This is a genomic window from Thermoanaerobacter sp. CM-CNRG TB177 (genome assembly GCF_018588165.1).
Lineage (GTDB): Bacteria > Bacillota > Thermoanaerobacteria > Thermoanaerobacterales > Thermoanaerobacteraceae > Thermoanaerobacter > Thermoanaerobacter thermocopriae.
The window spans coordinates 1-115,343 of the sequence record NZ_JAFCAC010000071.1 but is presented as its reverse complement, the minus strand read 5'-3'; the positions used below and the strand labels follow the sequence as shown (position 1 = coordinate 115,343).

Genomic DNA, 115,343 nt, shown 5'->3' with positions numbered 1-115,343 from the left:
TATTTTATTACAAAAGGAGAAATAAGCATGATAATAACTACTATAGAAAAGCAGAAAAAAAATAAAACGCAATATAATGTTTACATAGATGGAGAATATGCCTTTAGTTGCAATTTAGAAGATTTGATCTATTTAGGCATAGAGGAAGGAAAAGAACTAGATAGTGAACAGTATAATTATTATGTAAACTATACTGCAACAAGACAAGCGAGTGACTACGCATTTAAACTTTTATCAAGAAAAATGTTAACAGAAAAAGAACTTTCTCAAAAGCTTGAAATGAAAGGTTTTGAAGAAAATGTTATAAAAAGTGTTATTGAAAAGCTGAAAAGCTATAACTATATCAATGACAAAGTTTACGCTAAATTATTTATAGAACAAAAAATAAACCAACTATACAGTAGGCGAAAAATTTATTACGAACTTATAAAAAAAGGAATTAGTAAAGAACTGATCCAAGAAAGTTTAAACAATTTTTATCCTGAAGAAAAAGAAGTTGAAATAATAAAAAAAATAATTGAAAAAAAATCAAAATTCCAAGAAGACACTAAAAAGTTAAAAAACTATCTTTACAACAACGGGTTTCAAATTGAAAACATTAGTGATGCCTTGAAAGAAAAGGATTTATAACTTGACATAATTTTGAAAAGGGTCTAAAATAAAATATGAATAACTACTAAGGAGGTGTAAGAGTATTAGCCATGTTGAATTGATAATCACAGCACTTATTGCAATAGTAGTCGGCTTTCTAATTGGTTATTTAGCAAGAAAGATTATTGCAGAATCCAAAATAAAAAGTGCAGAAAGTTTAGCGCGGACCATATTAGAAAGTGCGAAAAGAGACGCTGAAAATAAAAAAAGAGAGCTGTTATTAGAAGCCAAAGAAGAAATTCACCGTATGCGAAGCGATTTAGAAAAAGAAATAAGGGATCGCAGAGGTGAACTGCAACGTTTAGAAAAAAGACTTCTTCAAAAAGAAGAAACTTTGGATAAAAGATCCGAAACTTTAGAACAAAAAGAAAATCTTCTTGAAGAAAAGCAAAAAGAGATTCAACAATTGGAAGAACAAATTTCACTGCTCCATCAAAAAGAGATAGAAGAGTTAGAAAGAATTTCGGGACTGAGCCGTGAAGAAGCAAAAGCTATTTTATTTGAAAGTGTTCAAAAAGATATACAACATGAAATGGCTGTAATGATTAAAGAAATGGAAAACAAAGCTAAAGAAGAAGCAGAAATGAAAGCGCGAGAAATAATTGGCACTGCCATTCAACGTTGTGCAGCTGATCATGCCGCTGAAACAACTGTATCCGTTGTTACTCTTCCTAATGATGAAATGAAAGGTCGCATAATAGGGAGGGAAGGTAGAAATATAAGGACAATAGAGACATTAACAGGAATTGACCTTATAATAGATGATACTCCTGAGGCTGTTGTCATTTCAGGCTTTGACCCTATACGAAGGGAAATTGCACGGATTGCCTTAGAAAAATTGATTGAAGATGGGCGAATACATCCTGCGAGAATAGAAGAAATGGTAGAAAAGGCTAAAAAAGAAGTAGACAACATGATAATTAAAGCAGGCGAAGAAGCGGCTTTTGAAGTAGGAATTCACGGTTTGCATCCCGAGCTTATTAAGTTATTAGGAAGACTTAAATTTAGAACTAGCTACGGGCAAAACGTCTTAAAGCATTCTATCGAAGTAGCTCATTTGGCAGGGCTTATGGCTTATGAATTAGGTGCAGATGCTTTGGTGGCCAAAAGAGCAGGACTTTTACATGATATAGGTAAAGCCGTAGACCATGAGGTAGAAGGTCCTCATGTCATGATAGGTGCAGAACTCGCTAAAAAGTATCACGAATTTGACACTGTTATTCATGCTATAATGGCTCATCATAATGATGTGGAACCTCAGACTGTTGAGGCAGTATTAGTACAAGCAGCAGATGCCATTTCTGCTGCAAGACCAGGGGCAAGGAGAGAAGCATTAGAGGCTTATATTAAGCGTCTAGAAAAGTTGGAACAAATCGCTAATTCTTTCGAAGGTGTAGAAAAGTCTTATGCTATACAAGCAGGAAGAGAAATCAGAATAATGGTAAAACCTGAAATTGTCAATGATGATGATATTGTCATTTTAGCACGAAATATAAGCAAAAAAATTGAAGAAGAAGTTGAATATCCAGGTCAAATAAAAGTGACTGTCATAAGAGAGACAGTAGCGGTAGATTATGCGAAATAAAGCATTGAAAAAAAGCGTGCGACGAGCACGCTTTAAAAGTTTCATTATAAATTTTCACAAACTTATTGTTTTAATAAGTAGGTTTGTGTAATAATAAATTTGAGAAAATTATTTTTTGGAGGTTACCAATGAAGATACTTATCATCGGCGATATTGTTGGAAGATTGGGTAGAGATATATTAAAAGAGCGCTTGCAAGAACTAATATCAGAATATAATGTTGACATTGTTATAGCTAATGGCGAAAATGCTGCGGGAGGGAATGGTCTAACCCGTAAAGTTGCTGATGAACTCTTTGAAATGGGAATTGCTGCATTAACAATGGGAAATCATGTTTGGGATCAAAAAGAAATATTAAAATTTATTGATGAAGAAGTGCGAATTGTAAGGCCTGCCAATTATTTAGAGGAAACACCTGGCAGAGGTTCTATAGTACTTAATTTTAAAAATTCAAAAATTGGCATTATAAATTTACAGGGAATTACTTTTATGCCTTGTAATAGAAATCCTTTTTTTGTAGCTTTAGAAGAAGTAGAAAAATTAAAAGTTGAGACCAATATAATCCTCGTAGATTTTCACGCAGAGGCTACTTCTGAAAAAATAGCTATGGGATATTTTTTAGATGGAAAAGTAAGTTGCGTATTTGGAACTCATACTCATGTACAAACGGCTGATGAGAAAATATTACAAAATGGGACAGCTTATATAACTGATGTTGGTATGACAGGTCCTAGTGATTCTATATTAGGAATAGATAAAGAATTAATAATTAAAAGATTTACGTCATCTGTACCTGTACGCTTTGAAGTTGCAAAAAAAGGTCCTGCCCAAATTAATGCCATTGTAATTTCTGTTAATGAAATAACAGGAAAATGCTATAGCATAGAACGCATTAATAAAATTTATTCATAAAAAGAAGGATTTTTAAAACAAATGTAGAATATTAACAAGAAGAAAATCATTTGTCTTTAAGGGGGAAAAACAATGGAAGTGTTAAAAGTTTCAGCAAAGTCTAATCCAAATGCTGTAGCAGGAGCGTTGGCAGGGGTGCTACGGGAGCGTGGAGGTGCAGAAGTTCAAGCAATAGGTGCAGGTGCAATAAATCAAGCTGTAAAAGCTGTTGCAATCGCAAGAGGGTTTGTGGCTCCCAGCGGAATTGACTTAATTTGCATTCCTGCTTTTACAGACATTGAAATAGACGGTGAAGAAAGGACAGCAATAAAATTAATTGTAGAGCCGAGATAAAGAATAACCTGCATTTTGCAGGTTATTTTAAATTATAAAAGCAAGATTTAGAGAAAGGTTGTGATATTATATGTTTGCAGACCTTCATATGCATTCAAAAGCCTCCGATGGAACTAATTCGCCTTCTGAAGTAGTTCGATTGGCAAAAGAACACGGACTTAGCTGCATTTCTCTAACAGATCACGATACAATTGATGGTGTTGAAGAAGCCATGGAAGCTTCTGCTAAATATGAGATTGAAGTTATTCCTGGAATTGAGTTTAATTGCTATTATCAAAATCAAGAAGTTCATATTTTAGGTTATTTTATAAATTACAAAGATAAAAAATTTTTTGAAAAGTTGGAAGAAATGAAAAAGTTGAGAAATGATAGAGCCAAAGCGATTTTAAAAAAATTAAATGAATTAGGAGTTGATATTTCTATAGAAGATGTGTTGGAATTTACAAATGAAAAATTCATAGGAAGACCTCATATAGCAAGAGCTCTGATAAAAAAGAATTATGTAGAAAGTGTAAAAGAAGCTTTTGAAAAATACATAGGAGTTGGTGCCCCTGCTTATGTAGAAAGATATAGAATCACCCCTTTTGAAGCAATAAAGCTTATTTTAGGAAATGGAGGTGTTCCTGTCTTAGCTCATCCTGGTTTACTTCAAGATGATAGTATTATTGAGGAATTGACAATTGAGGGATTGATAGGAATAGAAGTATACCATTCAAAACACACTACTGAAGATGTGAAAAAGTATCTAAACAAAGCAAAAAAATACAAATTAATTATAACTGGAGGTTCAGACTTTCACGGTAAAGAAGTAGATGGCAGAGACCTTTTAGGAACCATAAAGTTAGACTATGAATATATTGAAATATTGAAAAGTAAAGCTAAAAATTTTGTAGAAATATCAAAATAATTAAGTTAAAATAATATTGTGACTTGTATAACCAGACCCTCTGGAGGTGTAAAAATTGAATTTATCCCAAAATGCCTTACAAATTACCCCTTCTATGACATTAGAAATAACAGCAAAGGCAAAACAGCTAAAAGCCCAAGGCATAGACGTCATAGATTTCGGAGTGGGGGAACCAGATTTTGATACACCTGATTACATAAAAGAAACTGCAATTGACGCGATAAAAAATGGCTATACTAAATACACTCCTTCCTCAGGCATTTCTGAGTTAAAAAAAGCAGTATGTGACAAACTTTTAAGAGATAACGGCCTTAAATATCAACCAGAACAGATTGTCATATCAAATGGTGCAAAACACTCTATATATAACGCTCTTTGTGTAATTTTAAATCCTGGCGACGAAGTTATAATTCCTGTACCTTATTGGTTAAGCTATCCTGAGATGGTAAGGCTGGCTTATGGAAAGCCTGTCTTTGTAAAAACAAAAGCAGAAAATGACTTTAAAATTACAGCCGAAGAATTAAAAAATGCTATTACCTCTAAGACAAAAGCTTTAATTTTAAATACCCCCAACAATCCAACTGGCTCAGTATATACTAAAGAAGAGTTAAAAGAACTTGCAAAAATTATTGAAGAAGCAAATATTTTTGTCATTTCAGATGAAATATACGAAAAATTAATTTACGAAGGCTGTCACATCAGTATCGCCTCTTTAAATGAAAAAATTAAAGAACTGACAATTTTGGTAAACGGCATGTCTAAAACTTATGCTATGACAGGATGGAGAATTGGATATACTGCTTCTTCTTTAAAAATAGCAAAAGTTATGTCAAACATTCAAAGTCACACCACCTCAAATCCCAATTCAATTGCTCAATATGCCAGTGTAGCCGCTTTATCAGGAGATGAAACTGTTATTAAAAGAATGGCAGAAGAATTCAATAAAAGAAGAGTTTATATGGTAGAAAGGTTAAATAAAATAAAGGGATTAAAATCAAATAAACCTCAAGGTGCTTTCTATATAATGGTAAATATAGATGAATATATTGGAAAAGAGATAAAAGGAAAAATTATTAGAGGTTCCATAGATTTTGCAAATGCTTTAATTGAAGGAGCAAATGTAGCAGTTGTTCCTGCTTTGCCTTTTGGAATGGACAATTACATTAGGATTTCTTATGCTACTTCCCTTGAAAATATTGAAAAAGGTCTAAATAGAATTGAAGAATTTTTAAATAAAGCATAATGAGGAGGTAAATATGCGAGACACTTACCAGAATCCGTTAATAACAAGATATGCTAGCAAAGAAATGGCCCAAATCTTCTCTGATGATGAAAAATTTAAAACTTGGCGAAGATTATGGGTAGCCTTGGCAAAAAGCCAAAAAGAATTAGGGCTTAATATTACAGATGAACAGATTAAAGAAATGGAAGAAAATATAGACAACATAAACTATGAAGATGCGGAAAAATTCGAAAGAGAATTTCGACATGATGTTATGGCTCACATACATGCCTATGGTCTTTTGTGCTCAAAAGCAAAGCCTATAATCCATTTAGGAGCTACCTCTGCTTTTGTAGATGACAATACTGACATAATTCTTATGGATAAGGCTTTTAAGCTAATTGAAAAGAAACTTCTTAAAGTAATAAAAGTTCTATCCGAATTTGCTTTAAAATATAAAGATTTACCTACTTTAGGTTATACTCACTTTCAACCAGCTCAACTTACTACAGTTGGTAAAAGAGCATGCCTTTGGATCCAGGATTTAATTCTCGATTTACAAGACTTAAGATATAGAAGAGAAAACATAATGTTAAGAGGGGTAAAAGGTACTACTGGTACACAAGCAAGTTTTATGGAACTTTTTGGTGGTAATGAAGAAAAAGTAAAAGAGCTAGACAGATTAGTAATAGAAAAAATGGGATATAAAAAGTCCTTCCCTGTGACAGGACAAACTTATACGAGAAAATATGACTTTATGCTCTTGTCTGTTTTAAGCGGTATTGCTCAAAGTGCTCACAAATTCAGCAACGACTTGAGGCTTTTGCAACATTTAAGAGAAATTGAAGAGCCCTTTGAAGAAAAACAAATAGGCTCCTCTGCAATGGCTTATAAAAGAAATCCTATGAGAAGCGAGAGAATGGCAGCTTTAAGTAGGTATGTTATTGTAACACTTTTAAATACATCAATTACTTCTTCTACTCAATGGTTTGAAAGAACCTTGGATGATTCGGCTAACAGGCGGATTGTAATACCTGAAATGTTCCTTGCCACAGATGCTATATTAAATCTTTACATAAACATTGCGTCTGGTTTAAAAGTAAACAAAAAAGTAATTGAAAAAAATGTGATGAAGGATTTGCCTTTTATGGCTACAGAAAAGATTTTGATGGAAGCAGTACTTAAAGGTGGGGACAGACAAGAGTTACATGAAGCCATAAGAGTATATTCCTTAAAAGCAGCAGAAGAAGTTAAAAATGGAGAAGAAAATAGATTACTCTATTATATACAAAATGACCAAAGATTTAAACTTTCCCAAGAAGAAATTAAAGAATTAGTTGACCCTATAAAATTTACCGGAAGAGCTGTAAGCCAGACTGAAGAATACATTAAGGAAATTGTAAACCCTATTTTAGCAGATTTTAAAGAAGATGTAGATGCAAAAGTAGAAGTATAAAATTTGTTCACTTTCCACATCCCAATATCATAGAATAACAATAAAAATGGTATTGGGATGTGGTGGTAGATGGGAATATGGCCAGTTTTTTTTGAAGGATATAAAATAGAAAAAAAGTCAGAAGATAAACCTAAAGAAGTTACAACAACTGTGGATGATAAAAAATTACAAGAAGAAGCTTTAAAAGAGCTAAATTCTTTGATAGGCCTTAATAAAGTGAAAGAAATTATACAAGAAATTTACGCTTTCTCGCAACTGCAAATAAAGCGTAAAAAGGAAGGATTAGCCACTGAACCTATAGTATTACATATGATATTTAAAGGCAATCCAGGAACTGGCAAAACTACTGTAGCAAGGATATTAGGAAAGCTTTTAAAAAGTATAGGAGTTTTAGAAAAAGGCCATGTAGTCGAAGTAGAGAGAGCTGATCTAGTAGGAGAATACATAGGGCATACTGCTCACAGAGTTCGTGAAAATGTAAAAAAAGCTTTGGGAGGAATTTTGTTTGTAGATGAAGCTTATTCTTTGGCAAGGGGTGGAGAAAAAGACTTTGGCAAAGAAGCTATTGATACTCTTGTCAAAGAAATGGAAGACAATAGGAATAAATTTATACTTATATTAGCAGGTTACAAACACGAAATGGAATATTTTTTAAATACCAATCCCGGACTTCGCTCCAGATTTCCAATCCAGATAGATTTTCCTGATTATACTATAGATGAACTTCTTCAGATTGCGGAACTCATGGTAAAGAACAGGCAATATAAGCTTACAGAAAGTGCAAAGAGAAGATTAATGAAAATATTGATTCGTGACGACAATTCAAGAGAAATGGGAAATGCGCGCCTTGTAAGGAATATCATAGAAAGAGCAATCAGAAAACAGGCTGTAAGAGTTTTAAACAAAATAAATATAACCAAAGAAGATTTAATAACAATTGACAGTATAGACATTAGAGAGGACTGAGAAAATGGACACAAAAAAATTTTTGCAGAACAATTTCCATATAAACTCAAAAATAATCGAGGTTATAGAAAAAGCAGAAAAAGATTGTCATCCTGTATTTAGAAAGATTGATAAGATTGTAGAGTACAATCAGTATAAGGTCATATATCATTTCCAAAGGAACAAATTAAGTGATATCCATTTTAATGGCACAACTGGCTATGGATATGGTGACATAGGGCGAGAGACAATCGAAAAGATATATGCAGGAATATTTGCCGCAGAAGACGCTCTAGTAAGGCCTCAAATCGTTTCTGGAACCCATGCGATATCATTATGCCTATTTGGCAATTTAAAACCAAATGAAGAGCTAATTTCGGCTTGTGGAAGGCCCTATGATACGTTAGAAGAAATAATAGGTATAAAAGGGGAGGGGAGGGGAAGTTTAAAAGAATATGGAGTCATATATAAAGAAATTCCCCTCCTCGAAGATGGAGAAATAGATATAGAAAGGGTAAAAAAAGCAATAACCTCAAAAACTAAAATGGTGATGATTCAACGATCAAAAGGATATGACTATAGAAAGTCTTTGAAGATAGAAGATATAGAAAAGGCAATTAGTGAAATTAAAAAGGTAAAAGAAGATGTAATTATATTTGTAGATAATTGCTATGGAGAATTTACTGAGATAAAAGAACCGACAGAAGTAGGAGCCGACATTATAGCAGGTTCTCTTATAAAAAACATGGGTGGGGGAATTGCTCCTACTGGTGGATACGTAGTAGGTAAAAAGGAGTTGGTAAAAAATGCCTCTTACAGATTATACGCTCCTGGTATTGGAAAAGAAGTAGGTCCTTCTTTAGATTTAAATAGATTGATTTTACAAGGGTTATTCCTTTCACCTCAAGTGGTAGGACAAGCTTTAAAAGGAGCTGTTCTTTTAGCGAAAATTATGTCAGACTTAGGCTATGAAGTTATTCCAAAATATGACGAAGAAAGAACTGATATAGTTCAAGCTATTAAATTTAAAACTGCTGAAGAGTTGATATCTTTTATCCAGGGAATACAAATGGGTTCTCCAGTAGACTCTCATATAATTCCTGAGCCTTGGGACATGCCGGGATATCAAGATAAAGTCATAATGGCAGCAGGAGGATTTATACAAGGCTCTTCTATAGAGTTAAGTGCAGATGCCCCTATAAGAGAACCTTATATCGCATACGTGCAGGGTGGCCTTACTTATCCTCAAGTAAAATTGGCAATAACTATTGCCTTAAATAATATTTATAAGAATCAATTGGAAAATTAAATAAAGACAGACACGAAGTAAAAAACGCTTTGTGTCTGTCTTTATTTGCTATTCCTTTTGTGATAAAGGATTTTTATTTACAGCTTCTTTTAATTGTGAATCATCTACATGGGTATAAATTTGCGTCGTAGAAACGTTAGAATGCCCTAAGAGCTTTTGTAAAGTCCTTATATCTACATTACCATATCTGTACATCAAAGTCGCGGCTGTATGGCGCAATTTATGGGCAGAATATTTTTTTCCTCCTAAATTAGCATTTTTTAAATGTTTTTTCACAGTATATTGTACGGTTTTTACACTTATTCTTTTTAATCTTTTGCTCAAAAACAAAGCCTTTTTATCTTTCACTCCTTCTTTAGGCCTTACTCTCAAATATGCATTTATTGCATTAATACAGGCGTCATTTAAATAAACTGTTCTTTGTTTATTTCCTTTTCCTATAACTGTTAGTTTATCGTCTTTAATGTCGTCTATATTTATATTCACCAGTTCAGAAACCCTAAGCCCACAGTTTAAAAACAAAGTTATGATAGCATAATCCCTTTCTTTAAAAGGTCCATCTATAGAATCCAAAAGTTTTTTACTTTCATCAAGAGTAAGGTAGATAGGCTGTCTTACAGAAAGTTTCGGCGACTCTAATTCTTGAGTAGGATTTTTATTTATCACTTTAGCTTTTTTGTAAAGATAATCATAAAATGACCTTAAACTTGCTACTTTTCGAGCACGAGCAGGGGGAGTATTAGACCTTTCGTTAGTTACAAAGTTGAGGTAAGCATATAAATCGTTTAAATCAACAGATTCTATTAAGTCAACATCTACATCAGAAATATCTATTTCATCAAATTCAACATCAGGGCTTACTTTTCCGCGTCTTTGCTTTAAAAAGCGTAAAAACAAAACCAAGTCATAGGCATAAGCTTTTACAGTATTATAAGAACGGGCTTTTACCGTCGAAAAGTAGTTTAAAAATTCTTCAAGAAGAGGCGGGTATCTAGTAAAACCATTATTAGAAATATTAGAAGCTTTATTAGACATTCTCATAACTCCTTTCTACAATTCTAATTATACGAAATAGTTATTTCGTATAATTACTTGTATATATGATACCATATATATAATACTTAAATCAAGCTATTTTTAGACTAACGTTCAAAATTATTAAAAAGCTCAAGGAACCTTACTAAACTAAGATTCCTTGAGCTTAAAACTCTTATAACTTTTTAGTATTTCTTTTTATTTGCTCTGTAGCCAGTCTATCACATAAATTATTGAATTCATCATCTGCATGACCTTTTACTTTAATCCAATTGATTTGATGTCTTTTTGAAACCTCTAAAAGCTCCTTCCATAACTCTTGATTTTCTACTGGCGTTTTATCTGATTTTAGCCAATTGTTTTTCTGCCATTTTTCAAGCCAGCCTTCTTTAAAGGCATTTATCACATAACTACTGTCACTATATAAATTAACTTTACAAGGCCTCTTTAAGGCTTTCAAAGCTTCTATTACTGCTTTTAATTCCATTCTATTATTTGTAGTATTTTCTTCAAATCCTGATATTTCTTTCCTTGCTTCTTTGTATAGTAAAACTGCTGCCCAGCCACCTGGACCAGGATTACCACTACAAGCTCCATCTGTGTATATTTCAACAATATCGATATTATTTTCCATCTTTACTTCAGTCCCTTTGTTTTTTGATATGCAGCTGAAACCGCTTCAATCACCGCGCTTCTCATTGCATTTTTTTCCAAAATTCTTATACCTTCAATAGTTGTACCACCTGGAGATGTCACCATGTCTTTTAATTGACCAGGATGAAAACTTGTTTTTAGTACCATGTTACCTGCACCAGCTACAGCCTTTGAGGCTAATTTATATGCAATATCTCTTGGTAATCCCAATAATACACCACCATCTGCCAATGCTTCAATAAACATGTACACAAATGCTGGACTACAACTAGAGACAGCCATTGCAGCATCAATCAGCTTTTCTTCCACTTCTACAATTTCCCCACAGGCTTTAAAAATTTTTGTCACAACCTCTTTATCCTCTTGCTCGATCTCTTGTGAGTAACTTATAGCAGTAATACCTTCTCCTATTAAAGCAGGAGTATTAGGTATTGTTCTCACTATTTTTCCTGTTTTTAAGATATCTTTGACATGACTTATAGTTATGCCTGGAGCTATAGTAATTATTATTTTTTTAGCAGTTACTTTTGCTTTTATTTCTTCTAATACAGCATCGTAAATATTAGGTTTTACTGCTAAAATGACAATATCTGACTTTTCAGTTAGATCAGCATTGCTTTTTGCTACAATAACACCAAATTCTTTTTCTAATCCTGCTGTTTTTTCTTTCACCGGATCGTAAAGAATTAAATCTTCAGCATCTATAAAATCTGACTTTAATATGCCCTTTATAAGAGCAAGTCCCATATTACCGACGCCTATAAAGCCAATCTTCATCTTAAAAACTCCCTTGCTTTGTTATTTCAAAAAAACAGTATTAGTTGCCCTAATACTGTTTTTTTGTTGTTTACTCCTCCTTCTTTTCATCTTTATCAGAACCAGAGAAAATTACAGGCTTTTGCGGCGTTATTGTCGAAATAGCATGCTTATAGATAAGAAGTTGTTGTTTGTTTTCTGATTCCAGCACCACTGTAAAATTATCAAATCCTTTTACTAAACCCTTTAATTGAAATCCATTAATTAAGTAGACGGTTACTGGTACATGCTCTTTTCTTACTTGATTCAAAAAAATATCCTGTAAATTAATAGCTGCTTTTGAACTTGCCATCTTTATCCCCCTTCTTTAATTATGTATCATTAGTTATATTCTATCAAAAATTTAATTTTCCTGCTAAATATTTAATAATATTTTTTTTGAGTTCTTCATAATTTTTATAGTCATCTACAAAAAACCATTTGATAAATTCATAACCCTTAAACCAAGTGATCTGTCTTTTTGCATACCTCCTTGTCCCTTTTTTAATTTTTTCAACAGCCTCTTCTAAAGAAATCTCTCCTTTTAAATATTCGACAATTTCTTTATATCCTAAAGCCTGCAAAGCGGTACTGTCTTTATTATACCCGATTTTTAGCAAGTTTACCACTTCTTCAACCAAATTATTTTTTATCATTTCATCTACTCTTTGATTAATTCTATCGTATAAAATTTGTCTGTTTCTGAAATTAAGCCCTATCATTATTGGCTGATACTCTGGATTTAAACGCATACCACTCATTTTTTGATAGTAAGAAATAGGTTTGCCTGTAAATTCATAAACTTCCAAAGCCCTGATGATTCTTCTAATATCATTTGGATGGATTTTTTTTGCTGCCTCTGGGTCCACACTTTTTAATCTTTCATAAAGATATTGATTACCATAGTTGTTTGCTAATTCTTTCATTTTTTCTCTAAATTCTTTGCTTCCTTTAAAATCAGAAAAGTGCATGATATAAATTATTGAATTGATATATAAACCAGTTCCACCTACAATTATAGGAAGTTTCCCTCTTTTGTGAATATCCTTTATAATCTCTTTTGCTCTTTTTTCATATTCTGCAACACTAAACTCTTTATTCGGATCTACAATATCTATCAAATAATGAGGGATACCTTGCATTTCTTCCTTTGTGATCTTTGCTGTACCAACATTCATGTACTTATAAATTTGCATAGAATCAGCAGAAATGATTTCTCCATTAAATTCTTTTGCCAGGTCTACACTTAATTTAGACTTGCCAGAGGCGGTAGGTCCAACAATAAGCACAATTTGTATAGCCATCCCATCACCCTTATATTACATAATTCTTTTAAACATTTTTTCTAATTGAGTCTTTGTTATAGCGATTATAACAGGTCTTCCGTGAGGACAGGTGTAAGGATTTTCTGTAATCTTCAAATCTTCAAAGAGTTTATAAATCTCTCTTTCAGATAAATTATCCATGGCTTTTACTGCAGCTTTACAAGCCATCATTATAATGCTTTCTTCTTTTAAAGATATTTTATTGATAAGTTCCTTATCTCTAAGTTTTTCTACTATCTCTATAAATAACTGCCTTGCTTCTGGTTGTCCTAAAATTACAGGTACTTCCCTTAATATAATAGAATTATTCCCAAATTCCTCAAATGTATAACCTAACTTATTTAAGAGTTTTTTCTCTTGTTGAACAAGTTCTAAATCTCCTGGTTGCAATTCTACTACAATAGGAAATGTTACCTGCCTTGTTTGAATTTTTTCATATTGGGAAGTAAACTTTTCGTATAAAATCCTTTCGTGGGCAGCATGTTGGTCAATTATATAAAACACATCTTCTTTTTCTACAATTATATAAGTAGAAAACAATGTACCTACTATTCTTATATCACTTATTTTTTTAGTAATGTCATTTTTTTTATTTACTTCTTCTTTTTCATCTTCATATTCCTCATAAACTGCCAAATGGTTGTCTAAACTACTATTTTTACTATTTTCTTTTAATACATTATCTTTTAAAAAAACATTCTTACATCTAAATTCATTGTCAAGTTTCTTTTTTTCCTCTTCTAATTCTTTATCAGAAGAAGTCAAGTATAATTTCGTCTGCTCAGCTGAAATAGTTGGAGTCTCAATTTTAAAGATATTTTTCTTTTCTTCAATTTTTACTTCTGGTATCAAGTTATATTTATGAAGGCTATCCTTTATAGTTTTGTAAACAGTTTCAAAAACCCTTCTTTCATCTGAAAATTTTATCTCTAATTTTGAAGGATGTATATTCACATCAATTTGCCTTGGGTCTATTTCCATGTACAAAAAAACAGCAGGATATCGATTTACAGGTATATAAGTCTTAAAAGCTTCATCGATAGCGGCTGAGAGGGTCCTATTTTTTACGTATCTTCCATTTACATAAAAAAACTGCATATTCCTATTAGAATAATTTAAAGAATTTTTACCTGCTAAAATCTTCAGTTTTAAATCTTCTGTTTGAAAAGAAACTGACATGAGAGAAGAATAAACTTCATTTCCAAAAAGTCTTAAAATTACATCTTCTACATCTCCTTTTCCTGATGTTATAAATTGTAATTTTTTGTCCTTTACGTATTTAAAAGAAACTTCAGGATGGGAAAGGCACAATTTAGTTACGGTATCAGTTATATACATGGCCTCTGTTGAAGGTTTTTTTAAAAACTTTCTTCGTGCAGGTGTATTAAAAAACACATCTCGTACTTCAACGCTACATCCTTTTGCACAACCGCAATTAGTTTTCTCTATTACTTTCCCGCCTTCCACAACAACTTTAGTGCCAAATAAAGCACCTTCTTCTTTAGTCTGTAAAGTTACATGAGAAATTGCGGCAATGCTGGCTAAGGCCTCTCCTCTAAACCCTAATGTCCCTATATTATAAAGGTCATTATCAGATTTAATTTTGCTGGTGGCATGTCTTTCAAAAGCTAGAATAGCGTCTATTTCATTCATTCCACAGCCGTCGTCAGATACCTTTATATAAGGAATACCACCTTCCAAAATTTCTACAGTAATATTTTTACTACCTGCATCAATAGAATTTTCAATTAATTCTTTTACTATAGAAGCCGGCCTTTCAACAACTTCTCCTGCAGAAATTTTATTTATTGTCTTTTCATCCAAAAGGCGAATTTTATTCATCATACTCCGCTCCTTAGAGAAATTGCCTTCTCCTTTAATTTATATAAGTAATTTAAAGCTTGAATTGGAGTCATGTTATCTAAATCACAATTGGCTATTTCCTCAATTAACGAATCCTTAGCTGTAGAAAAAATGTCTATTTGAGTAAACGCTAGCTGCTGTGTTGCGTTTTCTAACTCGAACTTTATCACAGTATCATTTTCCAAACTTTTTAATATTTCTTTTGCTCTTTCAACAATGCTATAGGGCAACCCTGCTAATTTTGAAACTTGAATTCCATAACTTTTGTCCGCACCACCAGGTACTATTTTCCGTAAAAATATTATGTCATCTTCTCTTTCCTCTACTGAGACATTATAATTCCTTACTCCCTTCATCTTGCCTTCAAGTTTTGTTAATTCATGATAGTGAGTAGCGAACAAAGTTTTAGCCTTTATCTTTTCATGAATATATTCAATAACTGCATGAGCTATACTCATACCATCATAAGTGCTTGTACCTCTTCCTACCTCATCTAGTATTATTAAACTTTTACTAGTAGCAGATTTTAATATATTTGCCACTTCAGACATTTCCACCATAAAGGTACTCTGCCCTGCAAAAATGTCGTCGGATGCTCCTACTCTTGTAAAAATTTTATCCACAATCCCAATTTTAGCGTAAGAAGCGGGGACAAAAGAACCTATCTGTGCCATCAATACAATTAAAGCAACCTGTCTCATATACGTAGATTTACCAGCCATATTAGGGCCCGTTATTATCATGATAGGATTTTCAGGACCAATCTCTATGTCATTTGCTACAAATGATTCATCAGAAATAGTCTCTATTACTGGATGCCTGCCTTCTTTTATAACTATTCTGTCACTATAATCTACTATGGGCTTTGTATATCGATTGGTTTCTGCAACTTCTGCAAAGGAAATAAGTACATCAATTGTAGCTATATACTTGGCTGTGTCTTGTATCCTTACAATTTGGAGTTCTATTTTTTCTCTTATTTCGTTAAAAAGCTGATATTCAAGCTCTATTAATTTTTCTTCTGCTCCCAATATAGCCTCTTCTATTTCTTTAAGCTCAGGCGTTACGTACCTTTCTGCATTAGCCAACGTTTGTTTTCGTATGTATCTTTCAGGAACCTGTGGTATATTAGATTTTGTAACTTCGATATAGTAACCAAAAACTTTGTTGTAACCTATCCTCAGATTTTTTATGCCGGTTTTTTCTCTCTCCTCAGCCTCAAGGTTTGCAATCCAATTTTTGCCTTCTACCGAAGCCTTTCTCAGCTTATCTTCTGTTTCATTGTATCCATCTTTTATGATGTTTCCTTCTTTTAATTGAGTTGAGGGATCATCTTTTATCGACTTATCTATTAATTCGTATATATCTTGTAAGGTATCAAACTTTTCGTATATATCTTTCAAAAGCCGCGAACTAAATCTTTGCAATATTTCCTTAATATAGGGCAAATTTTGAAGAGATAATTTTATAGAAATAAAATCTTTTGGATTAATACTCTGATAAACAATTTTGCTGCTCAATCTTTCTAAATCATAGATTTTATTTAAAAGTTGTTTTAAATCCTGACGATTTTTATAATCATTAAAAAGCTCTTCTACTGCTTGCAGCCGAGCATCAATATGCTCTTTGTTAAGCAAAGGTTCTTCTAGCCATTTTTTTAAAAGCCTTCCCCCCATCGGAGTCACAGTTTTATCTAAAACTCCTAATAAAGAACCTTTTTTTGACTTGTTTTTATTGGATTCTAATATTTCTAAATTTTTTATTGCATTGCTGTCTAATCCCATATAGGAGTTATCCTCATATATAAGCAGTTTGTTTATATGCTTTAAAGCAGTTTTTTGCAATTCGTTTAAATAGCAGAAAAGAGTAGATAGTGAATTTACTACATAGGGCTTATCTTTTATTCCTAATTCTTCAAGTTTTTTATTAAACTGATTTTCTATTATTTTACTCTTTTCTTCATAGTAAAGTTTTTTTTCATAAGTGTTTACAGCACAATTGTTACTTTTAAAGATTTTTATATACTTATTGTTTTTTAAAAAATCTTCGTTGGCGATTATTTCTGAAGGAGCGTACTTTATTATTTCATCGTAAACTTTTTTGTTGTCTTTACAATTTTTAATTTCTGTGGCGTATAAATCTCCAGTTGTTACATCAACAGCACAAATTCCATAATTGTCCCTTTCTTTAAAGACAGACACAAGATAGTTATTTGTTTTTTCATCCATTGATTCAGGATTTATTATTGTCCCCGGAGTATATATTCTTACTACATCTCTCTTTACCAATCCTTTTGCTTTTGCAGGATCTTCCAATTGCTCACAAATAGCAACTTTATATCCTTTTTTTATCAACTTGTCTATATAAAAGTCTGCTGCATGATAAGGAACACCAGCCATTGGGGCTCTTTCTTCCGTTCCTGCGTCTCTTCCTGTCAAAGCTATTTCAAGCTCTTTAGCAGCAATTTCTGCATCTTCATAAAACATTTCATAAAAGTCCCCTAAGCGGAAAAATAGTATTGCATCTTTATATTTTTCTTTTATTTTAAGGTATTGTTCCATCATTGGAGTGACGGCCATTTTTTTGCACCTCCGACTCCTTTTTATTATATCATAAAAATAAGCGCCCATATAGGCGCACTTTTATCTTATAACTTCTACCAATTCTCCCTGCATTGTCCAAGCTTTGGTTTCGGTTATTTTAATATTGGCAAGTTTACCAATAAGGCTTTCATCTCCTACAAAGTGAACTACTTTGTTGGTTCGAGTTCGAGATGTCAATTTATTGCTGTCTCTTTTACTAATCCCTTCTATCAATACTTCCACAATTTTTCCTCTCAATTCTGCACTTTTTTCTAAGCTGATTTTGTTTTGTAACTCTATAAGTCTTTCTAAACGCTCATGTTTTACAGCATCATCTACTTGGTCTGGCATATTTGCCGCAACAGTACCTGCTCTTTTAGAGTATATAAAAGTATAAGCGGCATCAAATCGTACTCTTTGTACTAAATCCAACGTCTCCAAAAAATCTTCTTCTGTTTCACCTGGGAAACCTACAATTATATCTGTTGTTATTGCAATATCTGGAATGTTACTTCTTACTTTATCAATAATTTCTAAATAGTGCTCTTTGGTGTATTTTCTATTCATCTTTTTTAAAATTTTATTGCTACCAGCTTGTACAGGCAAATGCAAATGTTCACAAACTTTATTTAAATCCCTCATAGCATATATTAATTCATCAGAAATGTCCTTAGGATGAGAGGTCATAAACCTTATTCTTTCAATTCCCTCAATTTCATTTAGCTTGTAGAGTAGTTTTGCAAAAGTTATATTTTCATCAAGGTCTTTCCCATAGGAATTTACATTTTGTCCTAATAAAGTGATTTCCTTATACCCTTTTTGAGCTAATTCTTTTACTTCTGCTACTATATCTTCTGGCTTTCTACTCTTTTCTCTGCCTCTTGTATATGGCACTATGCAATAGGTGCAAAAATTATTGCAACCATAAATAATATTAACCCATGCCTTTAAATTGCTGTCCCTCTTGACAGGTAACTCTTCAATTACATTTTTTGTATCTTCTATAACATCTATCACTATATCTTGAGAGTTTAAAGCTTCCCATAAAAGCTGTGGAAATTTATATATATTATGAGTTCCAAAAACAATGTCTATATAGGAATATTTTTCTTTAATAGCTTCTACTACATTTTTTTCTTGCATCATACAGCCAGATACACCAATAATTAAATTAGGATTTCTAGCCTTCAATTCTTTCATTTGTGAGACTCTTCCTAATACTCTTATTTCAGCATGTTCTCTTACAGCACAAGTGTTAAAAAGTAAAACATCAGCTTGTTCCAGATTTTCAGTATATTTATATCCCATTTTTTCTAGCATACCTGCCAGTTTTTCTGAATCATGGACATTCATTTGGCATCCATAAGTTTCAATATGATAATAAAGGTCTTTGCCCTTATTTTTTTCTGCAATTTCTTTCATTATATCTTCTTGTTTTTTTAATTCTTCCTTAGTTACATAAATGTTAGTAGACATTATTAACACCTCTTTTATCTCTGGGGAGTAATTTTTCTATAAAAAAAAGTTTTAATTGGTTCAAAATTGTATCTATATGGCAATATTATTTGCTCTGTACTACCCACAAAGAATATTCCGTCGTCATTTAAAGACTCATAAAATTTTTTATATATTTTATCTTTAGCTGCATCATTAAAATATATTAACACATTTCTACAAATTAATAAATCTATATTTTTTGGATATTCGTCATTCAATAAGTCATGCCTTTCAAATTGCACACTTTTTCTAATATCCTCAGTTATCTGATAACTTTTGTCATCATTTTTTCTAAAGAATTTTCCTAAATATTCTTGAGGTACTTTTTTAACAGTCTCAACCGAATATATACCTTTTTTAGCTTTTTCTAGTACGCTTACATCTATATCAGTAGCAATAATTGCCACATCTTTTAGATCTATAAATTTTGTCAAAAGCATAGCTACAGAATAAGGTTCTTCTCCAGTAGAACAAGCGGCACTCCATACTCTAAAACCTTTTTTTATAATGTGGGGTAAAAGGTCTTTCTCTAAGATTTCCCATTGTGAAGGGTTTCTAAAAAATTCAGTTACATTAATGGTAATGTAATTTAGAAACTCCTCATATAATGTTTTATTGATAGTAAGTTCCTTATAATACTCCTCATAGGAACTAAATTTGCGGCTAGTAATCAAAGATTCTAATCTTCTCTTCATTTGCTTTTCCTTGTATAAAGACAAATCTATTCCAGTTAATTTATGTATTTTTTTTACAAAGTCCTCATAACCTACCATAAATATGTTCACCTCTAATTATAGAAAAAAGTGGCTTTAAAAGCCACAATTTAATAACTTTTCGGATGAAATTAAATTAGTAATTAACCACCTTCACTGGTTTTTCGAATACTCCACGTTTTACCTCTGTTGCAGTCATGTTTTGTGCTCTTAACATTTTCGCTATATAGTTACAGGCATCCCACGGATTGACATCATCGCCACAAGTAAATACGTCAACCGCGGCATAACCCAATTCTGGCCAAGTATGGATAGTTATATGAGATTCTGATATGACCACTACTCCGCTTACGCCCTGGGGATTAAATTTATGGAAAGCTACTTCCCGTATCTCTGCGCCTGATACTATTGCAGACTGAACCATTATGTCTTCGATTAATTCCAAGTTGTCTAAAATGTCGCTATCGCACCCATAAATCTCTGCCAAAATGTGGCGACCCAAAGCATTCATTTTGTATCCTGCCTCCTTTACTAAAATAATGTATACATTCAATGATTTTAATTTTATCAGATTTTTTTCTTTTGTCAAGGTTTTTTACATGACAGTTTAAAAATTTTTATTAAATATTCCTCCTACACTAATTCTAACTTTTAATGCTTTATTTGTACAATATCTTCACAATAACCTTTAAAAAATCACTCTTCTTCCTTTTCCCCTTTTAAAAATCTAATTTTCTTTATTACCTCTTCTATTACATAATCAGGAGTTGAAGCTCCTGCTGTTATCCCTATAATCTCTCGGTCTTTTACCATCTCAAGAGTCAATTCTTTAGCATCTTCTATATGAAAGGTATTTTTACAATTTTTTTCACATATCTTTTTTAACTTTTGAGTATTAGAACTATGCTTTCCACCAATCACAAACATCACATCTACTTTTTTTGAGAGCTGCTCTGCAGATCCTTGTCTTTTTTGGGTAGCATCGCATATAGTATTAAAAAAAACAAGGTCTTTAACTTTTAGCTTTATTACTTCTAAAATATCTTCCCAATACCTTCCAATGAGGGTGGTTTGCGCAACTGCACATGCCTTCTCCAATTTAGGTAATTTATGAGCTTCTTCAATTGAATTTACCACATAAGCAGTGTCATCACACCATCCGTTTACTCCTATTACTTCTGGATGATTTCTATCTCCTACAATGATAATAGAGTAGCCCTTGTGGTAGTACTCATAAACTGTATTTTGTACCTTTTTTACAAATGGGCAGGTAACATCTATAACTTCAATTCCTTTTTTAGCGAGAAAATCGTATAATTTTTTAGACACCCCATGACTTCGGATAATTAATTTATCACCCTCAGTCAATTTATCCAACTCTTCTTCTTCAATAACATTAACCCCTTTTTTCGATAAGTCCGATATAACTTTTGGATTATGAATAATTTCACCTAGCATGTATATTTTCCGGCCTGAGTTTTTTTCAATTTCATAATATGCAGTTTCAATGGCTCTTTTTACGCCAAAACAAAAACCTGCATACTCAGCAATCAATATTTTCATTCTTGACCTCCTACAACAATTTTGCAATTTCTTTCATTATTTCCTCTCCAATAACAAAAAGTTGCTGAGATGAAAGTCTAGAATTAGCATATTTATCAAAATTCATTGGTTTACCGATATTTATAATAATTTTAGAAAAGAGACCATATCTACCTTTAATCGCTATAGGCACTACTGGAGCGTTTCCCTTAATGGCTAACATAGCAACTCCTGGTTCAGCCTTTTGAAGCTGACCAGTTTTACTTCTTGTACCTTCCGGAAAAATTCCAATTGCTTTTCCTTTTTTTAAGTAAGTTAAAGCAGTTTTAATAGCTGATAAATCAGCGGTACCTCTTTTAACGGGAAAAGCTCCTAAGCCTGTCCCTAAAAGAAGCCTTAAAAAGGGATTTTTAAAAAGCTCTTCTTTTGCCATAAAATATATTCGCCTATTTAAAAGTGCACCTATTACAGGAGGATCTAAAAAACTTATATGATTAGAACAAATGATTACCGGGCCTTTTTTAGGAATATTTTCAAGTCCTTTTATTTCTATTTTAAATATCACTTTTATAATTGCTCGTACAATAATTTTAGCAATATAATAAAACATACTTAAATTTCCCCTTTTAATCCTTCCTTTATGATATTGTACAGTTTTTCTACAACTTCTTCTTCTGAAAGATAGGTAGTATCAATGACAATAGAATCTTTAGCAATTTTTAGAGGTGATGTTTCTCTTTGGGAATCTATGGTATCACGGTTTTCTATTTCTTTTACCACTTCATAATAACTCACATTTACATTTTTAGTTTTAAGTTCTCTATAACGCCTCTTTGCTCTTTCTTCTAAAGAAGCAGTTAAAAAAAATTTGAACTGTGCATCAGGCAACACAACTGTACCTATATCTCTTCCATCCATTACTACATTTTTGCCTTTGGCAATTTCTCTTTGTTTTTGTACTAAAATCTCTCTAACTTTAGGTATTTTAGACACCAGAGAAACTTTTTCAGAAACCTCAGGTTTTCTTATTTCTTCAGAAATGTCTTTACCATCTAAAAAAATTTTTTCTCCTTCTAAAGTAATATCTGTACTTTGCGCAATATCAGATATTTTATCTTCTTCAATAAATTTTATTCCCTTTTGTAGGGCCTTATACGTAATGGCTCTATACATAGCACCTGTATCTATATAGGTATAATTTAAAAGCTTAGCTAATTTTTTTGAAACAGTGCTCTTACCAGCTCCTGCTGGTCCATCTATCGCTATTTTTATAGTCAATACTATCACCTCAAACTAAATCTGGACGAAGCTTTTTTGCTTCCTTCAAATAAATGTGTTTTACCTCTTTATCATCACTTAAATTTGTAAAAACCGCAACTCTTATGCAATGACTGAGACTGCCTTTTACCTCCATTTCTTGTAAGCACATCATAGGTATTGAGGTCATACCCATATTCCTAACTGCTTCGGCAGGGTAAACCGCATCTAAATCACAAGTTACACTAAAAAAAATAGAAATTATGTTTTTCTCTTCTAATTCATTTGCTTTAATAATTTCTTCAATGAGAATAGTAGTATCCTTTAAAATATCTTCTTTTGTATTTTGGGAAGTTATAGCACCTCTTATGACTTTTATAGGGCATTCTCCTCTCCTATTATCTTTTGTCTTTTTTTTATATTATAGCATAATTACCCCTTACAAATAAATTATTTAAGCCTAATCATACATATTTTTTGTATATTCTTATCTACTTTAACTACAGTGGTATTTTGCGGCTCAATTACATTTTCACTAACTGCTACCACCTTAAAATGAAGAGATTCCTTTTCTCTTGTGCCATCTATTTCAAGAATTTGATTTGGCCTTACTGAAATAGTAATAGACTTGGCAAAAAAATTTGCAACTGGCTCTCCGTCTAGCAATACAAAGGAATTTAATGCTTTATCCTTGTTTACAACTTCAATTGTCACTTTACCTTCTTGTGAAAGATTAGAGTCTAAATTAATGCCCTCCAACTTCTGTGTAGAACTTAAAAAAACTCTTATGTCATCATTCGTCATCAAAAGCTGAGTTATAGCTATACTTAAAAGTCCTACCATTATCAATACTAAAAGAATACTTTCACTGTCAACATATCTGTATTTTTTTCTTTTAACTCTTTTTCCCATATTTATCCTCCTTTTCTTATTATATCTTATGCAAAATAAATAAAAAAATGCGGTTTCCCGCATTTCACATTCATGCATTGATTCCTGCTACATACCCCGTAGAAAAAGCGATTTGCAAATTAAAGCCACCAGTAAGCCCGTCTACGTCTATAATTTCACCAGCAAAAAATAGACCTTTTATTATTTTAGACTCCATCGTAGAGGGATTTATTTCTTTTATACTTACTCCACCACCTGTAACAATAGCTTCTCTTATAGGTCTTAGATCTTTTACTTTAAAAGTAAGATTTTTTAAATTGGTGACCAAACTTTTTCTTTCGCTCCTTGTTATTTCTCTAACTTTTTTATCAGGGTGTATATTAGCCCTTTTTATAACATATAAGATTAATGAATGAGGCAATAAATCTTCCAAGGCATTTTTCAGATTTCTATTTTGGTACTTATTAAAATCTCTTAATACTCTTTCCTCCAGCTTTTCAATAGTAAGTTCCGGCTTTAAGTCAATTTTTATTACCACTTCTCCCTTACCTAAGTAGTCATGTAAAAACCTACTCAATGTAAGTATTACAGGACCTGACAGTCCAAAATGGGTAAAAAGCATTTCCCCTAACTCTTCTCTTATCAATTTCTTTCCAAAAAAAACAGAAACCTTGACATTTTTAAGAGTAAGCCCCATCAATTCTCTTACATTTTCATATGTAACAATTGGTACAAGAGAAGGAAAAGGCTCTACAATTGTGTGTCCCAATTTCTTAGCTATTTTATACCCATCACCAGTAGAACCAGTCGTAGGATATGATACTCCTCCTGTTGCTAATACTACACTATCGCAGTTTAAAACACTTTCACCAACACTTATGCCCTTTACTTGCTTATTTTTCACTATTATATCATTTACTCTACAATTATAATTTACTTTTACTCCATATTTTCTAAGCATATTTACAAAAAAGTCTCTCACTTCTATCGATTTATCTGAAACTGGAAAAACTCTTAATCCTCTTTCTATTTTAGTTTTAAGCCCATTTTTATTTAAAAACTCTATTAAATCCTTATTTGAAAACTTGCTAAAAGCGCTATATAAAAATTTACTATTTCCTGGAATATTCTCAAAAAATTTTTCTTTGTCAGCAAAATTGGTAATATTACACCTTCCATTACCTGTAACTAACAACTTTTTACCTAAAATGTTATTCCTCTCAAATATACTTACTTCTTTTCCCATCATAGCTGCTGCTAAGGCTGCCATCATTCCTGCTGGGCCGCCGCCTACTACAAATACTTTTTTCATATTATTTTTTCATCTCTCCTCAAATGACAAGTATCGTTAAATAGTACTAAAACAGTTTTCCCATCTTCCTTAACGTCTATTATATTAAGAGAAGCGTTATCTAGTCTAAACTTGGGATAAAAACTTAACTCAATTCCTAAAAGTCCTAAAATCAAAGCCTTTATAGAAGTCCCATGAGAAACAATCAATATATTTTTACCATCATTTTCTTTAACTATTTCCCATGTCTTTTTTAACATTCTCTTTTGAACTTCTTCTAAAGTTTCTCCTTTTTCTATATTAGCTTTAATAGGATTTGTTTTCCATAATGTATAAATTTCTTTATGCAATTCATTAATTTCTTCTGCTGTAAGTCCTTCCCATATACCAAAAGACATTTCTCTCAACTCAGAAACTTTATGAACTTCTAATCCAAATTCTTTTGCAATTATTTGCGCAGTTATATAAGCTCTTTTTAAATCACTTGAATATATACAATCTATTTTCTCATTTTTTAATCGACTTGCCAGTAGTTTAGCCTGTTTTAAACCTGTAGGAGTCAAATCAATATCTTGTATTCCTTGCATTTTATTGTGTAAATTCCACTCTGATTGACCATGGCGTACTATATACAATCGTGTAGTCATACAATTCCTCCTTAAATTTTATGCAAAATTCAGGTAAAAAATTTGATCTGCGTAAGAAAGTCTTGATATATCCCACTTTCTCTGTTTTATTGCAATTTTCTTAAAAGGCAAGCCCAATTCAATAATAAACTTTTCAAATCTTTCATCTAGCCAAGGAGGCGCCCAAATACCCGACCTACAAATGTGAATAACTCCAATCAAATTCTCTTTTGGTAATTCTTCTACTGATTTATAATACTTTATGTTGTAAATATTGTTAAACTCCTCAAAATCTGAAGGTTTTTCAAAGGAATAAGGACTGTATACAATTTTAGCTCCTTTTACTATATTTTCTTTTAAAAGCTTACCTAGCCAATTAGCACAATTTAATTCAAAATCCAGTGGAGGTAGTCCCCCATATCCTAAATCAGAATGGGCATCAAAAGAAACTACTTCAGAACATCCAAAATTTTTTGCTAAATAATAGGCAAATTTGTGGGATTCGGAGACAAAAACTTTAATGTTTTTATCAAACTTAAGCTGTGTTTTTATTTTATCCCAGAAGCCTTTTATAACTTTACCTACTTTTATAGTCTTTTCTAAATCTTCTCCCTCTAATTTTCTTTTTATATATCTTTTATACCACAGTTGAGTTAAGTTTTTATCATTTTCTATAGAAGAGAAAAACCAGTCATTTTTAGAAAGTACAAAATAATCCCAATCTACAGTTAGAAGACTTCTTACCATAAAGAAGCCTCCTCTTTCAACTTTTTATAATATTTTACCATATTAAAAAAAGACCTTCAATCGAAGGCTTTATAGCCAACCTCTAATTTTCATAGCTTCATAAACCCGTTTAATCGATATCATGTAAGCTGCTGTCCTCATATCAACTTTGTACTGCTGTGCTAATTCATATATAGCGTTAAAAGCATTTACCATCATAATCTCCTGTCTTTCTTCTACTTCTTTTTCTGTCCAATAATAATTCATGAGATTTTGTACCCATTCAAAATATGAAACTATTACTCCTCCTGAATTAGCTAAAATATCCGGAACTACAAACACACCTCTTTCTGCTAAAATCTTATCTGCTTCAGGAGTTGTAGGACCATTTGCTCCTTCGCAAATTATTTTCGCCTTTACATCTGGCGCATTTGCAGAAGTTATCTGATTTTCTAAAGCTGCTAAAGCTAAAATGTCTACCTCCATTGTTAAAAGCTCTTCATTTGTTATACTGGTTGTTCCCTCAAAATTGCACACTGTTCCCGTCTTATTTACATGCTCTACTAATTTTTCAACATCAATTCCATCTTTATTGTATATACCTCCATACACATCACTTACTGCTACAATTTTAGCGCCTAATCTTTGAAGGTTTAAAGCAGTGTGACTTCCTACGTTTCCAAAACCTTGTACAGTTACTGTGCAATTTTTAAAATCCATCTGTAAACGTTTTATAGCTTCTCGAGCCATTAACGCAACTCCATACCCTGTTGCAGCAGTTCTCCCTTTCGAACCTCCGTATATTAAAGGTTTCCCTGTAATAACAGCCGGGCTGTTGTAACCTACAATTTTGTTATATTCATCTACCATCCAGGCCATAATTTGCATGTTAGTATTTACATCTGGTGCAGGTATATCTTTATTAGGACCTATTATGCTCGTTATTGCTCTTATATAGCCCCTGCTCAACCTCTGTAACTCATCGTTAGACAATTCTTTTGGATTTACCACTACTCCACCTTTTGCTCCTCCGTAAGGAAGTCCTACAACCCCACATTTAAATGTCATCCACATGGATAAGGCTTTTACCTCATCTAATGTAACGTCAGGATGAAATCTTATTCCTCCTTTTGTGGGTCCTAATGCGTCATTGTGTTGAGACCTATAACCTTTAAAGACTTTTACTGTACCATCATCCATCTGTACAGGAATAGAAACTTCTAATACTCGCATAGGTTCCTTTAAAAGTTCATAAACAAATTCTTCTACCCCCAGCAAATCACAAGCATTTTTAATCTGCTTTTGCGCAATAATCAAAGGATTTAATGACTCTTTTGACATTTTATTATCCTCCTAATTTTAAAATTTTGAAGCAAATGAATCGATTTCTATGTTATATATTCTACAAAATTTTTAATAACCCTTCAAAATTTTATAATTAATTTGGTTTTGAGAAATATACCCCATATTCATCCCAAATACTCTCTAATTTTTCAAAAGTATCGGCTATCTTTTCCTTTTCTCTAAGGCCCACAGCTACCACAAGAGCATTGACAAGACTTAAAGGTGCCACTAATGAATCCACAAAAGAAGCCATGTTGCTTTTCGCAATTAATATCTCATCAGCAACAGAGGTAAGAGGAGAAATCAAGCTATCTGTTATTGTAACGATTTTTGCATTCTGAGATTTTGCATATTTCAGCACATCTAATGTTCTTTTTGAGTATCTCGGAAAACCAATTCCTATCACTAAATCATTTTCACTAACTCTGAGAATTTGCTCGAAAACATCTGATACGCCCGCTTTAACGACTGACACATTTTCCCGTATTAAATTTAAATAAAATCCCAAATATTCTGCAATGACAATAGAACTTCTGGAACCTATTATATAAATTTTTGTAGCATTGATGATATCTGAAACGACTCTTCTAAAGTCATCCTTATTTATTTCATTTATGGTCTCTTTTATGTTTTCTATGTCGGCTTTTAGTACATTATTCAATATAGCAATTTCATCTGTCTCTTCTGTCATTTCTAACCTTTGGACTGTTGTAAGTTTATTTTTTATAAGCTCTTGCAGTGCATTTTGAAGTTCTGGATATCCATTATAGCCTAAAGTATTAGCAAATCTTACAACAGTTGATTCACTTATATTTATGCTGGCTCCCAATTTTGCAGCTGTCATAAAAGCTGCCTTATCATAATGATTTATAATGTACTCTGCTATTATCTTTTGGCTTTTGCTTAATTTTGTATAATTATCTTGTATCCTTTTTATCAAATCATCTGTTTTTGCCATATTTCACTACCCCTCATTTTTACAAGATTATAGCCTTCTCTCAATGCTCTTTTGTTAATCTCTTCTGTGGCTGGAGGTACTCTATTTAAAACAGCTCTTTCTAAAGATTCTTTTGTTACCACATTAGTTAACTCTGCTATTACACCTAAAGATATTATATTCGCCACAAAAGCTCTTCCAATTATCTCTTGCGCAGTTTTTATTATGGGAAGTCGGACAACTTTTTGGGTATCTTCATCATTAGGAATTATTGATTCGTCTATTATAATTATCCCATTTTCTTTCATGTCATTTTTATAGCATAAATAGGCAGAAGACGCAAGAGTAAGTAGTATGTCTGGTTTTAATACCTTAGGATACGTTATATATTCATTACTTATTATTACTTCTGCTTTGCTGGATCCTCCTCTTGCCTCAGGACCATAGGACTGACTTTGAACACTATTTTTACCATCCAATATTGCAGCTTCCGCCAAAATTATTCCTGCAAGGATTAAACCTTGCCCTCCTGAACCACCTAATCTTATTTCTATTGAACTCATTTGTAATTCACCTTCAAATTATTTAACATTTTTTGATATTCTTCTACAAATTCAGGCTCATCAATATTTAAAAGCTCTCCAATAATAAATTTGTCATGAAGCTCTTCAGGGTCCATTTTACTAGCTTGTTTTATGTCTACTGCATGGTCTTTTAACCACTTTAGCATATCTGCAGGTGTTCCTTTTTTATTTTTTCTTCCATAGTAAGTAGGGCATATACTCAAAGCTTCAATGAAGGAAAAACCTTTATGAGAAATTCCTCTTTCAATTAGTTTTGTCAATTGTTGAACATGGTAAGCAGTACCCCTAGCTACATAAGTCGCACCTGCTCCAATGGCCAATTTGCAAATATCAAAATACCTATCAATATTTCCGTAAGGTGCAGTAGTAGCTCTGTCAAACCGTGGAGTCGTTGGAGAATATTGTCCTCCTGTCATTCCATAAATATGGTTGTTGTACATCACTACAGTTAAGTCTATATTTCTTCTGCAAGCATGAATAAAGTGATTACCTCCAATAGCCGCATTATCTCCATCTCCAGTAATAACTATTACTGTAAGCTCAGGATTAGCAAATTTAATACCTGTTGCAAAAGCAATAGCTCTTCCATGGGTAGTATGCAAAGTATTAAAATCCAAGTATCCTGATGCCCTTGAAGAACAACCAATTCCAGATACAATACATACCTTGTCTTGGTCAAGTCCTAAGTTGTCAATTGCTCTTACAATAGCTGCCGTTACTATTCCATTGCTGCAACCTGGACACCAAATATTTGGTAACGTTTCCTTCCTAATGTATTTTTCTACTAATTCAGATGCCATTTTTAAAACTCTCCTTTATTTTCTCTACAATCTCAAAAGGAGTGAAAAACTCTCCATTAAATTTGTTAATTTTCCCTACATAGGTATTACCTTTGATTATTCTATCTACTTCATAGTAAAGTTGCCCTGTATTCATTTCAACTACAAACACTTTCTTAAATCTAGGATATATTTCCCTCAATTTTTCATCAGGGAAAGGCCATATGGTTATAGGTCTGAAAAGTCCAATTTTTATCCCTTCTTTTTTAAGTTCTTCCATTGCCACTTCACAAGCTCTGGCAGAAGAACCAAAGGATATGAGAAGTACATCTCCTTCTTCAGTATCTTTTTCTTCAAACATCAGTATGTCTTTTTTATTGTTTTCAATTTTCTCCATCAATCTTTTTATCAGTTTTTCAGTTACTTTAGGGTCATTTGTAGGCAATCCTTTTTCGTTGTGAGCAAGTCCTGTTACATGAAATCTAAAACCTTTACCAAGGGTACTAAAGGGACAACTCCATTTTCTATATCCTCATAAGGTAAGTAATTATCTTTATCTTGGGGCATAGGTCGTTCAAAAATTTCTATATCTTTATATTCATCTAAATTAACTGCTTCTCTTAGATGACCTATAACTTCATCCATAAGTAGAATTACAGGTGTCCTGTATTTTTCAGAAAGATTAAAAGCTTGAATAGTAATATAATAGGCTTCTTTTACAGAAGAAGGTGATAAAACAATTATAGGATGGTCTCCATGAGTTCCCCATCTGGATTGCATTACATCCCCTTGTGCAGGAGAAGTAGGCATTCCTGTGCTCGGACCCATTCGCTGAACATCCACTATAACGCAAGGAATTTCTACCATAGCAGCAAAACCTATGTTTTCCTGCTTTAAAGAAAACCCAGGACCCGATGTAGCAGTCATTGCTTTTAATCCAGTAAGGGAGGCTCCTATAACTGCTGCCATGCTGGCGATTTCATCTTCCATTTGAATAAATTTCCCTCCTACAAAAGGAAGCTTTTCGGCACAAAACTCAGCAATCTCAGTAGAGGGAGTTATTGGATATCCTGCATAAAATTTTAGTCCAGCAGCTATAGCTCCTTCGACTACCGCTTCATTTCCTTGCATCAATACCGTAGGCATCATTCTTTCACCTCTAAATATATGGCAAAATCAGGACACCTGAGCTCGCAAAGGCCACATTTAGTGCATTTATCCGCATCTATCAGTCTAACCTTACCATTTTTTAGTTCCAATACTTTAACAGGGCAAAATTCTACACAAATACCGCAGCCTTTGCACCATTTTTCTATTATTACGAGCTCTTTATTTTTTACCAATCTATCACCCTCATTAAATTTTATTTGCAATATATAATATTCTATATAAAAATAAAAAATCCTCCATAAAATGAATAATAAATGTCATGAATATTTTTGATACAATTCTTGCATCATATAGAATGTTACAAATATTTACTCTATTTTTATATCCCAGGAGTTTAAGATGTTTATCATATTGTACTCTGTTAAATCAAAATGAATTGGAGTAATAGAAATATAACCTTCTTTTACAGAAACAATGTCTGTCCTTTCATCCTTTTCTATTTCCGAAATTTTCCCTGCCATCCAATAGTACTCTTTCCCTCTTGGGTCATAATTTTTTTGAAAAGTCTCAATATAGATACTCTTGCCGAGTATTGTAGCTTTTACTCCCTTTATTCCCTTCTTAAAATCGGGTATATTTACATTCAATAATGTGTTTTTAGGTAATCCTTTTTCTAAAACTTTTTCTATTAAATTCTCCAAAAATTTATATATACGCCTATCTTCAATATCAGCAGTTTCTGCACGGGAAACTGCAATAGCAGGAATGCCGTAAATTGCGGCTTCTATAGCCGCAGAAACAGTACCAGAATAAAGTATATCTGTCCCTAAATTTAAGCCTTCATTAATGCCAGAAATTACAATATCAGGTTTTTCTCTCAACACCACTTCAATCCCTAATTTTACACAATCAGACGGTGTACCATTTATTGCATATATTTTCAAACTATCCTCTTCCTTTACTTTTTTAAGCCTTAAAGGTTTATGTAAAGTTATAGCATGGCTTATAGCACTTCTTTCTTTTTCAGGAGCTACTACCGTTACCTTATACTTATCTTTAAGATATTCTGCTAATTTTAACATCCCTAATCCTTGTACTCCATCGTCATTAGTAAGAAGTATTTTCATTTTCTACCTCCTCTAATTAATAACGTATAATTACTTTGATTTTATTACAAAATTTATATATAGGCAAGGAGTGATACAGTAATACAAATAGACGACGCGGGAAGTGGAAGTTTGGTAGGTGGAACGTGTATTGGGGCTATGAGAGTAGAAACTGGAGAATTTTTCTATGATATAATTCCCATAGAATATTATAATGAAGAAAACTTTAAAAATAAATTGTATTTAAGAAAAGCCTGTGAAATTGGGAAAAAACTTTTAGAAAAACTTAAAGTAAGTAAAACTGAAAAAATACAAGTTTGTAGAGGTTACATGTTTGACACTTTTAGAAAATGGTTAGAACAAGAAGAGTATAATTGGGAAAGTACACAAATATTAAATCCTCTTCAGGATATAATAGAAAATTCTTTTGAAAATTACGCTTTATCTTTAGGATTGCCAGAAAAGTTTTTAAGATACACAAAATATCCTTTTCATTTTCATCGATTGCTGAGATGGGTATATGCCGATTATGAAAACAGAGCCAAATTGTGCAAAACTGGGTGGAATAGCTGGAAAAAATACGGAAAATTAGAGGTAGAAATAAGCTACACTTATTTGCAAGAAAACAAAAATTACCTATGCTTAAAATGTGGAAAAAATATTCAACCAGGGACTGTAAAAGTTATAAAATATACAAGCAATTATCCTAATACTATATATCTTCACATTAATTGTTAAGGCACCTTAAAAGGTGCCTTAACAATTCGCAGAAGGTATACATATTTGTTGTCCTGGGTATATCAAATTGGGATCTGGTATTTGTGGATTTGCTCTTATCAATGCATCAAGACTTACACCAAACATATTAGCTATAGACCACATGGTATCTCCCGGTTTTACTGTGTATATTGTTTTGCAGGTTTCTGGAGATACTGGTGGACAATAGAAAGGTATGCAAATTTGTTGTCCTGGATATATCAAATTAGGATCCGATATCTGAGGATTAGCTCTTATTAAGCAGTCAAGACTTATTCCAAACATATTCGCTATAGACCACATGCTATCTCCCGGCTGCACTGTATAAAAAGTCTTACAATGTCCCGGATGAGGATGATGTGGATAATAGGGATGATGGTAAGGATACTTAGGATAGTTAGGATTATAATAAGATCCATCTATTGTCATCCTATTTCCCTCCTTTAAACTTTCTACTACATGTTATGAAGGATAAAAATATATGTTACAGGAGGAATTTAAATATACACAAAAAAACAGGGAAATAATTTTCCCTGTTAAACTGGATATGTCATATATTCCATATTAAGAAGAGTTGCATCTATTTGATATTTTTTTGCTCTTCTGTATTCAAAAAACTTCTTTGCTACTTGTGGGAAAAGAGCATAAGATAAAACATCTTCTTCTTGTTCATAATACTCTTTAATTTCTTCTTTAATCGCTTCAAATTGCGGTTTTAAAAGGTCTGCTGGTCTAATATCTATTACCTCTTCATCTCCTATTATTTTTTTCTTTATTTCTTCTGAAATTGGCGCTGGTGGTCTACCATACAGTCCTTTCACATAATCTTTTACTTCTTTTGGTACCATTTTATACCTTTCTCCAGTTATTACATTCAAGACAGCTTGAGTCCCTACCATCTGACTCATAGGGGTAACAAGAGGTGGGTATCCTAATTCTTCTCTAACTTTAGGAATTTCTTTTAAAACCTCTGGGTACTTATCTAAAGCATTTTGTTGTTTTAATTGGGAAATTAAATTTGATAGCATTCCTCCTGGAACTTGATAAATTAATACATCTGTATCTACACCCATAACCATAGATAAATCTATTTCTTTATTGTGATTTTGTTTTACTTCTTTAAAGTATGAAGCAATCTCTGATAATAACTCCATATCCAAACCAGTGTCATATTGAGTGCCTTTTAAAGCTGCCACCATTGTTTCTGTAGCAGGTTGAGAAGTTCCTAATGCCAAAGGTGAAATAGCAGTGTCTATTATATCTACTCCAGCCTCTATTGCTTTAAGATAAGTCATAGCCGCCATTCCACTCGTATAATGGCTGTGCAACTGTATAGGAATATTTACTGCATCTTTAAGGCTTTTTACTAACTCATAAGCAACATAAGGAGTTAATATTCCTGACATATCCTTTATGCATATGGAATCCACTCCTAATTCTGTCAGCTCTTTTGCTACTTTAATATAATGGTCAATGTTGTGAACAGGACTTATAGTATAAACAAGGGTACCTTGAGCGTGGGCTCCCGCTTTTTTAGTAGCTTTAACGGCAACTTCAAGATTTCGTACATCATTTAAAGCATCAAAAATTCTTATTATATCTATTCCGTTAGCAACAGCCCTCTCAACAAATTTTTCTACTATATCATCAGGATAATGCCTATATCCTAATAGATTTTGTCCTCTCAAAAGCATTTGAAGAGGCGTATTTTTTATCCTCTTCTTTAATCTTCTCAATCTTTCCCAAGGGTCTTCGTCAAGAAATCTCATACAAGCATCAAAGGTAGCTCCTCCCCACGCTTCAATAGAATAATATCCTACTGCATCCAATTTTTCTGCAATTGGGAGCATTTCTTCCGTCGACATTCGAGTAGCCAAGAGTGACTGATGGGCATCTCTTAATACAGTTTCTGTAATTTTAATTTTATTACTCATATTAATACCTCCTCATAATATATTATACTATTTTTTCAAAAGAAACAAAATAAAAAAAGAGCCAAAAGGCTCAAAATTTTTAGAAGAAGGAAAGGATAGATTCCCTTATAAGTTTAGCTGCTAAAATAGAGGTTATACCAGCTATATCGTGAGAAGGCGAGACTTCCACCAAATCCATCCCAACTACATTTAAATCTTTTAAAATATGAATTGCCTCTAATGCCTCTTTTGTGGTTATTCCCCCTGGTTCTGGTGTACCAGTGCCTGGTGCAAAAGCAGGGTCTACAACATCTATATCCCAGCTAATATAAATTGGATAATCTTTTATATCATCAATTACACCTTTCAAAGGTTCAACTACTTCATACAAAAACATGTGGGTATTTTTTTCTGCAAACTCAAATTCTTCTTTTTCACCTGACCTTATCCCAAAATTATACATTTTAATACCTTTAGCAATATCCCATACTTTTTTCATTACTGTGGCGTGAGAATAAGCTTCACCGAAAAATTCTTCTCTTAAATCAGTATGGGCATCAAAATGAAGGATTACAAGGTTATCCCCATATTTTTTTAAGTACTCTTTTAAAATTCCATAAGTTACTAAATGTTCTCCACCCAAGAACAATCCTTTTTTTCCAATTTTCAAAATGTCTTCTGTAGCTTTTGAGATTAAATCTAGACTCTTTTTCACATTCCCATAAGGAAGTACTAAATCTCCTAAATCATAAAATTTCTTATCTTCCAACCTCCTATCTAAATACACACTATAATATTCTAAACCATAAGAGGCTTGCCTTATGGCAGCAGGTCCAAAGCGGCTTCCTGCTTTGAAACTCACTGTGTAATCCATAGGCAAACCTAGTATAACTACCTCTGCCTTTTCATAATCTTCAGTAGCCCCTAAAAACTTTCCCGGATCAACAAAATATTTTCCTTCTATCATATTACACCTCATCAAAAATATCCTTCACAAATTTAGGCAGTACAAAGGCCGCTTTGTGAATTTCAGGTGTATAGTATTTAGTATCTATTCTTGGAATAGAATTTATGTCCACTTCTTCAGGGTCATATTTTTTTGAACCCATGGTAAAAGTCCACAAACTTCCTGGATAAGTCGGTATTGTTGCTATATATGCTTTTGTAATAGGATATATTTCTTTGAACATTTTGCTGAGTTTGTTTATCAATTTTCCATAAATAAAAGGTGATTCTGTCTGAGCCACAATAATACCATCTTCTTTCAAGCATTCATATACGGCTTTATAAAAATCAGAAGTAAAAAGACCTACAGCTGGCCCAATTGGGTCAGTAGAATCCACTATTACCACATCAAATTCATTTTTGTGTTCATTAACATATTTAATTCCATCTCCAATCATTATTTCTACTCTTGGGTCATCTAATGCCTGGCTTATTGTAGGAAGATATTTTTTAGAATTTCTCACTACTGCCTCGTCAATTTCTGCCAAAACTACTCTTTCTACAGAAGGGTGCTTTAAGACCTCTCTTACTGAGCCTCCATCTCCGCCTCCAACAATTAATACGCTTTTTGGATTTTTATGAGTAAAGAGGGGTACATGTACTATCATCTCATGATATACAAATTCATCTTTTTCAGTGGTTTGAAGTATACCATCTAAAGTTAATACTCTTCCAAATTGATATGTATCGAGTATTGCTAAATGTTGATAAGGAGTTTTTTCTACCACCAATGTTTCTTTAACTTTCAAAGAAAATCTCAAATTTTCATCCTGATTTTCTGTAAACCATAATTCCATTGAAAACACCTCCAAGATTTTTAATAATATATTTAAAAAAATATCTCACTCTCCAAAAAACTCTCTTAATTTAACTATCTGAAAATCGCCTTTTTCTTTAAAACCTAATTTACAAAAAAAATCTTTATAAAAAGGTATATTGACACAAGCATTTTCTAACCCCATATCTAGGGCATGATTAAGTACTACTCTTACCATTAAATTTTCAACCCCCCTATCCCTGTAGGAAGGCAAAATTGCCAAATTAGTTATTATAGCATTATTAATATCTACTTTCATAGAAATAAAGCCAAAAGGCTTGTCTTCTCTTGCAATCATGAAAATCTCTTCTAAAAAATTTAAAGTTCCCTTCAAATTACACTCATTAGCAATTTTTTTAATAATTTCGAAATCCTCTGCTTTGGCGAACTTGATTGAAAACATACTTCACCTCAAGCTTTTTAAATAATCTATTTCCTTTTGTGTCAAATACCTCCACTTTCCTGGTTTTAACCCTTCTAAAGACAAGTCACCAATTTTAGTTCTTGTAAGAGAAATAACAGGATGTCCAATAGCCTCACACATTCTTCTAACTTGTCTATTTTTCCCTTCATGAATTTTTATTTCTACAACACTTGTCCCATTTTTAACTGCTAAAATCTCTATTTCTGCTTTCGAAGTCAAATAATCTCCTATCAAAAGTCCATTTCTAAACCTTTCCAACTCTTCTTGTGTTGGAATTCCTTTGATTTTTGCAATATACGTCTTCACAATTTCATGTCGAGGATGCATTAAGATATTGGCTATCTCCCCATCATTTGTGAGTAACAGAAGCCCTGATGTATCATAATCTAAGCGGCCAACAGGATATATTCTTTCCTTAACTTTAACTAAGTCCATCACTGTAGGCCTGCCAAACTGGTCTTTTACGGAAGTAATATATCCTGTTGGCTTATTTAACATAATATAAACTTTTTTCTTTTCTCTTCTCACAATTTTATCATCAAATTCAATTATGTCAACATCAGGATTGATTTTTACTCCCAACTCTTTTACTACTTTTCCATTTACTTTTACACGGCCTTGTAAAATATACTCTTCGCACTTTCTTCGTGAGGCTATTCCACATTCTGCTAAGTATTTTTGCAACCTTTCCATTTGTGTTCACCCATTTTTTCGTTTATACAAGTTTTTCGTCATAAATTTTTAATAAATTATTTCTCATGATCCTTTCTTTTATCAAGTTGGTATCAGTAGTATAAAGGCCTAATTGTTTCATCCTCTCAAAATATTCTGCCCCTGCAAAAGTATACCTCTTTTTCAAGCCTTCTTTCGTCTTTATGCTTTCATTAGCATATGCTATCAAATCACCAGAAGCTAAATTCCTCGGTAACTCCAAAAGAGGCATGCCAAGAGCTAATCTTACACTGTTATGTCCAGCAAGACATCCTGTCACCATTGCCTCAGTATGCCCAGTAAACAAGCCAGACTTCTCTCCTGCACATAATAAATTATCTAAACCTATAACTTTCATTGTATTATCTCGTGGTGCCATTGACAAATATCTTACAGAATTAGCTTTTCCTCCAGAATAAGGGTCATCATAACGTGCTCTTTCTAAGCCCGGAATTTTTCTAAGTTTTTCTAATGGATAAAAAGGAGTCATGAGCTTTACATAACCAGTATCTAATAGTATAACATTTTCCGCGTATTCTGGCAATGCATATTGTTGACACACCTTCAAATTCAATTTTTCCATGTTAATATCTTCTTTAGGCACAGGCAATACTACTACTCCATCTCTTTCTAGCTTTTCTCTTATCTCTTTGCTTAAAGATTCTTTATTTAATTTACATGAACCACTAAAAGCACCATAAACTTCATCTGCCCTCATTCCTAAAAGGTCTTCTACACCTGCCCTATAACTTATGCTAATTCGAGGGCCAAAAGAAGGACATCTTAAAATACACATAGCACATCCGTTTCCATATCTTAGGCAATTACCCATAGGTCCTGTAGAACCAGTAGTCTCTATAAAAACATCTCCATACTCTATAGTATCATCTGCTAAAACTATTCCTTTTATTCTTTTGCTGTTTTCCATTACCACATCTGTAGCCCTCGCCATCAATTTAATAGTAACACCTTTTTCAAGTAACGTCTCTCTAATCATTGGTTCCACCATTGTCACATCATACAGACTTGCATGAGCATGACCAGGGAATTTTACATTTATATGTCTTGCTGCCTTGTCTGTTATTTCAATAAGTTCATTTCCTCCTAAATATATAAGTTCTTCTGCAGCAGTATACCTCCCGTTATTTCTCATTATGCCTCCCACAAGTCCACATCCCAAAAGCATATCAGTCTTTTCTAAAAGCACTACTTCTGCTCCTGCTTTTCGAGCTGTTAAAGCAGCTGCACAACCAGCCCAACCTCCACCTATTACAACAACCTTAACCATGTAACATCTTCCTTTCCAAAGCTTTTCTAATATCCACTTGAACCTTACAGGTTCTTACTTTTTGGTCTCCTATCTGAACTTCACAACTACCACATATTCCTTCACCACAGCATATGGTATTATTGTTTGAAACCGCTAAATAGGCTTCTTGATTATATAAGTCCAAATAATTTAAAATATTCACATGCTGTTCATCAGAACCTCCACTATATACAACCGTTATCTCTTTATCTTTAATTAACTCCTTTAAAATTCTTTGTCCTTCCTCACTTAAAAGGTCTGCTTCAATTATCGTTATATTAAACTCTTTCAAATAGTCATTTATAAAATTCACTCCTACTTTTCCCTTGTCTACAATAGCAATAACTTTGTTTTTGTTGTTTATTAGTTTTGAAATAACAATTACCCCCGGAGCTTGTGCAATTCCTCTCAAAACAACTAAAGCCTTAGAATTGTGAGTTCCTTTAATATACCTATAACCTAAAAGTCCATTCCAATAAGGCCCTCTTAAATAGACCTCTTCTCCTTCCTCAGCTTTTTGAATCAATTTTGTCTTTGGACCGCTTACTTGTATAGCTATCTTGATTATTCCTTCAAGCTCGTCTGCATACATTACTGACATTGGAGTATCAAAAAAAGGTGGGCTTGAAATTCCTCTTAAAAAAACAAAAGAACCTGGTTCATTCAAATCTCGTGCCATCTTATTTGGTACTTTAAGAGTCAAAATTATAACTTCTTCGTTAATTTCTTCCCTTTTTAATACTTTAGAAAAAATCGTGCTGCGGGTAGCTTTAGCCTTGTATCCTGCCCAAACAAATTCCTGAAAAATACAAACTCCTCGCCAATTACAATCGCAAAAATTTTTCCCTTGAAGTTGTGAACATACTATGCACTCATTTAATTCAGCCAAATAGCAAGGGCAATAATCGGTACCTGCGTCAATGCATTCTAATCTATTTGCCAATTTATCTCACCTCCAATTTCACACTAATAAAATATTCTTTAAACTTAAAAACTATTACAAAACAAATAACCCTCTTGAGTTATACTCAAGAGGGATTTAGCACCTTTAACCAATTTTTTATTATCTTTTGAAAATTGTAACCAAAATCTTCTTGTTCCACCTTCTTTAAGGCTACACAATTAACATCACAAATTTTTTCTTCTCCTATTTTTACTGTCACATAACCTATTTTTTCACCTTTTTCAACAGGAGCTTTCACACTTTTGGGAAAATGAAATTCTAAATTCACATCCTGCTTCTCATCTTCTAATGCCGGAATGATACATTCTCTCTCACTTACAACCGATACACTATTTTCTTTTCCACCTTCTACTTTTATCTTCTTAATTAATTCCCCTTTTTCTAAAACTTTATAGGGTTTGTACTTTGAAAAAGCATAATCTAATATTTTCATGGAATCTTCCCACATAGGAGGACTATTTAAAACAACTGCAATAAATCTCCTTCCCTCTCTTGAAGCAGAAGATACAAGACACCTACCTGCTTTATTAGTAAATCCAGTTTTTACTCCATCTGCTCCTTCGTATATCCATAAGAGCTTATTTTTATTCCTCAAATATCTATCCCATTCTCTCCCTTCCCAAGGAATTGTCTTTTCTTTTGTTGATACAATCTCTGCAAATTTAGGATATCTAAAAGCATACCTCGTTATTAAGGCTAAATCATAAGCGGTAGTATAATGGTCATCAATACCAATATCTAAACCAGAAGGTGTCACAAAATGTGTATTATATGCCCCTATTTCCCTTGCTTTTTGGTTCATAATTTCGATAAAATTTTCTACACTACCACCTATATGTTCTGCAATAGCTGTGGCAGCATCGTTCCCTGAGTTTAGCATAAGTCCATAAAGCAAGCTTTCCATATCAATTTTTTCTCCTGGCGAAAGCCAAATAGACGAACCTCCAACACTTGCAGCCCTCTTGCTGACAGTTACAATATCATTTAAATTACCTTTTTCTAAAGCCACCAATAAAGTCATTATTTTTGTGGTGCTTGCCATTGGCAGCTTTTCATGAGGATTTTTTTCATATAACACTCTCCCTGTCTCTTGGTCCATTACAATTGCTGCTTTAGCAGAGATAGAAGGATAGCTCTCAGCATACACTTTTACAGAAGACATAAAATACAGCAAAATAAAAAGATAAAGCACAAATTTTTTCATTTTATACATGTTATAGTTATAGTTTTTTACACCTCACTTATGATGCTTCTTTTCCACATCAATATTGACTTTGTCAATTTTTAGTTTAGTATATTTGGGCACCAAAAAAAAATTTGCCTTCGTTTAAAACACCTCATACTACTAAACTCTAGTGTTATAAATAGGAATATGAGGTGTTTTTATTTTACCCATAAACTAATTATCTTATACCTCTTTGGGAAAAAAGGAGCTGTACTTGTTATATTTTATATCTCTGCATAGCTGCTTTTTCTTTTGCTCAATGTATTCTTTTACTGTTGTCCCTTCAAGCTTTTGGTTTAGATTTTTTTATAGTCAACAATGATACAGTGATACTTCCTCCAAAATTTCCTTTAAAATTCATATATTATAAGCTATGTCACTCATGCTGTAACTTCTAAGCTGTATTATTATGTAGAAAGCTAATATATTTGTCATCTATGATATCGCGGCAAAAATTATTTTCCCAAGATAAGCCTACCTTCGCCGAAAATTAACAAGTTACTGTCTCGATCTTATCCCCTCAGTCTAGCTATCACCCATGCTGGGCGCACACAGAAAAGAGGCTATAAAAGCCTCTTTTTTACGAACTTGTACTTTACACAATTTTTTTAATTTTTTCTTTTTGCATGGTGTTGTTACCCTTTAACCTGATTTTAATTTCATCCCTTACCTTTCTGAACACGTCCAGCCTCTGTAAAGTATGGAGGCTCTCCTTGTCTCCTTCAACGGCCGGAATGAACCCTTTTGGAAAGGGGGCTGCCGAATAGCTCATGGAATAAGAAACCCTTTATAATTTCCTCTTCACGGGCGAAGAGCTGCTTTTCTTTTTTGGTAAGCACTATCGGTTCCTGCCCTACTTCCGCCTGTCTATGGGGCATATAGTTTTCCATTTCGCCCTCACCAATTAGTTCGGATTCGAATTCGTAATCTTCAAAACTAGATCCAGACTCTGTTTTAATATTCGATTCAAGGCCGTTATAGGGTTCGTCCGCTGCACTTACTCCTGCAATGGGTTCAGAAGCATATTCTGGCTTTTTCGGAAAGGCATCATTAAAGGATTTAATTTCTTCCCCCAATTGAGGTGTTCCTACTGGAATCTTCCGGGGTCTGCCGGGCTTTTGCTTCCTGCCCAGCAGCTTGCGCACCCAATTGGCTACTAAAAATACAAAAACGATCAAGGATAAAAGGTTATCAAAATCCACGAAGACTCACCGCCTTTATTCTTTTTCCTCCTGCTGCCTCTCCTGCCCCAGTTTTGAGAAGGATTCCCTCATCATGGTATCGGCTATAACGTTTCTCATGTTGTAATAGTCCATAACTCCGATCTTTCCGGTGCGCAGAGCTTCGGCCATAGCCTTGGGAACTTCGGCCTCCGCCTCGACCACCTTCGCCCTCATTTCCTGAACCATAGCTTTCATTTCCTGTTCTCTCGCCACGGCCATAGCCCTTCGCTCCTCGGCTTTGGCCTGGGCAATCCGCTTATCGGCTTCGGCCTGATCGATCTGAAGCCGCGCACCGATATTCCTTCCCACATCCACGTCAGCAATGTCTATTGATAAAATCTCAAAGGCGGTTCCGGCATCAAGACCCTTATTCAGCACAGTCCTTGAAATAGAGTCCGGGTTTTCCAGCACTTCTTTATGGCTATTGGATGAGCCCACGGTAGTAACAATACCCTCGCCCACACGGGCTATTATGGTCTCCTCACCGGCACCGCCCACCAACCGGTCGATATTAGCCCTCACGGTAACCCGTGCTTTTACCTTCACCTCGATGCCATCCTTGGCTACAGCAGCTACTACCGGAGTCTCGATGACCTTAGGGTTTACACTCATCTGAACGGCGTGCAGCACATCCCGCCCCGCCAGGTCTATGGCCGCCGCCCTCTCGAACTCCAAGGAGATGTTCGCCCTCTGGGCCGCTATCAAGGCATCTATGACCTTGTCCACATTACCCCCGGCCAGGTAATGGGCCTCAAGCTTGTTTATTTCCACATCCTGCCCTGCTTTGATGGCTTTGATCAGCGGTTTCACTATCTTATCCGGCGGAACGCGCCTTAATCTCATGCCTACGAGGGTAAAAATACCGATTTTAACTCCCGCCGCCAAGGCCGAGATCCAAAGACCCAGAGGTATGAAACTTAAAATAACCGATAAGAAAACGAAAATTAAACCGATTACTACCAGCAAAAATATGAATTCTGTCAAAATAAACCCCTCCTTTTATTTTAATGAATCCTGATCGACCACGATCCTGATGCCTTCGACCCTTACCACCCTTACCCTCTCGCCGGCTTCTATAAATTTTCCGTCGGACACCACGTCCAGTTTAATGCCGTCGAAATCAGCTATGCCGGCGGGTCTGAGCGGGGTAATCGTCACTCCCGTACGCCCTATCAATTCATGTCTTTCCTCAGTGGCGGAGTATCCCGAAGATTTATCCAGCCGCGAAAAGAGCACCAGCCGGTCGAAAAGCGGCGACCGGGCCAGCCTCCTGATGAGGAAGGCGAGGATGACCATGCTTACCACCATGGATATGGTGACTGTTATAAGACCCTGCTTCACGGTGGCCGAAGCCGTTACTATACCAGTGATTATACCTGTTATGCCCAGCAACCCGAAAACGCCAAACCCCGGCATCAGGGCTTCGACGGTGAGCAGGATCAGGCCGGCCAGAAAGAATATGACCGATTCCCAGCCGGCAAGTTCTGCTATCATGTGACCAGCGAAAAACAGCACCAGGGAGATTATACCGATAAGACCGGGTGCCCCGAAACCCGGGGTCAGGACTTCGGTGATAATCCCTATGAACCCAATAGTGAGGAACATCGGAGCCACAAAGGGGCTGGTCACGAAGCTGGCAATCCTCTCTGAAAAAAATGGCTTTACCTCTTTTACGTCCCTGTCACCGACTCCAAGGACGGTCAGGAGTTCCTTCCTGTCGGCGGCGATACCGTCGGCCAGTTTCAGTTCCAGAGCTTTTTTAGCGGTAAGGGAAAGAATTTTTCCCCTTTCCTTTAAACCCTCTATTTCCACATCGGCATCGGCCATAGCCGCAACAATCCTTGGGTCCCTTCCTCTTCTCTCCGCAGCACCTTCCAGCTTCGACCTCCAGTAGGATATGGTTTTCTCTTCTTTGGGTACCGTCTCCGCCGCGCCTATTGTGGAGCCGGGAGCCATGTATAGGTTTTCGCAGGAAATGGCAATCAGCACTCCCGCCGACGTGGCCTGGCTGTTGACATAGGCCGCCGTCGGCACGGGGGAGTTCAGAATGGTCTGACTTATCTCAACGGCGGCATCCACCAGCCCCCCGGGCGTATTTATTTCGAAAACCAAAAGGGCTGCTTCTGTTTCCTTTGCTTCTTCAACGGCCCTCTTTACAAATTTGGCCATGCCAGGGTCCACCGTGCCCCTTATTGGTACGAAAAGGACTTCTCCCTTTTCCTTCGGCAAACCTGAAACGTTTGTAAAAAGCGAAAAAAACAATAAAGCCGTAATTAGAAAAATAACAAAAGTTCCTACCCTGGATCTCACCGGACCACCCTCTATTGCTTAATTTTTGGTTAACAACTGACGTTTCTTCAAGCCCTTTATTGTTTTAATTATATCACAATTTAGAGCGGTTAAATATATCTATGAGTGAGTGCCTATTATAATATCTAGCGTTTTTACCCCCTGGTTTCGGATATAGTTTCTACAGTAGGACCGTACTCTCGATCTCCGCCGCAATAAGGATATAAAAAACATCTCGTTCTCCGTTTTCAGCTACTTCATTTTTATCTTCAGCTTCGGGATATTCATCTACGTTCCTGATTACTGCTTCATCTTCAGCTTCTTCAATTTCCCTGTTACCATTATTTACTGCATATCTACCTGCCCGTACAGAACCGGTTAAGTTCGGTTAAGTTCCTTTTCGGTAGCGGCTATCACCACCGAACCGGCCATATCACCCGTCACGTTGACCAAGGTCCTGCCCATGTCCAGGATGCGGTCTATTCCCGCTATGAGTGCTATGCTCCCCAGAGGCAGACCCACCGTCTGCAGTATCGCTGGGAGGAAAAAGATGCTCACGCCGGGGACTCCGGCAGTCCCTATGGAAAACATAGTGGCGGTCAGTAGTACTGCCAACTGTTGCGAAAGCGAGAGCTCGACGCCGTAAAGCTGGGCGGTGAACAGAACGGAGATCCCCAGGTGAAGGGCGGTACCGTCCATGTTAATAGTGGCACCCAGCGGCAACACAAAACTGCAGATGGACTTTGAAACGCCCAGCTTCTTTTCCGTCACCTCCATGGTGACCGGCAGGGTCCCCGAACTGCTGCTGGTGGTGTAGGCCGTCAGCATCGCCGGTGCGGCGCTTTTAAAGAATTTGACAGGGTTCATCCTGGTAAATATCCAGACCAGAGCGGAGTATACCATAAAGAGTTGGATGGCAAAACCCAGGTAGCCCGTTATTATTAGTTTCCCCAGAGGAAGGAGTAGCGATGGACCGTGATCGGCAACTACGGGTACAATAAGTGCAAAAACGCCTATGGGTGCGTAGTACTCCATGATTATCCAGACTATTTTATAACTGATCTCAGCTAGGCTGTTGAAGAAGTCTAGGACCGGTTTGCCCTTTTCACCGACTAAGGTAATGGCTATTCCCAAGAAGATGGCAAACACTATGATCTGGAGCATATTGCCTTCGGCCATTGCCTTTACCGGGTTTGACGGGACGAGATCCGCAGGAGTTATCAAAGGAGGCTCTCCTTTGATCTCCACTTCCTCCACAGGCAGCGTTATACCCGTGCCGGGCTTAATGATATTGGCCAGAATGATGCCAATGGTTATGGCAAGGGCGGTGGTGAGGAGGTAATATGCAATAGTCTTGGCTCCTATTCTACCCAATTTCTTAACATCGCCGAGGCTGGCCGTTCCCACTATCAGCGAGGAAAGGACCAGCGGCACTACCATCATTCTGATGAGGTTGAGGAACAGCTCTCCAAAGGGTTTAATGTAAGTACTGGCCACATCGGGAGCCGGTGTAAGTAAAAGGCCGACAAAGACACCGACAATTAGAGCGATAAAGATTTTGGTTGCGATGCCAAACTTCACTTTCACCAGTTAACCCCCATTTCATTTTTGTATCGTCACAATAAAGTTAGTTAAAATTCTACCTCCTCCCAAACCCTTTTTACACATTATACCAGGCACTACTATACATTGTCAATGATAAATTATTAAACGATGGTGTCAAGATACGTAGGATAATTTTTAACGACAACCCCTGAAATATCTTAAATCAACGCTTTCCTGTTATGCTTGTTTTTCTTATTAGGGCATGAACCTTTACTGAGTGGGAAGGCTCTTATGGTATCTCTTCCATGTTTTTATTTGTCTTGCAGAAGATTTTGTTTAAAAATATGCTGTACACAACAAAAAATACGTGAGACGGTTAAATTTCTCGTACAGAAATATAACACAAGAAATCCTTTTGAACTTATTGATTACCTCAGATTTTATCTTATCTATGTGGAATTTAATGATAACTCAAAGCAAGGCATGTTTTTTAAAAATACAAAAGGAATGCTTTATACACAAAAAAGTGGGGTTTCCCACTTTTTAAATATCAACATTGTTATTTATTATTGGATTTTGTGTCTTTTTTGTCGACTTACTTTTATTGAACAAGTTTTGTATTTCTTCTATCAATTTAGGCGTCAAGTCTATTATTCTCTCTAACATAGCACTTTGAGTAACTGGCAAGAGTCTGATTTGCCCTTGTCCAACCACCATAAAGGCAACAGGTTGTACAGAAACCCCTGCACCACTGCCACCTGCAAATGGCATGCTTTGAGATGAATCTTGTTCTGTACCTTTTTTATCATTCTTTGGCAAGTTAATTTCACCGCCTCCAGCGACAAAGCCAAAGGTCACACGGGAAATAGGGATTATTATCGTTCCATCAGGAGTTTCTACAGCATCTCCTACTATTGTATTGACATCTATCATGTCTTTTAAGCTTTCCATAGTCGTTTTCATCAATGCATCGATTGGGTGGTCACTCATTTATTTTCACCTCCCCTTTAAACTACCCAAAAACTCCAAAAACTTTATTCCATTAATAATAATATTACCACAGGTTATTTTAAATATGCAAATTAAATTTCCCTCTAACTTATTTTGACCATAGCAAGGCGTGATATAAAGCTCTGGTGCAGTAGTAAAGGTAGCGTTATTATATATCGGCATAAGAGCTGTATATATTACGCCCCATAAAGAACCGCTCAATATAGCAGTCCAAGCTGCATCTTCTAAGCCAATTTTTACATTTAAATAAAATTTATAAACAACAGTATCTTTTAACACATCTCTTAAAAGTTCTATAATCTTAAAAAAATCTTTATACTCTATATCTAAAGCTGAAAATTTTCCCTCTTTTTTAGTTCTCTCTAATTTTTTTGCTCCTGTACTTTTAAGTATCTTGACACCTAAAACTTTAAAATACAATTCCTCTTTTTCGGGCTCTTTCTGTAATTTAAAGGTCAAAAAATTTACAAAAAATATATTAGTTACTATTTCCAGGGAAATATTTTTCTCCTCTTTATTCGCTTTTATTTTAATTTTAAGAGGTAAAAAATACAGTAAAATCAAAAAAATAAGGATTATAAAAACAACAGACAAATATTTCATCATTTCACCTCATATCACGCTGTTTATAAGCCTTTTCTAAGCAAGATTTGGGTCTTTATTATAGTTTTGGTAAAAAAATTGATAGTTATTAAAAACTGCCTATATTGTATTTTTATCCATATAAAGAAAATATAGTATCTTGATATATGATAACCTCTTTTTAAAAAAATAGCAAGTACAATTGTAAAAAACTTCTATGTAAAATTGTACTTATAATAATATAAATATAGCAGGTAACTCTTTATAAAAGAGCACCTGCTTTTTTTAACATTTCATTTTATTTAAAAAGGGATGCCAACCAATCGAAAAAGCTTTTTATAGCGTCTAAAATTGCTTTTAATATACCTTTGTTCTCTTCTACTGTCTTCTTTATTTTATCAACATCTACCCCTATTTTCTCTAATTGCTTTTTTATCATTTCAACATTTAGATTGAGTTGATTTATCTTTTTCATAAGTTGTACAATCTGAGATATCTGCTCATCAGTTAGTTTAATGTTAAGCTGTTTAGCAATATCCCTTATAACATTTGCAATCTCATTTTCATCTGCAAGTTTTTTTGCAATTACTTCTTCTTTAACCTTTTGAATAAGTTCAGCTGCTTTATCTTTTCCTATCTTTTCCCCTAAAGTACCTGTTATAACCAATTCTTCATTAGCTGTCTTTTTTGCCTCGTCACTTAATTTTTCCCCTGTTGCTTCTTCAAATGCCTTCATTATCCCTGTAAGAGCTGCCGTGCCTGATACATCAAAGGGAGCAGCTACTACCACCTTTGCATCTTTAATGCCTGCTGTCACCATTGCATTGGCATACATCTCTTTAGAGACCCAGCTTATGTTGTGAGTATCAACCATAATTCCTTCTCCCTGTGGGAGAAGTTTCACATACACTGAAGAAATGGCTCTGCTACCTATCTGTTTATCAGGTACCAATCCCTTTAAATATTTTCTTTCTTCCTCATTTGTAACCTTGATAACTTTAGTCGTGTTTGGATTGACCCCAAAATATTCCATCATTTCTTCCTGTTGTTTAGGAGTAAGGTCTGCACCTAAACTTACTATCTCTTTTTCATTTGCAAAGGCAAAAGTGGTTGAAAGAAATGTAAAAGTAAGCCCTATTAAAATTAAAAGTAAAGACACTATGCTTCTTTTCATACATTAAAACCTCCTCCTTTTTTAAGGTGTGATTTCGATTTGCGGCAATTCTTTTAAAGATTTAATTCCAAAATACTTTAAAAAGTCTTCTGTAGTAGTGTACAGTATTGGCCTACCAGCAGATAAAGCCCTTCCACTTTCCTTGATCAAATTATACTCCAGCAAAGTATTTATAGCTTTATCGCTTTTTACCCCCCTTATTCTTTCAATTTCTGCCCTCGTAATAGGTTGATTATAAGCTATTATAGCCAAAACCTCTAATGCTGCTTGAGAAAGTCCTTGTTTTATTTCTAATCCCAAAGCTTGTCTAACTATTTCTCCATAATTATCATTTGTACACATTTGAACTTTATCTTCAAAAAATATAATATCTAAACCGCGATTTTCTCGGTCGTAATATTCTTTTAATTTATTTACAACATCTACTATTTCCTCTTGAGAAAGTCCTACCACTTCGCATAGGGTTCTTAATTTTACTGGTCCCCCTGCTGCGAACAATATAGCTTCTATTTTTCCTTCATTGCTCATTTTTTTCTCCTCTCCCAAAGGATTTAATAAGTATATCCCCATAAGTAGTCTTTTGTTCTGCTATAATTTTATTTAATCTCACTAACTCTAAAACAGCAATAAAAGATACAATAATTTCTCCTTTTGCCCGACTTTTCTTAATAAATTCACTAAACCAAAGGACAGTTTTTTTTACCAATTTCACTAATAACTCTTTAATCTTACTCTCTACAGTATATTCATCTTTTTTTATTTCTATTTCATCTTCTCTGGCATTATTTTTTGAAATAACCTTAAGATACGCTTTATATATATCTTCACTAGAGTAGTTTAAAGCAATTTTTTTATCTATATATTTTACTTCAGGTTCTTCTCTAAAAAAACGAGAACCAATTTTGCACATTTCTTTAAAAGTATGGGCAATAATTTTATATTTCTTGTACTCAATCAATTTAGTTACCAATTCTTCTCTTGGGTCTACTTCTTCCATTTCCAATTGTTGTCCCTCAAACTTCTGTTTGGGAAGTAACATTTTAGATTTAATTTCTAATAAAGTAGCTGCCATTACAATAAATTCTGATGCCACATTTAAATCCATTTCCTGCAAAGTTTTAATATATTCCATATATTGATCTAAAATAACTGAAATCGGGATATCCATCAAATCAATTTCATTTTTTTCTATAAGGTGAAAAAGTAAATCAAAAGGTCCTTCAAACACTTCTAATTTTACGTTGTACATCTTCACACCCCAAAAGGCTTTAAAATAAGAGTTATAAAAGAGTCCAAAGCATTCATAAGAGGCCCCATAATTTGTCCTATAACCCCAGTGAAAACAAGAAGGAGCAAAATAACCTGCCCATACATTTCATATTGAGAAATCATATAAGCCTCTCTTGGGGGTAATAAACTCCACAATACTTTTGAACCATCCAAAGGCGGCACAGGTATTATATTGAAAACAGCAAAAACTAAATTGTAAATGTACAATAGATATAAAAGTGGATACAATATTGGGACATCTTTAAATGCTATCATCAATATTCGAGAAACGATAGCCAACAAGACGTTGGAAAGAGGGCCTGCTAAAGATACAAGCAATACACCTTTTTTTCTATCTCTAAAATATAAAGGATTAATAGGAACAGGTTTCGCCCACCCAAACCTTAAAAGCCAAAGCATTAAAAGACCAATGGGGTCAATATGAGCCAACGGATTTAATGTAAGCCTACCACTTTGCCTTGGAGTAGGGTCCCCCAATTTATCTGCCACATAACCATGACTAAATTCGTGGAAACTCATCGCAATAAGAAGTGCAGGTATTCTATATAAAAAATCTATAAAATCTATCAAATTTATTCTCCTTTCTTTAATTTTTCTATCAGTTTTTTTAAAAATGCAATTTCTTCATCTCTTGTAGCAATAATTCCATTAATTTTCGCCTCAAACACATTATCCATTAATTCCCCATATAAAGGACTGGGAGGAAGTCCTAAATTTTTTATGTCTTTTCCCTTTACAGTCAATTTACCTTTTATAATTTTTTCGGCTTTTTCTCCTTCCATTACTTCAATAGCTCTTAAAACTTCCTCTTTTGTTTCTTCTATAGTTTCTCTTATTTTTCTGATATTTTTATTTTGGCAATTGAGTTGCTCTCTTAAAAAAACCAAGTCTTTTAAAGCTTTGAGATAAATTTTATTTACTCGCAACCTCTTTTCAATTTTATTAATATCACTCTCTTTTAGGTAGTAAAAAAGCACTAAAAATCTGTATAATTCAACTTCTAAATTTGCATCCACTCTATCGAGATTTCGAGTATTAAGTGTAATTCCATCAAAAATAACTTTATCAATACCGTAAGAAATAAATTTATCAATCATCTCTTTGGCTTTAATTTCTTTCAAAATTAAAAAGATCTCATTCCTTATTCTATCAGCAGACAAAAGTCTAATATTTTCTATTGATTCCTTCATCAAATTGTGTGTCTTTTTTTCAATCTCAAAAGCATATCTAGTAGCATATCTTATAGCTCTAAATATTCTGGTAGGGTCATCAATAAAACTTTTAGAATGAAGGACTCTAACTAAACCCTTTTTCAAATCCTCTAGTCCGTTAAAATAGTCTAAAATTTTTCCTTCTATTACATCATAAGCCAAAGTATTTATAGTAAAATCTCTTCTTGCCATGTCATCGTATATATTTGAAAATTCGATTGTTGGCAGTGCAGCAGAACGTTCATAATACTCTTTACGAGCAGATATAACATCAATAGAAAAACCGTCATAACTTAAAGTAGCAGTCCTAAAAGCTTCATACACTACAATATCACCTTTTAAATAAGAAAGCAATGTATAGGCAAACTTAATACCGTCTCCTTCCACTACTACATCAATATCAAGGTTTTTAACCCCTAATAAAAAGTCTCTTACCACTCCACCTACAATATAAGATTTAATTTTTGTTTTTGAAGAAATTTCCTTCAGCAGTTTAATTAAATCTATTCCGTTAACCTCTATACGCAAAAAATCACCCTTTTACCAACAAAATAATTCCTTGCTTTTTATATTATACCATAGGAAAAGATAAAAAAATAAGTATAAGTTAAAATTCATTAACCTATACTTATTTCTTAGTCTTTGAATTAAAAATTAAAGAAAAAATGTACCCAAAAAATACTGCAGCAGAAATTCCTCCGGCAGTGGCTGTCAATCCTCCTGTAAAAACTCCAATCAATCCATCTTTCTCAACAGCTTTTATTACACCTTGGGCAAGAGAATTTCCAAAGCCCAAAAGGGGTATTGTAGCTCCTGCACCACCTATATCTATCAATTTTTTATAAACTCCAAGACCTCCAAGTATTGCTCCTAATGTTACATATGTTACTAATATTCTTGCAGGAGTTAATTTAGTCTTATCAATCAAAATTTGTGCAATAGCACAAATCAAACCTCCCATTAAAAACGCTTTTATATAATCCATATTGACCTCCTTATAATGTTGTCGATATTGTAATAGCATGGGCAATCCCAGGAATAGATTCCCCTTGCTGGCTACTGGTAGGAGATAAAAGAGCTCCCGTCGCCATAAATAAAACTTTTTTATAGACTCCATTTTGTATTTGAGATAACAGCCATCCATTCAAAACTACTGCAGAACAAGCCGCACCGCTGCCACCAGAATGGACGTCTTGTGATTCATCAAAAATTTCTATTCCACAATCTTTATACTTGCTCTCTATGTCATACCCCTCTTTATACAACAACTCTAAAAGTATATCTCTCCCTACTCTCCCCATGTCTCCCGTCATAATAAGGTCATAGTCTTCTATTGTAAAACCTGTATCTTTAAAATGAGTGATAATTGTATCTGCTGCAGCAGGTGCCATTGCCGCTCCCATGTTATTGGCATCCTTCATCCCCAAATCTACAACTTTGCCAGTAGTAGCATGGGTAATATAAGGGCCTTCTCCTGTGGAGGCTAAAATTGTAGCTCCTGCACCTGTCACCGTCCACTGTGAAGTAAAAGGCCTTTGAATGCCTTGTTCTAAAGGATATCTAAACTGTCTTTCTGCAGTAGAAAAATGGCTGGAAGTTGCCGCTATTATATAGTCAGCATAGCCTCCATCAATAAGCATAGCCCCTAAAGTCAATCCCTCTGTCATAGTAGAACAAGCACCATACAATCCGAAATGTGGCACATTCAATTGTCGCGCAGCAAAATTTGCACTTATAATTTGATTTAACAAATCACCACCTAGCAGGTAATCAATGTCTGAAATTTTAAGGTTTGCCTTTTTTAATACTAAATTTACAGCATCTTGAAACATTTTTGACTCTGCTTTTTCCCAACTTTTTTCTCCATATGTATCGTCTACTAAAATCATATCAAAATAATCTCTTAAAGGTCCTTCTCCTTCTTTAGGTCCTACAATAGTGCCTCCAGCTATTATAGAAGGAGGATTTTTAAACTTAACTGTCTGTGTGCCTAATTTTTTTTCTGCCATATCTAACTTCCCCTTTTACTTCAAAAAATAATATATCAAACCTATAATAATTGAAGTACTGACACCATATACAATAACAGGTCCTGCAATTGTAAACATCTTTGCTGCCGCCCCAAAAACAAAACCTTCCCTTTTAAACTCCATTGCCGGTGACACAATAGAATTTGCAAAACCTGTTATTGGCACTATAGAACCTGCCCCTGCAAACTTCCCTATATCGTCATAGACCCCAATTCCAGTTAAAAAAGCCCCAAGAAATACCATAGTAATTGATACAAGAGTATTGGCATCTTGCATAGAATAACCTCTTGATAGGTAAAAATTTAAAAAGAACTGCCCTATGTCGCTTATCAATCCTCCTACTACAAAAGCCATCACTACGTTTTTAAGCAAAGCAGGTTTAGGCTCATATTTCTGTGCTATGTTTTTATATTCTTGCTCTTTTTTTACATCTCTTTCCATTAATTTCACCCTTTCTTATGACAAGAGCACCATAGACGGTGCTCATTTATTTTCAATCTAATTCTTTATCTGCTCTATAAGCTATTTGTATATTAGCTTTATATTCTACTATTTTGCCATTTTTTACATTAGCTGTTTGGTTGACAACTTCAATTCCTGATATATTGTCAATAGACTTAGCTGCTTCTTCTACAGCTTTGTGTATTGCATCTTCCCAGCTCACTGTTGAATCTCCTACTACATTTAAAACTTTAACAACTGCCATACTTTTTCCTCCTCCCTTATATACCAAATCAGCACTGTCAGGTATTTTTTTATTGGTTTTGTGCATATAAAAATAGCTAACAGCAAAAATTAGCAATATTGTCACGATTATAATTAACATCTTTTTCATTTTCATTTCACCAGCCATTATTAGTATGTGAAGATAAGCAAAATTAATTCAAAAAAAGTGTAGTATTTGTGTTAAAATACTACACTTCTTCCAATTCTTTTCTTAGTTTTTGTAAAACTTTTTTCTCAAGTCGCGATACTTGCACTTGTGAAATTCCTAAAATATTTGCCACTTCCATCTGCGTCATATCCTTGAAATATCTCAAAAATATTATTTGTTTTTCTCGTGGTTTAAGTTTATTTATAACCATCTGTAAAGCTAATTTATCGTCTATATCAACTTCTTTTTCCTCTTCACTCACCATTTCAATTAAAAGCTTGTCATCTTCGTCATGAGTTGCGTTGTCATATAATGACTCAGCAGTAGCAGCCGATTCAAAAGCCATAGCAATTTCTTCGGGACTTACATTTAATCTTTCAGCAATTTCATTAATTGTTGGTTCTCTATTTAATTCATTGCTTAAAATCTCTTTAACATAAAAAGCTTTTGTAGAAAGCTCCTTTAAAGAGCGACTCACTTTTATTAATCCATCATCTCTTAGAAATCTCTTAATTTCTCCCATTATTATAGGTACTGCATAGGTAGACAATTTTACATTGTAAGATTCATCAAATTTTTGAATTGCCTTTACAAAACCTATACAACCTATTTGATATAAATCCTCCAATTCATACCCTCTATTAGAAAATTTTTTAACAATACTCCAAATAAGGCCACTATTTTCTAAAATTAATTTTTCCAAGCTTTCTTTATCATTCTTTTGTGCTGCTCTTATCAATTCCAAATTCTCATCACTTTTTTCAAAATTCCCTTCTTTCATAAAGTCACCTCATTTATCAGACCCTATATATTTTGTCATTCGGACAAGAGTTCCCTTTCCTGGAGTTGATTCAACTTCTAATTCATCCATAAAGGTCTGCATGACAGTAAAACCCATTCCTGCTCGCTCTTCTTCTAAGCGAGTAGTAAAAAGAGGTTGCATAGCTTTCTCAATATCTTCAATCCCTTTTCCCTCATCTATGACTTCAATTGTTATTTTGTTACCTGAAATAAAAGCTTTAATAGTAATGATGCCGATTTTATTCTCATATCCGTGAATTATGCAGTTAGTAACTGCTTCTGAAACAGCAGTTTTTATATCTGCAATTTCCTCAATTGTCGGATCTAGTTGAGCAGCAAAAGCTGCAACAACAGTCCTTGCAAAAGACTCATTTTGCGACTTACTTAAAAAATTTAACTCCATCATGTTTGTGTATTCCATGATAATCCCCCTTCTATATTTCCTTTAAGGCTTCTTCAATGTCATTATAACATTTAATTATACGCAACAACCCAGAAACTTCAATAATTTTATGTAATTGCTTATTGGAATTTACTATAGCTACCTTGCCATTATTCTCTTTGACTTTTTTATATCTTCCTATTATAACGCCAATTCCTGAACTATCCATAAAATTTACATTTTTAAAATCAAAAATTAAATTTTTACACGACTTTTTTTCATACTCTTCATCAATAACATTTTTTATGCTCTCCGCCACATGATGGTCTAACTCACCTTCAATTTTTACTATCAAAGCATCCCCTTTTTTTGCAAATTTTACTCTCATTTTATCAACCTCCCCCTATTATATTCGATATAAATTTTAAAATTCCTCCTTTTTTGTGATATTTTTCTAAAAAATATAAAAAAGCACTAAACGACTGTTTAGTGCTTAAAGTAAATTACTGATATTTTAGCCAACCAATAAAAACTTTATTGAGATTTTCAAAAAAGTTCGCTTTTTCTACTACTTCCTGAGGATATATGTTAAATTTCTTTATAACCTTGCCATCCTGTGTTATTTTTACAGTGCCTATTGGGACCTCTTTGGCCAGAGGAGCTAATACAGCATTCTTTAGCTCCACCTCTGTTTTTATATTTTTACCTTCTCCTTTTTTAATCAGTATATACTCATCATCGCGGCACACAACACTAACAGCCTCTCTTTTCCCTTTTAAAACTTTAACATTGCCAAAACTTTGCCCTTTTGAAGCTACTTTTACGCTTTCATAATTAGCAAATCCATAATCTAATAACTTAGCCGCTTCACTAAACCTCGTCTCAGAATCAGGTGCTCCGAACACCACCGCTATTAGCCTTGTATCTCCCCTTTTAGCTGTTGCTGCCATACAATAAAGTGCTTCCGAAGTAGATCCTGTTTTAATTCCATCTACTCCTTTATAGCGCCATAGTAATTTATTAGTATTTATGAGACTAAATTTCCCATTTCTTAAAGAATCTAATTTATTGGTTAAATATTTAAATATGCTCTCGTGCTTTACTAATTCCCTTGAAATCATTGCAATATCATATACGCTCGTCAAGTGCCCTTCCTCAGGTAATCCAGTTGCATTTTTAAAAGTAGTATTTTTTGCTCCCAATTCTTTAGCCCTTTTATTCATCATTTCAACAAAATTTTCCTCTGTACCCGCAATATACTCAGCTAAAGCAACAGAAGCATCGTTTGCCGAATTCATCGCTATAGCCTTCATTAAATCATCTACTGTCATTTCCTCTCCTACTTCTAAATATATTTGTGTACCTCCCATATCAAAGGCATGTTTACTTGTAACAACTTTATCTGTTATTTTAATTTTACCAGAATCTATTGCTTCAATCGCCAGTAAAAGAGTCATTACTTTGGTAACACTGGCAGGCGGTAAGGGCTTATGGCTATCTTTTTCATAAAGAATCTGTCCCGTATTAGCCTCCATCAAAATAGCAGATTTTGACTTTAAATTTAAAGTATCAGCATATACTGTGCCATTTAAGACAAAAGAAATAGCTAGTATCAAACTCACTAATAATGTTAAAAGCCTTTTAAACATAAAATCACCCTCCTCATCACTATTTATTTTGCGCTGGAGGGTGAATATTATACTTTTTATATTTTTAAGCACGAGGGTGAAATTTATTATAAACTTCTTTTATTTTTGATTTTGAAATTAAAGAAAGTAAATTTGTATTTAAATCCGTTTGATAACCTAACATTTCTTGAACAGCTCGAATATCTGCACCATTTTGAAGCATATGCTGCGCAAAAGATTGTCTTAGTGTATTTGGAGTAACAGAAAAGCCAGGATTAATTTTATCAGTGTATTCTCTTATTATTTTCCAACAGCCTTGTCTTGTAAGTTTTTCCCCTCGCAAATTTAAAAAAAGAGTATTTTCTCCATTTTTTGCTTTTCTTGCTTTTTCAATGTAATTTTTTAAGGCATCAATTGCATGAGAGCCTATTGGAATAACTCTCTCTTTATTAGAACGAATAACTACATAGCCATAAGAGAGATTCACATCTTCTAATTTTAAAGAAATAACTTCGGAGACTTTAAGTCCTGTAGCATAAAGTAATTCAATAAGAGCTTTATCTCTAAGTCCTTTTTCATCATCCCCAAAATCTATTGAAAGTAGCATATCTACCTGTTCAACTGTTAAAGTAGCAGGCGGCTTTTTTTCTACTTTCGGGGTAATAATCATGTATGTTGGGTCTTCTTCTATTTTCTTTTTCATAAATAAATAATGATAAAAGGCTTTAAGAGAAGAAAGATTTCGAGAAACAGTTGCTTGTGATTTTCCTTTTTTCTTCAAGTAATAAAGATAATTTAATATTGTCGATTTTTTGACATTATAATATTCAACTCCGATTTCTTCAAGATAATTTAAAAATTGGTTTATGTCTCTGTTATAAGATTCAAGAGTGTTTTTTGACAGTTTTTTGTTCTTTTTTAAAAAATCCAAAAACTCCCCAACCACATTATTTAACATATTCTTTACCCCTACAATTCTTGAATTTTTATAATAAATCCATTTAATTATAAATATTCAACATAAATCGTCATTTTCCTTCTTTTATGGTGAAAAAATCGGCAATAGTAATATATAAGGTGAAAGATAAGATTCTATCAAGCAGCCTATCAATATAACTAAAAATTCTGCATACACCATAAAAGTATAAGATACAAATTGTGATACTAATTCTTCAAAATAAAATTTGCGATTTTTCAAAAGATATAAAGAAAAATTAATAGCCGTTACAGATATAAACAAGATTCCTAATAAGATAAAAACATTTTGAGGCAAAATTCCCATCAATACGAGTAGTATCCCTTTTGTTTTAAATTCTTTTATCAAAATTCCAATAGAAAATCCTAAAATAAAACCTCTTACCCCAACAAGCAAAAATATAAAAGGAATCCCTATAATTGTAGCCCCTAAAATCCATAAAGCAAAAACAGTGACAAAATTATTTAAAAGCGACTGTTTAAAAATTTGGGTAGAATTCAAGTTTACAGATTTTGCAATTTGATAAAATTTTGAGATATACCCTATTATTTGCTCCATCTGTATATCAGTTAGATTATTAACAGTAAAAGATCCCGCTGCTACTCCTATCATTAATGACATTACAGCTAACACATACAGCAAAAAATTATTTTTAATATGCAGATGAAGGTTTCCTTTTAAAAACTTCAAGAATATTGCCCCCTATTTTTATAAAGCTAATTTAAATTTATGAGTCAAAAGGGGACAATATTCCTTTAAGTTATAGTAACTTTCCCGTATATTCCCCCTCCTCCCGCTGAAACCTCCAATTTTCCTTCTCTTGCCTTTAAAATATTTAGGGCATTAGAAGTTCCCACTACTTTTTCCAATTCTTCATAAGCTGCTTCATGCAAAGCATACAATTCACTGCCAAAATAATTTACTAATTTTTCGATAGACTTTTTTCCAATATTAGGAATAAATTCTAAAGGGATTTGATAAATATATAAAGGTCTAAAAGAAGGATGGGTAGTATCATAATCTTTAATTTCCTCTATTCTGTCCTTTACACCTAAAACTATATTTGTGCTTCCACATTTTAAGCATTTTTTAACTGGTGGTTTTTCCTTTGCAATATAGCCACAATCCAAGCAAAAAGTTCTGTGGTATTTCCCTAATTTAGGATTTAAGCCATAATTTTTTACAATTTCTCTTCCCTTTTCTCTTTTTATAGCCAACAAAATCTCCTCAAAATTTGCCTCTTTTATATCAAAAACATTAAACTCTCTGGCTATTTTTTCTAAGGAATGGGCATCTGAATTGGAAAGAAAAGTTTTATTTTGTAACTCCTCAATCTGATCAGCCATATCAGAGTCCGCGCTAAGGCCTAACTCTACTCCATAAATATATTGATAAAAATCTTTAAAGACATATTTAAGCCTATCAGTAGAACTGCCATAATAACTTTTAAAGGGAGTAAAAACATGGGCGGGAATCACAACCCCGCTGTATTTTTCTGCGATTTCAACAACTTGCACACTTGTAAGATTTATTCGCTGAGAACTTAAATTTATATTTTTTATGTATTTAGAAATTTCTTGAGAAAATAGAGAAATGCTTTCAATATCTTTAAAATAACAAGTTAAGTGGGGAGAGCCCTTTTCTTCTTTACCAATTTCAATTTCGCAGCCTAAAATCAAAGTAACTTTATTTTTATACCTAAGCCCTCCTTCTTCAAGGGAGAATAATATTCCTTCTTGTATATATTCTTTTAGCTCCTCCAAAATAAGCGGAGAAGCGCCATCTACAATGCCAACTATATCAATTCCCTTTAATATACTTTTTTCTAATATATTTAAAACAGTTAAATTTTTTGAGGCCGCAATTTTTACAGGAGCTCCTTTTATACTCCTTGCAACATGAACATGCAAATCTCCGTAAAATCTCATAGGCTATTCCTCATTTTAAAATAATATAAAATTCCAATTATTGTTTTAGAATCTTTTATCTGATTTTGCAAAATCATTTCCCACAATTCCTCTGGAGTATACTCATATACCTCTAAAAATTCGTCCTCGTCAGGTTGAGCAGTGTATTTTTTTAAATCTTTTGCAAAATACAAATACATTTTTTCATCAGAAAATCCAGGAGTAGTATAAAAAGTAATCAAATGTTTCATAAAACCTGCTTCATAACCTGTTTCTTCTAATAATTCCCTTTTAGCACAAATCAAAGGTTCTTCGCCTTTTTCTAACTTTCCTGCCGGTATCTCTAATAAAGATTCCTCAGCAGGTTTTCTATACTGCTTCACTAACAAAATTTTTTCTTTATCGGTAACTGCTACTATGGATACACCGCCGGGATGCTCAACTATTTCTCGCGTAGTAACTTTTCCATTAGGCAATTTTACCTCATCTACTCTTAAATTTATTATTTTTCCTTCAAAAATCTTATTGGTACCGACTGTAACTTCTTTTTGCTTCAAAACTCATCTTCCTTTCTATGTATATTTTTAGCAATAATTACATAACATACTATAGAAATGAGGTGATAAAATGATTATAATAGGAAACAGTCTTTATTATGCTGGAAAATTTTCTACTCTATTATTTTTATTAAAGGAACTAAATAAAAGATACAAAACTTTAGGAGAAGTAATCCGTGTCAAGAATTAGACTCATTTAGTTAACATCTTACACAAGAGAAGCAACTTGACAGAGCAGTTGCTAAACTTAGCGAGACTGAGAGACAAAAGCGAGGCAGAGGCAAGGATGCTGGAAGCTGACCCCTGACTCGAAGTAATTAAATCAGCTTTCCAATAATTTAAAAGACACATAAAGGGCTGCAGCTCCACAAGCATTAAAAAAGTCTGGCTCACTTTCATAGTTTTTTCCCATTGTTGTCAAGTTAAAGTCAGTTTCTTCTATATATTTTCTTATAATTTCAGCTTCAATAAATTCTATTCTATATCGTGAAAATACAGGATTTGAATTTATCTGCCCTTTTATTATTTTTTCTTTTTCTCCTTCCAGAGTAGGAAAAGTCAAAACACATGAGCTGTTACACAGCTCTAAAACAGTTATAGTATGGTGACTAATTCCTTGATGTCTATGTCTTTTATCATTAAATCCAATTCTTGGGATAAGTATAGGCTTACCTCCTAATTTATTTACAGCATCTATTATATAGGCTTGTTCTACTCCTGAAAAACCATACTTAGTTCCCGTACCTACTATTCCTGGCCCCATTGCCACTATAACTACGTCTGTTTGTAATACCTCTTTTGCACCTATCAAAGCAGTATAAATATTTACACATTCATAATCTCCTCCAAAAGCATGGCCAATTGTAATTGTATTATCTATTATTCCTCTCTTTTTAAGTTCAAAAACTGTATTGCTAAAACTTATAGGTAGGCATCCACCATCTGTCATTACATATGTAATTTTAAGGTTAGGATTTGTACTTTTTAGCACTAAGGCTACAGGGGCTACCATACTGTGAAGTTCTCCAACTATTACAGGTAAATCTTCTAAACTTTCAAACTCTTCAAAAGCAGTATGATAAGGACTGTTTTGCTCCTCCATAGTCAACATATTTATCTGAAAAGGCGTGTATCTCAATTTCATAATATGCCCATTTCCCACAGCATCGTATTCAGAGTATTTGAGATTTACAACTATAAAGTCATAGCCACCTGTCCCAAGATTTAAAAGGCGAGCAGTTCGGTTTACATAAACTTTATCTCCTACTTCTATTTTACCAGTTATATCGTCATAATTTAAAGCTAACGCCTTTTCTCCCTCTGACTCAACTTCCACAACAGTTATACCTTCTCTTTGTGCAACAATTTTACTTACTTTAGCTAAATAAACGCTAATCACATTATCTTTCTCCTTTTCTTCCTAACATATCGAGGTAATTTAAGACTTTATTTTTTTCGATTAAAGCAGTTAAAGAATATTTTTCTGTAAAAATATGTAATAAAATTAGCAACGCCAATATTATCAACCTGCCATATAAATCAAAAATAAGAATACTGCTTATTCCCAAAGACATTCCTAAAACATTTGATCCAGTGTCCCCCATCATCACATTTGCTTTTAAATCTTCTGGAAAATACACTAAAAGAATCATAGTCAGCAAGACTAAGAAATGGGGATGGGTTTTCCCGATTATTAGAAAAATTAAAGAAATAACCAAAAAAGTTTTTCCGCATCTTCCAGGTCGCAAGTCTACAAGGTTTAAAAAATTCGTAAAAAGTGCAATTATCAAGGTATTTATTATCAATTCCTCTATATTATTTTTTCCAACATTAAAACTCACATAAAAAGCAATTAAAATTCCTGATAAAGCCTTTAAACTGCCTGTAGTAGGCTTTCCTTTTAAAAGCATAGTTATATGACCCTTTAGCCCTCTTACACTTCTGTCTCCTAATACATCATCTATAAAACCGACAAAAGAAATCAGTGATAAGCTCAATAAAATTACCTCTTGATATTCTATTCTAACTCCAAATAAATTGAGAAGTACAATTGACACAAATAAAGCAGGAACAAATACAATACCACCACAAACAGGTATCATAACTTTTTTATAGTTTTCCTTCAAACACAAAGGCTTGTTAATAATGCTATAAAAAAGCTTTTTTGTTATAACTGTCATTATTAAAGGAATTAATATTTTAGTCCAAAACACTATCTCACCTGCTATTCTTTAATATTCTTTGAAAACAACTTATACACTAATACTTTTAGTATATCCCAAAACTGCTTACCTCTGTGCAGGAAGCCTTTCAAGTTTCTCCCTGTAACAGAGTGCGTCATATTCACTTCTACTTCTTTTATTTTATACCCTTTCTTTAATATATCTATTGTCATACCAACTTCTATTCCAAAACCTTTATAAAAAGTTTTTAAACTCTCTAAAACCTCTTTTTTAAAAGCCCTTTGACCTGACAAGACAGATTCAATTTCATATCCTGTAAAGTATTTTACTCCTTTTCTGGCTAAAGTTTTAACAAAGCCAAATCCAGCTTTTATATTTGTCTTTGGAAATTTAGCAATTGTAACATCTGCTTCTCCCTCAAGAACAGGCAATATAAGTTTTTTGACTTCTCGTGACGAAAGGCCTACATCTGCATCTAAAAAAACTATCACATCATTTTTTGCATATTTCAAGCCTTCTTTTAAAGCTGTCCCTTTGCCAACATTTCTCTTCATATTGACTATTTTAGCTCCTGCTTTTCTTGCCTTTTCAGCAGTACTATCAGTTGAGCCATCATTTATTACGATGACTTCATCAACTTCTTCAACATCTTTTAATCCCTTTATGGTATCAATTATTCTTTCTTCTTCATTGTAAGCAGGTATCAATACACTAACTTTTTTATTCATCTATCTACCCTCACTTTTTAGAATTAGCAGAGGAATTATGTGTAGAATTGTCAGTATTCATAAAAGAATCTGGCATTAAGCTCATTGCACTTTGCTTAATTCCATAATTTCCTTCTTTACCCTCCATTACCATTATAAGCGACGTCTGCCCTATTATATCCTCCACATTATCTATTGTGGAAATATGCTGTTTTTTATACGCATCAATATAGGAATATTTAGTATCACTTTGTTCAACACCTACAATAGGAACATTAAGTAGCTTCACTTGTTTTATAATGGGAATATCTATAGAAGCTACATTATTATCTTTATTATTACTTCCTCCAGCTATAATTACAAAATCTGTATTACCTGGAATCCCTGTAAAATCTATATAACCATTTGTCTTTAAATAATTAATAAGGTCCACATCCTGACCTGTTACAATTGCATTAGCTAATTTTGAAACTACAAATTCATTCAAATGCTTTTCGTCTACTGTAACTCCATATTTATTAGAAAGGAAGTTTATTAAATTTTGCACTTCCAATTCATCGCCAGTATCAAAACTGTCTTTTATAACAGTAATCGACTCAATAGTAGCTCCTGCCTTTAAAAGAGCATTTCTCATGCCAGAATATATAAACTCATTTGTAGTTTCAATAATCGCTACTTTCACTCCCGTTAATCTATCAGCTACTAACTCAGGAAAAATAATTTGATGATATTGATTGTAATACCCTATCTGTTTATTTAACTCTTGAACAGTGTTTTTTAAATTATTATTTTCTGTTTGTAAATCCTTAAACTTTTGTTCTAACTCGTTTATAATTGAAGTTTGTTGCTCTGAAAAAACTTTTTGGCCATCTAACATAAAACCTATAAAAATTCCAATTCCTAAAGCAATAAAAATAGAAGCAATTGTCAAAACATAGTATTTAATATTTATATTCATAGAAAGTCCTCCTCAAAATCCGATTAAAAGGCGAATTCTAAGTTGTAATAGTTTCAATAGCTGCTGCATAGGTGGTGAAAAATACGCTATTACTCCAAGAGGAATCAATGCTGCCAGTATAATGCTAAATATATAAGAAATTTTAAAAGTTTCTCTGTACAGCTTATTTACTCCTTTGGCATCGATTAATTTTTCTCCTACTTTTAATCGCACTAAAAAAGTGCTGGACATTCCTTTTCTCCCTTTTTCCAGAAAATCAATCATGCTGGAATGGGTCCCTACAGCCACAATTAAGTCAGCACCTTTTTCAAAAGCCAAAAGCATAGCTATATCTTCACTTGTACCTGGAGCCTTAAAAATTTCCGCTTTAAGGCCTAATGCCGTTACTCTTTCCAAGCCCGGCGCTCTTCCGTCGGGATAGGCATGAACAATAATTTCCTTAGCCTTTTTTAAAGCCTCATCGCTTACACTGTCCATATCTCCAATGACTATGTCAGGAACAAGGCCAAACTCTAAAAGAGCATCTGCCCCTCCATCTACCCCTATTAAAATCGGTTTTACATCGTTAATATACTGTTTTATTGTAAACAAATCTTCTTTGTAATCCTTTCCTCTAACAACCACAAGAGCATGTCTATTTTTAAAACGAGTTTTAGTATTAGGTAATTCAACACCACCCAAAATAAAATATTTTTCTTTTTTTGCATATTCCAATGTATTTTCAATAAATTTATCTAATTCAACACCTATGTTTTCGCGACTTTCCTGCAATTTATAGTTTATAACGTCCTTTGTAAGAAGTTTCCCGCTTTTTATAAACACACCATCTTTATATATTTCATTATCTATTATAGTGATTTTGTCATTTTCTTTCAACAAATCAAAAATATCCTTCCCAACATCGTCAATAATTGGAATTCCAGCCTCACATAAAATAGAAGGCCCCATGTTAGGATATCTGCCACTTATAGACTTATCAGCATTTATGACTGCCAAAACTTTTTTTTCAACTAAGGATTCAGCAGCCACTTCATCTATATCTCTATGGTCAATTATAGCTATTTCTCCAGAATTTAGTCTTTTTACTAAATTTTTAGTTCTTTTATCCATTTTAATTGTACCTGTTATTTGCATACAAGCTTCCTCCATAAAGTAACATCGCTTATTATTATAGCATAAAAAATTTTTACATGAAATAAAAAAGTCATTTTATTCAGTTACATAAAAATCCTTCCACTTGTTGAATCCTCAACAAATAGAAGGATTTTGGGCTCTACTTTTATGTTTATCATATTTTTAAATGGGAGGTTAAAAAAGAGAAAGCAGGTATCTGCCCCTTTTACCCTGCTTTCATCCCCAACCTCAATTTATCAGCAATAAGCGCAATGAATTCAGAATTTGTCGGTTTACCTTTTTCGTCATTTATAGTATATCCAAAAAGTTCATTTAAAACCTCTGTTTTGCCCCTGCTCCACGCAACTTCTATTGCATGCCTTATAGCTCTTTCTACTCTGCTAGGAGTAGTATTGTACTTTTCAGCAATTTTAGGATATAACATTTTAGTTACAGAATTTAAATATTCCATATTGCTAATAACAAGAGAAATAGCATCTCTTAGATACATATAGCCTTTTATATGAGCTGGTACTCCTACCTCATGAATAATTTCTGTAATCATCGCTTCAAGGTCATAATTTTTCTTTGCCTTTACCACAGGAAAAACAGTCTTTGATACTACATCTAACTCAGGTTCCATAATTTCAGAAATCCTTTTTGATAGCATAGCTAAATCAAACGGCTTTAAAATATAATAATCGGCTCCTAAGGCAATAGCTCGTTGAGTTATTTTTTCTTGGCCAACAGCAGATAAAACTAAAATTTTAGGCTTTTTTAATTGTTCCTCATTTATCTTTTCCAAAACACCAATACCGTCTAAATATGGCATTATAATATCTAAAATTAACAAATCCGGCGAATGATCTTTGATTAATTCAATTGCTTGGTTGCCATCATTGGCAACACCTACCACTTCAATATTTTCTTGGGTAGATAAATACTCAGCTAAAATAGTAGCAAACTCTTTGTTATCATCCGCTATTCCTACTCTAACTTTCTTAACCAATTATTTAACCTCCCATTGCTAATATTAGTATAATATTTATTATTCTACATAATATATGAATTTCCTTCTTTTTCCCGAAAAATTTTAATTATTTGTAAAGACCTGTTTATTATTAAGTAGATTATTCATTTCCCTCATCATCCATTCTGCATAAACAGCATAACCTTTTGTTGGGTCATTAACAAAAACGTGAGTAACTGCTCCAACCAGTTTCCCATTTTGTATAATAGGGCTACCGCTCATACCTTGTATTATGCCTCCAGTCTTTTTTAATAAATTCTTGTCAACAATCTTAATTATCATGCTTTTAGAACTAGGAGTTTCTTGATATACTTTTTTGATAATTTCAATATCAAATTCCTGTATACCTGTACCATCAATGGTAGCTAATATTTTCGCTGGTCCTTCTTTTATTTGGCTTTGATATGCTATAGGAATCTCTCCATACAAATCATTATTAAAATCTTTATACATATTCCCATAAATTCCAAATTCAGTATTTTTGAGTATATTACCGATTGTATCAACTTCTTCTAAAAAAATCCCTTTTAATTCCCCCGGCCTACTTCTTCTTCCCTGGTCAATAGAAGTAATTCGAGAATTCATAATCTCACCGTTTTCTACTGATAACATGTGCCCAGTGTCTACATCAGTTATAGCATGGCCTAAAGCTCCATATATCTTTGTCGTAGGATAATAAAAGGTTAAGGTTCCTATACCAGCAGTGTGATCTCTTACCCAAAGACCTATTCTGTATTGTTTATCCTCTTTTGATTTTACAGGACAAATACTAGTATAAAAAATGTGGTTTTTCCTGTTTATTTTTAATTTTAAAGCTTTTCCCTTTAATTTATTTGCAATGTTAGTAATGTCTTCTGCACGTTTTATTTCCTTACCGTTGACCTCTAATATTATATCTCCTATCTGTATTTTTCCTTGTTTATAAGGACTATAAATTTTACTATCCTCTCCCATTATATCTGAATAACCTACTACTAATACGCCTTTTGTGTTTAGCTTAACCCCTATTGCTTGACCGCCTGGAACTACTTTTGTAGGCGGAACAATATCGACACTAATATGTTTTATAGGAAATATTCCAAATAGCTTAAAATCCAAATTTACTGTACCGGTGTTTACAGCTTCTATTGTAATTGGTTTTTTTAAATTTAAAACATTTTTACCTTCTGTATCATTAATTTTCAAAAAACCTTTTTTATCAGCCTGAAAACTTACTTTTATTGGTATATTAAAGTTATAATTGACTTTTTCCCCTTGAAAAAATTTAAAACTTGAGGGGGTTTTTGCTATATCTTGTATAGGAGTAAAATAGTTTGCAAATACTAAAAAAAAGCTTAAGGATATAAAAAGTAACAACTTTACTGTATTTTTTGGCATTTTCTCACTTCCTTTTTTGTGGCTTATTTAATCTAAAATTAACTTAACCTTTTTTAAAGTTTTATATACTGTCAATATATTAGCCGATAGTAAAAGGAAGTGAGGTCAAACCAAAATATTAAATTTTGCTTTTAAATTGAGATGCAATATCTAGTAATTCTTTTGAATGGTCTAAAGTAGTCTGAGTAACACGGGAGCCTCCCATAATACGGGCTAATTCATTTATTTTTCCTTGATAATCAAGTTTTTCCACATTAATATAAGTCCTTTCCTTTCTTTCTATTTTGGAAATTCGATAATGAGTATCTGCCATAGAAGCAATTTGAGGTAGGTGAGTAACACAGATCAATTGATGTTTTTTAGAAAGATATGCCATTTTTTCCGCCACTAATTGGGCAGTTTTTCCGCTTATTCCCGTATCAACTTCGTCGAAAATCAAAGTAGAAATTCCATCTGCCGAAGCAAGAATAGTTTTTAATGCCAGCATAATTCTTGAAAGTTCACCACCAGAAGCAATTTTAGATAAAGGCTTTAGAGGCTCTCCTCTATTTGTAGAGATTAAAAATTCAATCTTATCAAATCCAGTTTCAGTAGGTTCTCCCATTTTTTCTATATTCACCTTAAAATAAGCATTTGGCATATTAAGTTCAACTAAAATTTGATTTATATTTTTTTCTATATTTTCTGCCATTTGCTTCCTTTTGAGATGTAATGCTTCACCAACTTCTAAAATTTTTTCCCATAATTTTTGTTGCTTAAGCTTTAATTCTTGCTGCTTTTCTTCAAAATTTAATATATCCTCTAATTCCCTTTTTTTATTTTCTTTAAATTCTAAAATCTGCTGTATTGTAGGTCCATATTTTCTTTTCAAGAAATTTATTTGATCTAATCGCATTTCAATTTCCTCTAAACTTTGCTGGTTAAAATCTAAGCCTTTCAAGTAATCCCGTATCTGCAAAGCACAGTCTTCTAATTCATATAGGATATTCTCCAATTTATCTTTCAAAATTTTTAACTTTTCATCTATAGTAAGAGCAGTTTCTAAATTTTTAATTGCAACATGTAAATTATCTAAAACAGAAAAGCTCCCACTACCTTCGTACAAAATTTTGTAACTAGAATTCATAGCGGTGAATAATTTTTCGAAATTTAATAATAAATTTCTTTTTTCTAACAACTGACTTTCTTCTTCTACGCTTAAACTTGCCCTTTCAATCTCTTCAATTTGATATTTCAAAAGCTCAATTGTTTCATTTTTTTCTTTCTCATCTTTAAAAAAACTTGAAATCTCTTTTTGTATCCTGTTGTATTCTTTTAATAGCTCCTTAAATTTTTCTCTTAAAGCTTTAAACTCCTCATCCCCAAAGTTATCTAAGATAAAAAGATGTTTAGTATTGTCTAAAAGAAACTGATGCTCATGTTGGCCTAAAATATCTACTAAGAAAGCTCCTATTTTACTCAAAAAAGAAAGAGGCACTATTCTGCCATTTATTCTACAATAACTTCTTCCGTTTTTTGTAATTTCCCTATTTATTATTAAAGTGTCATCCTCTTCTAACTCCAAACCTATTTCTTCTAAAATTTCTACAATTTTATCTTTATTGGAATCCACAAAAAATACGCCCTCTACAATAGCTTTTTCTTCACCTGTGCGTATTATCTCTTTGCTGCCCCGACCGCCTAAAAGCAGCAAGACCGAATCAATAACTATAGATTTGCCTGCTCCTGTCTCACCCGTTAATACATTGAATCCTTCCTCAAATTGCAACTCTGCCTTGTCAATTAATGCAACGTTTTGAATGCTAAGTGCTAAAAGCATAGCAAAACCCCCAGAAATCACTTAATTAACTTTTTGAATTTCTCCAACAACTCTTGAAGAGCTTCTTCATTTCTCGCTAAAACAAAAATAGTATTATCTCCTGCTAATGTGCCAACTATATTATTCCAATTTAATGTGTCGATAGCTTCTGCTGCTGCAGGAGCTGTGCCTGATAACGTTTTTATAACTATGATATTTCCTGCATAATCAACACTAATTATAGACTCAGACAATAGAGTCATTAGCCTATCTGTGATATGGCTGTCTACTTTTCCCATCGGTGCGTATTTATATCTTTTCCCATCTTCTGTTAACACTTTTATAAGTCTTAATTCTTTTATATCTCTTGACACAGTAGCCTGAGTTACATCAATACCTTGCTTTTGAAGTTCAGCTGCTAGCTCTTCCTGTGTTTCAATTTCTTTTTCAGAGATTATTTCAAGAATTTTAGCGTGCCGAGCTATTTTCATCATATTAGCCATCACCTCATTTTATCTTTCTGTAAGTTTGTCCCTCAACAAATCAAAAAAATTGGTATTTTTTACTTTTATAAGATTGGTATATTCATTGCTCTTTTTAATGTAAATTATATCTCTATAATCAAGTTTAAATCCCTGTTGCCCGTCGGTTGTTATCATTAAATCGTGATTTTCTTCGCTTATTTCCAATCTTATAACATCCTCTGGTAAAACTATTATAGACCTTGAATACAAAGTATGAGGGCAGATGGGTGTTATTATTATAACTTCAACAGTAGGATATACAATAGGTCCGCCCGCCGAAAGCGAATAAGCAGTTGAACCAGTAGGAGTTGCAATTATTACTCCATCTGCTAAATAGGTATCTACGTAATTGTTATTTACATAGGCATTTATGCGAGCCATTCTTGAAAAAGCTCCTCTTGTAATAACAATATCATTTAAAGCTCTAAAATTAATGATTTCCATATCATTTTTAACTATATTTGCTTCCAGCATCATCCTTTTTTCGACTGTATATTCTCCCTTATATATTTTATCTAAAGAAATAAACGCCTCATTCATGTCTACCTCTGTAAGAAATCCAAGGTGACCCAAATTTACGGCAAAAATAGGCGTGCCAAAAGGTGCACAAAGCCTCGCTACATTTAAAATAGTGCCATCTCCTCCTAGTGCAATTATAAAATCGGACTTACTATATATATCTGTGGATTTTTTACCGTATTTATCATAACCCATTTTAGAAGCAACTATTTCGTTAAGATATGGCTCAGAATCATGCTCCAGTAGCCATTTTACAATGGATTTAGTTACTTCTAAGTCTTTATCTTTATTAATATTGGGAATAACACCGACTTTTTTCATCATAATATCACCACATTTATCATATTCTACAAAAAAACAAATTTTCCTGCTAAATATTTTATTTGTTCAAAGTTTTAAAAGCCTCTTCTATAATTTTCGCAATGTCAAAGTTGAATTGATTTTTAATTTCTTTTTTACCGCAAATTAAATATTCTATATTGCCTTCTGCACCCTTTATAGGAGAATAGGTAATGCCTATTATACCGTAATTATATTTTTGAAACAAGGTCACAATTTTTTCAATCACTTCTTTATGAACAGCGGGATCTTTTACAACTCCTTTTTTGCCTACTTTTTCTCTCCCCGCTTCAAATTGCGGCTTTATTAAAGCTATCAAGTCTCCCTCTGATTTTAAAAATTTATCTGCAGAAGGTATTACAAGTTCAAGGGAAATAAAGGAGACGTCTATTGTGATTATATCCACTATTTCAGGCAATGTCTTTAAAAATCTTATATTAGTCTTTTCCATATTTATAACCCGAGGGTCATTTCTTAAACTCCAATCCAATTGCCCGTATCCTACATCTACAGCATATACTCTTATAGCACCATGTTTCAAAAGGCAGTCAGTAAAACCTCCTGTAGAAGCTCCAATGTCTAAGGCAATCTTCCCAGTCACATCAATATTAAAAGTTTCTATCGCTTTTTGTAACTTTAGTCCACCCCTACTTACATAAGGTAAAGAGTTAGTTTTTACCTCGATTGAAGAATCTATGTTGACAAACTCTCCAGCTTTTTCAATTTTCTTGCCATCAACATATACTTCTCCTGCCATAATAGAAGCTTTTGCTTTTTCTCTTGAAGAGAAAAAACCTTTTTGAACTAGTAAAACATCCAATCTTTCTTTTTTTGACGCCATATTTACCTCATTTCCTTATATTTTTGTAGTATAGTATTTGCGATAGACTCGGCATCCAAATTGTATTTTTTAAACAAACTTTCCACATCTCCCTGTTCAATAAATTTATCAGGAAATCCCAAACGTAAAACTGGCTTATGTATTCCGGTAGAATTCAAAAGCTCTAGTATAGCACTTCCAACGCCACCCACTATTACATTGTCTTCCACTGTAACAATAAATTTAACTTTGTTTGAAATATCCAAAATTAGCTCTTCATCTAAAGGTTTGACAAATCTCAAATTAACAATAAATGGTTGCAAATCAGAGGCTTTTAAAATTTCTTTCGCCTTTAATGCCTTTTCTACCATTCTTCCTAATGCAAAAATCGCTATCTCTTTTCCTTCACAAACCAATTCTGCCTTTCCAAACTCTATACTGCATTCTCTTGTAATATCAAATTTTCCTGCTTTTCCTCTTGGATACCTTATAGCAACAGGAAAGTCAAGATTTCTTGATAATTTAATCATTTCAACCAATTCATTTGCGTCTTTTGGAGACATAATCGCTATATTAGGAATTGGCCTTAAATAAGATAAATCAAAAACTCCTTGATGGGTTTCTCCATCTTCCCCTACAATCCCTGCTCTGTCAATTGCAAAAACAACAGGCAATTTTTGTATACATACATCGTGGATAATCTGGTCATAAGCCCTTTGCAAAAAAGTAGAATACACTGCAAAGTAAGGCTTATATCCCTGCACTGCCATTCCTGCTGCAAAGGTAGTAGCGTGTTGCTCTGCTATTCCAACGTCAAAAAATCTTTCAGGTATTAATTTTGCAAAATGAGTAAGTCCTGTTCCTTCTGGCATGGCAGCAGTTATTGCAACAATTTCGTCATCTTTTAATGCCATTTCAGTGAGAGTCTTTCCAAATACGTCAGAATAAGTCTCCTGTTCCTCATTTACAAACTTCCCCGTTTGTATGTCAAAAGGAGCTGCAGAATGGAATTTCTCTGGAAATTTTTCTGCAAATTTGTATCCCTTACCTTTTTTGGTAACAACATGTATTAAAATAGGTCCTTTCATTCTTTTTGCTCTTTCTAAAACCTCTATAAGGCCTCCAACATCATGTCCGTCAATAGGTCCTAAATATGTAAAACCCATCTCTTCAAAAAACATTCCCGGCACTACTAACTGTTTTACAGAATCTTTTATCTTTTCGATGTATTTATGCAGACTTTTCCCAATTGGAGGCACAATATTGAGTAAATTATCAACTTCTTGTTTTAATTTATTATAAGTAGGATCTGTTCTTAGCTTGCTTAAATACAAAGATAAACTGCCCACGTTTTCAGAAATCGACATTTCATTGTGATTTAATACAACAATCAAATTTGTCTCAGACCTTCCTGCATCGTTTAATGCCTCAAGAGCCATACCACCAGTTAAAGCTCCATCCCCAATTACTGCTACTACAGAGTATTTTTCACCCTTCAAATCTCTTGCCTTGGCTATACCTAATGCTGCAGATATAGAGGTACTGCTGTGACCAGCTCCAAATACATCGTGCACGCTTTCTGCCCTTTTAGTAAAGCCAGAAAGGCCATTGAATTTTCTCAAAGTATCAAATTGGTCTTTCCTTCCCGTAAGCATTTTATGTACGTAGCATTGGTGTCCAACATCCCAAATTATTTTGTCAACCGGAGAATCAAAAACATAATGAAGTGCAATAGTAAGTTCAACAATTCCAAGGTTTGATGCTAAGTGGCCCCCCGTTTTAGACACCTTTTCTATTAAAAATTGGCGTATTTCTCTGCAAAGCAGGAGAAAATCCTTCTTGTCTAATTTTTTTAGATCATAAGGGCTATCAATTTGTTCAAGCATTTAAAGACCCTCACTTTCTTTTCTTCCTTTTATTATTCTTAAAATCTGGCAAAATCTTTATACCTGTTTTTTTTTCAATCCACGCCAGCATCACAGCAACTCCATACACGATAGACTGACTTTTAGCTATACCTATGTTCTTCCCCACAGCCTTTCCTCCAATGGTAATGGCAGATAATAGACCTCCTAAAATTGCAGTATAAATAGAGCCTTTAGCTCCCTCAAAAGTAAATTTTACAATTATCGCCATCAGAGCAGCCCCAGATACAATCCCGGAAATATCTCCCACAACGTCATTGCAAAAATTAGCTACTATATTAGCATTTCTGAGAAGTTTTATGCCTTCCTTTGCCCCAAATACTTTTTTAGCTGCCATTGCATGAAAGGGTTCTTCTCTGCCTGAAATCACTGCTGTACCTATTACATCAAAAATTATACCAATTAACACTATAAAACCAAGAACGCAAAAGGCTACAATGAGATTGCTTTCTTTCAATGCAACATCAGAAAAAAAATTTAATATGGTAGCAAGAAAAAAGGTTATAATAGATATATGTAAAATCCATTTATAATCCATATTTATGCTTTTGTTTTTCATAATAAAAAAAGAACCTCCTATGGTATATGTAGGCAAAGTGGTAGCATATTGAGTAAACTTTGCGGCTTAGGTCCAGTAGGATTTCCCAAGCAGGCACTGAACGTCACCGTTCAGCGGTTCCCCTTTAAGCCCGCTTTTACCTTGTTGCCAAAGGTAAGACTGGATTGCCACTTAGCCCGCACTGTAATCCCCAATATGCCGCCGGCAAGGCACAGCCTAGGAGTTTTCCTCACCAGAGGGACTAATCCCTATCCTCTTTTGCAATTCGGGTTTCATCAGCAATAGCAGTAATTCAAGAGCTCATTGAATTACTGCTTAAATTAAAACTGATATCCACCCGAATCACTCAAGGCAGGCTACACTGTCCGCAGCTTTATGGCCGCGCGACAGGTTCATCCCACCCCATAGCTTAAGAGCCACGCAGGTGGGTCTCCGCGGAGGAAGGGTCAACGCCCACATGCCATTGTGGATCGCCCCCCCTCCTTAACTCCCAGCACCAGCCCCCAACTGGGCGTTGAAAGCCAGCACCAGGAACTTCATCGATGTGCCCTTGACGGATTTTTAGGCCCGTCTTCGGGATTAGCGCCTCTGACTAGGATACTGCACCACTTTGCCTTTCTCTTCAAGGTATCTTAATTATAACATAATAAAAATATCAATATCAAACCTATATAAAGTGATTAAAAGGCTACTATACTCCCTTACGTATCAAAAAACTCATTCCTTTTAAAAAGTAGTGTCAATACTCCTTTATTCTTCAATTTACTCTCTCAATTAAATAATTAGACAATTCTTTAAGAAAGAGTGCTTTTTCTCCAAATCTATCTAAAATCTCTATAGCCTTTTGTGTAAGTTCTACAACCATTTGCTGGGATTTTTTTAAGCCAAAGATATTGACAAAAGTAACTTTGCCTTTTTCTCTATCACTACCAACCTTTTTGCCCAATTTTTCTTCTTCTCCAATTACATCTAATATATCGTCTTTTATTTGAAAAGCAAGACCTATCAAACTTGCATATTCTCTTAATGCATGAATATCTTCTTCTATAGCACCAGCAATGTAAGCTCCTGCACAAACAGATGCTTCTATCAAAGCACCTGTTTTATGTTCATGCATAAATTTTAATTCTTCATAAGTAAGCTTTGTGTTCTGTGAAAGTATATCCACCACTTGTCCACCAATCATTCCTTTGCAACCTGAGGCTCGCGCAATTTCATCTGTAGCTTTTAAAATCCTTTGATAATCATGGGGATTTTCTAAAGCATGCCTTATTAGGACTTCAAAGGCCAAATTTAAAAGTCCATCTCCTGCCAGTATTGCTATAGCTTCACCGTAAACCTTGTGATTTGTAGGCTTTCCCCTTCTCAAATCGTCGTTATCCATAGCTGGAAGGTCATCGTGTATAAGGGAATAAGTGTGAATGAGCTCTATTGCACAAGCTACAGGAAGGGCTTTTTTTATGTCTCCTTCAAAAAGTTCACAAGAAGAAAGGCATAATACTGGTCTTAACCTTTTTCCACCAGCAAATACACTATATTTCATGGCCTCGTAGATTATTTGTGGGTTTTCTTCCACTTCTAATATCCTGTGTAATTCTTTTTCAATAAGCTGTTGTTTTTCTTTTAGTTGCTCTTTAAACATCCTTTTCCTCCTCTTTAAAATCAATTTCCTCGCTTTCGTTTATAAGAAGAGTTATTTTTCCTTCAACCTCTCTTAATTTCTTTTCTAATCTCTTGGAAATTTCAATGCCTTCTTTAAACAAGTTAAAAGATTCTTCTAATAATAAATTTCCCTTTTCTAATTTATTTAAAATTTCTTCTAATTTTGTCATCTCTTCCTCAAAACTCAGCTCCTCTTGCATCTTCTTTCACCTCTTGTATAATTGCTTTAGCATTACCGTCTTTAAATAAAATTTTTACTTCCTCATAAGGTATTATGTCTTTCACAGAAGAAATAACTTTTTCTTGCTTGTCTAAAATAACTGTATAGCCTCTTGTAAGCACGTTTAATGGACTTAAAGAATTTAATTTTTCTGTCAAAATCAAAAAATCGTTTTTCTTCCTATTATATATAGAAAGCATTTCCTTGCACAAAGAGCTTTTTAAACTTTCGATTTTATGCTTTAAAACTTCATTTCTCTTAATAGGACTGTTAAAGTAAAGAGCCCTTCTAAGGCTCTCCAACTCTTTCTTCTTACGTTTTAACTCTGCCATCATTAATGTTATAAGCCTTGTTTTTAATAAAAATATCTCTCTTTGGTAAACCTTTATATCTGGCACTACAATTTCTGCAGCAGCAGAAGGAGTAGGAGCTCTTAAATCTGCCACAAAATCAGAAATAGTAAAGTCTGTCTCGTGTCCTACTGCAGAAACAACTGGTATACGAGATGCATAAATGCATCTTGCCACTTTTTCTTCATTGAAAGGCCAAATTTCCTCTAAGGATCCTCCACCTCTTGCTAAAATAATCACATCAATGTCTTTCCTTTTGTTCAAAATTCGAAGAGCATTGCATATCTCATCGGCAGCTGAGATTCCTTGTACTAAAACAGGAACTACTAAAATATCTATTGTGGGATTTCTCCTTTTAGAAATTGTTATTATATCTCGTATTACAGCCCCTGTTGGAGAAGTCACCACAGCAATCTTTTTAGGATGTTTAGGAATAGGCTTCTTTTTGTCAGAATCAAAAAGTCCTTCTTTTTGCAGTTTCTCTTTAAGTTTATTAAAAGCAAAATATAAAGCCCCAATTCCATCAGATCGTATACTTTGAGCATACAGTTGATAAGTTCCATTTTTCTCATATACAGTTATTCTACCTGTCACAATCACTGACATACCATCTTGCAAAGTAAAATTTAAAAGCTTTCCATATTCGTTAAACATCACACATTTTAATGAGGCTATTTCGTCTTTCAAAGTGAAATATATTCCTGTGCTGTGGTATTTTAAATTAGAAATTTCTCCTCTAACCCGTACATTTCTTAAAATTATATCATTGTCCATCATTTTTTTGATATAATCTGTAATTTCTCTGACTTCAAGCGCCTTCAATTGCATATTTAAAGGCCTCCAAAGTGTTTTTGAGTATCATTGCAGTAGTAACTGGTCCAACTCCACCTGGTACCGGTGTTATAGAAGAGCATCTATCTTTTACCTTTTCAAAATCTGCATCTCCATATATATTATTTTGGTAAACGTTTATACCCGCATCTATAAGTATTGCTCCTTCTTTAACCATATCTTCCTTCACCAACTTCATCTTACCAGCCGCTAGTACTAAAATATCCGCCTGCCTAGTATAATAAGCCAAGTCTTTTGTTTTTGAATGGCACACAGTAACCGTACAATTTTTGTCTAATAAAAGCTTAGCTACTGGTTTCCCTAAAATATTGCTTCTTCCTACTACAACAGCATGTTTTCCCACAAATTGAGTATTAATGCTTTCCAGTATATATAAAATTGCTTTAGGAGTACAAGGTATAAAAAGAGGTTTTCCGGCAAATAACTTTCCCATGTTGTAATTAGATATGCCATCCACGTCTTTATAAGGGTTTATAGTATCGTAGACTAATTCGGCATTAAAACTTTTGGGAAGAGGCATTTCTATCATTATACCATGAGTGTTTTTATCTTCATTTAAAAATTTTAAGATGTCAAAAAACTTAGATTCTTCGTTTTCCGAAAAATAATAAATTTCTGCTTCAATCCCCACATTTTTACAAGCTTTAACTTTAGAGTTTGCATAAACTTTTGAAGACTCATCATTTCCAGCCATCAAAATTGCTAATCTAGGCTTATAGCCAAACTCCCTTATCTCTCTTTTTACCTCTTCCCTTATCTTTTTAGAAATTTCCTTACCATCAATTATCATTCGATTCACCCACTTCCAATCCTTTATCCCTTACAAAGGCTCCCAGCAAGCCGTTTATAAACACATGAGAATCTTCTGTACTGTATTTCTTGGCTATTTCTACAGCTTCATTTATGGAAATATTTACAGGAATATTTCCATATATCATTTCATAAATGCTGCATCTTAAAATAGCCAAATCTATTCTAGGCATACGGTTAAGAGCCCAATTTTGAGAGTATTTTTCTATTTCTTTATCAATTTCCTCTAAGTGTTCAATAGCTCCTTTAACGGTATTTTCTATGTATTCTTTTTGGTCACCAGGATCTTTTTCTTTATAAAAATTGTCAAATATTTTGCTTATAGGAAACCTTGAAATATCGTATTGATAAAGCATTTTTACAACCCATTCTCTGGCTTCTGTTCTGTTCATTATTCCCAACTCCTTGAATTTTACCTCTTGCATATATTGTACCATAACTCTATCTAAACTAACCCTCTGTAAAGCAGAGGGTTAGTTTAAATCTTCTTTAACTTGCTCATTTTGTTTTTTATTTTCTTTATCCATATTTACCCCTTGAACATGAATATTGACCTCAACAACTTTTAATCCTGTCATATTTTCTACAGCATTTTTGACATTTTCTTGCACATTCCAAGCTACTTCAGGAATTCTAACACCATAATCCACAATTAAGTACAAATCTATTGACACTTCTTTTTCTCCTACTTCTACTTTTACGCCTTTACCCAAATTCTTTCTTCCCAACATTTCAGAAATACCGTTTACAACTCCCCCACTCATTCCAGCCACTCCAGGTACTTCCGTTGCCGCCAAGCCTGCAATGATACTAACTACTTCTTCAGAGATTTTAATAGTTCCTAACTCTTGATTTTCATTGGTATTTATATTTTCTTCCATAAATTTCACCCCCTTAAATACATAAATTTTTAGAGAAAACAGATATTTGTCAAAATAAATTATATCATAATTGTAGACTCAAAAACAATTAAGTTTTCTTATTCCAGTCTTGTCATGATTTTTATATTATCTAATGAAACTCCTGTCTGTCGGGAGACAATATCTACAATTTGAGCTACTTCTTCCTCTGACAGTTCATCAGCCTGAACAATTACATTTACTACACCGTTGTCTATCATCACAACTGCATCTTGAAATCCTTTAGCTTTTATCAAATTTTCTATTATCAATTCTTGGTTTGTTATTTCTGTAAGTTTTATTATTTGTTTTTGAGCCTCCTCTCTTGTAGTTTCGCTGGTATTTTTATTTTCTACTATTTCCTTTAAAGCATCAATACTTCTGCTTCTATTTATTTCTCTTTCTTCTCTATAAGTAGTAAATATTCCAGTAAAAAGTTTATCTTTTTCTGTACTAGTTTCCTTTGCAGAAGAAGTACTTGTTTGAATAGAATCCAGATTCTGGCTGTATTCATTTTTAGCGGCTTCCTCTTTCTTACTGGTATACCCATAGTTTAAAACAAAAGCAATAGCAATTAGCAAGACAAGGGATATAATCGCTATAAGCTTTTTTCTCATATAGACCATAAAAACTCCTCCCCACTCTTATTTTGAAGATATTACCTTTACTTTATAGGCAGGAATCCCTAAAGCAGTTTGAACTGCCGAAGAAAGTTCGTATCTTAATCTTGGATCTTTTGCTCCATCAGCAACTACAATCACTCCCCTTATTTCTGGCATTATTCTTTTTAATACAATAGGAGCATTTTGCCCAGAGGTATCTTGAGAGGTAACTACTCTGTTGTTTGATTCTGTTTGAATGGTTTCTCGTATTCCTCCACTACTATCTTTTTCATTTGTAGTAGTACTGGATTCTACTACATCCATTGCCGCTACTACCTCTTCATCTGAATTTAGTGTTATGAGGACCTCAACATTTCCCACCCCTTCAATTTTTGACAATATATTTTTTAAATCCTTTTCTAATTTTTGAGCATAATCTTCACTACTACTTTCTTTTTGAGCTAATACCAATTCTTTGTTATCGTTGTTATTTGAAGGGCGAGGTTTTGAAAGAGCACTCGCACCTATTAACAAAATTAAACCTATTAAAAAGATAACAGTCAAATTCTCAACCAACTTTTTATTATCTTTTAAAAGTTTATCTTTAAGTTTATCAAAATCCACTCAAGTACCTCCCTTCAATTTATTCCTCTTTTATAGTTATATTCTTTAAAGGTACATTATAGAATGCACTTATTGTTTTTTTAATCTCTTCATAGTTAAATTTTTTATCTTCTGTCGGTTTTGCTATTTTTTCTGAATCTTGAGAAACCGTTCTAGCATTTCTAAAAGATAAAGTTATTTCTTTAATTTTTCCAAACTCTTTGTCATTTAGGTCTTCTATAAAAGAAACATCTACTCCCACTCCCTCAATTTCATACAGATTTAAAAGCTTTTCTTTAATCTGTTCAATCAGCCTTTTTTTATATTCTGCCACAATTAAATTATCCCTCTGCTTTTCTGCTTCTTTTGAGATTTGCTCCATATTTATGTTTTTTAAAAAGTAATCATTTTTAAATACGTAGGCTTCTATATTTGCTCCTCCTTTTAAAAAATTTATCAAGGGATTTAAGATAGTAATCATGATTACAAACCCTATCGCAACTTTAGCATATTTTTTTAAACTGGAGGAAGGAACTAAAAGTTCTAAAACTATCGAAAGGATTGCAATATAAATTATCTGTGTTATCCAGTCTTTTAAAAACTCCATTGTTTCACCTACCTTAGCATAGTGGCAATATTAGCTGTCCCTATAATAGCTGTTATTGTAAAGAACATCATCACAGTAACAGAAGCCAATACTCCAAAAACATAAGTTAAAGAAGTTGCCACATCTGAAAGGCAATTTACTATCCTTTTGTCTGAGATTGGTTCAATCACTGCTGCTGCAAAGCGATAAATGATTATGAGAGAAAAAAGCTTTATTAAAGGTACTGCAGAAATTATCACAATTGCTATAAGCCCATAAGTGCCTACTGCTCCTTTTATCAATAATGATGCCCCTATAACTGCATCGACACTATCAGATAAAAGCCCTCCTACCAATGGCAAAAAAGCACCAACTGTATACTTCGCCGTTCTCGATATTACCCCATCTGCCATTGAAGAAGATAAACCTTGTATAGTTACTACTCCTAAAAAAATACTTAATAAAATTGAAATAGAAGCTGTAGACAAAGTCTTTAAAAAATCCCCCATTTTATTCAAGCTAAACTTTTCAGAAATATTTCCTACAATTTTTACAGCTGTCATAAGTAAAATAATAGGCAATATAAAATCCCTCATTAGATGGGCTATAAACTCAACTGTCACAATGACAACAGGGTGAAAAAACGCTGCAGAGGTAAAAGCACCTACTGAAACAAGTAAAGTTATAAGTACAGGTAGCATCGATTGCATAAAATTAACCATGCTGTCAATTGCCTCTTTGCCAATTCCTAAAGCTTCTGTGAAGCTTTTAACCGCTATTACGATAAAAACTATATAAACCGCTAAAAAAGCAATCTCACTTATATTTTCATTTTCAAAGGAACCGTGTAAATTCATTAATATGCCGCCAATTACAGCCAAAATTAAAAGTTGTGTTAAAAGTCTTACAGAGGAATATAACTCTTTAAAAAACAATTTTAGTAAATTTTTAAAAATTTCCTTTATATCAAAAGATTGTTTTCCTGATATCACATCTCCTATATAAGTCTTTATATCAACGTAAGGAAGTATATTGCCATTTTTTTGATTAGCTTCTTTTACAAAGCGGTCAATCTGATAAGTATCAATGTCTTTCAATTGGTTTTCTATATCTTGTTGTCCTGTATCCGCTTTGGCAGTTGTTAATAAAGTCATAATCATTAGAATTATAAAAAGTACCTTTTTCAATCTTTTACACCTCACGGCATTATTGAAAGAATTGTTTCCATTAATGCAACAATTATAGGTATTGATAAAAAAATTATGATTACCTTTCCTGCTATCTCTATTTTGGAAGCCAAATTTTTCTCATTTGCGTCGAGACATAGCTGAACTCCAAATTCCGTTATATAAGCTATACCAATGATTTTTAAAGTTGTCATAAAATAAATATTGTCAAGTCCACTTTTTCTAGCAAGAGTATTCAAGACTTCTACAATTGCGCTGAGTTTTGGAAGAATCATCATAAAGATGATGACTCCGGCTACCAAACTTAAAATTATTGCCATTTCAGGATTTGTTTCTTTTAGAACTGTCAAAATAATCAAAACCACTATTCCTAAAATAACAATTTGAAATATTTCCATTCTATCACCTAATAAAGTTGAAATATTGTTTTTACTGCATTAAACAAATTGTTTATCATATTTATCACCATCATCAAAACCACTACTATTCCTGCCAGTGTCACCATCATTGCTTGTTCTTCTCGCCCTGAACGGATTAATACTTGATTTAATACTGTTACCAGAATGCCAATTGCCGCAATTTTAAAAATTATATCTATGTTCATTATAATCCTCCTCTATAAAAACAATATGATTATCGCCAGTCCTGCTAAAACTCCAATATTTTTGTACAGCTTTTCGTTCTTTTTACTCTCTTCTTCTGCGTTACTAAGTTGCCTTTTTAAAAGCTCAATGGCTAAATCAAAATTTTTTTCTTGATTGTATACGTCAGAATTGCCAAGTCCAAACCCAAAAGACCTCAAAATTTCTATATCTTCTTTTTTAAGATAGCCATTGTCCCATTCCTTTAAAGCTATCTCCCAAGCTTCTCCTGCAGTATAACCCTCATTTTGTGATAATATCATTCCTGTCTTAGAAAAAACAAATTTTACACTTTTATCTGAAGAGCGAGAAATTGCCATGAGTATTTCTCCTAAAGGAGCTTTTGAATATGTGATTTCTATTTTAAAAAGATTTAATGAAGATATCATGCTTTTAAGTATCCAATGCCTCATTTTATATTTCAAAGCAAACAAATACCCTAAACTACTGGTAGAAAAAATAACTAAAACTATTCCAAGTAATTTCATTTTTCAGTCCTTCCTCTCCTATATGGCCCTTTAAACAAAGTATTAAAATTCTCATCTAATATTTTTTCTACTGTACCTGCCCCTAAACGATTGCTTAAAATTACATAACGTTCAAAATATCTTAAAGAAATAACGTCTTTTAAAACAGGTTTTTTCATAAGGTCTTCAATGTCATTTGCATGAACTGTAGTTATAATCTTAACACCAGTATTCAGCACTTCATGAATCGCTTCTATATCCTCTTTTTTACCTATCTCATCTGTCACTACTACTTCTGGAGACATAGACCTTATAAGCATTATCATGCCATAAGCCTTAGGACATCCATCTAACACATCAGTCCTAAGTCCCACATCCATTTGAGGTATACCATTGTAACAGCCGGCAATTTCTGACCTCTCATCTACTGCGCCTACTTTTTTACCTTTAAATCCCAAAAAATCTATTCCATTACTTATCCATCTTGTAATATCTCTTAAGAGAGTTGTTTTGCCACATTGAGGAGGTGATATTATTAAAATGTTATGTACACCGTTAGAAGGAGTAATTAAATATTTTAATATTTCCTCTGCCACTCCTATTATCTCTTTTGATATTCGATAATTGTATCCAGAAATATTCTTTAAAGTCTTTATATAACCATTTTCTAACACACATTTTCCAACTATACCTACTCTGTAACCACCTTTTAAAGTAATATATCCATTTCTTATTTCTTCTTCAAAAGCATAAAGAGAAGATTTAGATATTAATTGAAGAGCTTTTTCACAATCTTCAGAAGTAACAATATAGGCCAAAGAAGGTGAAAAAGAAATAGTCCCTTCTTTTGACACAAACTTTTCTTCATTTTTTAAATAAACTGTGAGAGGTCTATTTACTCTAAGACGTATTTCTTCTACTTCTTGCAACAGGTCATCAGGAATTTTTGTAATTACCTCTCTTACTGACGGAGGAAGAGCATAAAGTACTTCCTCAAAATTTTTTCTTGTGTTCATATACCTGTCCCTCCCCTTGTAAAATTATATTTATAAGGCTAAATATTTATGAATAAAAAAAAGCCCACTAACTTTTAGTTAGTGGGCTTTTTTTTATTAATCTTCATCATCATCTACAATTTTCAAATTTTTTACTTTTAGGGTTTCATTGCAATGAGGACATACCAACTCAGCATCTTCATCTTCTAGAAGTTCTTCTTCCACACTCATCAACATATGGCAATTAGGACATTCTACCTCTACATACTCTTCATAATCCTCGTCTTCATCCTCATATTCCTCATCATCGTCATAATCATAGTCATAGTCGTCATCCTCATCCTCATAGTCCTCATCGCCATATATGTGGTTTTCAATTTCAGAAAGGTCTTCATCTATTTCTCCCACATAATCATCTAATTCGGAATGGGAAGCTTCCAGCTCATTTATAGCATCTGCAAAATCCTCTAAAGTATCTAAAATTGCCAAAATTATTTTACCTTCTTTTGTGCTGTCATCTATCCCTAAGCCGTCTGCTAACCCTCTTAAGTAGGAAACCCTTTCATTTAAGTATTCCATATTCCACATACCCTCCTTTACAAAATAGTATTTGACAAATTGCTGCGTTTATACCCTCTCTAAATATTCTCCGGTTCGAGTGTCAATTCTTATTTTGTCTCCAACGTTTATAAACAATGGGACTTGGATGACAGCACCAGTTTCTACAGTTGCCGGTTTGGAACCACCCGTTGCAGTATCTCCTCTAAATCCAGGCTCTGTTTCTACAACTTCCAGCTCAACAAAAGTAGGAGGCTCAACAGAAAAGGCTTCGCCTTTATAGAACTTTACTGTAACAACCATATTTTCCTTTATGTATTTAATTGCGTCCTCAACTTTATCATAATTTAAAGGAATTTGCTCATAAGTTTCTGTGTCCATAAAATAATAAAGTTCTCCATCATTGTACAAATACTGCATTTCTCTTCTTTCTATAACTGCTTCCTCAAACTTTTCTGTTGGGCTGAAAGTTTTCTCTATTACAGCCCCTGTCATCACATTTTTAAGTTTTGTCCTCACGAAAGCTGCACCTTTTCCTGGCTTAACATGCATAAAATCCACAACTGTAAAAACCTGTCCGTCAACCTCAATAGTTACTCCTTTTCTGAAATCACCTGCTGCTATCAAAAAAATCCCTCCATCGCTTTAGTTTAATTCAATTAAATATTTCGATGATTTAGTTAAATTTATAACACCATCTTCTTTTAATAATACCATATCTTCGATTCTTACGCCACCAAAATCGGGAATATATATACCTGGTTCTACAGTAACAATTGCTCCTTCTTTTAAAATTTCTTCTTTTTTGAAAGACAAGCTTGGCGCCTCATGAACTTCAAGCCCTACTCCATGTCCTAAAGAGTGACTAAAATACTTACCATAACCTTTTTCTTCAATGACAAACCTTGCTAACAAATCCGCCTCTTTTGAGGTAAGTCCTGCCTTTAAATTAGCTATCGCTTTTTGCTGTGCTTCTAAAACTATGTTATATATCTCTTTTTGCTTTTCATTAGCTTTTCCCATCACTATCGTTCTTGTCATATCAGAACAATAACCATTTACTTTACATCCAAAATCTATTGTGACAAAATCACCTTTTTCTATCACTTTTTCAGAGGCTTTTCCATGAGGGAGAGAGGACCTTTTACCTGATGCTACAATCGTATCAAAAGATAGGTCTTCTGCTCCTTGTTTCTTCATAAAATACTCTAATTCTAATGCTACTTCTTTTTCTGTCATTCCTACTTTAATGAAATTTAACAAATACTCAAAAGCCTTATCAGTAATATTTTGTGCTTTTTTTATGTTTTCTATTTCTTCCTCATCTTTTACCATTCTCAAAGTCTCTACCAAATTAGCCTGTGGTATTAGCTCAATCTCTAAAAACTCTTTTAATTCCCTATACTGTCCATAAGAAATACTTTCTTCAAAGGCTAATTTTTTTATCCCTAATGTTTTAATATATTCTTTTAAAACTTCTTTTATGCCATTTTTATGTTCTATAACTTCAAAATTTTTGACTTCCTTCACTGCTTGTTCAGTATATCTTCCATCTGTAATAAAAATAGCTCTATCATGAGTAACAAAAGCTACACTGTCATCTCCAGTAAAACCTGTGATATATGTAACATTAACAGGTTTGTATATAACAAAAGCTTCTATGTTTTTCTTTCTCATCAACTCTTTTAAATTTTGCAGTCTTTTATTCAAAATTTTTACCCCCCAATTGGATCCTCTAAATACTTAACTGCATTGAGAGCAAGGACATAACTATAAGGTCCAAACCCTGTTATCACACCTTTACATTTAGAAGCAGTAACCGAAGTCTTCCTGTATTCCTCCCTTCCAAAGATATTTGAAATATGAACTTCTATCACTGGAACTGATACTGCTGCAATAGCATCCATAATTGCTAAACTGTAATGAGTATAAGCTGCAGGATTTATAATTATAGCGTCGAAATTGTTTTCTGCAGAATGAATGAGGTTAATTATTTCTCCTTCACTATTAGATTGCTGAATCTTTACAGCAATATCTAATTTCGCAGCCTCTCTTTTTATCATATTATTTATTTCTTCGTAATTTATATCTCCATAGATCTCTTTTTCTCTTTTTCCTGTCAAATTTACATTAGGGCCATGAATTATCAATACTCTTTTCATAATCTCACCTCACTTTACTATAATATATCTTATTCCCTAATTTGTCCACTACCTAAAATTACATACTTATAGGTAGTAAGCTCCTCAAGTCCCATTGGCCCTCTCGCGTGCATTTTTTGTGTGCTTATTCCTATTTCTGCCCCGAAACCAAATTCTCCTCCATCTGTAAAGCGAGTAGAAGCATTTACATACACAGCAGCCGAATCTACAGACTTTAAAAACATCATAGCATTTTCATAATTTTCTGTAATAATGGCTTCAGAATGACCCGTGGAATACTTTGAAATATGGTCTAAAGCTTCATCTATGCTATCCACAACTTTTACAGCCAGCATAAGGTCTAAGTATTCTGTTTCCCAATCCTTATCTGTAGCTTCTTTAACTTGAGGACATATTTGTTTTGTAATTTGACATCCTCTTATTTCTACTCCCAAAGAGGTCAATTCTTCTACCATTAAAGGTAAAAATTCTTTTGCAATAGATTTGTGAACCAAAACTGTCTCTACTGCATTACATACCCCTGGCCTTTGAACTTTTGCATTCACAATGATGTCTTTCGCCATATTAAACTTAGCTGTTTCATCTACAAAAATATGGCAATTGCCTACTCCTGTCTCTATCACAGGAACTGTAGAATTTTCAATGACATTTTTTATGAGATTGGCTCCCCCTCGAGGAATAATGAGGTCAATTAAACCATTTAACTTCATCATGCGGTTTACTTCCTCTCTATCAGTATTCTCTATAAGTTGTATTGCCCCTTCAGGAATTCCAGCTTCGTAAGCAGCCTTGGCAAGAATAGAAGAAATTGCTATGTTGGAATTGATCGCGTCACTTCCTCCCCTTAAAATTACCGCATTCCCCGATTTCAAGCAAAGGCCTGCCGCATCAGCCGTCACATTTGGTCGAGATTCATAAATTATCCCTATTACCCCAATTGGCACTCTCATTTTGCCAATTTGAAGTCCATTTGGTCTCTTCCACATCTTTTCTATACTGCCCACGGGAGCAGGAAAAGTAGAAATTTCTCTTAATCCTTTTGCCATAGCTTCAATTCTTTTTTCATCAAGTTTTAATCTATCTATAAGAGAAGCTTTTATATTCCTCTTTTCAGCCTCTAAAACATCCTTTTTATTAGCTTCGAGTATCTTTCCTATATCTTTTATTAAAGCATCTGCCATGTGATTCAAAGCCAAATTTTTTGTATTTTCATCCACAACAGCCATTTTTCTAGCCGCAGCTTTTGCCTGCTTCGCCTTCACTTCAACTTCCATACTTCTCACCTCTTGCAAGTATTACAAGATTATCTCTATGGATTACTTCATCATAATACTTATAACCTAGTATTTTTTCTATATTATAAGTTTTACAGCCTTTTATTTTTTCAACTTCTTCTGAAGAATAATTAATAAGTCCTCTGGCAATTTCTTTTTCTTGATGGTCAAACACTACAACACAGTCTCCTACATCATAATCTCCTTCAGTCTTTACAACTCCACTTGGCAATAGGCTTTTCCCATGCTTTACAATTGCTTTCGCTGCGCCTTCATCAATAAAAAGTCTCCCACTCACTTTCGCATTAAAAGCAATCCAAACTTTCCTGCTACTTATTGGCTTTTTCATAGGCAAAAATGTAGTACCAATTTTCTCGCCATTTGTTATCCGGTTTAATACATTGTCAATTTTCCCGTTCGCTATAATCATCTTAACTCCTGAATTCCAACATATTTTCGCTGCTTGAATTTTTGTATACATCCCCCCCGTCCCTCTTTTTGTCCCAGCACTACCAGCAATTTTAAACAATTCCTCTGAAAACTCTTCTACGACTTCTATAATTTTTGCATCTTTGTAAATTCGTGGGTCTTTATCATAAAGCCCATCGATGTCAGTTAAAATTATTAAAAGGTCAGCCTCAACTAAACTAGCAAGCAACGCCGCTAAAGTGTCGTTATCTCCAATTTTAATTTCCTCAGCAGTTACTGTATCATTTTCATTTATTATTGGCACAACGCCCCATCTTAGTAGGTTTGACAAGGTATAACTGACATTCAAATATCTTTTTCTGTCGCTAAAATCTTCCTTAGTCAAAAGAACTTGCGCGGTAATTTTTCCATATTCATTAAAAAACTTTTCATAAATTTCGATTAAAAGCCCTTGCCCTATAGCCGCTAAAGATTGTTTTTCTGGAATGGTTTTAGGTTTTTCCTTTAAATTTAATTTTCCCATACCTGCCCCAATTGCTCCAGAGGTTACTAATATTACATTTTCTCCCCTATTTAATAAATTAGCGATTTGTCTTACTAACTTTTCCATTATTTCTAAATTCAATTTACCATTTTCATAAGTCAAAGTGCTTGTGCCAACTTTTACTACAATTCTCATATTTCCGACATCCTTTTGGCAACATTTAAATATATCTTTTTAAGTTTTAAAGCATCTTCTGCCATAGTTCCTCTCGATTCACATATAACAATGGGCTGCATCTTTCTTTCATAGAAAAGCTGTGCCAAAGGCTCAAATTCTGGCCCGTATTGAGTGTCAGCTAGTGTCCAATGCCTTTTTTCTCCCTGATCTGTATATTCAATTCTACTAAAATGGACGTGTATTCTTTTTAACCTTTCTTTTCCCAAATATTTTTCAATAACGTCTAAAACTTCAGCATAATCATCTATAGTCTTGAATCTTCCCCTGTCTCTGGCATGTAAATGGGCAAAATCTATTGTTGGAATAATTCTTTCATCCACATTGCAAAGTTCCATTACTTCCTCTAAAGTACCCAATTGGTTTTTCTTTCCCATTGTCTCTGGACATATGGTTACATCGGTGAGTTCTTTATCCTCCATCTCTTTTAAAATTTCCTTTAAAAGTTTTTTTGCTCTTTCTAAAGCCTCTTTTCTCCCCCCTTCTGTTCCCGAACCAGGATGAAAAGTTACCCTTTTAGCCCCCATCCATTTTCCTGCAATTAAACTATCTATTAAATATCTTTTGGAATTCTCCATTTTGGTTTTATCCGTAGTAGCTAAGTTTATGTAATAAGGAGCATGAACAGTAATAGTTATATTAAACTTTTCTGCTCTTTCTTTCAGCTCTTTAGCCATTTTTTCGCTAATTTTTACTCCCCTTGAAAAAGAATATTCATACGCATCAAGTCCCATGTTATGGAGCCATTCAGGCATCTCTAGAGAAGACTTATGCCCTTCTTTGTAGAACCTATCAGAATTCCCAGAAGGTCCAAATTTTATTGTCAATCCCCTCATCCTTTCTTAAGTCTAATGTAAGCTTTTATAACCTCATCTGCTACTTCATCTATAGTCATATCAGAGACATCAATAGTGTAGTCGGCAAACCTATAAAAATGCTCTCTTTCTTTTAGAAGCTGTCTTATTTTCTCTTCTGGATTATCCACCATAAGAAGAGGCCTCTCTTTATTCTTTCCTATATTTCTCATTATAATTTCTGGCCTTGCTTTAAGGCAAATAACTATACCATTTTTTCTTAATTGTACAACATTTGAAGGGTTTAATACAACTCCTCCCCCCGTAGCTATGACAAAATTTTTTAATCGGGCTGCTTTTTTAACTGCCATTTTTTCTAATTTTCTAAAATATTCTTCTCCATATTTTTCAAAAATATCTAAAACAGTCATATTTGCCATTTTTTCAATCATTTTATCTGTATCTGTAAAACCAAAAGACATAGTGGTAGCTACTTTTTTGCCAACAGTAGTTTTGCCAGTAGCCATGAAACCTGTTAAAACAATATTTTTCATTGAAATTTCCTCCCTAAGGCAATGAAGGTATTTTTTCTTTCAAAACTTTTTCTACAGTATCAGTTATTATTTTATTTATGTCTATATTCTGAAGATTTTGTGGAATTTGAGGATTGGAAGGTTGCCCTACATTATTCGATTGCTCACTTGTGGTATTATCATATAAAGGCTTAAAAGGGTCATTTTTGCCTTTTGAAAAATCTATCGGTATTGAAGCACCACCACTGTCTTTCATTGAATAAATAAAAACTTGAAGAGTCAAAAGAAGATTTTTCTGATTTGTATCTTTTTCAATATAGAAACTTTGAATGTTACAAAGTCTCTTAGAATTTTGTATTTCTTTCAGAAAAGCTATAATCTCATCGTAATTACCTGAAACAGTAATATTTACAGGTATTGTTACAAAATCTTCTTTTTTTCTATTATTAGTTTCATCTTGAGGTTGATCTGGGTTTCCAAAAGCTAAGCTTTTTGTCTTTACACCTGTATCATTGACCATTTGTTGTAAATTAAAAAGAAAAATTTCTATATCCCTCTCCTCTGGTAAAATCATGCTTAATTCCTTTAGTTGAGTTTGTTGCTTTTCTAAACCTTCTTTTAAACTTTTATTGTTTAAAGCAGCTACTTGTTCTAAAATTTGTTTTTTACTTTTTAATTCAACTGATAAATTTTGCATTTCTAAAATTTTGGGAGCTAAATAATATTGATAATAAAGTGCTAAAAATCCAAGTACAATAGCAAAATAAATTAATACTCTTTCTCTCTTGGTAAGCTTCATCTACGATACCACCTTGATTTTTACATGCAAAATATATTTTAAAAGGCCTCTATCAGTCAAATCTATAGATTCTATTTTCACGTCTTCTACATAATTTAGACCTCTAAGATTAAGCATAAAAGCTGCAATATCAGATTCTGAAAATGCTTCTCCATCTATTTCTAAAATATTATTTTCATACTTCAAAACGTCAATAGAGACTTTCTCAGGTATATTTAAGGCTAAATTCTCTAACATATTTACTGCATCCAGTTTCTGGCTTTGTAATTTTTTAATTATGCTTTTCTTCTTATCTATGTAAAGAGATAAATCTTTTACATTTTGCTGCAACTGTGAAATGTCTTTAAACTTGCCTAATTCATTATTTACGTATTTTAAATCTTGATACAATTCATTGATATACACCATTGGAAAGGCTATTAAGGCAAAAATAATGGTAATTAAAGCAAATACAAAAAAAAGGTGGGATAATTGCTTTTTTCTTCGCATTTTTTGTTCTTTTAGTTCAGCTGGTATGAGGTTTATATCCTTCAATCTACTCCCCCCTTAAAAGGCATCCATAAACAGGTAAAAAGTACAAATAATCTTCTGTTTCTGGCACAAAAGTAGGTATCCTAAAATAATTTTCCACGTATTCTCTCAAGCCCAAAAGTTTAGAAGTACCGCCTATCATGATAATCTTTTGTATATTTTTATGATATGTAGCATAATAAAAGTCAAATACCCTGCTTAACTGTTGAAACACTTCCGAAAAGGAGAAGAGTATAGTTTCTTCTATGTCTTTATAGCTTTCTTCTCCAATAATTTTTTTTGCCCTTTTATATTCTTCTGCTGCTTGAAAATCTATATTAAAGGCATTTGCAATTATTTGTGTAATTTTATTTCCACCAAACTCTATGTTCCTACTAAAAATGTAATTTCCGTTATCAATCACCATCACGTTGGTAACAACTGCCCCTATATCTACAACTGACACTATTCCCTCAGCTAAATTCACCTTTTTACAAGCTTTATAAATTGAATTGCTGTAAATATCAATGGCTTCTAATTTTAACTTTAACATTTCTGCTAATTTGACGTATTTTTCTATTATATCTTTGGGAGAAGAGGCAATCAGTACTCTAATCGTTTTGTCTTTTTCCGCAATATTAGGTAAATATCTATAATCTATTACATAATTTTCAGTGTCAGGAATGTATTGCTCAATCTCATAGTATAAGGCCTTTTCGACTTCCTCTTCTTTCATTAGTGGCAATTCTAAATCCCTTACTATATTATTTGAGCTGGAAATAGTAAAACACACTTGCTTTTCTTTGGCATTATTCCTTTTCAAAGTCTCATTAATTGCATCTGCCAATGAATTTATATCCATAATTTTACCATTAGTTATCACATTAGAAGGCGTATTTATCATTAACCTTTTACCAAAAAATTTATTGTTTTTTTCTACAATTAATAATTTTGTATTAAAATTCCCTATTTCAATTCCAAGCATTTTTTACCTCCTAATGGCGCTTGTTGTTGTTTACCTTAATAGCAGCCATTGTTATAGCCTTTATTATGTCTACCTCAAATTGCCTTACCAACTCATTTGTCTTTACATACAGTTCTCCTTCTTCTGATACAACATATTTTGGAGGCAAATTGTTAAGTGCTAAAGCCTTTATGTCCATCCTACATCGTGAGCATTTACAAACGTCTAAATCTTTCAAAACCTCATCCATCATTTGCTCAACAGCGTCTTCCATGTAATTTTTAAGATGCATAAAAAAACCCTCTCCTTATTTTATTTCCCACTTAGAAACAGTAAGTGGACTTATTGACTCTAAGTTTATAATTAACTGAGCATATCCTTCTTTTTTAAAATTTTTATATTCCCCTTCGGCGTATATGTGTATAGTATAAGTCATTCTAACATAATTACTATCTAAACTAATACTTTTTACAGTATATTTCTGACCATTATCACCTAAATATCCTGTTTGAGGATATTTACTAAACACATTTTGTTGAAGGTATGAAGCTACATCTCTATAGATATCTTGTGTCAAAACTTCATTTGAAACTTTGCCCGCATTTGCATTAATTTTTGTCCTTGCTATATTTGACAAAGTATTTAATAAATCAGAGTTAAACTCACTCTTTGCCTTTTCTAATCCTGCTTCAGCAGCGTATGTAGCTGATATGGAATTAGCATATGCGTAAGAAATCTTGTAATTTGTAATAGTTATTTCTAAAATTGCTACAGCTAAAACCGAGAGAATCAAAATTACTATTAAAGTAAAAACTAAGGCAGAGCCTCTTTCACTTAACATTTATATCACTCTTTCTTAAAAAAACCTCTGTAGAAAGAGAAAACCTGTTAGAACCCTTATCATCACTTTGCCCAGTTATTTCAATATTCATCATATTACCATTTTTTGTAGTCACCTTAAAATCATAAATATTAACAGCTAATTGAAGCTTACTCCCTCTGCTGTCTGTATCAGATTCTTTGATATGAATATAAAGAATAGGGCTTTCTAGAGTTATTTTATAATCGCGATACCCTTCTTTAGTTAATACCTTTTTTATAGACAGACCACAGCCATTATCAATAATCTCAACTTCAGAAGGCCCTTTTTCTAACAAGGACACTATATAATTCATTGCAATCCTAACATTTTGCTCTACATCTACATTATTCTGCGTGCTTACAAAAGACTTGTATCCTGAATAATACAGCAAAGAGTAAACTCCTATTACCACTCCGAGTATTGCCAATGTCACAATAAGTTCAATGAGGGTAAATCCTTCTTCTTGTTTTACCACCATTTTAACCACCATGGAACCTTAACACCGGCAATTTCTGAAGCTTTTGTCCCTATTTCTTTTAAACTAGTAACGTCCTCTTTTACCATGTTAACAACCGTGTTTGCAATAGTCAAAATTTTTGTTTTGGTAAACTCATTCCAACCTAACGTGACTACTACGAAACCTAAAAATAAAGCAGTCCATGTCGCAATTATTACTATTGTTATCAGGTCTACTACACGCTTTATTACATCGTTACTACCACTACCATCTCCACTATGGTCTTCCTCAGAAGGTATTTCTACTGGAACATAAGAAGTAATTTCCGTCTTAGGCGCCATAACATAAAGGATATACATAGGAGTGTTTGAACCAATTTTTCCTACTTTGATCTGATACTGAGAAAGATCTCCTATAGAAGTTTTTCGTTCTACATAAGTTAAAAAGCCTTCCTTTTCAAAGTCATTTACTATTTGGGCTAAATCTAAATTATCTTTTACAATCCCCCCTTTTATATTTTCTGCAATTGTTTGCGCAATAGTAGCTTCTTTTGTCTTTATCTTAGAGTTAGCAGAAGTTATAGCAGATTGACTAAAAATGCCCAAAAGAGGTATTGCCACTATTGCAAATATAGCTATTGAAACAAGTACTTCTACTAAAGTCATACCTTTGTTGTCCTTTAAAATCTTCATAAAATCACTCCTAATAGTTTTTCCCACTTATCATAATGCGCCCTGTAACGACTGCTACACTTATGTAAATTTCGCTTCCTTTATCATTTTTTAAAGTTATTGTACAAGCTCCAATAGGAGTTCCCATCTGATTAAAGTATATTTCTACTTTTCCGCCATCTTTTTTACTTATTTTGATTCCTTTAGGCAAATTTTTTGTCCTAACATTTTTATTGTCATCATATCTGTTTATGTAGTATCCTGTATTATCTAATTTGCTTTTAAAATATAAAATTTCTCCTTCAAAAATACTTTTTTGCTGTATGTATCTTAAGTCACTTACAACCTCATGGGCAATAAGAGTAAGCCTTACATTTGACATTGTCGTATCAAAAAAGTTAGAGGAAGGAATAACTATAAGAACTATAACGGATAAAATAGCTAAAACCGTCACCAGTTCTATTAAAGTTAATCCCTCTTCTTTTTTCATAGCTCTAACCTCTGATAAACTTTATATAATAGTTAAGAATCTTATACCCGTATAAAATTGAAATAAACCATGCAATGGAAATATAAGGTACAAAAGGAATGTAATCCTTTCCTCCTTTAATTTTCAAAGCTACTAATATGACACCACCCAATGCTCCAATGATTACAGAGAGGAAAAGTACTAAAATTGTAAGCTTCCATCCTATGAAAAAACCAATTAAGGCCATGAGCTTTATGTCTCCTCCTCCTATCTCACCACCTGAAATCAAAGAGATAAGAAGGAGAATTCCTCCACCTAAAATTAATCCCACTATGTAATCAATAAGCCCATAGTTGTACATAAGGATTCTAAAAATTATTCCGCCTATAAAACCAATTAAAATAATTTTATTTGGTACAATCTTGTAATCTATATCAATAAAACTTACAGTTATTAGAATAGCGGCTATAAACATGTAAGAAAAAGCTTTAAAACCTAAGCCAAATTTATGATAAATTATCAAAAATACAATTCCAGTTAACATTTCTACAGCAGGATACCTTATTGAAATTTTTTCTCCACAATACCTACATCTTCCTTTAAGTAGAATATAACTCAATATAGGTATTAAATCAATAGTTTTTAATTCATGTTCACATATAGGACAATGAGAAGGGGGATAGACTATTGATTCTTTTCTTGGCACTCTGTGTATGACCACATTTAAAAAACTTCCTATAATTGTGCCGAATAAAAATATGAATATGTAAAGTAGTATTTCCATAATGACCTCCTAAAAAAATAATAGGGAGGGCACAAAAATGTGCCCGTTAATATTCATTAAACACCTTTTATTTTAATATTTTATGGATAAAGCTGTGTATCTCCAACCTTAACTGTAGCTTTTCCATCGTCACTCATTTCAAGTGTGAACTGGCCACCATCAGCAGGTTGTGGAACTTTATTTAAATATCCTGCATCAACTAAATCTTTTATGTTATCGGTGGTGTTCCCTGTCTCTATATAATACCTCTCAGCCGCTTGTCCTATAATTTGTGCATTTGCTATATCAGCATTCTCTTTTGCTGTTTTTAATGAAGTTGTCACCCTTGGCACAGCTATTGCTGCCAGTATTCCTAAAATTGCAATGACAACAATCAATTCAATTAATGTAAAACCTCTTTCATCTTTATTTAATGCCTTTGCGAACCATTCCATCTTTTTTCACCCCCTTTCCCCATGTCATCAGCCTATAAAATTGTATAATTGGAACAGTGGCATAATGATTGAAACAACTATAAAGCCCACTACTGTTGCCAGCATAATAATTATTAAAGGCTCTAACAGAGTAGTCATTTGTGACACAGCTGTATCCACTTCTCCATCATAAAAATCCGCAGCCTTATTCAAGATACTGTCTAATGAACCTGAACTTTCACCAACACTTATCATTTGGATTACCATTGGTGGGAAAATACCCATTTTTTTCAAAGGTTCCGAAAGAGGTAAGCCTTTTTTTATATCTTCTTGCGCCTTTCTCAATCCTTCTGAAACTATCGTATTCCCTACAACTTTTTCTACTACTTCCATTGCCGCAATCAAGGGTATTCCTGCACTTATTAATGTACCTAAAGTTCTTGTAAATCTTGATGTTAAAATTTTTCTGTTCAATTGCCCAAAAATTGGCATGTTTAAAAGCATTCTGTCGTAAATTCGCCTTCCTTGGGGTGTTTTTAAAAAACTCGAAACCGAATAAAAAATCAGCAAAATTCCTCCTATGTGAAAGTACCAATAGTGAGATATAGAACTGCTTATAGCAATTAGTATTCGAGTGGGAAGAGGCAACTGTACTCCAGCATTTTTGAACAAACCTACAAAAATAGGTAAAACATTTGTCAAAAGAAAAATAACAACTAATACTGCAACAAAAGATACAATCACAGGGTAAGTCAAAGCAGATTTCACTTTTTGATTTAATTCATTCTCTTTCTCATAGTGGTCTGCCATTTCATTCATAACTTTATCCAAAGTTCCACTTACTTCCCCTACTTCTACCATATTGTACAAAAGCACAGGAAAAACATCTCCCTGTTTTTTCATCGCATCAGATAGAGACTTTCCTTTTTGAACTTCTTCATAGACTTCTCTCAATGCATTTTTTAATCTTTTATTCTCCACCTGTTCTTTCATAGTAGCCAAAGCAGTCACTATAGGAATGCCTGCATTTATCAAGGTAGCAAACTGTCTACAAAAAACAGCAATATCCTTTATCTTTACCCTTTTAAAAGACCCAAAATCTAATATGTCCTGTTTTACAATTTCTTCTTTTATATCAATTATATAATAATTTTTTTGCTTTAAAACGTCAATGCACTGAGATTTAGAATCAACCTCTAAAGTTCCCACAATAAGATTTCCTGCCATATCCCTCGCCCTGTAAGCGTATAACGGCATATAACCACCTCTATATCATGCGAGAAAAATTCTCTTTGTCTACGCAATAGGTCAAAGCATCCTCTAATGATATAACTCCTGTTTTTAACAAGTGTAAAATAGACATATCCATTGTCATCATGCCAAACTTGCTGCCTGTTTGAACTACCGATTGTATCTGAAAAGTTTTACCTTCTCTTATAAGATTTCTTATAGCAGGAGTAGCAATCATAACTTCTGTTGCAACTACTCTACCGCTGTTATCTTTTTTGGGAATAAGTTGCTGCGAAATAATGCCTTCCAACACATTAGAAAGCTGTATCTTTATCTGTTGCTGCTGGTGAGGTGGGAAAACATCGATAATCCTGTCAATAGTCTTAACGGCTCCTATTGTGTGAAGAGTCGACAAAACCAAGTGTCCTGTCTCAGCAGCAGTTATGGCAATTTGAATGGTTTCTAAATCCCTCATTTCTCCAACTAGTATAACATCTGGATCTTCTCTTAAGGCAGCTCTTAAAGCAGAAGCGAAAGATACCGCATCATGACCAATTTCCCTTTGATTTACTATGCTTTTGTTGTGTTTATGTAAATATTCTATAGGATCTTCAAGGGTAAGAATATGGCAAGTCCTTTTAGAATTTATCCAATCTACCATTGAAGCTAACGTGGTAGATTTGCCGCTGCCAGTAGGTCCTGTCACCAGTATAAGCCCTCTTGTCTTTAAAGCCAAGTCCTTAAGAATTGTAGGAAGCCCCAATTCTTCTATGGAAGGAATCTGCAAAGCTACTGACCTTATTGCAAGGCTATAGCTTCCCCTCTGTTTGTATACATTTATTCTAAACCTTCCTAATCCTGCAGCTGAATAAGACAAGTCAATATCTCCATTTTGCTCTAGTTTTTGCAATTGATCACTTGTCAATAAATCTTTAACTATTTCTTCTGTTTGCTCAGGAGTAAAAGGTTCATCTTCTACTTTTTCTAAATAGCCATTAATTCTAAGAACCGGAGGTACTCCCACCGTTATATGTAAATCAGAAGCTTTTTTTTCAACTACTAATTTTAACAGTTCTTTTGTATCCATATGCCTCAGCCCTCATAAGTTAGTCTTAACATTTCATCAATTGTGGTTTTTCCTTCTAATACAAATTTTTTGGCGCTTTCTCTTAAAGTTTTCATTCCATTTTTCACCGCTTGTTCTTTAATTACATCAGAAGAAGCTTTAGCGTTTATAAGTTCTCTGATGTTAGAAGTAACAGTCAGTATCTCATATATGGGAATTCTTCCTCTATACCCTGTCTTATTGCAAACAGGACATCCCCTTCCTCTGTATAAAGTAAAGTCTTTCTTTTCCTCTACTCCCAATATTTTTTTCTCGCTCTCTGAAGCTTTATAAGAAATTTTACAATTATCGCATATCTTTCTCGCTAGTCTTTGGGCTATAACTCCAACCACAGCAGAAGAAACAAGATAAGGTTCTATACCCATATCAATAAGCCTTGTCATTGCTCCTGCTGCATCATTTGTGTGCAAAGTAGAAAGAACCAAATGCCCCGTTATCGCAGAACGAATAGCTATCTCTGCAGTCTCTGTATCCCTAATTTCTCCAATCATTATTACGTCTGGATCTTGTCTTAAAATAGACCGAAGAGCAGTAGCAAAAGTAAGACCTGCTTTTTCATTAACCTGCACCTGATTTATTCCTTCTATAGAATACTCCACAGGGTCTTCCACAGTTATTATATTTACATTAGGTTTGTTGAGTTCTTTTAACATGGCATACAAAGTAGTGGTTTTGCCACTACCTGTAGGTCCAGTTAAAAGCACAATACCATAAGGTCTTTTTATTAGTTTATCAAAAAGCACTAAATCCTCTTTATCAAAACCTAACTGTTCCTTTGTCATCACGAAATTTTCTTTATCCAAAAGCCTTAAAACCAATTTTTCGCCAAAAACAGTAGGCAAAGATGAAACCCTTACATCTATATTTTTTTCGTTTGAAACAAACTCAAATCTTCCATCCTGTGGAAGTCTTCTTTCTGCAATATTCATGTTTGCCATTATTTTTACCCTCGTCACAACAGGTGCATGAGTGCTTTTTATAGTTCTCATAGCTTCTGTCAATTGACCATCTATCCTAAATCGAATCCGCAGATCTTTTTCTGTAGGTTCAAAGTGAATATCTGAAGCTCTATTTTTTATTGCCTGTTCAATTATAGAATTTACAAAGCGGACAGCAGGCGCGTTTTGCACTTCCTCAAGTATTTCACTTGGTAGCTCATTTGAAGCTTCACTTTGGAATTCCTTTTTAAAATCCTGTACTGCTTTCTCTGCCTGTTCTTTCCCGTATATTCTATCGATAGCTTTTAGAATGCTACTTTCAGAAGCAATTAACGGTTTTACATTTTGCTTTGTAATAATTTTCACATCGTCAATAGCAAAAATATTTAGAGGGTCTGCCATTGCTACCAATATACCATCTTTATCTTTTTTTATAGGAATAATAGTATGTCTTTTAGCAACAGCTTCGGGAATTAATTTTGCCACCTCTGGGTCAATATAATATTTGTGCAAATCAACATGGGGAATACCCAATTGAAACTCCAAAGCTTCTAGTATTTGGCTTTCTGTAACATACCCCGATTTAATAAGAACTTTTCCTAATTTTTCTCCTGTTTTACTCTGAACTTCTATTGCGTGTTTCAGTTGTTCTTCTGTTATAAGCCCTGCTTCAACTAAAAGTTCTCCCAGCTTTTTCCTGACCATAAAATATACCTCCAAAAATAATAAAGCCGACATAAAGCCGGTTGCACCATTCAATCCATGAGGCGTAAAGTGCCCCCCTATAGCCTCACTTCATCTCTCTATAAAATATTCTACAAATTATTCGTAATTCCTTCTTTTAAACGCCTGTATACTAAATTTTTGTCGAAAAATCCCCCCGTCCATAATTTAAAAGAATAATTAGCCTGATTTACCAACATAGAAAGTCCATTAGAATACTTTATCCCATTTCTTTTAGCATATTTTAAAAAAACAGTTTCAAAAGGATTATATATAACATCATAGACAAATTTAGCCCGTGAAACCACTTTTTCGCAAACAGGTGAATCTTCAACATTAGGATACATTCCTACACTTGTAGTGTTAACAAGTATGTCCATTTCAGGTATTTTCTCTACTTCATTTATACTGCAGTAATTACACGAAACCTTAAATTCCCTTTTAATATATTCTGACAATTCTTTTGCCTTTTCAACATTTCTATTGGCAATTACTATTTCATTTATTTTTTCTAAAGCTAGGGCAACACAAACTGCTTTAGACGCTCCTCCAGCTCCTAACACAACGGCTTTTTTACCTTTAATTTTTTCTCCTACTTCTGTCAATGAATCTATAAAACCGTAAACGTCCGTATTATATCCTTTTAATATTCCTTCTTCATTGACTAAAGTATTGACTGCGCCAATTTTAAGTGCTTCTTCTGAAACCACATCTAAGTATTTAATTATTTTTTCTTTATGAGGAATAGTCACATTAACCCCTTTTATTCCCAAAGCTTTTATTCCTTTTACTGCATCTTCAAGCTTTTCTGGAAAAACATCAAAAACAGTGTAGACATAATTTAAATTTAAAGATTTAAAAGCGTAGTTATGTATTAAAGGTGATAAACTATGTTCCACAGGATGACCTATAAGACCAAACAATTTAGTCTTTGAATTAATTTCCATATCTTTCAACCCTTTTAAGTACATGTTGTTCTGCTTTTCTCATCAGTTTAGTCCATCCTAATTCGTCTTTTGATAAAGGCTTAACCAAAATAGTATATAAGCCCGCTCTTTTTCCTCCAAGAATATCTGTAAATATTTGGTCCCCTATTAAAGCAGTCTCATTAGGCTTAGCATCTAAAATCTTTAAAGCCTTTTTAAAAGCTCCTTTTCTCGGTTTAATAGCCCAAGCTATTCCAGGTACACCAACCTTTTCTTTAAATTCATTCACTCTTCTTTTAGTGTTATTTGAAATGAGGCAAATTTTAAACCCCTCTTTTTTTACTTTTTCAAGCCATTCAATAGTCATTTTGTCGGGAAATTTTGATTTTTGAGGTACTAAAGTGTTGTCAATATCTAAGACAAGACTGGTAATTCTTTTTTCTTTTAAAAAGTCTAAATTGATATCATAGATATTTTCCACGATAATATCAGGAATTAACTTTTTATACATATCTTCACCTCATTTAGTTAAAATTATATAATAAAAAAAAATAAACTGTCAATACAAACAGTTTTACATAGTAAGCTCTTTAAAAAGCTTATTTAAAGCCTTTTTCTCAATCCTTGAAACATATGACCGAGATATACCCAGCATCTTTGCTATTTCTCTTTGTGTTCTCACTTTACCATTATATAACCCGTACCTCATTTCTATAATTAACTTTTCTCTATTTTTTAAAACGTTGTTCATTTTGTTGTATAACTTTTTAATTTGAATTTTTTTCTCTACCTGTTCGGATATTTCATTTTCTTCTGTGCCGAGGACATCCATTAAAGATATTTCATTGCCTTCTTTATCAACACCAATAGGATCCTGTAAAAAAACCTCTCCTTTCATCTTTTTTTCCGCACGTATAGACATAAGTATTTCATTTTCTATACATCTGGCTGCATACGTGGCAAGATGTGTACCTTTAGAGGAATCAAAAGTAGAAATTGCTTTTATAAGCCCTATTGTCCCAATAGATATTAAATCATCTATATCTTTACCTGTTCCACTGTACTTTTTAACAACATGAGCTACTAACCTCAAGTTTCTTTCTATCAAAATATTTCTAGCTTCCTCGTCTCCGTTTTTATAAGCTTCTAGATATTTCTTTTCTTCTTCTGGAGTAAGTGGATTGGGAAAAGAGTTGGTGTTTGTCAAGTAGCCAAGATTTAAGATTTCCTTTACAATTGAAGCCAAAATTGCAACAACAACTTCCCACATCGCTGCCACCCCTTTTTTTAACATTACACATCTATTATATGTGTTTTATTTAAAATGGTGCACGTACATCAATATTTCATTATTTCCTCCGCTATTTCTTTAAAAAGAGGGGCAGCTTTAGTTCCTCCAGTATCTCCATTTTTTACAAAAATCGAAATTGCATATTTAGGTTCATCAAAAGGAACAAAACCTGTAAACCAAGCATGGTATATATTTAGTTCTTTACTGACTTCTGCGGAACCTGTCTTACCAGCACTGCCATAAATAGTCTCCGCCCTTTTCCCCGTCCCTTCTGGATCAATAACCACTTGTCTCATCATTTCTTTTAAAATTTTGGCGTTGTTTTTGCTTATCACCCTGTAAGACTTTTTCTGTGATAATTTTTTAATTTCTTTTCCATTTTCATCAACTATTGCAGTTACTAAACGCGGTATATTTCTAACTCCATCATTAGCTATTGTGGCTACAACATCGGCTGCTTGAAGAGGAGTAATTAGCACATCCCCTTGCCCTATTGACAAATTACCTATTCCGGCTCCGTAAGTATCAGATAGTATAGGTAATTTCCCTATCTGCTCAGGTATTGGCAGGCTGTCATCACTTTCAATTCCAAATTTTCTCGCCATCTCTAAAATATTTTTGGCTCCTGTTATTTGCCCAATTTTTATAAAAGTAGTATTGCAGGAAACTGCAAAGCCCTTTACCATGTTTATTACTCCATGACTCTCTTTTTTGTAATCGTGAAATACTACCCCATTTATATCATACCCGCCACTGCAATAAAAAGTATCTTGCAAATCTACTTTATCATATTCTAATGCTGCAGAAGCTACTACAATTTTAAAAATAGAACCAGGAGGATATTGAGAGACAGCCTTGTTTATAAATTCTTCATTAGAGCTATTTAAATAAGCTTGAATATTATTTTGGTCAAAATTAGGTCTACTTGCCATTGCAAGTATATCACCTGTTTTTATATCTATTACCACTGCAGCTCCATCTACCTTATTCTTGTCAAGAACATCCTCTACTGTTTTTTGTATATGATAATCTAATGTAGTTTTTATCCCCAAAACTTCTTTTTCAGAAGTTTTTAACCTTACTCCCAATCCTTTTATATAATCTGTATTATTCCCATCTGTAAATACTGCAATGCTGTCTTCATTTTTGCTATTTAGAATTCCATCAAAAGTATCTTCTAAACCCATTTTTTTATCTCCTACATATCCTATTACATGCCTTGCTAAAGAATTTTGCGAATACCTTTGTGACAATGCTAACTTAAAAATCCCTGCAGGTAATTTGCCATTTAAATTAACCTTAACCTCGTATTTCACATAATCCTTTTCACTTTGAAGGGTCTCTAACACATTCTCATAATTTACCGCAGCAATTTCACTTATAATTTTTGCCGCTTTTTCTTTGTCAGTCAACATTTTAGGTATAGCAAATATATATTCTTTGTATTCTCTATTTGTAAAAGGAATCATATTTCTGTCATAAATTTCTCCTCTTTTTTCAGAAATCTTAAAACTTCTAATTTTTTGTTCCACCGCTTTTTGAGAATAAAAATCTCCTTTGATTACTTGTATGTAAAAAAGTCTAAAAATCAAAGTTACCATTAATATTGACAAAGCCATTCTCAAAAAAACAATCCTATAATTTCTTTTTTCCATAAAAACTTTGCTCCTTTCAGGAAAAAGTATTCCCAAAAGGAGCAGATTTTAAGCTAATTTTTAATATTTTTAATTTCTCTTCGCAGAATAAAAAACTCTTCTACAGGATATTTTACTGGAATTTTCACTATCATTTGAGGATGGGGGGCTACTTCAATCTCATTTCCTTCCTCGTCCCACATTTTTTCAATTTGCTGCTCAAACTGTACTTTAGGGCCTATAATTTCAATTTTGTCACCTACAAACATCCTATTCCTTTGCTCTACAACAGCAATTTTACTATCTGGGTCATATCTTTTTACAATCCCTACAAAATCATAAGTCCTTATATATTTTGAAGACTCATAATTTTGAGCCTCATGGCCTGGTTTGCCAAAATAAAACCCTGTAGTAAATCCTCTGTGACTCGCTTTAGAAACCTCTTCGAGAAGTTTTTTGTCAAAAACATAATCTTTTCCTTTTTCAAGGTAATCGTCAATTGCCTTTCTATACGCTCTTGTGACTACAGCTACATAATAGGCACTTTTATTTCTTCCCTCAATTTTAAAGCTTTTAACTCCAGCCTCCACAAGTTCTGGGAGGTACTCTATCATGCATAGGTCTTTATAATTCAGAATATAGGTTCCTCTTTCATCTTCAAAAATGGGCATATACTCTCCTGGCCTTTTTTCTTCCACAAGATAATATTTCCACCGGCAAGGTTGTGCACACTCTCCTTTATTAGAATCCCTTCCTGTAAGGTAATTGCTTAAAAGGCACCTTCCTGAGTAAGAAATACACATAGCTCCGTGGACAAATGCCTCTAATTCCAAAGTTTTTGGCGTCTTCTCTCTAATCTCTTTTATCTCTTTTAAGGAAAGCTCTCTTGCCAAAATTATTCTTTTCGCACCTAAATTATGCCAAAACAGAGCGCTTTTATAATTCACATTATTTGCTTGTGTACTTATATGAACATCTACTTCAGGTGCTACTTCTTTTACAATAGAAAAAATCCCTAGATCGGAAAGAATAATAGCATCTATGCCAAGGTCAACGACTGATTTAATATATTCAGGTAATCCTTCCAAATCCTCATTGTGGGGAAAGATATTTATAGTAATATAAGCTTTTTTCCCATTCTTCCTCACATACCTTATTGCTTCTTTTATCTCATCAAGTGTCAAACCAACAGAAGCTCTTAAACTATAGTGTTTCCCTCCAAAGTATACTGCATCCGCTCCATAATTTATTGCTATTTTTAATCTTTCCAAATCTCCAACTGGTGCCAAAAGTTCCAGCATAATTATTCCTCCTTAAAACTTACCGCTAATCCATCTCCTAAAGGCAAAATTACCGTGTACAAAGTTTTATCTTGATGCAATATTTCTATAAATTCTCTCATTCTGTAAACAATTGTCCTTCTTTTATGCTTTACATTTTTCTCATTTACAACATATCCTTTGTACAAAATATTGTCCCATAAGATTACGCCCTCTTTGCTTAAAAGTCTTTTTACTTCTTTGTAAAACTCTATATACTGACCTTTCGCTGCATCTACAAATATCAAATCATAGTTTTTAGTCAAATTCGGAAAAACTTGCTGTGCTTCTCCACAAATAAGTTCTATTCTATCTTCTACTTTTGCTTTTTTAAAATTTTCTTTAGCTATCTCAGCCAAATTTATATTTCTTTCAATAGTGACTATTCTAACTTTAGAACAAGCTTTCGCCATTATTATAGTAGAATAGCCAATAGCAGTTCCTATCTCTAATATATTATTAGGCTTTTTTAGCCTCACAATAAAACTTAAAAAATCAGCGACTTCCGGTTTTGCAATTGGAATAAAATTTTCTTTCGCGTATTTTTCTATCTCATTTAAAGGATAACCAAATTTATGAACCGTCTCTCTTATAAATTTTATATCATTTACAGTTAATTCCATAACTCAACCCTTTCATTTAACATTATTATTTTCACTTGCTTCAATTTCTCTTTGGGCTTTTAAATGGTCTTCATAAGTTACACTGAAAATATGAGACCCATCTTTTTTTGCAACATAATAGTAAAAGTCATGCTCAGCTGGAAAAAGAGCTGCTTTAATAGATTTAAGTCCAGGATTGCAAATAGGACCTATAGGAAGTCCATAATGTTGGTAGGTATTGTAAGGGGAATCTACTTCTAAATCCTTGTACAAAAGCTTATCTTTGTGTTTTCCTAACGCATACTGCACAGTTGCATCTATTTGTAGTTTCATATGTTTTTCCAAACGGTTATATATAACACCTGCAATTAAAGGCCTGTCCTTATCTACCACAGCCTCTTTTTCTATCATAGAAGCTATTATTACAATCTGATCGGGAGTCATTCCTATATTTTTTGCAATATCTTTTATATTACTATTATAAACCTCTTGAAATCTTTTAAGCATGATATTTATTATTTCTTTTTCGTCAGCCTCTATAGGTATTTGATAGGTATCGGGAAAAAGATACCCTTCTAATCTGTTTGGTCTATCTTTAGGCACGTCTTTTAAAAAATCGTAGTTAAAAGTATCATTTTGGGAAATTTCTAAAAATTTATCTTTATTTACAAGACCTAATTGGGATAATTTATTAGCAATATCTTTAACAGTATAACCCTCAGGAATAGTTACTTTTATTGTATCTTTTTGAGCTTTGCCTTCAAATATTTTTTTGATTATGTCATCAGGAGTCATGTTAGGACTTAAAAGGTATTTTCCTGCTTGTAATTTTCCATCAGCACCTAAAACTTTTGCTCGCCATATAAAAAACCACTCATTTTTAATTAAGTTATTCTTTTTTAACACTTTGGCTATTTCAACAGTAGAATATCCTTTTGGAATATTTACAATCTTTAAAGTTGCATCACTTTTGGTAGTTACTGGTTGTAAAAGGCTTTGGTAGTACACAAGAGCAGAGAAAAAGAAAAAAAGTATAACAACTACTACCACAGCAAATTTACTTTTTCTTTTGTATTCGACATTGTTCATTACATTTCTTCTCCTTTGTAGGTTTACCTAAATTATATAATTAATTAAAAATAAAAACAAGTAAGCTTTTCGCTTACCTGTTTTTATAAAGAATACTTATCTTTTAATCTTTTGTATACTGTAATCACTACATACCCAAATACACCTGTTACAATAGCTTCGCTTAAAGCAATATACAAAGCTACAAGATAATAAGGCATTTTTGTAAAATAACTTACCCATATTGAAACAATAAGAGCGTTTAATATTATAGGAGGCAATATAGCTTTGTAAAAAGTTTTAGCCTTTGATGTAAGGTAGGCAGCAGCCAATGTAACTAAACTTCCCCCTAAAATATCAATAAGTCCAAAGGGGCTTCCTATATTAGCTAATAAACATCCTAAAAAAACCCCCCATATCGCTGCCGGTTCTACCATGGGTAATACAACTAATGCTTCAGATATTCTAAATTGAATAGGTCCATAAGAAAAGTTTCCTAAAAGAATAGTCACCACAAAGTAAATAGCTGCAATAACTCCTGCTTTTACAATGTAACCAGTATCTATCCTTTTCATTTAATTCATCTCCATTGGTTCTGTAATTATTTTTAATATATCATTCATCATTTTGCTAAAAGTGTATTCTAAAGACAAGTAAGAACTTATATCAGGATTAAGGTTCAATATCTCCCACAGCTTTTCTAAAACTTCTTTTTCTTTAGGCTCCACTTTTTCACCTGATAACTCTTTAGCTTGGATTTCTAGTTGCTTTTTTTTAAAATCCTCCAGCATCTTCTTGTTTTGCTCATTTTCATTTATTTTTCGATACGCCTCTTTTAAAGCTTTGTACTCTGGCAACTGTTTTATAGCATTAGCCAGTTCATAAGCTTTATCGTAGACATTCATGTTTTAAGCTCCTCCTGACTAAATTTCCATTATGATTGGTAATATCATAGGATTTCTCTTCGTTTTTTCATATAAAAAACTACTTAAATTGTCTTTTATCATCGATTTGATAGTAGCCCATTCACTAATTTCCTCTTTTTCACACTTTGACAATACATCTCTTACAATATTTTTGGAATCCTCCATTAAATCTTCAGATTCTCTTACATATACAAATCCTCTGGAAATTATGTCGGGCCCCGCTATAATTCCTCCCGTTTCTTTAGAAATAGTAACCACTACTACTAACAAGCCATCTTGAGCTAAATGTTTTCTATCTCTTAAAACAATATTACCTACATCCCCAACCCCCAAGCCATCTACTAACACTTTCCCTGCTGTAACTGTACCTGCAATTCTTCCGGAATTTCTGGTAAACTCTAATACTGTCCCATTATCTACTACAAAAATATTTTGAGGAGGCATTCCTAAAGATTCTGCAAGCTTAGCATGTTGAACTAAATGTCTGTATTCCCCGTGAACAGGGATAAAAAATTTGGGTTTTATTAATGTGTGAAGTAGTTTAATCTCTTCTTGACAAGCATGCCCCGATACGTGTATATCTGCCAATGTTTCATAAATTACATCAGCCCCTTTTTTAAATAATTGGTTGATAACGCGAGAAATAAGTTTCTCATTCCCTGGAATAGCAGAAGCAGAAATAATCACTGTATCTCCTGGTACAATCTCTAGTTTTTTATGTTCAGAAGAAGCCATTCTGGTAAGAGCTGACATAGGTTCACCTTGGCTGCCTGTCGTTATAATGACAACTTTATCATATGGTAATTTATTGGCTTCATCAATATCAACTAAAAGGCCATCAGGAACTATTAAATACCCTAATTCCATCGCTACATTGACTACATTTAACATGCTTCTACCTGAAATAGCAACCTTTCTTCCGTACTTGTGAGCAGAATTTATAATCTGCTGCACTCTGTGGATATTAGAAGCAAAAGTCGCCACTATAATTCGCCGTTCTGCTTTTCTAAAAAGATTATCAAAAGTCTCTCCTACTGTCCTTTCTGACATGGTATAGCCCGGTCTTTCAATATTGGTACTATCGCATAACATCACAAGTACCCCTTTTTCCCCCAACTGGGCAAAGCGGTGTAAGTCTGGTACTTCTCCTCCTATAGGGGTAAAGTCTATTTTGAAATCACCTGAGTGGAAAACCGTCCCAACAGCAGTATGAATAGCTAAAGCCGCAGAATCTGCAATGCTATGAGAAGTCCTTATAAACTCAACTTTAAACTGGCCAATTTCGATGATCTCTCTTGGCTTTACAGTTATTAATTTACTATCTTTTAAAAGGCCCTGCTCCTTTAACTTATATTCTACCAAACCTATAGTCAAACGGGTTCCATACACTGGAACATTAAGTTGTTTTAAGACATAGGGAAGTGCCCCAATATGGTCTTCGTGACCATGAGTTAATATAATTGCTTTCACTTTTTCTCTATTTTTCAATAAATAAGTAATGTCGGGAATAACAAGGTCTATTCCCAACATTTCATCATCTGGAAAAGCAAGGCCACAATCCACAACTATAATGTCATTCCCGAATTCAAAAACCGTCATGTTTTTGCCGATCTCATTCAATCCGCCCAACGGTATTATTTTGAGTTTTGCCTTGTGTGCCAAATACTTATCTCCTTTCATTAGATATTTTTAGCTTTTATTTTACCAAAAACAACAAAAACACTTACCCGTACCTTACCCTAGTTAATATAAATTATACTTTATTTAAAAAAATACTTCAACCCTGAGAAGGTAAATTGTCCGTTCAAGAATTTGTAGGCTTACGGACCAAATTAGCCCTCGGCATTGAACCCCGGCTCCTAAAGTTAACTATAACTTTTCCTGCATTTGCTACAATAACCAAAGAATTTAACGTTGTGGTCTATTATTTCAAAATCTTTAGTTTCTTCTATAGCCTTTTCCAACTCCTCCAAAAGGTCTCCTTCCATTTCTATAACTGCTCCACATTTTAAACAAATCAAATGATGATGCTGATGGTTTTCATTATGATTAAGCTCGTATCGATTTCGACCATCGTCAAAATTTAATTTATAAACAATATCTAATTCTTCAAATACCTGAAGAGTCCTATAAACAGTGGCAAGACCTATTTCAGGATATTTTAACCTTACCAAGTCATATATTTCCTCAGAGGAAAGATGTTTATCCCGATTTTCCAAAATCACATCCAGTATAGCGCGCCTTTGAGTTGTCAACTTATATCCCTTATCTTTTAATCTTTCTTTGAATTTTTCAATTTCATTCATCTATATCACCGCCAAATAACATAACTAATATTAGTTTATGATATTCATTTTCAATTGTCAAACACTTTTTTTGATTTTTTAGCAAAATCGAATTTTCATAGTAGATAAAGATATTTCAATTGAGAATCTAGTTTGCTTTTTACACCCAATTTGGGGAATATATAAAATTAAGATATACCAAAACGGTATATCTTAATCTAATTTCACTCTAATTTATTTTACTCTTCCTCATCAAACCCATCATCATAATACTCTTCATATTCTTCCATCAGCTCATTGTATGCTTCGACAGCATCATTGAACTCATCATCGTCTTCAATTCCTACAAAGATATCATTGCCATTTTCATCTTGTTCCACTCTCAAAATATAAGCATCTTCCCCATCGCTATCCACAGGGACTACCACAGCATACCTGGTGTCGTCAAGGTCAAATGATGCTATAAGTTCGAAGTCTACTTCATGGCCATGTTCGTCGATTAACTGAATGATTTCTGGCTCCATACTATTTCACCTCAATTCTACTTCAAGATAATGTAATTGTATAACATACCAAATAAACTGTCAAGTTTTTAATAAAAATTTATTTATTTTTTTGTGAATCTAAGTAGTTCTGAAGTATAAGAACTGCAGCCAGCTTATCAATTACTTCTTTTCTCTTTGCCCTACTTATATCAGCTTTTTCTATTAAAACCCTCTCCGCTTCTACTGTAGTAAGCCTTTCATCCCACAATATTATTGGTATACTAAAAGCTTTCTTCAAGTGTTCAACAAATCTTACAACTTTTTGTCCTTGTGGTCCCAAAGTACCATTCATGTTCTTAGGTAATCCTACAATTATCATTCCTACTTCATATTCATTTATTATTTGTTTTATTCTCTCAAAATCTTTTTTGTTACTACTTCTTTTAATAGTAGTAAGTCCCTGTGCAATTGTCCCTGATAAGTCACTTATGGCTATCCCGATTCTTTTATCACCTACATCTAGTCCCATAATCCTCAAAAAAAATCTCTCCATTCTAAAATTGCCTCACCTTATGTGAGGCAATTCAGTTTGTTGACAAAGTTAAAAAATTATTTAAAAGTAGATATTTTACATCGTTGCTCCGAAGTTCCAAAGCGACAAAGCTAAAGCGCGACTTTCGGATTGCGGCGGGGTACCGGGCACATTCGACGTCCTGTCTCAAGTGCCCGCCTCCGCCCTCCTTGGCTTCGGCCCCGCCTCCATCCTCAGTCTTGCTAAGCTTTGTTAGCGCTTTGTCACAAGTCGCAACTTATGTAAAATATCTACTTTACGAAAGTTTGTCATCAGTCTGAATTGCCTCACCTTATGTGAGGCAATTTTGTTTTTCTTATTTTTGGGAAGACAAATACTCTCTCAAAAGTTCTTCTACTAATTCATCTCTTTCAATTTTTCTTATCAAATTTCTCGCATTTTTATGGCTGGTTATATAAGTAGGGTCCCCAGACAATATATAACCTACTATTTGATTAATTGGATTATAACCTTTTTCAGAAAGTGCTTCATACACTGCTGTCAATATCTCTTTAACAGTTTTTCTATCAGTTGTAACGTGATACCTCAGAGTCTGTTCGTTTTTATCTACCATAATATATCACCTCTAGATACATTTAACTACCATCAACTTTATAATAACCTATATTTACTTGGCTAGTCAAGCTTTTCTCAATTTTTTAACTGTTCTTTTACAATATCTATCGCTTTGTTTAACGCTTCATCTACCTTAGATAGATTTTTGCCTGTTCCTTGAGCCATGTCTGGTCTTCCACCGCCATTTCCTTCAGATACTTTGCACACCTCTTTAATAATAGCTCCCATGTTTATCCCTTTTTGAACAACATCTTTAGTAGCCATACCGACAAATATAGCTTTTTCTGGGGTAGAAGATGCTAATACTACTGCAGCAATTTTTAATTTATCTTTTAAAATATCTCCTAATGCCTTCAAAGCCTCACTATCATAATCTTCAACCTTTGAAACCACTACTTTTATACCATCTAATGAAATAGCAGAATTGATTAAACTATCAGCCAAAATAGAAGCCATTTTTATTTTTAATTGTTCTATCTCTTTATCTTTTGCTTTTAAAGCTTGTTGCAAGCCCTCTATTTTTGAAATTATCTCTTTATCTTGGACTTTTAATAAATCAGAAGCCTCTTTTAATATTTCTTCTTTCTCTCCTAAATATTTTATTGCAGCAAGTCCTGTTAAAGCTTCAATTCTTCTTAAACCTGCACCAACTGCACTTTCAGATACAATCTTAAAAATCCCTATTTCGTTAGTATTTTTAACATGAGTTCCACCGCAAAGTTCCATGCTGTAATCATCAATTTTTACAACCCTTACTTTATCCCCATACTTTTCTGTAAATAACGCAACAGCCCCTTCTTTCACTGCCTCATCATAAGTTTTTTCTTCAATATGCACATTTAAACTTTGGTATATCTTTTCATTAACCCTATTTTCTATTTGCTTTAGCTCTTCTTTAGTCACAGCTTGATAATGTGAAAAATCAAATCTTAATCGATCATCAGCCACAAGAGAACCAGCTTGATGAACATGGTCGCCTAAAATCTCCTTTAGGGCTTTATGAAGAAGATGAGTTACAGTGTGGTTTCTTGTAGCATTCCTTCGACTTACCACATCAATTTGAGCTTTTACTTCATCTCCTACTGAAATTAAACCTCTTTCAATTGTTCCAGTGTGTATAAACTTATCTCCTATTTTTTTACAGTCATTTACTTTTATCAAAGCATTTTCATTCTCTAGAACTCCCTTGTCTCCTATCTGCCCACCACTTTCAGCATAGAAAGGAGTAACATCTAATATGATACTTACATCATCTCCAGCTTCTGCTTCCTCAACAAGCTCTTCATCTTTTACAATAGCTAAAACTTTTGAATCGCTTTCATAAGTATCATATCCCACAAATTTTGTTTTAATATCTCCTAAAGTAGAATATATGTCTTGTTCCCACAAACTATTATCTTCTTTTCTGCTGCTTCTCGCTCTTATCCTTTGTTTCTCCAACTCCTTTGTATATCCTTCTTCATCAACAGTAATGCCAGCTTCTTGCAAAATTTCTTTTGTTAAATCCAATGGGAACCCATAGGTATCGTATAGTTTAAAAGCTTTAGAACCTTCTAATACGGTTTTTCCTTGTACTTTTAGTTCGCTTATATAATCTTGTAAAATTGTAAGTCCTTGGTCTATTGTCTCCTTAAATCTTTCTTCTTCCAGTTTGATTATTCGCTTTATATAGTCCTTTCTCTCAATTATTTCAGGATATGCCTCTCCATAATTTTCTATGACTGAATCAACCACTTTATACAAGAAGGTATCGTTTATCCCCAGCAATTTACCGTGCCTTGCAGCCCTTCTTAAAAGCCTTCTCAAAACATAGCCTCTTCCTTCATTAGAAGGCAGAATTCCATCTGATATCATGAAAGTTATCCCTCTTATATGGTCAGTGATAACTCTCAAAGACACATCTTTTTCTGCATCTTTTCCATATTCTACTTCCGCAATCTTAGACACAAAATTAGTAATGCCTCTTATTACGTCTACATCAAATATGCTGTCGACTCCCTGCATTATTGTGGCTATCCTCTCAAGTCCCATGCCTGTATCAATATTTGGATTTGGCAACCTGTGATAATTTCCTCGTTCGTCTTTATTAAACTGGGTAAAAACTAAATTCCAGAATTCAATAAACCTATCGCAATCACAGCCAACTCCACAAGTAGGCTTACCGCAGCCTTTTTCTTCACCTCTGTCAAAGTAAATTTCTGAACATGGCCCACAAGGTCCTGTGCCAATCTCCCAGAAATTATCCTCTTTTCCCATCCTCACTATTCTTTCAGAAGGTAACCCAACTATTTTGTTCCAAATCTCAAATGCTTCATCGTCTTCCTCATAAATTGATACCCATAACCTGTCAACTGGCAACTTCAAAATTTCTGTTACAAATTCCCAGGCCCAGGGAATAGCTTCTTTTTTGAAATAATCACCAATGGAAAAGTTTCCTAGCATTTCAAAAAAAGTACCGTGACGTGCTGTTTTACCTACTCTTTCAATGTCAGGTGTCCTTATACATCTTTGGCAAGTAGTAATCCTTTTGCTGGGGGGAACTTCTTTTCCTGTAAAATAAGCTTTTAAAGGAGCCATACCGGAATTAATCAACAATAAGCTTTTATCATTTTTGGGAATTAGAGAAAAACTTGGCAACCTCAAATGTCCTTTGCTTTCAAAAAAGCTTAAATATTTTTCTCTAATTTCATTCATCCCGAGTTTTTCCATAAAAATCCTCCTTCTTGATACAATAAAAACCGTCCCTAATTTGGGGACGGGCTTTTACCCGCTCTTTTTTGATATATTATACAAGATTGAACATAACAAGTCAATAACTGGTTTATTTCTCAATAAAAATTTCTGTTACAACTGCTTTTACGATTGCTACAATAGGCACAGACAATAAAAGCCCCCAGATGCCAAAAAGTTCCCCCCCTGCAATCAGTGAAAAAATTACTG

The 115,343-nt window shown here is 33.5% G+C and carries 129 protein-coding genes and 2 pseudogenes; 10 read left to right on the top strand and 121 right to left on the bottom strand.

Going from position 1 to position 115,343, the window contains the following annotated elements; all coding sequences use genetic code 11:
* The first annotated feature begins 27 nt into the window (after nt 1-27).
* The 9 genes from I4N53_RS09035 to I4N53_RS08995 all read left to right on the top strand — a co-directional run bounded on the left by I4N53_RS09035 (nt 28) and on the right by I4N53_RS08995 (nt 9,319).
* Complete coding sequence (locus tag I4N53_RS09035) at nt 28-630, top strand: RecX family transcriptional regulator (protein WP_214496071.1); 603 nt, start codon at nt 28-30, stop codon at nt 628-630.
* Between the two features lie 79 nt (nt 631-709).
* Nucleotides 710-2,236: a ribonuclease Y gene (gene rny / locus I4N53_RS09030; protein WP_013150319.1), complete on the top strand. Its 1,527-nt coding sequence runs from the start codon at nt 710-712 to the stop codon at nt 2,234-2,236.
* A 128-nt stretch (nt 2,237-2,364) separates the two neighbouring features.
* The gene (locus tag I4N53_RS09025; RefSeq protein WP_214496070.1) at nt 2,365-3,147 is read left to right on the top strand and encodes a TIGR00282 family metallophosphoesterase; all 783 of its coding nucleotides are present in this window, start codon (nt 2,365-2,367) and stop codon (nt 3,145-3,147) included.
* 72 nt (nt 3,148-3,219) lie between these two features.
* Nucleotides 3,220-3,480: a stage V sporulation protein S gene (locus I4N53_RS09020; RefSeq protein WP_003866776.1), complete on the top strand. Its 261-nt coding sequence runs from the start codon at nt 3,220-3,222 to the stop codon at nt 3,478-3,480.
* Nucleotides 3,481-3,550: 70 nt separating this feature from the next.
* Complete coding sequence (locus I4N53_RS09015; protein ID WP_214496069.1) at nt 3,551-4,387, top strand: PHP domain-containing protein; 837 nt, start codon at nt 3,551-3,553, stop codon at nt 4,385-4,387.
* Nucleotides 4,388-4,442: 55 nt separating this feature from the next.
* Nucleotides 4,443-5,630: a pyridoxal phosphate-dependent aminotransferase gene (locus I4N53_RS09010; RefSeq protein WP_214496068.1), complete on the top strand. Its 1,188-nt coding sequence runs from the start codon at nt 4,443-4,445 to the stop codon at nt 5,628-5,630.
* Nucleotides 5,631-5,643: 13 nt separating this feature from the next.
* Complete coding sequence (purB, locus tag I4N53_RS09005) at nt 5,644-7,065, top strand: adenylosuccinate lyase (protein WP_214496067.1); 1,422 nt, start codon at nt 5,644-5,646, stop codon at nt 7,063-7,065.
* Nucleotides 7,066-7,134: 69 nt separating this feature from the next.
* Nucleotides 7,135-8,031, top strand: coding sequence for a stage V sporulation protein K (gene spoVK / locus I4N53_RS09000; RefSeq protein ID WP_012995219.1), 897 nt, complete (start codon nt 7,135-7,137; stop codon nt 8,029-8,031).
* 4 nt (nt 8,032-8,035) lie between these two features.
* Entirely contained in the window at nt 8,036-9,319 is a 1,284-nt protein-coding gene (locus I4N53_RS08995; RefSeq protein ID WP_012995218.1) for a methionine gamma-lyase family protein, read from the top strand.
* Between the two features lie 48 nt (nt 9,320-9,367).
* On the opposite strand, the gene I4N53_RS08990 is transcribed toward I4N53_RS08995, so the two are convergent.
* The 25 genes and pseudogenes from I4N53_RS08990 to surE form a co-directional block, all read right to left on the bottom strand.
* Nucleotides 9,368-10,354, bottom strand: coding sequence for a tyrosine recombinase XerC (locus tag I4N53_RS08990; RefSeq protein WP_214496066.1), 987 nt, complete (start codon nt 10,352-10,354; stop codon nt 9,368-9,370).
* Nucleotides 10,355-10,529: 175 nt separating this feature from the next.
* Nucleotides 10,530-10,988, bottom strand: coding sequence for a ribonuclease HI (rnhA, locus tag I4N53_RS08985; protein WP_013150316.1), 459 nt, complete (start codon nt 10,986-10,988; stop codon nt 10,530-10,532).
* 2 nt (nt 10,989-10,990) lie between these two features.
* Nucleotides 10,991-11,785 (bottom strand): pyrroline-5-carboxylate reductase, encoded by a 795-nt coding sequence (gene proC / locus I4N53_RS08980; RefSeq protein WP_013150315.1) that lies wholly within the window; start codon nt 11,783-11,785, stop codon nt 10,991-10,993.
* 70 nt (nt 11,786-11,855) lie between these two features.
* Nucleotides 11,856-12,116, bottom strand: a complete 261-nt coding sequence (gene hfq / locus I4N53_RS08975; RefSeq protein ID WP_012995214.1) for an RNA chaperone Hfq — start codon at nt 12,114-12,116, stop codon at nt 11,856-11,858.
* A 43-nt stretch (nt 12,117-12,159) separates the two neighbouring features.
* The gene (gene miaA, locus I4N53_RS08970; RefSeq protein ID WP_013150314.1) at nt 12,160-13,107 is read right to left on the bottom strand and encodes a tRNA (adenosine(37)-N6)-dimethylallyltransferase MiaA; all 948 of its coding nucleotides are present in this window, start codon (nt 13,105-13,107) and stop codon (nt 12,160-12,162) included.
* Nucleotides 13,108-13,122: 15 nt separating this feature from the next.
* Nucleotides 13,123-14,970, bottom strand: a complete 1,848-nt coding sequence (gene mutL / locus I4N53_RS08965) for a DNA mismatch repair endonuclease MutL (RefSeq protein ID WP_214496065.1) — start codon at nt 14,968-14,970, stop codon at nt 13,123-13,125.
* Nucleotides 14,970-17,570, bottom strand: a complete 2,601-nt coding sequence (gene mutS, locus I4N53_RS08960) for a DNA mismatch repair protein MutS (RefSeq protein WP_214496064.1) — start codon at nt 17,568-17,570, stop codon at nt 14,970-14,972. The genes mutL and mutS overlap by 1 nt, the downstream gene beginning before the upstream one ends.
* 63 nt (nt 17,571-17,633) lie before the next feature.
* Nucleotides 17,634-19,049: a tRNA (N6-isopentenyl adenosine(37)-C2)-methylthiotransferase MiaB gene (miaB, locus tag I4N53_RS08955; RefSeq protein ID WP_013150312.1), complete on the bottom strand. Its 1,416-nt coding sequence runs from the start codon at nt 19,047-19,049 to the stop codon at nt 17,634-17,636.
* 14 nt (nt 19,050-19,063) lie between these two features.
* Nucleotides 19,064-19,843 carry a protein-glutamate O-methyltransferase CheR gene (locus I4N53_RS08950; RefSeq protein ID WP_214496063.1) on the bottom strand — a complete coding sequence of 260 codons (780 nt, stop codon included), beginning with the start codon at nt 19,841-19,843 and terminating at the stop codon, nt 19,064-19,066.
* A 76-nt stretch (nt 19,844-19,919) separates the two neighbouring features.
* The gene (speD, locus tag I4N53_RS08945; protein WP_012995208.1) at nt 19,920-20,294 is read right to left on the bottom strand and encodes an adenosylmethionine decarboxylase; all 375 of its coding nucleotides are present in this window, start codon (nt 20,292-20,294) and stop codon (nt 19,920-19,922) included.
* Between the two features lie 185 nt (nt 20,295-20,479).
* A complete protein-coding gene (locus tag I4N53_RS08940; protein ID WP_214496062.1) occupies nt 20,480-21,346 on the bottom strand; it encodes a 4-hydroxy-3-methylbut-2-enyl diphosphate reductase in 867 nt (288 codons plus the stop codon).
* Between the two features lie 10 nt (nt 21,347-21,356).
* Nucleotides 21,357-21,935, bottom strand: a complete 579-nt coding sequence (locus I4N53_RS08935) for a 1-acyl-sn-glycerol-3-phosphate acyltransferase (RefSeq protein ID WP_013150310.1) — start codon at nt 21,933-21,935, stop codon at nt 21,357-21,359.
* A gap of 2 nt (nt 21,936-21,937) precedes the next feature.
* A complete protein-coding gene (gene cmk, locus I4N53_RS08930; protein ID WP_013150309.1) occupies nt 21,938-22,603 on the bottom strand; it encodes a (d)CMP kinase in 666 nt (221 codons plus the stop codon).
* Between the two features lie 10 nt (nt 22,604-22,613).
* Nucleotides 22,614-22,961 (bottom strand): chorismate mutase, encoded by a 348-nt coding sequence (aroH, locus tag I4N53_RS08925; RefSeq protein WP_013150308.1) that lies wholly within the window; start codon nt 22,959-22,961, stop codon nt 22,614-22,616.
* A 71-nt stretch (nt 22,962-23,032) separates the two neighbouring features.
* Complete coding sequence (locus I4N53_RS08920) at nt 23,033-23,494, bottom strand: hypothetical protein (protein WP_012995203.1); 462 nt, start codon at nt 23,492-23,494, stop codon at nt 23,033-23,035.
* 70 nt (nt 23,495-23,564) lie between these two features.
* Nucleotides 23,565-24,785: an NAD(P)/FAD-dependent oxidoreductase gene (locus tag I4N53_RS08915; RefSeq protein ID WP_013150307.1), complete on the bottom strand. Its 1,221-nt coding sequence runs from the start codon at nt 24,783-24,785 to the stop codon at nt 23,565-23,567.
* On the bottom strand, nt 24,782-25,411 hold the full coding sequence (locus I4N53_RS08910; protein ID WP_214496061.1) for a histidine phosphatase family protein: 630 nt from the start codon (nt 25,409-25,411) through the stop codon (nt 24,782-24,784). The genes I4N53_RS08915 and I4N53_RS08910 overlap by 4 nt, the downstream gene beginning before the upstream one ends.
* Before the next feature lie 18 nt (nt 25,412-25,429).
* The gene (locus tag I4N53_RS08905; protein WP_214496060.1) at nt 25,430-26,137 is read right to left on the bottom strand and encodes an arginase; all 708 of its coding nucleotides are present in this window, start codon (nt 26,135-26,137) and stop codon (nt 25,430-25,432) included.
* 69 nt (nt 26,138-26,206) lie between these two features.
* The gene (locus I4N53_RS08900; protein ID WP_003867972.1) at nt 26,207-27,457 is read right to left on the bottom strand and encodes a Glu/Leu/Phe/Val dehydrogenase; all 1,251 of its coding nucleotides are present in this window, start codon (nt 27,455-27,457) and stop codon (nt 26,207-26,209) included.
* A gap of 97 nt (nt 27,458-27,554) precedes the next feature.
* Nucleotides 27,555-28,418, bottom strand: a complete 864-nt coding sequence (locus I4N53_RS08895; protein ID WP_009052364.1) for a MurR/RpiR family transcriptional regulator — start codon at nt 28,416-28,418, stop codon at nt 27,555-27,557.
* Complete coding sequence (locus I4N53_RS08890; protein ID WP_003867974.1) at nt 28,397-28,960, bottom strand: 2-oxoacid:acceptor oxidoreductase family protein; 564 nt, start codon at nt 28,958-28,960, stop codon at nt 28,397-28,399. Before I4N53_RS08890 ends, I4N53_RS08895 begins: the two co-directional genes overlap by 22 nt.
* The gene (locus tag I4N53_RS08885; RefSeq protein WP_009052363.1) at nt 28,957-29,781 is read right to left on the bottom strand and encodes a 2-oxoacid:ferredoxin oxidoreductase subunit beta; all 825 of its coding nucleotides are present in this window, start codon (nt 29,779-29,781) and stop codon (nt 28,957-28,959) included. Before I4N53_RS08885 ends, I4N53_RS08890 begins: the two co-directional genes overlap by 4 nt.
* Nucleotides 29,771-30,909: pseudogene (locus tag I4N53_RS12695) on the bottom strand (2-oxoacid:acceptor oxidoreductase subunit alpha). The gene I4N53_RS08885 and the pseudogene I4N53_RS12695 overlap by 11 nt, the downstream one beginning before the upstream one ends.
* A complete protein-coding gene (locus tag I4N53_RS08875) occupies nt 30,906-31,103 on the bottom strand; it encodes an ATP-binding protein (RefSeq protein WP_009052361.1) in 198 nt (65 codons plus the stop codon). The pseudogene I4N53_RS12695 and the gene I4N53_RS08875 overlap by 4 nt, the downstream one beginning before the upstream one ends.
* 135 nt (nt 31,104-31,238) lie before the next feature.
* Nucleotides 31,239-31,997: a 5'/3'-nucleotidase SurE gene (gene surE, locus I4N53_RS08870; protein ID WP_003867979.1), complete on the bottom strand. Its 759-nt coding sequence runs from the start codon at nt 31,995-31,997 to the stop codon at nt 31,239-31,241.
* 138 nt (nt 31,998-32,135) lie between these two features.
* On the opposite strand from surE, the gene I4N53_RS08865 reads away from it, so the two are divergent.
* Nucleotides 32,136-32,714, top strand: a complete 579-nt coding sequence (locus tag I4N53_RS08865; RefSeq protein ID WP_214496088.1) for a hypothetical protein — start codon at nt 32,136-32,138, stop codon at nt 32,712-32,714.
* An 18-nt stretch (nt 32,715-32,732) separates the two neighbouring features.
* Here the strand turns inward: I4N53_RS08865 and safA are convergent, their stop codons facing one another.
* The 96 genes and pseudogenes from safA to I4N53_RS12685 form a co-directional block, all read right to left on the bottom strand.
* Nucleotides 32,733-33,161, bottom strand: coding sequence for a SafA/ExsA family spore coat assembly protein (safA, locus tag I4N53_RS08860; RefSeq protein ID WP_214496059.1), 429 nt, complete (start codon nt 33,159-33,161; stop codon nt 32,733-32,735).
* 107 nt (nt 33,162-33,268) lie between these two features.
* Complete coding sequence (locus I4N53_RS08855) at nt 33,269-34,666, bottom strand: oxaloacetate decarboxylase subunit alpha (RefSeq protein WP_214496058.1); 1,398 nt, start codon at nt 34,664-34,666, stop codon at nt 33,269-33,271.
* Between the two features lie 79 nt (nt 34,667-34,745).
* The gene (speB, locus tag I4N53_RS08850) at nt 34,746-35,612 is read right to left on the bottom strand and encodes an agmatinase (protein WP_214496057.1); all 867 of its coding nucleotides are present in this window, start codon (nt 35,610-35,612) and stop codon (nt 34,746-34,748) included.
* 1 nt (nt 35,613) lies between these two features.
* Nucleotides 35,614-36,447: a polyamine aminopropyltransferase gene (speE, locus tag I4N53_RS08845; RefSeq protein WP_003867984.1), complete on the bottom strand. Its 834-nt coding sequence runs from the start codon at nt 36,445-36,447 to the stop codon at nt 35,614-35,616.
* 45 nt (nt 36,448-36,492) lie between these two features.
* On the bottom strand, nt 36,493-36,870 hold the full coding sequence (locus I4N53_RS08840; protein WP_214496056.1) for a GNAT family N-acetyltransferase: 378 nt from the start codon (nt 36,868-36,870) through the stop codon (nt 36,493-36,495).
* A 3-nt stretch (nt 36,871-36,873) separates the two neighbouring features.
* Nucleotides 36,874-37,584: a pseudouridine synthase gene (locus tag I4N53_RS08835; protein ID WP_009052357.1), complete on the bottom strand. Its 711-nt coding sequence runs from the start codon at nt 37,582-37,584 to the stop codon at nt 36,874-36,876.
* 22 nt (nt 37,585-37,606) lie between these two features.
* The gene (locus I4N53_RS08830) at nt 37,607-38,890 is read right to left on the bottom strand and encodes an FAD-dependent oxidoreductase (RefSeq protein ID WP_012269335.1); all 1,284 of its coding nucleotides are present in this window, start codon (nt 38,888-38,890) and stop codon (nt 37,607-37,609) included.
* The gene (locus tag I4N53_RS08825) at nt 38,883-39,854 is read right to left on the bottom strand and encodes a sulfide/dihydroorotate dehydrogenase-like FAD/NAD-binding protein (protein WP_003867988.1); all 972 of its coding nucleotides are present in this window, start codon (nt 39,852-39,854) and stop codon (nt 38,883-38,885) included. The genes I4N53_RS08830 and I4N53_RS08825 overlap by 8 nt, the downstream gene beginning before the upstream one ends.
* A gap of 85 nt (nt 39,855-39,939) precedes the next feature.
* Entirely contained in the window at nt 39,940-41,079 is a 1,140-nt protein-coding gene (locus tag I4N53_RS08820) for a D-alanyl-D-alanine carboxypeptidase family protein (protein ID WP_041589950.1), read from the bottom strand.
* Nucleotides 41,080-41,822: 743 nt separating this feature from the next.
* Nucleotides 41,823-42,302, bottom strand: coding sequence for a hypothetical protein (locus I4N53_RS08815; RefSeq protein ID WP_009052353.1), 480 nt, complete (start codon nt 42,300-42,302; stop codon nt 41,823-41,825).
* Nucleotides 42,303-42,317: 15 nt separating this feature from the next.
* Nucleotides 42,318-43,307 (bottom strand): flotillin-like protein FloA, encoded by a 990-nt coding sequence (gene floA / locus I4N53_RS08810; RefSeq protein WP_009052352.1) that lies wholly within the window; start codon nt 43,305-43,307, stop codon nt 42,318-42,320.
* A 15-nt stretch (nt 43,308-43,322) separates the two neighbouring features.
* A complete protein-coding gene (locus tag I4N53_RS08805) occupies nt 43,323-44,633 on the bottom strand; it encodes a nodulation protein NfeD (RefSeq protein WP_012269332.1) in 1,311 nt (436 codons plus the stop codon).
* Nucleotides 44,634-44,990: 357 nt separating this feature from the next.
* The gene (locus I4N53_RS08800; RefSeq protein WP_012269331.1) at nt 44,991-46,199 is read right to left on the bottom strand and encodes a dicarboxylate/amino acid:cation symporter; all 1,209 of its coding nucleotides are present in this window, start codon (nt 46,197-46,199) and stop codon (nt 44,991-44,993) included.
* A 501-nt stretch (nt 46,200-46,700) separates the two neighbouring features.
* On the bottom strand, nt 46,701-47,147 hold the full coding sequence (gene ytfJ, locus I4N53_RS08795) for a GerW family sporulation protein (protein WP_009052349.1): 447 nt from the start codon (nt 47,145-47,147) through the stop codon (nt 46,701-46,703).
* 6 nt (nt 47,148-47,153) lie between these two features.
* Nucleotides 47,154-47,771 carry a DUF2953 domain-containing protein gene (locus tag I4N53_RS08790; RefSeq protein ID WP_003867991.1) on the bottom strand — a complete coding sequence of 206 codons (618 nt, stop codon included), beginning with the start codon at nt 47,769-47,771 and terminating at the stop codon, nt 47,154-47,156.
* A gap of 277 nt (nt 47,772-48,048) precedes the next feature.
* A complete protein-coding gene (locus tag I4N53_RS08785; RefSeq protein WP_003867992.1) occupies nt 48,049-48,924 on the bottom strand; it encodes a DUF1002 domain-containing protein in 876 nt (291 codons plus the stop codon).
* A gap of 21 nt (nt 48,925-48,945) precedes the next feature.
* Nucleotides 48,946-49,452, bottom strand: a complete 507-nt coding sequence (gene scpB / locus I4N53_RS08780; protein WP_009052348.1) for an SMC-Scp complex subunit ScpB — start codon at nt 49,450-49,452, stop codon at nt 48,946-48,948.
* Complete coding sequence (locus I4N53_RS08775) at nt 49,442-50,173, bottom strand: ScpA family protein (protein WP_214496055.1); 732 nt, start codon at nt 50,171-50,173, stop codon at nt 49,442-49,444. The genes scpB and I4N53_RS08775 overlap by 11 nt, the downstream gene beginning before the upstream one ends.
* A gap of 2 nt (nt 50,174-50,175) precedes the next feature.
* Nucleotides 50,176-50,784, bottom strand: a complete 609-nt coding sequence (locus I4N53_RS08770) for a site-2 protease family protein (RefSeq protein WP_009052346.1) — start codon at nt 50,782-50,784, stop codon at nt 50,176-50,178.
* Between the two features lie 2 nt (nt 50,785-50,786).
* Nucleotides 50,787-51,953 carry a CCA tRNA nucleotidyltransferase gene (locus I4N53_RS08765; protein WP_012269328.1) on the bottom strand — a complete coding sequence of 389 codons (1,167 nt, stop codon included), beginning with the start codon at nt 51,951-51,953 and terminating at the stop codon, nt 50,787-50,789.
* Between the two features lie 100 nt (nt 51,954-52,053).
* A complete protein-coding gene (gene spoVAE / locus I4N53_RS08760) occupies nt 52,054-52,410 on the bottom strand; it encodes a stage V sporulation protein AE (protein WP_003867997.1) in 357 nt (118 codons plus the stop codon).
* Nucleotides 52,411-52,420: 10 nt separating this feature from the next.
* Nucleotides 52,421-53,434 (bottom strand): stage V sporulation protein AD, encoded by a 1,014-nt coding sequence (gene spoVAD / locus I4N53_RS08755; RefSeq protein ID WP_214496054.1) that lies wholly within the window; start codon nt 53,432-53,434, stop codon nt 52,421-52,423.
* A gap of 15 nt (nt 53,435-53,449) precedes the next feature.
* Complete coding sequence (spoVAC, locus tag I4N53_RS08750) at nt 53,450-53,896, bottom strand: stage V sporulation protein AC (protein WP_003867999.1); 447 nt, start codon at nt 53,894-53,896, stop codon at nt 53,450-53,452.
* 52 nt (nt 53,897-53,948) lie between these two features.
* Nucleotides 53,949-54,308: a dodecin family protein gene (locus I4N53_RS12690; RefSeq protein ID WP_003868000.1), complete on the bottom strand. Its 360-nt coding sequence runs from the start codon at nt 54,306-54,308 to the stop codon at nt 53,949-53,951.
* Between the two features lie 61 nt (nt 54,309-54,369).
* A complete protein-coding gene (sigF, locus tag I4N53_RS08740; protein ID WP_003868001.1) occupies nt 54,370-55,110 on the bottom strand; it encodes an RNA polymerase sporulation sigma factor SigF in 741 nt (246 codons plus the stop codon).
* 9 nt (nt 55,111-55,119) lie between these two features.
* Nucleotides 55,120-55,551, bottom strand: coding sequence for an anti-sigma F factor (gene spoIIAB, locus I4N53_RS08735; RefSeq protein WP_003868002.1), 432 nt, complete (start codon nt 55,549-55,551; stop codon nt 55,120-55,122).
* A gap of 13 nt (nt 55,552-55,564) precedes the next feature.
* The gene (gene spoIIAA, locus I4N53_RS08730; RefSeq protein WP_214496053.1) at nt 55,565-55,900 is read right to left on the bottom strand and encodes an anti-sigma F factor antagonist; all 336 of its coding nucleotides are present in this window, start codon (nt 55,898-55,900) and stop codon (nt 55,565-55,567) included.
* A gap of 115 nt (nt 55,901-56,015) precedes the next feature.
* A complete protein-coding gene (locus tag I4N53_RS08725) occupies nt 56,016-57,161 on the bottom strand; it encodes a D-alanyl-D-alanine carboxypeptidase family protein (RefSeq protein ID WP_214496052.1) in 1,146 nt (381 codons plus the stop codon).
* Between the two features lie 64 nt (nt 57,162-57,225).
* Nucleotides 57,226-58,098 carry a site-specific tyrosine recombinase gene (locus tag I4N53_RS08720; protein ID WP_214496051.1) on the bottom strand — a complete coding sequence of 291 codons (873 nt, stop codon included), beginning with the start codon at nt 58,096-58,098 and terminating at the stop codon, nt 57,226-57,228.
* Between the two features lie 84 nt (nt 58,099-58,182).
* A complete protein-coding gene (gene spoIIM / locus I4N53_RS08715) occupies nt 58,183-58,806 on the bottom strand; it encodes a stage II sporulation protein M (RefSeq protein WP_214496050.1) in 624 nt (207 codons plus the stop codon).
* 65 nt (nt 58,807-58,871) lie between these two features.
* Entirely contained in the window at nt 58,872-60,044 is a 1,173-nt protein-coding gene (locus tag I4N53_RS08710) for an endonuclease Q family protein (RefSeq protein WP_214496049.1), read from the bottom strand.
* Nucleotides 60,041-60,580: an NUDIX hydrolase gene (locus I4N53_RS08705; protein ID WP_214496048.1), complete on the bottom strand. Its 540-nt coding sequence runs from the start codon at nt 60,578-60,580 to the stop codon at nt 60,041-60,043. The genes I4N53_RS08710 and I4N53_RS08705 overlap by 4 nt, the downstream gene beginning before the upstream one ends.
* A 322-nt stretch (nt 60,581-60,902) precedes the next feature.
* Entirely contained in the window at nt 60,903-61,979 is a 1,077-nt protein-coding gene (locus tag I4N53_RS08700; protein WP_214496047.1) for a DUF3866 family protein, read from the bottom strand.
* A gap of 1 nt (nt 61,980) precedes the next feature.
* The gene (locus I4N53_RS08695) at nt 61,981-62,793 is read right to left on the bottom strand and encodes a UDP-N-acetylmuramyl pentapeptide phosphotransferase (protein WP_003871241.1); all 813 of its coding nucleotides are present in this window, start codon (nt 62,791-62,793) and stop codon (nt 61,981-61,983) included.
* An 11-nt stretch (nt 62,794-62,804) separates the two neighbouring features.
* Nucleotides 62,805-63,491: a glycosyltransferase family 2 protein gene (locus I4N53_RS08690; RefSeq protein ID WP_004396342.1), complete on the bottom strand. Its 687-nt coding sequence runs from the start codon at nt 63,489-63,491 to the stop codon at nt 62,805-62,807.
* Nucleotides 63,492-63,501: 10 nt separating this feature from the next.
* Entirely contained in the window at nt 63,502-64,428 is a 927-nt protein-coding gene (locus tag I4N53_RS08685) for a copper transporter (RefSeq protein WP_214496046.1), read from the bottom strand.
* Between the two features lie 12 nt (nt 64,429-64,440).
* Nucleotides 64,441-65,562 (bottom strand): putative cytokinetic ring protein SteA, encoded by a 1,122-nt coding sequence (gene steA / locus I4N53_RS08680; RefSeq protein ID WP_003871238.1) that lies wholly within the window; start codon nt 65,560-65,562, stop codon nt 64,441-64,443.
* A gap of 205 nt (nt 65,563-65,767) precedes the next feature.
* Nucleotides 65,768-66,550 carry a sporulation transcription factor Spo0A gene (spo0A, locus tag I4N53_RS08675; protein WP_012995164.1) on the bottom strand — a complete coding sequence of 261 codons (783 nt, stop codon included), beginning with the start codon at nt 66,548-66,550 and terminating at the stop codon, nt 65,768-65,770.
* 84 nt (nt 66,551-66,634) lie between these two features.
* On the bottom strand, nt 66,635-67,948 hold the full coding sequence (spoIVB, locus tag I4N53_RS08670) for a SpoIVB peptidase (RefSeq protein ID WP_013150278.1): 1,314 nt from the start codon (nt 67,946-67,948) through the stop codon (nt 66,635-66,637).
* Between the two features lie 118 nt (nt 67,949-68,066).
* On the bottom strand, nt 68,067-69,767 hold the full coding sequence (gene recN / locus I4N53_RS08665; RefSeq protein ID WP_028991926.1) for a DNA repair protein RecN: 1,701 nt from the start codon (nt 69,765-69,767) through the stop codon (nt 68,067-68,069).
* 17 nt (nt 69,768-69,784) lie between these two features.
* Nucleotides 69,785-70,237 (bottom strand): arginine repressor, encoded by a 453-nt coding sequence (locus tag I4N53_RS08660; RefSeq protein WP_173571576.1) that lies wholly within the window; start codon nt 70,235-70,237, stop codon nt 69,785-69,787.
* A 21-nt stretch (nt 70,238-70,258) separates the two neighbouring features.
* Complete coding sequence (locus I4N53_RS08655; RefSeq protein ID WP_028991927.1) at nt 70,259-71,110, bottom strand: NAD(+)/NADH kinase; 852 nt, start codon at nt 71,108-71,110, stop codon at nt 70,259-70,261.
* Nucleotides 71,111-71,168: 58 nt separating this feature from the next.
* A complete protein-coding gene (locus I4N53_RS08650; protein ID WP_013150275.1) occupies nt 71,169-71,969 on the bottom strand; it encodes a TlyA family RNA methyltransferase in 801 nt (266 codons plus the stop codon).
* A 2-nt stretch (nt 71,970-71,971) separates the two neighbouring features.
* A complete protein-coding gene (gene dxs, locus I4N53_RS08645) occupies nt 71,972-73,834 on the bottom strand; it encodes a 1-deoxy-D-xylulose-5-phosphate synthase (protein ID WP_214496045.1) in 1,863 nt (620 codons plus the stop codon).
* A gap of 10 nt (nt 73,835-73,844) precedes the next feature.
* Entirely contained in the window at nt 73,845-74,432 is a 588-nt protein-coding gene (locus I4N53_RS08640) for a hypothetical protein (protein ID WP_012995157.1), read from the bottom strand.
* Between the two features lie 757 nt (nt 74,433-75,189).
* Entirely contained in the window at nt 75,190-76,074 is an 885-nt protein-coding gene (locus I4N53_RS08635) for a polyprenyl synthetase family protein (protein WP_013150273.1), read from the bottom strand.
* On the bottom strand, nt 76,067-76,294 hold the full coding sequence (gene xseB, locus I4N53_RS08630) for an exodeoxyribonuclease VII small subunit (RefSeq protein WP_013150272.1): 228 nt from the start codon (nt 76,292-76,294) through the stop codon (nt 76,067-76,069). The genes I4N53_RS08635 and xseB overlap by 8 nt, the downstream gene beginning before the upstream one ends.
* Nucleotides 76,272-77,492, bottom strand: a complete 1,221-nt coding sequence (xseA, locus tag I4N53_RS08625; protein ID WP_214496044.1) for an exodeoxyribonuclease VII large subunit — start codon at nt 77,490-77,492, stop codon at nt 76,272-76,274. Before xseA ends, xseB begins: the two co-directional genes overlap by 23 nt.
* Complete coding sequence (locus I4N53_RS08620; RefSeq protein ID WP_028991929.1) at nt 77,473-78,306, bottom strand: bifunctional 5,10-methylenetetrahydrofolate dehydrogenase/5,10-methenyltetrahydrofolate cyclohydrolase; 834 nt, start codon at nt 78,304-78,306, stop codon at nt 77,473-77,475. Before I4N53_RS08620 ends, xseA begins: the two co-directional genes overlap by 20 nt.
* Complete coding sequence (gene nusB / locus I4N53_RS08615; RefSeq protein ID WP_012995152.1) at nt 78,296-78,718, bottom strand: transcription antitermination factor NusB; 423 nt, start codon at nt 78,716-78,718, stop codon at nt 78,296-78,298. Before nusB ends, I4N53_RS08620 begins: the two co-directional genes overlap by 11 nt.
* An 81-nt stretch (nt 78,719-78,799) precedes the next feature.
* Nucleotides 78,800-79,207: an Asp23/Gls24 family envelope stress response protein gene (locus I4N53_RS08610; RefSeq protein WP_214496043.1), complete on the bottom strand. Its 408-nt coding sequence runs from the start codon at nt 79,205-79,207 to the stop codon at nt 78,800-78,802.
* A gap of 98 nt (nt 79,208-79,305) precedes the next feature.
* The gene (locus I4N53_RS08605) at nt 79,306-79,851 is read right to left on the bottom strand and encodes a SpoIIIAH-like family protein (RefSeq protein ID WP_214496042.1); all 546 of its coding nucleotides are present in this window, start codon (nt 79,849-79,851) and stop codon (nt 79,306-79,308) included.
* Nucleotides 79,852-79,869: 18 nt separating this feature from the next.
* Complete coding sequence (gene spoIIIAG, locus I4N53_RS08600) at nt 79,870-80,451, bottom strand: stage III sporulation protein AG (RefSeq protein ID WP_003869836.1); 582 nt, start codon at nt 80,449-80,451, stop codon at nt 79,870-79,872.
* Nucleotides 80,452-80,470: 19 nt separating this feature from the next.
* Nucleotides 80,471-81,037, bottom strand: a complete 567-nt coding sequence (spoIIIAF, locus tag I4N53_RS08595) for a stage III sporulation protein AF (RefSeq protein WP_003868785.1) — start codon at nt 81,035-81,037, stop codon at nt 80,471-80,473.
* Nucleotides 81,038-81,045: 8 nt separating this feature from the next.
* Complete coding sequence (spoIIIAE, locus tag I4N53_RS08590) at nt 81,046-82,203, bottom strand: stage III sporulation protein AE (protein ID WP_003868786.1); 1,158 nt, start codon at nt 82,201-82,203, stop codon at nt 81,046-81,048.
* A gap of 11 nt (nt 82,204-82,214) precedes the next feature.
* A complete protein-coding gene (gene spoIIIAD, locus I4N53_RS08585) occupies nt 82,215-82,601 on the bottom strand; it encodes a stage III sporulation protein AD (protein WP_003868787.1) in 387 nt (128 codons plus the stop codon).
* A gap of 8 nt (nt 82,602-82,609) precedes the next feature.
* Nucleotides 82,610-82,807, bottom strand: a complete 198-nt coding sequence (gene spoIIIAC, locus I4N53_RS08580) for a stage III sporulation protein AC (RefSeq protein ID WP_003868788.1) — start codon at nt 82,805-82,807, stop codon at nt 82,610-82,612.
* Between the two features lie 12 nt (nt 82,808-82,819).
* Nucleotides 82,820-83,332 (bottom strand): stage III sporulation protein SpoIIIAB, encoded by a 513-nt coding sequence (spoIIIAB, locus tag I4N53_RS08575; protein WP_003868789.1) that lies wholly within the window; start codon nt 83,330-83,332, stop codon nt 82,820-82,822.
* Entirely contained in the window at nt 83,329-84,327 is a 999-nt protein-coding gene (gene spoIIIAA / locus I4N53_RS08570) for a stage III sporulation protein AA (protein ID WP_214496041.1), read from the bottom strand. Before spoIIIAA ends, spoIIIAB begins: the two co-directional genes overlap by 4 nt.
* Before the next feature lie 96 nt (nt 84,328-84,423).
* A complete protein-coding gene (locus I4N53_RS08565; RefSeq protein WP_003868440.1) occupies nt 84,424-84,885 on the bottom strand; it encodes a CD1247 N-terminal domain-containing protein in 462 nt (153 codons plus the stop codon).
* 48 nt (nt 84,886-84,933) lie between these two features.
* Nucleotides 84,934-85,491, bottom strand: a complete 558-nt coding sequence (efp, locus tag I4N53_RS08560; RefSeq protein WP_009052330.1) for an elongation factor P — start codon at nt 85,489-85,491, stop codon at nt 84,934-84,936.
* A gap of 18 nt (nt 85,492-85,509) precedes the next feature.
* The gene (locus I4N53_RS08555) at nt 85,510-86,574 is read right to left on the bottom strand and encodes a Xaa-Pro peptidase family protein (RefSeq protein WP_214496040.1); all 1,065 of its coding nucleotides are present in this window, start codon (nt 86,572-86,574) and stop codon (nt 85,510-85,512) included.
* Nucleotides 86,575-86,579: 5 nt separating this feature from the next.
* Nucleotides 86,580-87,026, bottom strand: coding sequence for a type II 3-dehydroquinate dehydratase (gene aroQ / locus I4N53_RS08550; protein ID WP_012995139.1), 447 nt, complete (start codon nt 87,024-87,026; stop codon nt 86,580-86,582).
* Nucleotides 87,027-87,055: 29 nt separating this feature from the next.
* Nucleotides 87,056-88,300, bottom strand: a complete 1,245-nt coding sequence (locus I4N53_RS08545; protein WP_214496039.1) for a glutamate-5-semialdehyde dehydrogenase — start codon at nt 88,298-88,300, stop codon at nt 87,056-87,058.
* Nucleotides 88,290-89,408 (bottom strand): glutamate 5-kinase, encoded by a 1,119-nt coding sequence (proB, locus tag I4N53_RS08540; RefSeq protein WP_028991937.1) that lies wholly within the window; start codon nt 89,406-89,408, stop codon nt 88,290-88,292. The genes I4N53_RS08545 and proB overlap by 11 nt, the downstream gene beginning before the upstream one ends.
* Nucleotides 89,405-90,283, bottom strand: coding sequence for a TIM barrel protein (locus I4N53_RS08535; RefSeq protein WP_012995136.1), 879 nt, complete (start codon nt 90,281-90,283; stop codon nt 89,405-89,407). Before I4N53_RS08535 ends, proB begins: the two co-directional genes overlap by 4 nt.
* The gene (locus I4N53_RS08530; protein ID WP_012995135.1) at nt 90,280-90,795 is read right to left on the bottom strand and encodes a shikimate kinase; all 516 of its coding nucleotides are present in this window, start codon (nt 90,793-90,795) and stop codon (nt 90,280-90,282) included. The genes I4N53_RS08535 and I4N53_RS08530 overlap by 4 nt, the downstream gene beginning before the upstream one ends.
* Nucleotides 90,796-90,808: 13 nt before the next feature.
* Nucleotides 90,809-91,573: a type 4a pilus biogenesis protein PilO gene (locus I4N53_RS08525; RefSeq protein ID WP_214496038.1), complete on the bottom strand. Its 765-nt coding sequence runs from the start codon at nt 91,571-91,573 to the stop codon at nt 90,809-90,811.
* Entirely contained in the window at nt 91,574-92,107 is a 534-nt protein-coding gene (locus tag I4N53_RS08520) for a PilN domain-containing protein (RefSeq protein WP_012995133.1), read from the bottom strand.
* 1 nt (nt 92,108) lies between these two features.
* On the bottom strand, nt 92,109-93,068 hold the full coding sequence (gene pilM / locus I4N53_RS08515) for a type IV pilus assembly protein PilM (RefSeq protein ID WP_013150260.1): 960 nt from the start codon (nt 93,066-93,068) through the stop codon (nt 92,109-92,111).
* A gap of 10 nt (nt 93,069-93,078) precedes the next feature.
* Nucleotides 93,079-93,339: a late competence development ComFB family protein gene (locus I4N53_RS08510; RefSeq protein WP_012995131.1), complete on the bottom strand. Its 261-nt coding sequence runs from the start codon at nt 93,337-93,339 to the stop codon at nt 93,079-93,081.
* A gap of 15 nt (nt 93,340-93,354) precedes the next feature.
* A complete protein-coding gene (locus I4N53_RS08505) occupies nt 93,355-93,888 on the bottom strand; it encodes a PilX N-terminal domain-containing pilus assembly protein (protein ID WP_214496037.1) in 534 nt (177 codons plus the stop codon).
* Complete coding sequence (locus I4N53_RS08500; RefSeq protein ID WP_012995129.1) at nt 93,878-94,387, bottom strand: PilW family protein; 510 nt, start codon at nt 94,385-94,387, stop codon at nt 93,878-93,880. The genes I4N53_RS08505 and I4N53_RS08500 overlap by 11 nt, the downstream gene beginning before the upstream one ends.
* The gene (locus tag I4N53_RS08495) at nt 94,378-95,058 is read right to left on the bottom strand and encodes a prepilin-type N-terminal cleavage/methylation domain-containing protein (protein ID WP_013150257.1); all 681 of its coding nucleotides are present in this window, start codon (nt 95,056-95,058) and stop codon (nt 94,378-94,380) included. The genes I4N53_RS08500 and I4N53_RS08495 overlap by 10 nt, the downstream gene beginning before the upstream one ends.
* Before the next feature lie 10 nt (nt 95,059-95,068).
* Nucleotides 95,069-95,527 carry a prepilin-type N-terminal cleavage/methylation domain-containing protein gene (locus I4N53_RS08490; protein WP_012995127.1) on the bottom strand — a complete coding sequence of 153 codons (459 nt, stop codon included), beginning with the start codon at nt 95,525-95,527 and terminating at the stop codon, nt 95,069-95,071.
* 4 nt (nt 95,528-95,531) lie between these two features.
* On the bottom strand, nt 95,532-96,290 hold the full coding sequence (locus tag I4N53_RS08485) for an A24 family peptidase (protein ID WP_214496036.1): 759 nt from the start codon (nt 96,288-96,290) through the stop codon (nt 95,532-95,534).
* An 80-nt stretch (nt 96,291-96,370) separates the two neighbouring features.
* Entirely contained in the window at nt 96,371-96,724 is a 354-nt protein-coding gene (locus tag I4N53_RS08480; protein WP_214496035.1) for a competence type IV pilus major pilin ComGC, read from the bottom strand.
* A 27-nt stretch (nt 96,725-96,751) separates the two neighbouring features.
* Nucleotides 96,752-97,960, bottom strand: coding sequence for a type II secretion system F family protein (locus I4N53_RS08475; RefSeq protein WP_214496034.1), 1,209 nt, complete (start codon nt 97,958-97,960; stop codon nt 96,752-96,754).
* A gap of 10 nt (nt 97,961-97,970) precedes the next feature.
* Nucleotides 97,971-99,020 carry a type IV pilus twitching motility protein PilT gene (locus I4N53_RS08470; protein WP_012995123.1) on the bottom strand — a complete coding sequence of 350 codons (1,050 nt, stop codon included), beginning with the start codon at nt 99,018-99,020 and terminating at the stop codon, nt 97,971-97,973.
* Nucleotides 99,021-99,025: 5 nt separating this feature from the next.
* Entirely contained in the window at nt 99,026-100,702 is a 1,677-nt protein-coding gene (gene gspE, locus I4N53_RS08465) for a type II secretion system ATPase GspE (protein WP_012995122.1), read from the bottom strand.
* Between the two features lie 110 nt (nt 100,703-100,812).
* Nucleotides 100,813-101,667: a shikimate dehydrogenase gene (gene aroE / locus I4N53_RS08460; RefSeq protein WP_012995121.1), complete on the bottom strand. Its 855-nt coding sequence runs from the start codon at nt 101,665-101,667 to the stop codon at nt 100,813-100,815.
* On the bottom strand, nt 101,657-102,157 hold the full coding sequence (locus tag I4N53_RS08455; protein WP_012995120.1) for a YqeG family HAD IIIA-type phosphatase: 501 nt from the start codon (nt 102,155-102,157) through the stop codon (nt 101,657-101,659). The genes aroE and I4N53_RS08455 overlap by 11 nt, the downstream gene beginning before the upstream one ends.
* A gap of 63 nt (nt 102,158-102,220) precedes the next feature.
* A complete protein-coding gene (sigK, locus tag I4N53_RS08450) occupies nt 102,221-102,916 on the bottom strand; it encodes an RNA polymerase sporulation sigma factor SigK (RefSeq protein WP_214496033.1) in 696 nt (231 codons plus the stop codon).
* Between the two features lie 68 nt (nt 102,917-102,984).
* Nucleotides 102,985-104,592: a penicillin-binding protein 2 gene (locus tag I4N53_RS08445; RefSeq protein ID WP_012995118.1), complete on the bottom strand. Its 1,608-nt coding sequence runs from the start codon at nt 104,590-104,592 to the stop codon at nt 102,985-102,987.
* A gap of 53 nt (nt 104,593-104,645) precedes the next feature.
* On the bottom strand, nt 104,646-105,872 hold the full coding sequence (locus I4N53_RS08440) for a U32 family peptidase (protein WP_214496032.1): 1,227 nt from the start codon (nt 105,870-105,872) through the stop codon (nt 104,646-104,648).
* 2 nt (nt 105,873-105,874) lie between these two features.
* Nucleotides 105,875-106,513 carry an O-methyltransferase gene (locus I4N53_RS08435; protein WP_214496031.1) on the bottom strand — a complete coding sequence of 213 codons (639 nt, stop codon included), beginning with the start codon at nt 106,511-106,513 and terminating at the stop codon, nt 105,875-105,877.
* A 12-nt stretch (nt 106,514-106,525) separates the two neighbouring features.
* Nucleotides 106,526-107,581, bottom strand: a complete 1,056-nt coding sequence (mltG, locus tag I4N53_RS08430; protein ID WP_013150249.1) for an endolytic transglycosylase MltG — start codon at nt 107,579-107,581, stop codon at nt 106,526-106,528.
* Between the two features lie 83 nt (nt 107,582-107,664).
* Nucleotides 107,665-108,135, bottom strand: coding sequence for a QueT transporter family protein (locus I4N53_RS08425; RefSeq protein WP_214496030.1), 471 nt, complete (start codon nt 108,133-108,135; stop codon nt 107,665-107,667).
* A complete protein-coding gene (locus I4N53_RS08420) occupies nt 108,136-108,465 on the bottom strand; it encodes a YlbF family regulator (RefSeq protein ID WP_012995113.1) in 330 nt (109 codons plus the stop codon).
* An 18-nt stretch (nt 108,466-108,483) separates the two neighbouring features.
* A complete protein-coding gene (locus I4N53_RS08415) occupies nt 108,484-110,166 on the bottom strand; it encodes a ribonuclease J (protein WP_038002071.1) in 1,683 nt (560 codons plus the stop codon).
* A 185-nt stretch (nt 110,167-110,351) separates the two neighbouring features.
* Nucleotides 110,352-110,792: a Fur family transcriptional regulator gene (locus I4N53_RS08410; protein WP_012995111.1), complete on the bottom strand. Its 441-nt coding sequence runs from the start codon at nt 110,790-110,792 to the stop codon at nt 110,352-110,354.
* 218 nt (nt 110,793-111,010) lie between these two features.
* Nucleotides 111,011-111,295, bottom strand: coding sequence for a DUF1292 domain-containing protein (locus I4N53_RS08405; RefSeq protein WP_012995110.1), 285 nt, complete (start codon nt 111,293-111,295; stop codon nt 111,011-111,013).
* Nucleotides 111,296-111,374: 79 nt separating this feature from the next.
* Nucleotides 111,375-111,794: a Holliday junction resolvase RuvX gene (ruvX, locus tag I4N53_RS08400; RefSeq protein ID WP_214496087.1), complete on the bottom strand. Its 420-nt coding sequence runs from the start codon at nt 111,792-111,794 to the stop codon at nt 111,375-111,377.
* Nucleotides 111,795-112,143: 349 nt separating this feature from the next.
* Nucleotides 112,144-112,401 (bottom strand): IreB family regulatory phosphoprotein, encoded by a 258-nt coding sequence (locus I4N53_RS08395; protein ID WP_003869796.1) that lies wholly within the window; start codon nt 112,399-112,401, stop codon nt 112,144-112,146.
* Nucleotides 112,402-112,478: 77 nt separating this feature from the next.
* Complete coding sequence (alaS, locus tag I4N53_RS08390; RefSeq protein ID WP_214496029.1) at nt 112,479-115,112, bottom strand: alanine--tRNA ligase; 2,634 nt, start codon at nt 115,110-115,112, stop codon at nt 112,479-112,481.
* A 112-nt stretch (nt 115,113-115,224) separates the two neighbouring features.
* Nucleotides 115,225-115,343 (bottom strand): annotated as a pseudogene (locus tag I4N53_RS12685) (AI-2E family transporter); the annotation flags it as partial.

Bases quoted from the DNA above. Each gene is read 5' to 3' on its own strand.
- I4N53_RS09035 (WP_214496071.1), top strand. From the start codon at position 28: ATGATAATAACTACTATAGAAAAGCAGAAAAAAAATAAAACGCAATAT.
- I4N53_RS09025 (WP_214496070.1), top strand. From the start codon at position 2,365: ATGAAGATACTTATCATCGGCGATATTGTTGGAAGATTGGGTAGAGAT.
- I4N53_RS09020 (WP_003866776.1), top strand. From the start codon at position 3,220: ATGGAAGTGTTAAAAGTTTCAGCAAAGTCTAATCCAAATGCTGTAGCA.
- I4N53_RS09015 (WP_214496069.1), top strand. From the start codon at position 3,551: ATGTTTGCAGACCTTCATATGCATTCAAAAGCCTCCGATGGAACTAAT.
- purB (WP_214496067.1), top strand. From the start codon at position 5,644: ATGCGAGACACTTACCAGAATCCGTTAATAACAAGATATGCTAGCAAA.
- spoVK (WP_012995219.1), top strand. From the start codon at position 7,135: ATGGGAATATGGCCAGTTTTTTTTGAAGGATATAAAATAGAAAAAAAG.
- I4N53_RS08995 (WP_012995218.1), top strand. From the start codon at position 8,036: ATGGACACAAAAAAATTTTTGCAGAACAATTTCCATATAAACTCAAAA.
- I4N53_RS08990 (WP_214496066.1), bottom strand. From the start codon at position 10,354: ATGTCTAATAAAGCTTCTAATATTTCTAATAATGGTTTTACTAGATAC.
- rnhA (WP_013150316.1), bottom strand. From the start codon at position 10,988: ATGGAAAATAATATCGATATTGTTGAAATATACACAGATGGAGCTTGT.
- proC (WP_013150315.1), bottom strand. From the start codon at position 11,785: ATGAAGATTGGCTTTATAGGCGTCGGTAATATGGGACTTGCTCTTATA.
- hfq (WP_012995214.1), bottom strand. From the start codon at position 12,116: ATGGCAAGTTCAAAAGCAGCTATTAATTTACAGGATATTTTTTTGAAT.
- miaA (WP_013150314.1), bottom strand. From the start codon at position 13,107: ATGGCTATACAAATTGTGCTTATTGTTGGACCTACCGCCTCTGGCAAG.
- mutL (WP_214496065.1), bottom strand. From the start codon at position 14,970: ATGAATAAAATTCGCCTTTTGGATGAAAAGACAATAAATAAAATTTCT.
- mutS (WP_214496064.1), bottom strand. From the start codon at position 17,570: ATGGCCGTCACTCCAATGATGGAACAATACCTTAAAATAAAAGAAAAA.
- miaB (WP_013150312.1), bottom strand. From the start codon at position 19,049: ATGTCTACTAACATTTATGTAACTAAGGAAGAATTAAAAAAACAAGAA.
- I4N53_RS08950 (WP_214496063.1), bottom strand. From the start codon at position 19,843: ATGGTAGGTTATGAGGACTTTGTAAAAAAAATACATAAATTAACTGGA.
- speD (WP_012995208.1), bottom strand. From the start codon at position 20,294: ATGAATGCTTTGGGTCGCCACATTTTGGCAGAGATTTATGGGTGCGAT.
- I4N53_RS08940 (WP_214496062.1), bottom strand. From the start codon at position 21,346: ATGAAAATATTGATTGCTGAGTATGCAGGTTTTTGTTTTGGCGTAAAA.
- I4N53_RS08935 (WP_013150310.1), bottom strand. From the start codon at position 21,935: ATGTTTTATTATATTGCTAAAATTATTGTACGAGCAATTATAAAAGTG.
- I4N53_RS08920 (WP_012995203.1), bottom strand. From the start codon at position 23,494: ATGGGAAAAAGAGTTAAAAGAAAAAAATACAGATATGTTGACAGTGAA.
- I4N53_RS08915 (WP_013150307.1), bottom strand. From the start codon at position 24,785: ATGAAAAAAGTATTTGTAGTAGGCGGCGGCCCAGCAGGAATGATGGCA.
- I4N53_RS08910 (WP_214496061.1), bottom strand. From the start codon at position 25,411: ATGACTACACGATTGTATATAGTACGCCATGGTCAATCAGAGTGGAAT.
- I4N53_RS08905 (WP_214496060.1), bottom strand. From the start codon at position 26,137: ATGGTAAGAAGTCTTCTAACTGTAGATTGGGATTATTTTGTACTTTCT.
- I4N53_RS08900 (WP_003867972.1), bottom strand. From the start codon at position 27,457: ATGTCAAAAGAGTCATTAAATCCTTTGATTATTGCGCAAAAGCAGATT.
- I4N53_RS08895 (WP_009052364.1), bottom strand. From the start codon at position 28,418: ATGGCAAAAACAGATGATTTGATAAAAAGGATACAAGATAATTATACA.
- I4N53_RS08890 (WP_003867974.1), bottom strand. From the start codon at position 28,960: ATGAGTTCAATAGAAATAAGATTAGGTGGTTCAGGAGGGCAAGGTTTA.
- I4N53_RS08885 (WP_009052363.1), bottom strand. From the start codon at position 29,781: ATGGCATCTGAATTAGTAGAAAAATACATTAGGAAGGAAACGTTACCA.
- surE (WP_003867979.1), bottom strand. From the start codon at position 31,997: ATGAAAATACTTCTTACTAATGACGATGGAGTACAAGGATTAGGGATG.
- I4N53_RS08865 (WP_214496088.1), top strand. From the start codon at position 32,136: ATGAGAGTAGAAACTGGAGAATTTTTCTATGATATAATTCCCATAGAA.
- safA (WP_214496059.1), bottom strand. From the start codon at position 33,161: ATGACAATAGATGGATCTTATTATAATCCTAACTATCCTAAGTATCCT.
- I4N53_RS08855 (WP_214496058.1), bottom strand. From the start codon at position 34,666: ATGAGTAATAAAATTAAAATTACAGAAACTGTATTAAGAGATGCCCAT.
- speB (WP_214496057.1), bottom strand. From the start codon at position 35,612: ATGATAGAAGGAAAATATTTTGTTGATCCGGGAAAGTTTTTAGGGGCT.
- speE (WP_003867984.1), bottom strand. From the start codon at position 36,447: ATGGAATTATGGTTTACAGAAAATCAGGATGAAAATTTGAGATTTTCT.
- I4N53_RS08840 (WP_214496056.1), bottom strand. From the start codon at position 36,870: ATGTTTTCAATCAAGTTCGCCAAAGCAGAGGATTTCGAAATTATTAAA.
- I4N53_RS08835 (WP_009052357.1), bottom strand. From the start codon at position 37,584: ATGGAAAGGTTGCAAAAATACTTAGCAGAATGTGGAATAGCCTCACGA.
- I4N53_RS08830 (WP_012269335.1), bottom strand. From the start codon at position 38,890: ATGGTTAAGGTTGTTGTAATAGGTGGAGGTTGGGCTGGTTGTGCAGCT.
- I4N53_RS08820 (WP_041589950.1), bottom strand. From the start codon at position 41,079: ATGAAAAAATTTGTGCTTTATCTTTTTATTTTGCTGTATTTTATGTCT.
- ytfJ (WP_009052349.1), bottom strand. From the start codon at position 47,147: ATGAGTGACCACCCAATCGATGCATTGATGAAAACGACTATGGAAAGC.
- I4N53_RS08790 (WP_003867991.1), bottom strand. From the start codon at position 47,771: ATGAAATATTTGTCTGTTGTTTTTATAATCCTTATTTTTTTGATTTTA.
- I4N53_RS08785 (WP_003867992.1), bottom strand. From the start codon at position 48,924: ATGAAAAGAAGCATAGTGTCTTTACTTTTAATTTTAATAGGGCTTACT.
- scpB (WP_009052348.1), bottom strand. From the start codon at position 49,452: ATGAGCAATGAAGGAAAAATAGAAGCTATATTGTTCGCAGCAGGGGGA.
- I4N53_RS08775 (WP_214496055.1), bottom strand. From the start codon at position 50,173: ATGTACAACGTAAAATTAGAAGTGTTTGAAGGACCTTTTGATTTACTT.
- spoVAE (WP_003867997.1), bottom strand. From the start codon at position 52,410: ATGGATTATATAAAAGCGTTTTTAATGGGAGGTTTGATTTGTGCTATT.
- spoVAD (WP_214496054.1), bottom strand. From the start codon at position 53,434: ATGGCAGAAAAAAAATTAGGCACACAGACAGTTAAGTTTAAAAATCCT.
- spoVAC (WP_003867999.1), bottom strand. From the start codon at position 53,896: ATGGAAAGAGATGTAAAAAAAGAGCAAGAATATAAAAACATAGCACAG.
- I4N53_RS12690 (WP_003868000.1), bottom strand. From the start codon at position 54,308: ATGGCTGGTGAAATGAAAATGAAAAAGATGTTAATTATAATCGTGACA.
- sigF (WP_003868001.1), bottom strand. From the start codon at position 55,110: ATGAAAGAAGGGAATTTTGAAAAAAGTGATGAGAATTTGGAATTGATA.
- spoIIAB (WP_003868002.1), bottom strand. From the start codon at position 55,551: ATGGAATACACAAACATGATGGAGTTAAATTTTTTAAGTAAGTCGCAA.
- spoIIAA (WP_214496053.1), bottom strand. From the start codon at position 55,900: ATGAGAGTAAAATTTGCAAAAAAAGGGGATGCTTTGATAGTAAAAATT.
- I4N53_RS08725 (WP_214496052.1), bottom strand. From the start codon at position 57,161: ATGTTTAAAAGGCTTTTAACATTATTAGTGAGTTTGATACTAGCTATT.
- I4N53_RS08720 (WP_214496051.1), bottom strand. From the start codon at position 58,098: ATGTTAAATAATGTGGTTGGGGAGTTTTTGGATTTTTTAAAAAAGAAC.
- I4N53_RS08710 (WP_214496049.1), bottom strand. From the start codon at position 60,044: ATGAGATTTTACGGAGATTTGCATGTTCATGTTGCAAGGAGTATAAAA.
- I4N53_RS08690 (WP_004396342.1), bottom strand. From the start codon at position 63,491: ATGAATAAAAAAGTTAGTGTATTGATACCTGCTTACAATGAAGAAGAA.
- I4N53_RS08685 (WP_214496046.1), bottom strand. From the start codon at position 64,428: ATGAATATAAATATTAAATACTATGTTTTGACAATTGCTTCTATTTTT.
- steA (WP_003871238.1), bottom strand. From the start codon at position 65,562: ATGCAAATAACAGGTACAATTAAAATGGATAAAAGAACTAAAAATTTA.
- spoIVB (WP_013150278.1), bottom strand. From the start codon at position 67,948: ATGCCAAAAAATACAGTAAAGTTGTTACTTTTTATATCCTTAAGCTTT.
- recN (WP_028991926.1), bottom strand. From the start codon at position 69,767: ATGCTTTTAGCACTTAGCATTCAAAACGTTGCATTAATTGACAAGGCA.
- I4N53_RS08660 (WP_173571576.1), bottom strand. From the start codon at position 70,237: ATGAAAATAGCTCGGCACGCTAAAATTCTTGAAATAATCTCTGAAAAA.
- I4N53_RS08655 (WP_028991927.1), bottom strand. From the start codon at position 71,110: ATGAAAAAAGTCGGTGTTATTCCCAATATTAATAAAGATAAAGACTTA.
- I4N53_RS08650 (WP_013150275.1), bottom strand. From the start codon at position 71,969: ATGGCGTCAAAAAAAGAAAGATTGGATGTTTTACTAGTTCAAAAAGGT.
- dxs (WP_214496045.1), bottom strand. From the start codon at position 73,834: ATGCTTGAACAAATTGATAGCCCTTATGATCTAAAAAAATTAGACAAG.
- I4N53_RS08640 (WP_012995157.1), bottom strand. From the start codon at position 74,432: ATGAAAAACAAAAGCATAAATATGGATTATAAATGGATTTTACATATA.
- I4N53_RS08635 (WP_013150273.1), bottom strand. From the start codon at position 76,074: ATGTTTAAAGAGCAACTAAAAGAAAAACAACAGCTTATTGAAAAAGAA.
- xseB (WP_013150272.1), bottom strand. From the start codon at position 76,294: ATGCAAGAGGAGCTGAGTTTTGAGGAAGAGATGACAAAATTAGAAGAA.
- xseA (WP_214496044.1), bottom strand. From the start codon at position 77,492: ATGCAATTGAAGGCGCTTGAAGTCAGAGAAATTACAGATTATATCAAA.
- I4N53_RS08620 (WP_028991929.1), bottom strand. From the start codon at position 78,306: ATGATAATTGATGGTAAGGAAATTTCTAAAAAGATAAGGGAAGAGGTA.
- nusB (WP_012995152.1), bottom strand. From the start codon at position 78,718: ATGAACAGAACAGAAGCCAGAGAATGGGTTGTAAAAATGCTTTATCAA.
- I4N53_RS08610 (WP_214496043.1), bottom strand. From the start codon at position 79,207: ATGGAAGAAAATATAAATACCAATGAAAATCAAGAGTTAGGAACTATT.
- I4N53_RS08605 (WP_214496042.1), bottom strand. From the start codon at position 79,851: ATGGTCTATATGAGAAAAAAGCTTATAGCGATTATATCCCTTGTCTTG.
- spoIIIAF (WP_003868785.1), bottom strand. From the start codon at position 81,037: ATGGAGTTTTTAAAAGACTGGATAACACAGATAATTTATATTGCAATC.
- spoIIIAD (WP_003868787.1), bottom strand. From the start codon at position 82,601: ATGGAAATATTTCAAATTGTTATTTTAGGAATAGTGGTTTTGATTATT.
- spoIIIAC (WP_003868788.1), bottom strand. From the start codon at position 82,807: ATGAACATAGATATAATTTTTAAAATTGCGGCAATTGGCATTCTGGTA.
- spoIIIAB (WP_003868789.1), bottom strand. From the start codon at position 83,332: ATGAAATTACTTGGAATAGTTTTAGTTATTTTTTCTACCAGTAGTTTA.
- spoIIIAA (WP_214496041.1), bottom strand. From the start codon at position 84,327: ATGAACACAAGAAAAAATTTTGAGGAAGTACTTTATGCTCTTCCTCCG.
- I4N53_RS08565 (WP_003868440.1), bottom strand. From the start codon at position 84,885: ATGGAATACTTAAATGAAAGGGTTTCCTACTTAAGAGGGTTAGCAGAC.
- aroQ (WP_012995139.1), bottom strand. From the start codon at position 87,026: ATGAAAAGAGTATTGATAATTCATGGCCCTAATGTAAATTTGACAGGA.
- I4N53_RS08545 (WP_214496039.1), bottom strand. From the start codon at position 88,300: ATGGAAGTTGAAGTGAAGGCGAAGCAGGCAAAAGCTGCGGCTAGAAAA.
- proB (WP_028991937.1), bottom strand. From the start codon at position 89,408: ATGAGAATTGTAGTAAAAGTTGGCACAAGCACTTTGACTTATGAAAAT.
- I4N53_RS08535 (WP_012995136.1), bottom strand. From the start codon at position 90,283: ATGAGGGGATTGACAATAAAATTTGGACCTTCTGGGAATTCTGATAGG.
- I4N53_RS08530 (WP_012995135.1), bottom strand. From the start codon at position 90,795: ATGAAAAATATTGTTTTAACAGGTTTCATGGCTACTGGCAAAACTACT.
- I4N53_RS08525 (WP_214496038.1), bottom strand. From the start codon at position 91,573: ATGAAGCTTACCAAGAGAGAAAGAGTATTAATTTATTTTGCTATTGTA.
- pilM (WP_013150260.1), bottom strand. From the start codon at position 93,068: ATGCTTGGAATTGAAATAGGGAATTTTAATACAAAATTATTAATTGTA.
- I4N53_RS08510 (WP_012995131.1), bottom strand. From the start codon at position 93,339: ATGCATCTTAAAAATTACATGGAAGACGCTGTTGAGCAAATGATGGAT.
- I4N53_RS08505 (WP_214496037.1), bottom strand. From the start codon at position 93,888: ATGTTAAGTGAAAGAGGCTCTGCCTTAGTTTTTACTTTAATAGTAATT.
- I4N53_RS08500 (WP_012995129.1), bottom strand. From the start codon at position 94,387: ATGGTGGTAAAACAAGAAGAAGGATTTACCCTCATTGAACTTATTGTG.
- I4N53_RS08495 (WP_013150257.1), bottom strand. From the start codon at position 95,058: ATGAAGATTTTAAAGGACAACAAAGGTATGACTTTAGTAGAAGTACTT.
- I4N53_RS08490 (WP_012995127.1), bottom strand. From the start codon at position 95,527: ATGAAAAAAGAAGAGGGATTAACTTTAATAGAACTGGTGACGGTTTTA.
- I4N53_RS08485 (WP_214496036.1), bottom strand. From the start codon at position 96,290: ATGGAAATACTACTTTACATATTCATATTTTTATTCGGCACAATTATA.
- I4N53_RS08480 (WP_214496035.1), bottom strand. From the start codon at position 96,724: ATGGAATGGTTCGCAAAGGCATTAAATAAAGATGAAAGAGGTTTTACA.
- I4N53_RS08475 (WP_214496034.1), bottom strand. From the start codon at position 97,960: ATGCCGTTATACGCTTACAGGGCGAGGGATATGGCAGGAAATCTTATT.
- I4N53_RS08470 (WP_012995123.1), bottom strand. From the start codon at position 99,020: ATGGATACAAAAGAACTGTTAAAATTAGTAGTTGAAAAAAAAGCTTCT.
- gspE (WP_012995122.1), bottom strand. From the start codon at position 100,702: ATGGTCAGGAAAAAGCTGGGAGAACTTTTAGTTGAAGCAGGGCTTATA.
- aroE (WP_012995121.1), bottom strand. From the start codon at position 101,667: ATGGAAATTAATTCAAAGACTAAATTGTTTGGTCTTATAGGTCATCCT.
- I4N53_RS08455 (WP_012995120.1), bottom strand. From the start codon at position 102,157: ATGTATAAAAAGTTAATTCCTGATATTATCGTGGAAAATATCTATGAT.
- sigK (WP_214496033.1), bottom strand. From the start codon at position 102,916: ATGTGGGAAGTTGTTGTTGCAATTTTGGCTTCAATTGTAAAGGAAATC.
- I4N53_RS08445 (WP_012995118.1), bottom strand. From the start codon at position 104,592: ATGGAAAAAAGAAATTATAGGATTGTTTTTTTGAGAATGGCTTTGTCA.
- I4N53_RS08440 (WP_214496032.1), bottom strand. From the start codon at position 105,872: ATGCTGGAACTTTTGGCACCAGTTGGAGATTTGGAAAGATTAAAAATA.
- I4N53_RS08435 (WP_214496031.1), bottom strand. From the start codon at position 106,513: ATGGAATTAACTGTAAATGATATAAAATTTATAAGAGAGACGGTTCAT.
- mltG (WP_013150249.1), bottom strand. From the start codon at position 107,581: ATGAACAATGTCGAATACAAAAGAAAAAGTAAATTTGCTGTGGTAGTA.
- I4N53_RS08425 (WP_214496030.1), bottom strand. From the start codon at position 108,135: ATGAAAAGGATAGATACTGGTTACATTGTAAAAGCAGGAGTTATTGCA.
- I4N53_RS08420 (WP_012995113.1), bottom strand. From the start codon at position 108,465: ATGAATGTCTACGATAAAGCTTATGAACTGGCTAATGCTATAAAACAG.
- I4N53_RS08415 (WP_038002071.1), bottom strand. From the start codon at position 110,166: ATGAAAGGAGATAAGTATTTGGCACACAAGGCAAAACTCAAAATAATA.
- I4N53_RS08410 (WP_012995111.1), bottom strand. From the start codon at position 110,792: ATGAATGAAATTGAAAAATTCAAAGAAAGATTAAAAGATAAGGGATAT.
- I4N53_RS08405 (WP_012995110.1), bottom strand. From the start codon at position 111,295: ATGGAGCCAGAAATCATTCAGTTAATCGACGAACATGGCCATGAAGTA.
- I4N53_RS08395 (WP_003869796.1), bottom strand. From the start codon at position 112,401: ATGGTAGATAAAAACGAACAGACTCTGAGGTATCACGTTACAACTGAT.
- alaS (WP_214496029.1), bottom strand. From the start codon at position 115,112: ATGGAAAAACTCGGGATGAATGAAATTAGAGAAAAATATTTAAGCTTT.